Origin of the sequence: Acinetobacter sp., assembly GCF_045628685.1 — a bacterium.
Lineage (GTDB): Bacteria > Pseudomonadota > Gammaproteobacteria > Pseudomonadales > Moraxellaceae > Acinetobacter.
Map to the genome: position 1 here is coordinate 1 of NZ_JAZQPV010000133.1, position 102,353 is coordinate 102,353.

Here is a 102,353-nt window from a genome sequence, read left to right on the forward strand (position 1 = left end):
ACGGTAGCCAGTCCGCAAACTGCCATAAATACCGCTAATAGAATTTCTTTGAGTGATTTGGGTCCCAGCGATTTGAAGAATTGGGGACCACTTTCGAAACCTACTGCATAAATAAACAGTGCAAAGAGGATGGCCTTAACGCCATTGTCGACGGGTACACCAATAAGACTGAGAACAACAGCGGCAAGCAATGAGCCAGCTACACCGCCGAGCTGAAATTTACCAAATTGAAATTTTCCAATCCAAAAGCCTATTGCTAAAGATAAAAACAATAGAATTTCAGGGCTATGTTTTAATTCACCTTGTAGCCATTCAATCATTTCATAGACTCACTGTTGTTATTTAATCTATTTTTGATTTGAGATTTATTTTTTGCTTTTTAAAAATACTCTTTTGGATTAAAAGAATGCAAATAGGTGGCTTTTTATTTTGATTTATATTAATCAATTGGTTAGTGTTTTATATTAATTATTAAAATACTTTTTTTATGTTAAATTACATTTTTGGAACAAAATATTATTTTTATTTAAATATATGTTTTATCTGAAAATAAAAAATATTTTATTTAAATATTTTTATTTCAGGTTATTTAAGTTGCTGTAATTAATCTTCTTTTTTAATAAGCGATTTAAAGTTAATATGTCATTTTTCAAGTATTATGATCTAATTGTTACTATATATTTAATAGAATTGTGTTTGATATTTATAGGGCTGTTAATTTTGTTGAATTATAAATTAAATATTCATCAAATATATGGGGTTTTAATTGTTTGATGAAAGATATTTTATTTTTGTGGGAAATTAAATAACCCGAATCGCGGATAAGAAATTGACTTGAAAAATAGAAGAACTAGAGCCATCAGTTGAGTTACCACACCAAACTCACAACTCTAGTCCTGATGTTTAATAGTATCGAATTATTCTGCGTAATTGATGATTTCTTTTTAAAATTTGAAGCAACCTATTGGAAATTTCTAAAGCAAACTCATCACTGTTCAAGAGCCCGAAAAGCTCAACTGAGTATTTCTGAAATCATCTTTATCGCTATTTGGTATAAGTGTTCTCACATCAATAATTTTAAAGCGTTTTTTTCTTGGTTAAAGCAGGATAAAAGTCATTTATTTAGTCACTTACCTTGTTATCAACGTATGACTCACCTCATTAATATGCATCAATTGGCACTACATGCTTTACATGTGGCTTTGATGAAAGGTCAACATCGCTCATATTTATGGATCGATTCAACCACTTTACCTGTCTGTAAAAATCAACGGATTCAGCGCCATAAATCATTAGCCAAAATTGCTTCTCGTGGTAAAAGCTCTATGGGCTGGTTTTATGGCTGTAAATTACATATTGTGATGAATCAACTTGGCGAAATCGTTTGTTCGGCTTTATCCAATGGGCATATTGCTGATATTAAAATGGTTGAGCAGTTGGGTGATGGCTTACACGCCAAGCTCTATGCCGATCGTGGCTATATCAGTCAGGAATTAAAAATCAGATTAAAAGAACAAGATATTGATTTGATTACCTATCATCGGAAGAACATGAAATCAGTTCAATTAACTGCATCAGATAAATATCACTTAAAACAGCGCAATAAAATAGAAACGTTATTCAGCCTTTTGAAAGGGCAATATAATTTAGTGACGAGTAAAGCTCGGAGTATTTCAGGCTTCTTAAGTGGCATCTATGCTTCATTATGTGCATACCAATTAAACCATCGAAATAAGCCAACAATTCAGATTATGGAATCATGGGCTTAAACAGGATCGGGTTTAAATAATTAAATTATCAGTTGTGATTTTATTTAATTGGATGGGTGTATAGATTATTAATCTTCTAAGAATATATTTTAATTTTGAAAGCTAATTAAATATAGAATTCATTGAGCTTAAGCGGAGGAATTCTTTAGTTTGAATGATGGGCTTTTGGGGATGACTATCTTGTTAAGCTTATAAAACTTCAATCTCCCAACTCGCTTCTTAAGTTAAGTACAGCGCAATTTTTCGAACTTGAGCAAATACAAAATAATATTCTCTTTTACATGAACAATATTTTTTATGTAAAAGATTGAAAATAATAATTTATCTTTTAAATAGTTCATCTATTGTTGAAGCTTTGCGGATTGGCTAGTAAAGTCGGTTTTCACCAATATATGTTGTTCATTTTTCAGTAATTACACCATACTCTGCTAGAAAGAAGCAGCAAGTAATGCTCTTGCTGCTTTAATAATAGGAAGGGAAGCTATTTGGTTAAAGTCGAATTTCGAATTGAAGATACTACAAAAAGAGGGTGGTAGAAGTGGAAAAACCTAACAAACAAACTGAGTGGCTTTAGCTTCTTGTTCGGGGCTTATGACATAAGATAAAAAATAAATTTGGAATTCCCAGTCATTTCTGAATGGTATATTTTGATAGTTAAAAGATAGATAAAAAACAATAGAAATAAGGAGAATAATGATGTTGTTATTGGAGGAAATTTATAAAAGCTATAAAGCACAAAATTCAGCACATTTTAATTTAAGAATTCATCGTGGCTTAGGCTGGTTTAAAAAGGCATTAGAGTTGGATCAGGATCTGGAATTTAAATTTATCAGTCTATGGATCAGTTTTCATGCCATTTATGCAGATGACAGAGACACCATTTTAGCTCCAGCAAAGTTGTATCAGTTTCTAGAAACCCTTTGCCAAAAGGATCTGGATCAGAAAATTAATCATATGATATGGGAAAAATACAGTCAGCCAATCCGTTCGCTATTGGATAACTCATATCTAGATCAGAGCTTTTGGGATTATCGCAATCAGAAAATTAGCCTAGAAAACTGTCAGGAAGACCAAAAAAATCAGAACCAACAAATACAGAATGCCTTGCAGGAGCGAAATTCTGTTGAAGTTTTAAGGCTGCTATTTCATCGTTTTTATACATTACACCATCAGCTCATGCATGGCGGGATCACATACCATAGTTCGCTGAATCATAAGTCATTCGAGGAAAGCTGCCGGATTTTGGCGGCTTTAATGCCGGTATTTATCTGTATTTTAATAGAAAATGCTAAAGCTCTTGATCTGAAAAAACCGTTCTATCCGGTCGCTCAAGTCAGCTAAATATGCACTCTACCTCATGCCGGTGTTCTTGCATGATGCCATTGATCTGCTAAAGCAAATACACTGGCGCAAAGAGCCAGCGCCATTCCTGCAAGACAGGTCATGCTCCAGCCGCCATGGTGCCAGGTATAAACACCAAGTGCAGAACCACAGGCACCCCCAATAAAATACAAGGTCATATAAAGTGAATTGACCCGAGATTTGGCATCTGGGCGCAAGCGAAAAATTACGTTCTGATTACAGCTATGGGTGATTGCGAGCCCTAAATTAATCAGTCCATAACCCAGAATATAGCTCAGCAAAGATACTGCACCAAAATATAAGAATAGCCAGCTACCAATCAGGATAGAACAGCCAATCCAGCTCAGGATTTTGATATCGCCTCGATCAGCCCATTTACCAATGACCTGAGTCGAAAGCGCGCCAAACACCCCAATCAGTGTAACTAGACCGATCATAATATCAGACAGCTGAAAGGGCTTCTGGGTAAGTAACAAGGCTATGGTAGAAAACAGCATACTCATGGCAGCAAAAGCGCATGCTCCTGTAAGCGAGCGCAACACCAGGCGTGGTTCCTGTTTTAGTAATATCGCCATGGATTTGAAAATGGCTGTATAGCTGATTCTGAGACGTGGCAGGCTCGGTAATTTTCCTTTTAAATAGAAACTCAAACCAAACATGGCGATGCCACTGACCCCATAGACCATTTTCCAGTGAAACAGATCGGAAAGTAATCCTGCAATACTGGTCGAAAGCAGAATACCAACCAGTAAACCGCTCATCAGGAAGCCAACGACTTCTCCGGTTTTTTCCGGTTTCACCGCCATGGTGGCCAAGGGAATCAGGATCTGTGCAGCCACAGAAAAAAGCCCCGCAATAATAGTTCCAATCCAGAGCATCGGCAGATTCACCGCACTGGCGCAAATAAATAAGCCTACGGCTGCACCCAGCATAAGAAAGGGAATAAGTTTACTTTTATTTAGCATGTCGCCCAAAGGCACAATAAACAATAAGCCCAATGCATAGGAGATCTGGGCAAAGGTAACGGTGAGTGCCACTTGGGATTCAGGAACCTGATAATACTGCTGAATGGATGAAATCAAAGGCTGGCAGTAATAGTTTGCTCCCGCACATAAACCACAAGCAATAGCCATTAGCCAGAGCAAAGATTTATCTTGGCTAATGTCGAAAGAAGTGTGCATAAAAGTCCCTTGCTTAATGTATTAGCGGCAATCAGTGGCTGCTTTATTTCAATCAGCAGGAGTATAGCAAGACACGGGACAGGAATGAGTCTACACGCAGGTAAAGCTTGATCTTTGCCACGCTATTTCATTGCCTGAATTCAAAACTCTTATTTTGGGAAAGGCTATAAATCTCTCTCTAAAACATTTTGAAATTATTGTATCCACCACATTTTACTGAATCAGTTTAGTGAGCGAGTTTCTTCTTTGATAAGGTAATCATCATCACACCGACAATATTTAAGGCACAGCCGAACCATTGAATCATATTCATTTTTTCACCCAGGAAAAAGGTGGCCAAAATAATGGTCAGAATAGGGCCAATCGATGCAATCATGGCAGATTGTGAAGCACCTAAGCGCTCAATACTCTGCATCAATAATACCGTAGGTAAAACCGTAACCATAAAGCCCAGCCCAACGCCATACCAGATGACGGTACTGGGTAACTGCGCAAGCAAGCCCATCGGATTCGGGATTGCAATCAGATAATGGGTCAGTGTGCCAATACAGGCAATGCTCAGTGCAAGACCGGTAAAGTTCCATGAACCGAATTTCTGAATCAGTCGCGGCGTCAACAATAGGTAGCTTGCAAAGGCCACAGCACTGGCAAAAACCAGACTCGCACCCAGCCAGAAATTACTTTGATGCGGAACATTGCTTTGTTCCTGCAACATCACAATCACCGTACCGCCATAGCTGAGCAAAATCGCAAACAGACTTTTAAAGCTTAAGCGTTGTTTGTAGATGATGCTTGAAGCCAGAACCGTCATCGTAGGATATAAAAATAAAATAATCCGTTCCAGTGAGGCACTGATATACATCAGCCCGGTGAAATCCAGCCAGCTCGCCAAGTAATAGCCGATCAAGCCTGCAAGGATCAGTAAGCCCCAGTCTTTACTACCCAGGTTTTTACTCTGATGTCGACTTAACCAGCAAATGAGAAGGAAAAAAGGCAATGCACTGGCCATTCTTAAAGCCATGAGTACGGTGCCATCAACCAGTGGGGAGAGTGCATAGGTCTGTTTAATAAAAATAGCTTTGGTACTAAACAAAAAGGCGGCACAAACAGCGAATAATGAACCTAATTGTGTTCTTGTTAGACTCAGTTTCATTTTACCTACTTGGGGCGTGTTTTAAGTATGAAAGAGAAGGTGTGGAAATGTGAATTATAAAGTTTTTAGCAAACGAGGTGAAATGCAAAAATATGATGGTTAAGATTCCAATTGGGAATGAATCCCTTTTTATGAATTTAATTTATTTCAAGAAAACAGCGATCACAGAAAGAGGCTGGACTCAATTGAAGCAAGATTCTTTGCAAAGATCCGATGAATGAGCTGAATGTAGAGTAGAAAAAAAGATAAAAGGCTAAAATTGGATGATTTTAATCAGTAGAAATAGCAATATTAGAGTAAATACTTAGAATTTGCACCAAGATGGTGCGAAAAACAGCCACTTAGTTAAGAATACGATTAAATCATCATCAAGCGAAATGGTCAGCAAAAAAAATTAAGTATTTTTTTGACCTGCTTAGACTTATGGCGAGTAAAGCTTGGTTAACAAAAATAACAATTGAAATTGAACCCCACAGCAACCAATTGATTTTTATTTTGCAGCTTGTTTTTAGAATTGATCTTTTAAAAAAACATATAAATTTTCTGTTTAATTAGACTATGTGTCATGTCACTTTCACCAGCTTTATCAAAAGTAGTGTCTAAATAGGCTGCTTTAGCCCTAAATCGGGGCATCTTTAAATGAAGGTTTTATTTTAAATAAAAACTTGGATTGTCAAAATGATCAAATCGAAATTTTTTAAATTGTGTTAAAAAAATCGACAGCAGCGTTTAAATATAAAAATTTAGAAAGTATTGCAAAGATATTTAAGGGGAGAAAAGCAAGTTTATTTAAAGCGAAACCGATAAATACAATATCGTATAATTATTTTTATGAATCATCAGTTCAGTATGTGGGTATTTATTAAATAAATATTGGGTGGTAATTTAAAAAAGTTCAATTAGAATCCAAAAATTCAACAAAAATGCATCTAGGGGGAAACATTGCTAAACGCAATGTTTACTTAAGAAAAATTAGCTTGAGGAAGGCTCATGCAGATCGGAATCCCAACCGAAACTGTTGTCGGTGAAAATCGCGTGGCAGCAACGCCAGAAACAGTAAAGAAGTTGATCAGTGCTGGTCATACAGTGGTCATTGAACGTGGAGCGGGGGTGAAAGCCGCTTATATTGACAGTGCATATGAACAAGTCGGTGCCAAAATTACGGATGATGCCTATACCGGCAGTCAGATTATTTTGAAAGTTCGTGCACCTAAAGGTGACGAAATTCAAAAACTTGCTCCAAACAGCGCCGTTATTGCGATGTTTGATCCGTACCGCAATACTGAACTTGACCAATTTGCATCTGCGCAGGTGTCTGCATTTGCTTTAGAGCTTTTACCCCGTACGCTTTCCCGCGCACAAAACATGGACGTCTTGTCTTCGCAAGCCAATTTGGCCGGTTATAAATCGGTACTTTTGGCTGCGACAGAATACCAGCGCATGTTCCCAATGCTGATGACTGCTGCAGGTACGGTTAAACCTGCCCGTGTTGTCATTATGGGTGTTGGTGTTGCAGGCTTGCAAGCAATTGCAACTGCGAAGCGCTTGGGTGCTGTAGTTGAGGCAACAGATTTACGTCCAACAGCTCGCGATCAGGTTGAGTCTTTAGGCGGTAAATGGCTAGACGTGCCAATGTCTGACGAAGAAAAGCAGAAAGCTGCCGATGCTGCTAAAAATGGTTATGGATGGATGCCAGGTGAGCAATACATCAAAGACCAGGCAGCGATTGTCGACAAAGCCGTTTCCAATGCGGACATCGTGATTACCACTGCGCTTTTACCAGGCCGTGATGCACCGCGTTTAATCAAATCTGAAACCGTGGCCAAAATGAAACCGGGTTCAATCATCCTGGATATGGCGGTTGAATCAGGCGGTAACGTTGAAGGTTCTAAGTGCGGCGAAAATGTCGTGACCGAAAATGGCGTGACCATTTTAGGTATTCCAAATATCCCCGCAACAGTGGCAACTGAAGCTTCAGCACTGTATGCACGGAATGTCTTTAATTTTCTGGAAACTCTTTTTGATCAAGACAAAAACTTTGTCATTAATCCTGAAGAAGAAATTCAAAAAGCGCTACTCGTTGCTCATGGCGGTCAAGTGCTATTAAAGCGTGGTTAAGGAGATAGATCATGGTTGAAACGATTACAATTTTCGTCCTTGCCATCTTCGTAGGTTACTACGTGGTTTGGGGCGTAACACCCGCTTTACACACACCGCTTATGGCTGTCACCAATGCACTGTCTTCCATTATTGTGGTCGGTGCAATGATTCAAACTGTGGGCTTACCAATCATTGGTGTCGATGCCAACGTGGCTTTCCAAAGCGTGAATATTGTCAGTGTTTTGGGTGCGATCGCTGTGTTCTTGGCAAGTATCAACATTTTCGGTGGCTTTGCAGTAACTGCACGTATGCTTGAAATGTTTAAGCCGAAGCAAAAGAAAAAAGAGGGTTCATAAATGGAATTTATTCGAGACTATGCGGATTGGTTCTACTTGGTAGGCGCCGTTCTTTTCATCTTAACGCTTCGTGGTTTGTCTGGTCCTAAGACGGCTATTCAAGGTAACCGTTACGGCATGATCGCAATGGCGATTGCTGTGATCACGACTTTCTTTGTTGCTGAGCATCCTGTGGTCTGGATGATTATCGGTGCAATGGTACTCGGTGGTGTAGTCGGTATTGCACGTGCACGTACTGTTCCGATGACGCAAATGCCTGAAACTGTTGCATTGATGCACTCATTGGTCGGTTTGGCAGCAGTTTTAATTGCGATTGCTGCAATTCTACATAATAACCAGCTGACAGCATTGTTTACTCAAAATCAGACTGCTTTGGAAGCGGCTGGTGTTCAGCATGCACACATGAGCAAAGTTCATTTATTTGAATTGTTTGTAGGTTGTTTTGTAGGTGCAATTACCTTTACAGCCTCTGTATTTGCCTATGGTAAGTTGGCTGCGAAAAAATGGGCTAAAACGATTTCGGGTAGCTGGGTTAAACCGGTACAAGCGGTCATTTTCCTTGCCATGCTCGGTTTTGGTGTTCAGTTTTTCTTAACTGGTGATATGACTGCATTCTGGGCAATGACTGGTCTTGCGCTAGCATTTGGCTGGGTATGGATTGCACCCGTTGGTGGTGGTGATATGCCAGTGGTGGTATCACTTTTGAACTCGTTCTCGGGTTGGGCAGCAGCAGGTATTGGTTTCACTTTAGAGAACAACATGCTGATCGTTGCAGGTTCACTAGTGGGCTCATCAGGTGCGATTCTGTCTTACATCATGTGTAAAGCGATGAACCGTTCGATCATCAACGTATTGTTTGGTGGTGCAATGGGCGGAACGGCAGTTGCAGCAACGGATAATGGTGAAAAAGTTCAGCGTAACCACCGTTCAGGTTCAGCAGATGATGCGGGCTTCTTGATGTCAAATGCTGACAGTGTTGTGATTGTACCGGGTTATGGTATGGCACAAGGCCGTGCACAAAATGCAGTAAAAGAACTGTGTGAAATCTTGAAAGAACAAGGCGTAAAAGTCCGTTTTGCGATTCACCCAGTGGCAGGTCGTATGCCGGGTCATATGAACGTATTGCTTGCAGAAGCGGATGTTGCTTATGAAGACATCCTGGAAATGGATGAAATCAATACAGATTTCCCTGCAACTGATGTGGTTCTGGTGATTGGTGCAAATGACGTGGTTAACCCTGCGGCAAAAGATGATCCAACTTCACCAATTTACGGTATGCCAATTTTGGAAGCGCATAAAGCGCGTACCATCATGGTGATCAAACGTTCTATGGCAACGGGTTATGCAGGTCTGGATAATGATTTGTTCTATAATGAGAAGACCATGATGATCTTTGGTGATGCCAAAAAAGTCGTGGAAGACATGACCAAAGCAATTAACGGCGGCGGTCACTAAGCTTTATTATTCATAAATCTCCCCCTAACCCCTCTTTGTAAAAGAGGGGGGACATAACAATCCTCTCGTAAAGAGGAAATGTTCCCTCTTCTGAAAAAGGTAAGGAGTACTGCTCCTCAAGGGGAAGATTAAAATAAGAACCACCTTCGGGTGGTTTTTTGTTTTTAGAATGGATGATTCTTAAAAAGATAAAAAAGATAAAAAAGATCAGAAATGATAGGAGCCTAATTGTAAATCATTCAATTTATTATCTTGTTTGGTGCATTTTTAAGTGGATAGGTGGCTGAAATGCTTTATAAAATGGCACTTAAACCTCTATTTTCACGACTTATTTAAACATAATGTTTTTGATTGGTTTGTCCACCAAGATAAAACAGCTTTAACAGATACATGTTTACTAACATTTCAAAATAAAAAAATATATTCCTTAAATTTGGCATTTCTTTTGCTATCTCGTGAATAAGTTATAGAGGACTGTTCATGAAAATAATAAAGTATCTCGTGTTGCTGTTATGCGTATGTTCACTACCTGCATTTGCAAGTGAAGCCGCCACAAATACGGCCAATATTCAAGAAATACGATTGTCACTCGACAGTGTTTGGGTGGTGATGGGCGGTATTTTGGTCTTCTTTATGCAGGCCGGTTTTGCATTGGTGGAAAGTGGTTCTGTACGTAGCAAGAATACCGTTAATGTCCTCATGAAAAACTATATGGATGCTTGTCTGGGGGGATTGGTCTTCTGGTTGGTCGGTTTTGGTTTGATGTTTGGAGTCAACACTTCAGGTTGGATCGGCACCACTCATTTTGCACCCAATGTGATGGAGGATTGGCATTGGAATTTATTGTTCTTCCAAATGATGTTTGCTGCAACGGCGACGACCATTGCCAGTGGTGCAATGGCGGAACGAATTCATTTTATTGCATACGTGGTGAGTGCTGCCGTAGTGAGTGGCTTGATTTACCCGATCTTTGGTAGTTGGGCATGGGGCAGTATTTTTGATGGTTCGGGCTGGTTGAAAGCTTTAGGCTTTATCGACTTTGCCGGTTCAACCGTGGTGCATTCAATCGGTGGCTGGGTGGCCTTGGCAGGTATTATTGTATTGGGACCTCGCTTGGGTCGTTTCGGACGGAATGGACAAAGTCACCATTTGGCAGGGCATAACTTACCTTTGGTTGCTTTAGGGGGTTTTATTCTATGGCTGGCATGGTTTGGTTTTAATGCTGCCTCAACAGTAAATGCCAGTGTGAGTATTGGTCGAATTGCCTTGAACACACATTTGGCTGCCTGTACTGGAGCAGTCGCTTATATGCTGTATGCCATGATTCGTGGCAAAGCGATTCTGATGAAGACCACCATTAACGCATCGTTGGGTGGTTTGGTGGGAATTACCGCAGGCTGTGCAACCATGTCTCCCATCTTTGCAGTTTTGACTGGTGCAATTGCAGGTTTGCTAGTGAGTACGTTGCCGACCTTAATGGAAAAATTAAAACTTGATGATGTCGTGGATGCAGTCACTGTGCATGGTTTTTGTGGGGCATGGGGAACAGTGGCTGCAGGCCTATTTTTTGAAACCGATCTGTTTAATTTACACATTATTTTAATTCAGGTTTTAGGAGTGCTCGTCGCATTTGCCTGGGGTTTTGGAATTGCCTTGATTGTATTTAAAGTACTGGAAAAGATTCTGGGCGGTTTACGCGTTAGTACGCAACATGAGCAACGTGGTTTGGATTATACCGAACATGCAGAACTGTCTTATCCCGAATTTCAGCACGATGTAACTTTTGAAACTGATGATATTACTAAACGCCATTAAGGAGTGAAGTCATGCCGAATGAATTACTCAGTCTGATGCAAAAAAAACAAGCAATTGAACGTGGCTTAAGTCCTTATATGCAAGGTACCCTATTGAAAAGTGTTTTGAATTACTGGGAACAGGAATATGGCGACAAACCTTCTTTTGTACTGAATCGCTTCTTAAGTGAAATTTGTAATACCGATGAATTGCGCTGTTATCGCAAGGATATGCTGAAACAAGTTTTATCTGAAATGTCGATTGTTGAAAAACATGTTTTATTAGAGATAAAACCTCAAGCAGAATTGGAAGATTTGATTTCAACTCATCTTTCAGATGCTTTCTCTGACTTGATTGACAGTGTGGTGCTGACTGTTGTAGAGGCTGATTTTAATGATTTTAATGAGGAAGTTAAAAAACAACTGCAATTGATGGGTTTGGCCATAGTGACTTCTGCAAAAATTAATGAGACTGCTTTTGTAGAATTTTTACCGCTGACCCGCTATGCCGAGGTCATTACCACGATCTATGAATGTTATTGCGAGTTTTATGGACCAGTGAAAGCAGATCAGGTTTATGCACGAGTGAAAAACAACATTAAAACCAAATATCCTGATGTGAATTTACATCAATTATTATAAAGGTTGTGGAACTTGATGATTGAACTTAAAAGATAAAGCTTCAGTCATGTGAAATGACCGATGCTTAGAAACAGAACCACCAAGATGAAAAAAGCGACCTTATGGTCGCTTTTTCTTGCTTTAAGCAGATTCTGGAGTAGCACGCCATAAGCTTTCAAGGTCGTAAAATTTACGCGCTGTAGGAAGCATAACATGAACCACTACAAAACCAAGATCGATTAAGATCCATTCCGCATCACGTTCACCTTCAACGCCGATCGGGCGGAAACCCGCTTTACGTGCTTCTTCAGCAACATTATCTGCGAGGGCTTTAATGTGACGGGTTGATGTGCCACTAGCAATGACCATATAGTCTGCTACATTGCTAATCGCGCTTACATCAAGTTCAAGAATATCTTTTGCTTTTACATCTAATAGGGCTTCATGTACAACTTTTAAGCAAGCTTGTACATCTTTAGCTTGAGAATTCATTGTGTAATCGAGAGAATTAGAAGCGCTGGGCGATGGTTCTAAATTCATAAAGGGTTTTATTTCCGGACAATAACTCATCGTGTAATATAGCGGTTTTAGTGCCGAATTTCAATTCTGTTCATAATTTAACTTTACGGATATTTTACAAAATATTTATCTTTCCAGGCAAAAGAATGTTTGGAATGGGCTTGTGGTCGATATTCAGCCGCAGTATAGCCTGCATAGTTGCTTTGATTAAGCCATTGAAAAAATTCTGCAAAATTAATTTGCGCCGTATCGGGTTCATGCCGTCCCGGCCAGTCTGCAAATTGAATATGACCAATATCGTGAATATTTTCTTTTAAAGTTTCAAAAATATTTTCACCCATCATGGCCATGTGATAGCAGTCATATTGCATTTTCAGGGCAGGGTTTTGTACGGCTTCAAGCATTTCTTGTGCTTGAGCAATGTTCTGAACCAGAAAGCGCGGCATATCCGTGCCATTAATCATTTCAAATACCGGTTGGATTTGATGTTCAATCAGCATGGAACAGGCAAGTTTCAAATTTTTCGCCAACGTATTTAAGCACGGCAATAGGTCTGCATCCAGCGGTTGCTTGCCCGCCAAAATATTCACGCTTGGCACCTTCAGTGCTGTGGCATATTGAATAGCTTGTTCCAAACCGCGATGAAATTCAAGCTCCATTCCCGGTACACCCGCAACACCATTACCACCTTGCATTAAATCGCCCGCTGGCACATTAATCAGGCAAAGAGTGAGGTCATAAATGGTCAGCTGGGTTTGTATTTGTTCAATGCTGAGTTCATAGGGAAACTGAATTTCAATATGCTTAAATCCCTGTGCGCGAGCCAGAGCAAAACGCTCAATTAAAGGCACTTCAGTAAAAATCATCGATAAATTTACGGCTAACTTAATCATGCCTTGCTCCTGCGCGTTAGAAAATGAGATGCTTAAGATTCAACTTGTTGAATGACCGTCGCAAGATCTGCCTCAGCATAGCCTTTATTTTGATGGGTTTTCAATTGTGATAGTGCTTGTTTGGCAACAGGAATATTTAAATTGAATTGCTCAGCAAGCTGCACGGCATTATTTAAGTCTTTTGACAGGGTTTGCACTTTCCATTGCACCGGTTCAAAAGTATGGGTTGCCATACGGGGGGTTAAAATCTGGAAAGGTCTCGAGTCGGCAAAACCGCCGGCAAGTGCAGGGGCGAGTAAAGTGGTATCCACGCCTGCTTGAGCGGCTAATGCCACGGCTTCGGCAATTAAAGTGCTGTTGGCTGCCACAATCAGTTGATTACAAATTTTAGTTGCTTGCCCAGTTCCAGTTTCGCCCATACGGGTTACACGTTGGGAAAGTATATTATAAATCAGTGATAAATTCTGGATGGTGTGCTGGTCGCCTCCGGCAAAAATCACCAACGTTCCCAGTTCAGCGCCGGCAGTCCCGCCAGAAACAGGGGAATCAATCCACTGGACTTGGCGAGTTTGGGCCTGCTCTGCCAAAGTCTTGGTTTTATCCACAGATAAACTTGAGAAATCCACAATCACTTGTCCAGCCGATAGCTGGTTCTGAATTTGGTCATAGACCGATTGCACTGCAGCATCATCGGCCAGACAAGTCAAAATAACCGGATATTCTGCAATGTCTTGTAATTTTAAGGCGACTGCACCTATGTCGATGAGTGCATCACAGGCAGATGCTGTGCGGTTCCAGACTGCGACTTCAAAACCGGCTTGAATCAGTCGGGTTGCCATACGGCTGCCCATCAGTCCGATGCCTAAAAATGCAATTTTTGTATTACGATCAAAACTCATATGTTTTTCTCTGAACCAGCCTGTTATCTGGATATTTTACTTATATTGGCGCGGTAAAAACTGAACTTCTGGGTTCTTGTCCTTTTTACGGGCCAATTTACTGTTTTTACCCAACAGTAACTTTAATTGCCAAATTTTCTCTAGGCGTAAAGATTTTGTCGGGGCATGTTCCATCGCATCGAGTATGCGTTTGGCTGCAGTGAGTGCATCCGGGGAGCGCTGCAACATTTCTTCTGCAAGGGCCTGAGCTTTGCTGATTGGCGATACATCCAGATGTGTCACCAGACCAATGTCTTTGGCATAGTTGGCATCGAAAATACGTCCCGTCAAGGTCAACTCTTTGGCCAGGTCAACATTAATAATGCCTTTAATGGATCGGGTCAGTCCCATGTCCGGAACCAGTCCCCAGCGGCTTTCCATAATTGACATTTTGGTGTCTGGATGGGCAATACGAATATCGGTAGCCAGTGCCAATTGCATGCCGGCACCGAGGCAATAACCCTCAATTGCTGCAATGACTGGTACAGGAAGTTCTTGCCAAATCAGAAAAGCTTTCTGAAATAGGCTTTGCCCCGGTTTAATGAGTTCCCAAGCTGCATAAGCGGTATTCTTCGGTGCGTTTAAATCGGCAAGATCAATCCCGGCACTAAACACATGCGCTTCACCGGTTAAAATGACACAACGAATCGAGCGGTCTTTTTTAATTTGATTGGCTGCATTGACCAATTCACGTAACAAAGCAAAGCTCATGGCATTGCGTTTTTCTGGGCGGTTTAAAGAAACGGTTGCGATGCCATTATTTTTTTCAATGTGAAGTAACGCCATGGGGATAGACCTGTAATTTTTTTCCATTGTTTTGAGCATAACACGGGCATTTCTCTGATACATGCCACGATACATGACAGTAGAGTCACATCTAAAGATAGACGCTACTGTCAAAATTTGAATAAGGCCGTTTAAATATGCTGTTTATTTAAGATTTGCTTCGATGCCTGTTCTACTTGTTGAACGATAGAATATAATTCGTCAAAACGTTTTAGGGTTTCTTGAATAAAAGCTTCATCTGCTTTACGCCGTTCTTTACGTAAAGACGAGACAAACTGCTCAAAGCTACCGGTTGCTTCTTGCAGATCAGGCACACCGACATAGCGGGTGGCACCATATAAACGATGTAGTACGTGTTCAAGTTGTGGGAAATCTTCCATTTCAATCAGCTGCTGCATTTCACTCAGTTCTGTAGGGAAGCTGTCGACCAGCATTTGAAGTAAATCGGCTGCCAAATCTTCTTTATTGGCGGCCAGCTGCAGACTTTGTTGCCAGTTTAAAATATTGGGATCAAGGGCATCAAATAGGATGGTTTTATCGACAGTTGTGGTCGTTTTAAAATTTTCTGAAGTCAATTGGGTCAAAATATGAATGATCTGATCCATTTGAATCGGCTTGGTGACGTAATCATCCATCCCTACCTGCAACAATTTGTGTTTCTCATCTGTCAGGGCATGTGCCGTCAAGGCAATAATTGGCAGACGTTTATGGTTCTCTAAAGTCGATTCCAGGGAGCGGATGGCACGCGTTGTATCTACTCCCGACATTACCGGCATCTGGATATCCATAAATATGACATCAAATGCAGGCAGATTTTTTTCCATCCGGTCCTGAATGATTTCCAGTGCTTCCTGACCGCTTAACGCCTTGGTGGTCTTGACATTGAGCTCACCCAACAAGGCTTCTAAAACGATCAGGTTCGGTAAATGATCATCGACAGCGAGGATATGCAGACCTTGGCCGTTAAATTCTTCACGCACATCCTGATCGAAAATTGGCTGATTGCTTAAGAGCTGGATTAAGGCGCTACGGCTCAAGGGTTGATACAGCGGCCGCGCGCGATATTCGTTCAGCATGTTTGGATCAAGCGACATCTGATAACCGTACACCGCAATATTGCCATGGTAACGATTACGAATTTCTTTCAACAAGGCTTCGCCATCACCGCTATGATCGACAATCAGGCAGGTATTTTCATCACTTTCCGAGAACTGATTCAGTTGGCTGAACAGATCCAGAATCGAGCTGGTTTCAACATGATGCACATCATAATTTTCCAGATAATGACGCAGAATATTGGCAGTCGCCGGATGGGCCAAATAAGATACCACCTGCATGTTATTAAAGTGCGGATGAACAATTTCAATTTGGTCATTTACAGCAAACATGGCGCTAAACCAAAACGTGGCACCTTTTTCAGTTGGTGCACGTTCCTGGTTGTCTTCAAAGCCAATTTGACCTTGCATTAAATGTACCAGCTGTTTGGAAATAGCCAAACCGAGTCCTGTGCCGCCAAATTGACGGGTCACCGAAGTATCACCTTGCGAGAAGGATTCAAACAGTTTTTTACGGTCAGTCCCACTGAGACCAATCCCGCTGTCCTGCACGCTAAAGTGCAACAGGCATTGTCCAATATCGTCGTGCTCCATACGGGCACGGACAATGATTTCACCGTCTGGGGTAAATTTAATCGCATTAGAAATCAGGTTGGTGAGAATCTGTTTAAAGCGTAAGGCATCACCAATCACTTGCTTTGGAATATTGTCGGCATAATAAAAAGCCATATCGATATGCTTTTGAGCCGCGAGCGGGGAGAGCATGTCCATGACATCAAAAATGGCTTCTTCCAGGTCAAACGGTGCGGTTTCCAGTTCCAGTTTGCCGGCATCAATTTTTGAAAAATCCAGTACATCATTAATCAGAGCCAAAAGATGAGCAGATGATTTACGAATGGTTTGCAGATACAGGTTTTGCTCGTTACTCAAGTTACCTTGACGCAGCAATAAATGAATAAAGCCATCAATACTGTTCAGTGGGGTACGCAATTCATGGCTGATATTGGCCAGGAACACCGATTTGGACTGGTTGGCGGAAATCGCCTGGTCACGTGCCTGACGATAGGTAATGTTCTGAACTTCTAAAGTATCTAAAGTACGGCGTAAATCATCTTCAGTCTGTTCGGTATGTTCTTTGAGTTCTAAAAAGCTGAAGTGCAGGCGTTTGACTACATTGGCAATATCGCGCTGCAGCAAACGCAATTCGCCAGTACTGTTAATGACCATGTGCTGGTCAAGCGTATCGGCATTTAAGCGTTGCAATTGCATGCGAATTTCGTACATCGGTGCAATCCAGCGACGCGAATAGAAATTCAAACACAATAAAAGCAGCAATAAAGTCAGTAAGCCGGTTGCAATCAGTACAACCATGACTCGATAACGCGCAATTTCAAGCGGTTGATTATCCAGTTCAATGACTAGCCGTGCAGGCGTTTCCGTATGGTCATTAATTTTAAGTGCATAAATATTATTATCATGATACAGAATAGGGCCGACAAAAGCGGCTTTAGAGTTAATCTCTGGCCAAGGCTCCTGATCCTGAAAACCAATACTTAAACGGTTTCTACCTTTTTCATCAATAATGGCTGCACGAATTAAATATTTTTCATTCAGCATGACCTGCATAGCATTGCGTGCCTGATCATACTGCCATGGATAACTGTTTAATAAGTCAATTGCTGCTTCTGAGGTGAGTTGATAACGGGTCACAATGGCAATTGCCATTTGACGTTGTTGTGCACGCGATGCGTTGGAGGTTTCGGATAAAACCAGCAATGCCCCGACACATGCCAAAATCATAATCGGCACAAAAATCAGTGCAATGAGTTGTCCATAAGCATGATTTAAGTGTAGACGTTTAAATAACTTTTTATTGATATTTGACATGATTAAAGCAGTTTATTTTCTATGCTCGGAATATTAGCATGCTTTATTTAAAACTGACTGCGCTTTAAACACTTTCAATAAAAAGCCTGCTAAATGGGTGCAGCGAGGAGCATTTTTTCATACAATAGGTGCACCTCGATATAGGTACAAATAATGAGTAATACCACCCCTGATTTTCAAGCAGACGAATTTTTGTTGGACCACTACGTAGGCAAAACGCCTCTGGTGCGTTTGCAACGTCTAGCAAGTCACACTCAAGCAACAGTATTGGCTAAACTTGAAGGAAACAATCCTGCAGGTTCGGTAAAAGACCGTCCAGCGTATAATATGATTATGCAAGCTGAAAAACGGGGTCAAATCAAACCAGGCGATACGTTAATTGAAGCGACGAGCGGAAATACAGGGATTGCCTTGGCCATGGTTGCCGCGATGCGTGGCTACAAGATGAAACTCATTATGCCTGCAAGTTCAAGTCAGGAACGTAAAGATGCGATGCGCGCTTACGGGGCTGAACTGATTGAATCTTCTAGCATGGAAGAAGCGCGTGATATGGCGCTGCAAATGGAGAAAGAAGGCAAAGGCCTGGTTCTTAACCAGTTTGGTAATCCGGATAATATGGAAGCTCATTATCTGACCACCGGCCCTGAAATCTGGCAACAAACAGGCGGTAAAATCACCCATTTCGTCAGTTCCATGGGGACGACGGGTACGATTATGGGAATTTCCAAATACCTAAAAAAACAAAATCCTGATATCCAAATTATCGGTTTACAACCTTCTGAAGGTTCAAATATTGCAGGTATCCGCCGTTGGCCTGAAGAATATTTGCCCACCATTTTTGATCCTAAGCGCGTTGACCGGATTATGGATATTCCACAAATTGAAGCGGAAAAAATGGCACGTCAATTGGCGCGCAAAGAAGGCATCAGTGCGGGAACTTCATCCGGGGGTGCAGTTTGGGCTTCAATCCAACTGGCGCAAGAAAACCCGGATGCAGTGATTGTATGTATCATCTGTGACCGTGGCGACCGTTACCTTTCTACCGGTTTGTTTTCTGTAGAAGATTCCGAATAAACCTGCAATTTTGTGAGTTAAGATGCGCTTACCTGTTTTAATTTTCGATATAGAAACCCTGACCGATTTAAAATCGGGAGCGCATTTGTATGGTCTGGATTTGCCCGAAGCAGATCTGGAACAGGCGTTGATTAAATTGCGTCGTCAAGAATCCGGCATGGACTTTCAACGCATGGCCTTGCATGAAATTGTATGTATTTCTGGTTTATGGTTTGATGAGCAAGGCGGCATGAAGATGTTCTCGTTTAGCCGGGAACAGAACACTGAAGCGGAAATTTTGAAGAAATTTCTCTCGATTTTTGACAAGCGTCATCCGACTTTGGTTAGCTGGAATGGCTCGCAATTTGATTTGCCGGTGATTCTGTTTCGCGCCATGTATCATGGGTTATCTGCACCAAGTTTATTCGATCAGGGCGAAATTGATCAGCAAAAGCGCTATAATAACTACCAGAATCGTTATCACCATCGTCATGTCGATTTAATGGATGTGATTGCGATGTTTAATGGCCGCCAATTTCAAAAGTTGGATGACGTTGCCCATTTACTCGGTTATCCGGGTAAGCGTGGTGATGGCGCCTATCATGTGCCTGAATATGTACGTCAGCAAGAATGGCAAAAACTCACCAGTTATTGCGAAGGTGACGTGCTCAATACCTGGTTGATTTACCTGCGCTGGTCATTATTAAAAGGTCAGCTTTTACTCAATGATTACCGTGATGCAGTTCAGTGCACCATCCAGTTTTTATCGACTCAACCTCAACATGCAGATTTTCTGGCAGTATGGCGTGAAACCTCACAGCGTACTGAATTTACAGCTGCAGATTTTATCTCTCCCACACTCTAGGTATTCATGAAACATAGAACCAAGCCACGTCCAGCTCAACAGCCGATTTACACTTTTCAGGTTGAGTCACTTTCACACGAAGGACGCGGGATAGCGCACTATGGAACACATCCTGATCACCCAAGTGACAAGCAAGGCAAAAAAGTATTTATCAGTTATGCCTTGCCTGGCGAGACTGTTAAAGCGCAAATTACCAATGTGGTCAAACGTTTAGAAGAAGCGGACAGTATTGAGCTGTTAAGCGCACCTGCTGCAACCCGTGTTGAACCGAAATGTCCACATTTCACCGTGTGTGGCGGTTGTAATATGCAGCACATTCAGCAAGATGAACAAATTCGTTTAAAGCAGGATGTTTTAAAATCGCATTTAGAACATTTTGCCGGTATTCAACCTGAACAATGGTTAGAACCCTTGCGTTCGCAACGTGAAGACTACCGTCGTAAAGCCCGGATTGGCGTACGCTATATTCCACATCAAGACAAACTAGTAGTGGGTTTCCGTGAGCGTCAAAGTAATAAGTTGATTTCTGTTGACCAGTGTATGGTGCTGGATCGTGAATTTGGCTCTATTCATGACTTAAGGCAGTTACTCGAAAGTCTAAAAGCCAAAGCTGCCATTGGTCATGTAGAATTGGCTATGGGTGATGCAGATATTGCACTGGTAGTTCGCCATACTGAAAAATTACCGACAGATGATGTCAACCAATTAAAACAGTTTACGTTAAACAAGCAGTGGCAATTGTATTTGCAGCCGGCGGGTGCAGACAGTTTACATCGGGTGGATGATCCGAACGCGGCGATGCGTTTGCATTATGCACTGGATGAATTTGATGTGAAATTTAGCTTTAATCCGCTTGATTTTACTCAGGTAAATTCTACGATTAATCCGCAAATGCTGAAGCTGGCATGTGATTTGCTTCAGTTACAACAGGGTGAGCGTGTACTGGATTTATTTTGTGGTCTAGGTAATTTTTCTTTACCGCTGGCTCGTTGTGTCGGTGAAACAGGACAAGTCGTGGCTGTTGAAGGCAGTGAGGAAATGGTTCGACGTGGTGCAGAAAATGCTAAAAATAATGCGATGAATCACGTCCATTTTTATTCACAAGATTTAACAAAAGATTTTTCGCATCATTCTTGGGCAAATCAGGGATTTGATGCATTATTGATAGACCCTCCGCGCTCTGGTGCAGAGGAAGTAATGCATTATGTACCCAAATTTGGTGCAAAAAGAATCGTTTATGTGTCATGTAATCCTGCAACCTTGGCACGAGATGCCGGGGTGTTGGTGAGACAGGGCTATCGATTAAAAAAGGCGGGGGTGATGGATATGTTTACTCATACGGGACATGTCGAGTCTATTGCCTTATTCGAAAAAAACAAAGAAATAAACGATTTAGAATATGATAAGTAAAGAGGTAGGAGAAGGGTATGGTCACAGTACGTGAACAACTTCCTGGACGTCTCAATGAGCTGTCCGAGGAAGCGACTGTAGAGCATGCCGAACAAGCTCGACACGATTTGGCAGAATGGCTGGATCGGGTTCGTGGCATATTAGATGACGCAGCGCTTAAACAACTCGAAGAAGTTGCCCATCTAACTTTACATAAAGAGTTACAAACTACGGTTAATCATCGTTCCAATACCTTTTATACCGGTATTGAGATGGCGGATATTTTGGCACATTTACATGTGGATGAAGATACTTTGTCCGCAGCAATGCTGTACCGAAGTGTGCGTGAAGGCGTCATGACGCTTGAAGAAGTTCGTGAACATTTTGGCGAGCAAGTGCATAGTCTGGTCCAAGGGACCTTGGCGATGGGTAAGCTTTCTGAACTGATTGAAAAGAACAAGCGTCTGGAAGATCATTTTAATAACAATCAAAGAGAACATTTAAGCGGCATTTATAAAATGCTGATTTCCGTAACTGAAGATGTTCGCGTGGTTTTGATCAAACTTGCAGAGCGGACTTATGCCTTGCGGGAACTGACCCAGGCATCACGCGAGCGTCAAGAACGGGTTGCGCGAGAAATCCTGACCATTTATTCACCCTTGGCCCACCGTTTAGGGATTGCCCAGCTGAAGTGGGAACTTGAAGATTTAGCCTTTCGTTATTTGGCCCCGGAACGTTATAAGGAAATTGCAACCTTACTGAATGAAAAACGTTTAGAGCGCGAGCAATATATTCAGTTTGTCATTGATAAACTGAAAAATGAACTGGCAAGCTATAATATCGAAGCAGATATTACTGGACGGGTAAAACACATTTATTCGATTTATCGAAAAATGAAAAGTAAAAACCTCAGTTTCGATCAGCTTTATGATATTCGTGCAGTTCGGGTGTTGGTAAAAAGCGTACCTGAGTGTTATCACTCACTCGGGATTGTGCATCAGATTTGGCGTCATATCCCACATCAATTTGATGATTACATTACCAATCCTAAAGCCAATGGTTATCGCTCATTGCATACTGCGGTCATTGCTGAGAACAAGTCGCTTGAAGTGCAAATCCGTACCAAGGATATGCATGAAGAAGCAGAGCTTGGAGTATGTTCGCACTTTAATTATAAGGAAGGCGGAAAAAATACCGATCATTCTTTTAATCATCGTTTACATTCATTGCGTGCAGTACTTGAACATTATCAAGAACGTAATGATTCCAGCGCCCATAAGTCAGATGACGATTCCGAGAGTTTTGAGCAGGTTCAAGATTTCGAAGGCTTTGAAAAAATTTATGTGTTTAGCCGTGATGGGGACATTAAAGAATTACCCCGTGGCTCAACCGTTTTAGACTTTGCCTACCATGTACATACTGAAGTAGGAAATAAGTGTTATGCAGCACGGGTCAACCAGCGTTATGTACCTTTAACCTATGCTTTAAAAACAGGTGAACAGGTTGAAATTTTAACCAAAAAAGATCGTGAGCCAAATCGTGACTGGTTAGTAAACTCACTGGGTTATATCAAGACCTCCCGGGCACGCGATAAATTGCGTCACTGGTTTAGACAGCAAGATCGTAGTAAAAACCTGGAAGTTGGTCGTGAAATTCTGAATAAAGAACTTTCACGTTTGGCAATTCATCCCAAAAGCATTGATTTAAATGATTATTGCAATCACTTTAATGTCAAATTGGGGGAGGATATTCTGATTGGTTTGGTGAATGGCGATATTAGCCTGCATGCCTTGATCAATCAGGTCAATCGTCATATGCACATCGGTCAAGATGAACCTGAACTGGTACTCAAACCGACCTTAAATCCGCGTGCCAGTCACACCCTGTCTGCGCATGGCATTTTAATTGACGGTTTAGATAATGTTGAACTGCATATTGCGCAATGTTGTCAACCGGTGCATGGAGAACCCATTGGGGGTTATATCACGCTGAACCGGGGTGTAAGTATTCATAAAGTTGTATGTCCAGATTATATCCGGATGATTTCTCAAGAACCTGAACGTGCTGTTGAAGCCGATTGGGAAATGCAGCCGACCCGTGGTCAAAGCGTACAGATTGTGGTGGAAGCCTACGATCGTCGTGGTCTGCTGAAAGACTTAACCCAAGTGATTTTTTCAGATCAAATCAATATTCGTCAGGTGAATACCATTTCAGAAACAGACGGTATTGCCAATATGAAGTTGTTGATTGAGGTGAAAGGTCTGGCACAGTTATCACGGTTGTTGGCACGTTTAGAGCAGCAACCGGGAATTATTAGCGCACGTCGCTTGGTTCAAGGTAATTAATTCAAAGCTTTAAATGATTCCTGAAAAACCAGCAACTTGTGTTGCTGGTTTTTTTATACCCCTAATAATGACTGTACGAGTTAGACCTGAAATATATAAATAAATCAAGGTAGTACATTTATGTTATTGAAAGTGTAAAGGATATTTTTTTGTGTAATTTTTATCACAAATGCTATAATCCCGCGAATAAAATGGCTTCCGAGCTAAACAATTTTTAGGGTATGGAATAATTAGGCATGATTCAAATAAATGTATCACAACTGTATAACAGTCATGCCGACGAGACCATTGCTGCCTTAGAACAGATTCCGGCCATGCAGCGCAGACGATTATCCGGAATTGCAAAACTGGCTTTAAATAGCGCGATTCATTCGCTTAATTTAGAGTCAGTGGACTATATTGTCTGGGCATCCCAGTATGGGGATGAACATAAAACCCTGAAAATTCTGGCTGATGTACTGCAAGATCAAACTCCATCCCCGACCCAATTTTCGACCTCCGTGCATAATGCGATTGCAGGGTTGTATTCGATTTTATGTCAGGATGCGACCCCATCGAACAGTCTTGCAGCATCGTGGAGCGAAGCCCTAATAGAAGCGTATGCCTGGTTAAAAACCACACCACAATCCAATGCACGAGTTCTTATCGTCTATTACGATGAAGCTTTGCCAGAAATTTATCAGGAATTTCAGCCCTTCAGTGGTTTTGCCATGTCGGCGGTAATCAGCCTTGAAACGCCAAATTTAAAATTGGATATCAACGCATTAACGCATCATCGCCATAAATATCTAGATGCGCAAAATTTTTATGATTTTTGGCAGCAATCTGAACAGGATCAGGAATACCCTCAGGTTCAGGCATGGCAAAAATGTTAAAACGCGATCAAATTAAACAAAAAGCCAATTATCTGTGGCGTGTGGGCGCAACCGGTTTTAGTTTTGCCAGTTTCGGTTTCGGTGGTATTGCAATTGGTAGCCTGGTTGCACCATTGGTCAATCTGTCGACCCGAAATCCGGGGTTGCGTCAGCAGCGTACCCAAAAAGTGATTAAGCATAGTTTCAAGGGCTTTACCGAAATGATGGTCAAGCTTGGAATTATGAGCTACGACATTGAAGGCCTGGAAAAATTACAGCACAGTAGACAGGAACTGGTCATTGCCAATCACCCCACACTGGTTGATGTGGTGGTGCTGATTGGCCTGATGGAACAGGCCAACTGTGTGGTGAAGCAAGCGCTGTGGTCCAATCTATTTACCAAAGGCCCAGTGCAAAATGCTGGTTATATTTTAAATGCCGGTTCTGAAAAGTTTATTCAGGACTGCGTTATAAAATTAAAGACTGATCAAGCTGCATCGTTACTGATTTTTCCTGAAGGGACACGTACGGCAAAAGGCGAGCTGCTGAATGAATTTCAGCGCGGTGCAGCAAACATTGCGATTCGTGCCCATGTGCCGATTCGTCCAGTACTGATCACCTGTACGCCTTCAACTTTAACCAAAAATGAAAAGTGGTATCACATTCCTGCACGACCATTTCATATTCAAGTGAAGGTACTGGATGCCATTCACATCGATGAGCTTTTAGATGATGTCACGGTTAGCCCGAAAAATGTACGTCATCTGAATCATCAATTACACCAGTTTTTTAACCAAGAGTTATCTGAAAAATGAGCAATCTTGCTGATGAATTAAAGCAAATGATTATTGATGTTCTGGCCCTTGAGGATATCAGCATAGAGGATATTGAAACCGAAGCACCGCTATTTGGCGATGGCTTGGGTTTAGATTCCATTGATGCCTTGGAACTTGGTTTAGCGCTGAAAAAACGTTACAACATTCACTTGAATGCAGAATCGGCGGAGACCAAGCAACATTTCAAATCAATTCAAAGTCTGGTGGCTTTGGTTGAAGCACCGCAAAAGGCGTAAGAGGTTGTATGTTAACTCAGGAACAAGTGCTTGAAAAAATAAGAGAATGGATGGAAGATCTGTTTGAAATTATCCCGGAAGAGGTCCAGCTGGATGCGAATTTAGCCACTGATCTGGATGTCGACAGTATTGATGCGATTGATCTAGTAGTCAAAATTAAAGAATTGACCGGTAAACAGGTCAATCCTGAAGATTTTAAAAGTGTTCGCACGGTTCAGGATGTCGTGGCTGTAATTCAGAACATGTCTGCTGAATGAACCTGCTCTTCAAAGGGATAGTGGTAATCGGCTTGATTCTCTATCCTTTTTTAGTGGGCTATAGTTTGGCGCATGGTCAATATATCTGGGTCAGTAGTCTGCTGATTATCCTGGGACTATTGCGTCTGTTCAGCAAGGGCAATACCTTGCTCTGGCCACTCACCGGATTTGCGATTCTATGTGGCAGCTTGAGCCTGATTTTAAAAGATCATGCTTGGTTGAAACTGTATCCAGTATTCATGAGTGTCGGTGCACTTCTCATTTTTGCCTCTACATTAATTAAACCGCCTTCCATGATTGAGCGTTTTGCCCGTCTGGCAGAACCGGAATTACCTGAAGCAGGGGTGATCTGGACCCGTAAAGTCACCTTGGTGTGGTGCATTTTTTTTGTGCTGAATGCCCTTGTTGCCTTGGCGACCGTCCTGTTTGCTCCAATGCAGATTTGGGTGCTGTATAACGGTTTTATTTCCTATGTACTGATGGGGTTGTTATTGCTGGGCGAATTTATCTTGCGTAAGCGACAGCAGCGCTTAAATCAATTTCAGGAATAAAACGGATTGTTATGTTGTGTCATTTTCAGAGTCATCTTCATTCACTGAAACCACTGTGTATTCAGCCTGATTTAAGCCCAATCCGTTTTCAGGATTTCTGGCAGGATGTGCTACAACAACGCCATGAAATTGAGTCACTTTCACAGGAAAGTTGGGCTTTGTGGGAGTCTGACAGTTACCAGTTTCTAGTGCTGCTATTTGCCGCACTGTTGGCCCAAAAACAGGTGCTTTTACCACCTAATCGGGTCAGTGATTTAGAAAAAGAACTTGCGGAACAGAACATTTATTTCCTGCAGCGCCAATCGGTATCGTTACTACAAAATCAAAATATTGAACTAAATCTGGATGATGCCTTTTTGCATCAGGCGAAAATCTATTTTTACACTTCCGGTTCTACCGGTCAGCCGAAGAAAATTCCGCGTACTTTACGTCAATTGCTCAATGAAGTGCAGGGACTGGATGCCAGTTTTCAATTACCCGAACAGGTGATTGCCATTGCGACAGTCAGTCATCAGCATATTTATGGTTTGCTGTTTAAGTTGCTCTGGCCACTGGCAAGCGGTCGCTGTTTTTATCAAGCACAGTTGGCTTTCCCTGAAGATGTGACCGATATTCAAAAAAAGTTAGCTGCTTTCAAGATGGATAATTATGTGGTTGCGAGTCCTGCCTTGTTAAAACGCTGGACTAACGATGTGTTATTGCAAGACTGCCTCACCGTATATTCATCCGGTGGAAAACTGGAATCCGGTGTACGTCCTTATTTAAACCGACAGATTACCGAAGTGTTTGGCAGCTCCGAAACTGGCGGGATTGCACATCGAAAGCAAGATGACGCATTATGGACTCCATTTGCCAATGTCGACATTCAGGCAGCTGAGCAACAGGAACTGCAAGTTAGAACCAATCATGCTTTTATTGAAGACTGGATTTTCACTGGTGATAAAGTTGAAGTGATTGATGTCGTAAATCTCAAAAGTCCATTTCGTTTGCTGGGACGACTAGATCGTATTGTAAAACTGGAAGAGAAACGCCTCAGTCTGGATGCCATTGAACAGAAAATTATCGAGCTGGATGAAATTGTGCAGTGCCATGTGTTAATTCTGGAACGGGAGCATCGTCAGATTTTAGCCTGTGTTGCGGTCTTGTCCGAGCAGGCCAGACAACAGCTGCAAATCAGCAACAAAGCGCAATATGTAGCAACGATCAAAGCGCAGTTAAAGTCAAAGCTGGAAAGCATCGCCATTCCAAGACAATGGCGATTTTTGACCCAATTACCGCAAAATACCCAATCTAAGCTGAATAAACACTACATGAAATCCTTATTTCAACCTATGTTGTTGCCTATTGTGTTGGAGCAACAGAATGAGCCAGATCAGACACTCTATCGTCTCGAATTTTCTCCCGAACTGGAATGTTTTAAAGGACATTTTCCAGATTATCCAATTTTTCCGGGTGTAGGGCAGATTGGGTTTATTCAGCATTTTGCCCGTCAAACTTGGGCAGAGCTTGAATGGTGTAATGGTTTTGAACAGCTCAAGTTTCAGGACCTGATCCAGCCTTATAGGGTATTACAATTGAAATTGTCGAGAAAAATGCACAAAGTCAGTTTTGTATTAAGTCATGCAGAGCAGCCATTGGCATCTGGCCGCTTGTTGTTTAAAACACAAACTGAACAGGCTTAGAAAAGGGGATGTATATGCAGCATTGTTTTGTGATTCCAGTTTATAACCATCCGCATTATATTGAGGCCCTGATTGAACATTTAGATCAGTTTCAGATGCCCATTATTCTGGTGAATGATGGCAGTGATGCCGCGTGTACAGCACTTTTACATGACATTGCAGCACAATATCCATTGGTGGAGCTGGTTGAGCATAGCCATAATCAGGGCAAAGGTAAGGCAGTGATCAGCGGTTTACGCCATGCACATGCTTTGGGTTTTAGTCATGCATTACAGCTCGATTCTGACGGTCAGCACGACTGGCAGGATGTGGCAAAATTCCTGCAAATATCTCAACACAATCCTGAAGCAATGGTCATCGGCCAGCCGATTTTTGATGAATCGGTTCCGAAAAAACGGCTTTATGGTCGTTATGCTACTCATATCTGGGTGTGGATTAATAGCCTGTCTTTTGAAATTAAAGACAGCATGTGCGGTTTCCGGGTTTATCCACTGGCCAGTACCATTCAGGTACTGGATTCTGCAAAATTTCAGCCGCGTATGGGTTTTGATAGTGAAATTCTGGTCCGTCTGAAATGGGTAGGTGTACTTTTTATGAATGTGCCGACCAAAGTGATTTACCCAGAAAATGGTATTTCGCATTTTAATTTATGGCGTGACAATCTGGGCATGAGTCAGACCCATTTACGTTTATTTGGCGGAATGCTGCTGCGTTTGCCTAAATTGCTGTCACAGAAAGTAAAAGGTTAATTGAGTGGCTGAGCTGAACACAACGCAATGGAATGACATCAAAGAACGGGGTGGGATGTTTTCACTGAATTTGGTGTTGGCTTTCTATCGTTTAGGTGGTCGCTGGCTTTGCCGGGTATTGATGTATTTTATTATTTTGTGGTTCTGGATTTTTTCGGTCACTGCACGTCAGGCCTCACAACTCTATTTAACCCGGTTGCACCATTTTGCAGGACCAAATTCACCCTTCAAAACCACGCCTAGTTTGAGCCATAGCTATCTGCATTTAATGCAGTTTGGCGAATGTATTCTGGATAAGATTGAAGGCTGGCTAGGTAAAATTCCGGAGCAGCAACTGGTTTTGCATGGACATGAGCATTTCCGCGCGCATTATCAAAAAGGCGCGGTGATTGTGGTGTCGCATTTTGGCAATATTGAGTTGCTAAGGGCGGTCAAGTCGGAACATCCACAAAAAATTAATGTCTTGGTCTATCAAAAGCACGCCACCAAATTTAACCAGTTTCTAAAAAAACTGAATGATCATGCCGATGTCAATCTGGTTTCGGTGGATGAACTAGGTATTGAAACTGCAATGATCCTACAAGAAAAACTTGATCAAGGTGAATGGATTATTGTTGCGGCGGATCGCGTTCCGGTGCAATCGGATCGGGTACAGTCAGTTTCATTTTTGGGTGAAGAAGCGAACTGGCCGCAAGGAGCCTGGATTTTAGCCAGCTTGCTGAAAGTGCCGGTGCTTGCAGTGTTTTGTTATCGCGCTGGAAATAGTTTTGAAGTGCATATTCATCCGATTGCAGAGCAACTAAATTTTCCGCGTAAAAACCGCATGCAAACTATTCAAAATACTACACGTCAATATGTCAGCTTACTTGAACAGCACTGTATTCGTGCGCCATATCAATGGTTTAATTTCTATAATTTCTGGAACAAAGATTAATGCAAGTGTTAATAGTTGGGGAAACACCACTTTCGATTGAAGATGTGGTGGCTGTTGCACGTCAGGAAAAATCCGTGGCTTTGCCTGCATCTTCTGAATGGCGTGAATTGATTCAACGCGGTGCCGATTTTCTGGATCAGCTGTTGCAGGATGAAGGCGTGATTTATGGCGTGACCACAGGCTATGGCGATTCCTGTCTGGTGGAAATTCCAGCGCATCAGGTCAATGAACTGCCTTTACATTTATCCCGTTTTCATGGCTGTGGGCTAGGTCAAAATCTGGATTTAATTACCGCTCGTGCGGTGCTGGTGACACGTTTATGTTCACTGGCACGTGGTTATTCTGGTGTTTCGCATACCTTGCTTGAACGTCTGGTGTGGATGCTGAATGAAAATGTGATTCCGGTGATTCCATCGGAAGGTTCAGTCGGTGCCAGTGGTGATTTAACTCCCTTGTCCTATATCGCAGGTGCTTTGGTCGGTGAGCGTGATGTTTACCATCAGGGACAAATTGTTGCGGTCAGTCGTGTCTATGGTGAAAAAGACATGCAGGCTTTGGTGTTACGTCCTAAAGAGGGACTGGCGCTAATGAATGGCACAGCGGTGATGACCGCAATTGCCTGCTTAAACTATAAAAAAGCCGAACAGATTAGTTTGGCCAGCACCTGTATTACAGCCCTCAACGTTCTGGCATTGGAAGGCAATCCGAGCCATTTTGATGAAGTGCTGTTTGCACAAAAACCGCATCCGGGCCAGCAAAACATTGCCGCGCAATTGCGTAATTGGCTAAATAGTGAAGTACAAACTGAACATCAAAGTTCACGTTTGCAAGACCGATATTCGCTACGCTGCGCACCGCATATTATTGGCGTATTTGAAGACTCTAAGCCATGGTTACGTCAGTTTATTGAAAATGAACTGAACTCCAGTAATGACAATCCACTGATTGATCCGGTGAATTTACGCGTGTTGCATGGTGGCCATTTCTATGGCGGGCATATTGCCCAAGCCATGGACAGCCTGAAAATCATGATCGCCAATATTGCCGATTTAATGGACCGCCAATTGGCGCAACTGGTCGACTATAAAATGAATAATGGTTTGCCACGTAACTTGACTGGTGCAACTGATGATCGTTTACCGCTGAATCATGGTTTTAAAGCCGTACAGATTGGCGTGTCGGCATGGACGGCAGAAGCCTTGAAACAAACCCTTTCAGCTTCGATTTTCTCGCGCTCGACTGAATGTCATAACCAAGACAAGGTTAGTATGGGCACCATTGCTGCGCGTGATGCCAGCCGTGTAATTGTACTGACCGAACAGGTGATTGCTGCACTGTGTTGTGCCAGTGTTCAAGCCATTCACTTAAAAGATTTAGATGGCAAACTGGCTGAAGTGTTGGCTGCATTTAAGGTCTGGGTGTTGCAAACATTTGATTACGTAGTAGAAGATCGACCATTGCAACACGAGTTGCAGCAGCTGGTGGATCGTTTCGAAAATCTGGAATTATTAAGCAGTGAACTTGTTCGCTAAACCTGATGGGATACAGACTATGCATGTCGATGTGATGATTGAAGTGCCATTTCATGATGTGGATACCATGGACGTGGTCTGGCATGGGCATTATCTAAAGTATTTTGAAATTGCACGCTGCAAGTTGCTGGATCAGTTTCAGTATAACTATATTCAGATGCGTGACTCTGGCTATGCATGGCCTGTGATTGAAAGCCACGTGCGTTATGCACATGGCATCCTGTTTCAACAGAAAATTCGGGTACGTGCCATTTTAAAAGAATGGGAAAATCGCCTGAAAATTGAGTATCAAATTTTTGATGCGGAAACTGGAAAAAGACTCACCAAAGGCTATACCACTCAAGTGGCGGTACATATTGAAAGCCGTGAAATGTGTTTCCAGTCACCGCAAATTTTATTGCAGCGTTTAAACGCTTGGTCTGAGTTTAAGTCGGAGTAAAGCAGATGACATTGATCAATCTACAACGTGCAGCATGGCTGTTATTCGCAGGCATGCTATCTCTTATCATGTTGCTGTGGCAACCGGTGCATGCGCAAAATCCGCAGCTCAGACAAATCTTTGGACAGCTTTCCGCGACTCCTACCGTGCGTGCCAATTTTGAACAGCAAAAAAAATTGGCTTCAATGAATAAAACCTTTGTTTCCAAAGGCATGGTACTATTTTCCAAATCACAAGGGGTGATCTGGAAAATTCAAACCCCAGTCAAAGCCGACCTGATTGTGACCCCGCGTAAACTGGTGCAAAAAACCCAGCGTACCTATAGTCAGATTGAAATTGATAAATCACCTTATGGTTCGGTTGCAACCATGTTCTTGCAGCTGATGTCGGGAAATGAAGCTGCGATATCCAAAAACTTCAATCTTGTTTCCGCAAGTTATAGCCCAGCACAATGGAATGTGGCTTTAACGCCGAAAAGTAGTTTATTTAAAAAATTATTTGTCCGTGTCGATGCACAAGGACAGCGTTATGTCGATCGTATTGTGCTGCAGGAAAAAGGCAACAACAGCACCACCATTCGCTTTAGCCAGCAAACTACTCAACCCCAAATTTTAACGGCTGAGGAAAATGCACTTTTCCAACTGGCAAAATAAATTTACGGCGCTGTGGCTGATTGTGCTCAGCGTGATCGCCATCGCGCTGGGTACGGCTTGGCTGAAAAAAGATATTCACATTCAAACCAATATTTTTGCATTATTGCCTGAAGCGAACCAAGACCCAAGGCTGGAACGGGCGCAGCAATATGTCAGTCAGCAATTGAATGGCAAAGTGTTTGTGGTACTGAATGCCAAAGATGAGGCAGCTCTAACAAAAGCTACCACAACCTTTAAACAAAGTGTGGCAGAAAGCGATTTATGGCAGCCCTTAAATGCACAGCTAGACAGTGACAAGTTTGCTCAGGTGTTATATCAACATCGTGCCGGCTTGTTGACCCCTGATGATCAAAAGCTGCTGGAACAACAAGATTATGCCTCCCTGACAGATCAAGGTTTATTGCAAATCATGAGTCCGGGGATGCCTGTGACGGCAGAGCTATTACAAAAAGATCCGCTGCTGTTGTTCCCGCGTTATGCCATGGGCTTATCCAGTTTACAGAGCAATGCTGATATTACTTTGGAAGATGGCTTTGCCACCATTCGAGATGATCAAGGTATTTCACGTTTATTGGTTTTAGAGCTGAAAAACAGTCCTTACAATATTGATTATCAGCAAAAAACTGCCGCCTGGATTGACCAGCTCGATTCACAATTACGTCATATGAAGGTTCAACCCCATTGGACCGGCACCTTGCTGTTTGCCCAATTTGGCACGACCTCAGCTGAAAAGGAAATCTCCACCATTGGCCTAGGTTCGACGTTGGGAATTTTCCTTTTAGTGCTGTTTGGTTTCCGCTCGGTTCGTCCGATGCTGACTGAAATGATTGCTGTGGGTACTGGTTGCTTGGTGGCATTTGCCATCACCCATTGGGTGTTTGGTGAAATTCACCTGATGACTTTGGTGTTTGGTGCCAGTCTGGTTGGGGTCTGCGTCGATTTCTCGTTTTACTTTATGGCCATGCAATCGCAGCATCGACAGATCAACGGTTTTGCCGTATTAAAGCCGTTATTGCCAAGCCTATTTATGGGGCTGATGACCACATTGGTCGCCTATATTTTCTTAAGTTTTACCCCATTTCCGGGCTTTAAACAGATCGCAGTATTTTCGATGGTTGGTCTGGCTGCGGCCTGGATTACCAGTGTTTTATTATTACCACGCTTACCGGCCTTAAATGCCGAACCTGCTATTCGCAGCTTAAGTTTTATTAGTAAAGCACGCAGCTTTGTTCAAGCCAAAAACGGTCTGCGTTACGGCTTAATTGCGGTGATTGCCGTGGTCGCTGGCGGCAATTTAATGTTGCTGCAAAGCAATGATGATATTCGCAACTTACAAAGTATGGATCAAAAACTGAAGCAGGAAGATCAGTACGTACGCGACCGTTTTATGCAGCAACAAAGCAGTGAATATTTTGTGGTACATGGCAATACTGCAGCAGAGCTTGAACAAAACGAACAGCAATTGCTGCAAAAACTGCAAATCTTACAACGTGAAGGGGCTTTAGATACCGTTCAGGCTTTAGGACAGTGGTTGCCATCTGAAGCGCAACAACAGCACAATATCCAGTTATTGCAGGCGATTCCAGCCAGTGTCTTGCAGGACTATGCAGCAGCATTGCAGCTGAATCCGGCAGAGGTGTTAGCTTGGCAAAAGCAACTCGCACAGCAACCCTTACTTAGTCCTGCTGAAATGGCCCAGCATCCTTTGGCCTTTTTGCAAATGAGCCCAACCGAGCGTCTGGTGCTGTTGCAAAATGTCCATAATGTTGCCGCTTTAGAACAACTGAATAGTCCGCAGGTACAAGTGTTACGTCCCGTGAACCAGTTGTCTGAACTGTTTCAGCAGCACCGTATTCAGGCGCAGTGGTTATTGCTTTCGGCTTTAATTACCTTGGCTATTGGCTTGGGCATTATTTATGGGATCAAGTCAGTTTTGCCTTTGGTGCTACCGGTGAGTCTGGCGTTGATGACCACCTTTGCAATTCAGGCGTGGCTGGGTATTGAAATCAATTTATTCAGCATTATGGGCACTTTCCTGATTATCGGGATTGGGGTGGACTATGCCATTTTCTACCGGCATGGCCATGACCATCCGCAAGTGGTGGGCATGGCCTTATTCCTATGTATGATGTCGACCTTGCTGGGTTTCGGGTTATTATCGTTTAGCCATACCTACGCGATTCACTGCTTTGGCTTGACGGTTTTACTTGGGGTGATTTTTTCATTTATTTACGCAACATTGTTTACATCTTCCGATGCCAAGCATGTTGTGCTTCAACAATATCAGTCAAAGAACTGAGAGATTAAGGTACAGTGCAATGAGCACCATGCAACACACAGATGTATTGATTATCGGCGCGGGACCATCAGGCAGTTCGGCAGCAGCGTTGCTGCGCCAAAAAGGTTATCAGGTCACGATAATCGAAAAACAATATTTTCCGCGCTTTTCGATTGGTGAATCGTTGTTGCCACAATCCATGGTTTTTTTAGAAGAAGCAGGGCTGCTGGATACGGTACGTGAGCATGTTGGCGAATTTGCCTTTCAGTTTAAAAATGGCGCGGCATTCCTAAGAGGTAAGCAACGCAGTTTTTATGACTTTACCCAGAAGTTTAGCGAAGGTCCAGGTACCACCTGGCAGGTTCGCCGTGCCAATTTTGACCATTTATTGGCGCAACAAGCTGAAAAACAGGGCGCAGAAATTCGCTTTGGCCATGAAGTTATTGATGTTGATGTTGCCCCTGAACATCCGATTCTAACCGTGAAAGATGAACGGCAAAATATTTATCAAATTCAGGCTAAATTTTTACTTGATGCTAGCGGTTTTGGCCGGATCCTGCCGAAGTTATTAGACCTGGAAAGTCCCTCCAACTTTCCGATACGTCGTGCCATATTTACCCATATTGAAGATGGCATTTTAGATGATCCCGACTTTGACCGTGAAAAAGTCCTGATTACCGTGCACGCTAAAGACCATCGCGCTTGGTATTGGGTGATTCCATTTGCCGACGGCCGTTCATCTTTTGGTGTGGTTGCAGAGCAAGATTTCTTTGCACAATATGGCTTTGATGGCAGCGCTGAATATGATCTGGAAGCCTTGTTTAAACGGATTCTGGCCGATGACGAAAGCCTGTCACAAGTATTACGCAATGCCAAATTTGATACGCCAGTCCGAACTCTAGTGGGTTATTCTGCCAATGTGAAACATTTGGCGGACCGTAATTATGCGCTCTTGGGCAATGCTGGTGAATTCCTCGACCCGGTATTTTCATCAGGTGTAACCATTGCCTTAAAATCTTCAAGCCTCGCGATTCCTTTGGTGGATCAGGTGCTGCAAGGGCAACAGGTCAACTGGATGGAGCAATACGAGAAACCGCTACGTGCTGGCATTCAGGTGTTCCGTGCCTATGTGGAATCCTGGTATAGCGGTGAATTTCAGGATATGGTGTTTTCAACCCAGCAAGACGAAAAAATTCGCAGTATGGTGTCATCACTGCTGGCCGGTTATGCCTGGGATACCAGCAATCCGATTCATAAAAATGCCAAAAAACGCTTAAGCACCTTGGCTGAATATTGCCGCGATCCACAGCAAACTGAAACCCTAAGCAATGGTGGCTAATATGCAACTGAAATGGACTGCAATGTTACTCGCTGGAATCCTGCTCTGTGGTGGCTGCCAATCGATGCTGCCGAAAGCACAAGGCTTGGCGACTACCACTTGGGCTGCACAGAATTATCAGCGTCAGGATCAGTTAGAAGTTCAATGGAAAGAGCAGAGTTTTAGTTTTCTACTGTATCAGCAACAGCAAGGTTCCAAGCTGGAGATGTTGGCTTTAACCCTGACTGGACAGCAATTATTCAAGCTCAGTTTTGATGGCCATAAAGTGCATGTCGAACAGCGGATCGAGCAAATGAGGCTGTTGCCATTTGAGTTTGTGGTGCGCGATATTTTATATGCAACTTATCCGAATTTTGCCCAGTTGCAGCAGCAGAATGTTCGCTTTGAAAAATCTGCTCAGGCACAGTCGGTTTTTATCAACCAGCAGCATGTATTAAACATCAAACATGAAAATGATGTGATTGAGTTGGATAACCTGCAAGTGCCGTATCAAATGGTCATTAGTCGCATCAATGATGGCTTGGAAAATACTGATGTGAAAAGCACGGAATAAGAGGCAATGATGATGGGTGATCAAATCAGTACACAACATCCTGCAGTTGGGATTCAGTTCAGCGTGGGGTTGTCGGCATTGGGAAATACCGCTGAACAGATCAAACAGGCGCTGACCACACCGCAAAATACCTTGAGCCTGGTTTCACGATTTATCCCGGAAAAACAGGTTTGGGTCGGTGCCTATCCACAGCCCTTAATTGAAACTATTCCAGCATTTTTACAAGATGTTGATTCGCGTAATCTACGTTTTGCCTTAACTGCTTTAAGTTCGATAGAAAGCGAAATCCGTGACTATACTACGCAATTTGATCGCAAGCGTTTGGCGATTATTCTGGGTACTTCGACCTCTGGTATTGCAGACAATGAAAAAGTCCTGAAACAATATTTTGTCAATCAGGCTGAGGTTGAAGTCCAACATTACAAGCAGGAAATGGGCAGTCTGGCCAAAGGCTTGCAAATGTATTTGGGGTGGGAAGGTCCTGCATATACCATTTCCACTGCCTGTTCTTCGAGTGCCAAAGCCATGGCGGCAGGACAGCGTTTGATTAATGCTGATCTAGCCGATGCTGTTCTGGTGGGTGGTGTCGATACTTTATGTCAGCTGACCTTAAATGGATTTAATAGCCTGGAAAGCCTGTCCAGCGATCTGTGTCAGCCCTGTGGTGCACAGCGTGACGGGATTAATATTGGTGAAGCAGCAGGCCTGTTTTTATTGTCCAAAGAGACCGCACCTGTCATGTTAATGGCAGCGGGTGAATCCATGGATGCCTGGCATATTTCCGCACCACATCCGGAAGGAAAAGGGGCTGCCAAGGCTATGCAAAAAGCGTTGGATATGGCCGGAATCAAGGCAGGTGATATTGGTTACTTAAATATGCATGGCACAGCGACTCACCAAAATGATGCCATGGAAATTAAAGCCATTCAGACAGTATTCCAGCAATATGATGTGTTTATTAGCAGTACCAAACATAAAACAGGACATTGCCTAGGCGCAGCAGGCGCGATTGAAGCGGTGATTTGCCAGCAAATTTTAGCAGATCAGTCATGGTTGCCCCTACACCAATCGGGTAGCATTGACCCAAAACTGGATGAGCAAAATTATGTACTGGATGCACAGTTGCAACAGCCGATCCAGTATGTGATGAGTAATTCATTTGCTTTTGGTGGCAGTAATATCAGTTTGATTTTTGGAACAACACTGAAATGATGGATGCAGTACAGTTTATCCCGCATGAAAAGCCGATGGTCTTTGTGGATCATTTGATTGAAGCCAATGAAAATTTTGCGATTGCGGAATTGGTGATTCGACCAGAACTGATGTTTTGTGAAGCCGAAGGTTTACCGACTTGGACCAGTATTGAACTGATGGCGCAGACCATTAGTGCCTATGCAGGGCATAAAGGGAAAATGTCAGGCTTACCGCCAAAAATTGGTTTTTTATTGGGTACCCGAAAAATGCAGTTGCCTGTGCCTTATTTTGCTTTAGGGGAAACCGTACGGATTAAAGCGGAACAGGGCTATTTGCATGAGGGCTTGGGGCAGTTTAACTGTGAAATTGAGTATCGGGAACATCGTTTTAGTGCCATGTTGAGTGTATTTGAACCGCCAGAAATTGAAGAAAATATTGGGAAGTTAGAGTGAGTAGAAGAATTTTAGTAACAGGCTCAAGCCGTGGAATTGGTAAAGCCATTGCCTTGCAATTGGCACAGTCAGGTTTCGATGTCACTGTACATGCACGATCCAGACAACAAGAAGCAGAACAGGTGGTACAGGAAATTCAGGCTTTGGGACAATCCAGCCATGCGCTTTTATTTGATGTGAATGACCGCGAAAATGTCATGCAATTACTTGAGCAGGATGCTGCAGAACATGGCGCATTTTATGGTGTCGTGCTGAATGCAGGTCTAACCCGTGATGCAGCCTTTCCTGCATTAACCGACAATGACTGGGATGAAGTCATCTCTACATCTCTGGATGGTTTTTACAATGTATTGAAACCTTTAGTGATGCCGATGATTCGCCTGAAACAAGGTGGACGCATTGTGACTATGTCTTCTGTGTCAGGTTTAATGGGCAATCGTGGTCAGGTCAATTACAGTGCAGCCAAAGCCGGTTTAATTGGTGCGACTAAAGCTTTGGCGCTGGAACTGGCGAAACGAAAAATTACCGTGAACTGCGTAGCACCCGGTTTAATTGAAACCGAAATGGTGACTGAAGAAGTAAAAGAACATGCTTTGAAGATGATTCCACTACAACGCATGGGACAGGTCGATGAAGTGGCGAAAGTGGTGAAATTTTTATGCAGTGATGATGCCAGTTATATCACCCGACAGGTGATTTCAGTCAATGGGGGATTGATTTGATGAAACGTGTTGTGGTCACGGGCATGACAGGAATCACTTCTTTAGGTGAAACTGCGGATCAGATTTTCACTCAGTTTGAACAAGGTAAAAGCGGTATTCGCTATATGCCAGAATGGGAAGTCTACACTGACTTACGCAGCAAACTCGGCGGCCCAGTCAAGTCTTTTACCATTCCCAAGCATTTTAACCGTAAAGTGACACGCGGCATGGGACGAGTAGCTCTAATGTCGACGGTTTGTGCTGAAAAAGCCCTTGAAGATGCAGCCCTGTTAAATGATCCGATCTTGAATAGTGGTCAAGCCGGTGTGGCATTTGGTTCATCGGCCGGTAGTATCGATGCGATTAGCGAATTTGGCAGCATGTTGCTTGATAACAACATGAACAGAATGAATGCGACTACCTATATCCGCATGATGTCGCATACCAGTGCGGTGAACATGACCGTGTATTTTGGTTTAAAAGGTTTAACTTTACCGACTTCCAGTGCCTGTACTTCGGGTTCAATGGCCATTGGTCAGGCTTATGAAGCGATTAAGTACGGCAAGCAAACCGTGATGCTGGCAGGGGGAGCCGAGGAATTAAGTGCTGCAGGTTCAGCGGTGTTTGATGTATTGCTGGCCACCAGCGGTCAAAATGAACATCCGGAAAAAACACCGCGTCCATTCGATGCAAAACGTGATGGCCTGGTGGTGGGTGAAGGCGCAGGCTGTTTAATTTTAGAAGAATATGAATATGCCAAAGCCCGTGGTGCCAAAATTTATGCAGAAGTCATCGGCTATGGCAGCAATACCGATGGACAGCATGTCACGCGTCCAGATCCTGAAATGATGGGGCGCTGTATGGAGCTGGCATTGGCGGATGCACAACTGCAGGCAGACCAAATTGATTATGTGAATGCACATGGCACATCGACCGATCAGGGTGATATTGCAGAAACTCAGGCAACCGCAAGAATTTTGGGCAAGAAACCGATCAGCTCGCTGAAAAGTTATTTCGGGCATACTTTGGGTGCATGTGGCGCGGTAGAAGCGTGGCTGAGTATTGAAATGATGCAGCGTAACCAGTTTGTTCCCACTTTAAATTTAGAAGAAATAGATCCGGCATGTGGCGATCTGGATTACATCGTAAATGATTCTAGAAAGATCAATGCCGACATCATCATGAGCAATAATTTTGCATTTGGAGGAATTAATACCTCTCTTATTTTTAAACGGGTTTAACAACAACAAGAGGGTAAAAATCATGTTAATGAAAAAATTAACAGTTACAGTAGCATTGTGTTTGAGTGGGATCGTTTCAGTTCAGGCTGCTGATACTGCACATAATCTGGATTTTAACAGTGCAGTTGAGCGTGCCGTTGCCGATGGTACCTTGGATGGTTCAGTGAAGTTTTATCTGGCGGGAACCAAGTCTGGTGGTAAAGTGGTACAAAAAGATGCAGTGACCAATAAAAAAACCAATGGTTTCGCTAAATCTGCAGATGCAGCCTGTGATCATGTTTTACGTTCTGCATTGATTCAATTGCAAAACACGGCAAAAGCGCAAGGGGCAAATTCTGTCATTAATATTGTCAGCTACTTTAAATCGAATGAAAGTAAAAGTTCAACGACCTATCAGTGCTTTAAAGGCATGGCAGTAGCAAGCGTGGCTTTAAAAGCGGATCTGGTGAAGTTTTAAGCTTAAGCAATGCCATTTAGATAGAGATTACACAAAGCAAGATGGATGAATTTTCGATACCATTTTTGCTGTAGCATAAAAAAGCCCATCCGAAGATGGGCTTTTTTATGTCAATTTAAAGCTGATCTGGTTTAAAGAAATTATTTAGGAATTTCTTCTTCTTCAAATTCAGGTTTAACCTGAACAATGAAGTCTTGACGGTTCAGACCACGCCATAGGGCAAAGGCAGTACCAATGTAAATCGAAGAATAGGTACCAACAAATACTCCAATAAACATCGCAATAGAGAACCAGTGTAAACCTTCCCCACCGAGGAACATCATGGCCACAACAACCAGCAATAAGGTCATTGAGGTATGAATGGTACGGCGTAGCGTTTCTGTCAAAGAAATATCGATAATTTCACGCGGGCTTGCGCCACGGATCTTGCGGAAATTTTCACGAATACGATCCGATACCACGATGTTATCGTTTAACGAGAAGCCTAAAAGTGCCAGAATTGCAGCCAATACGGTTAAGTCAAAAGGCCATTGCATTAGGGCAAAAATACCCACTGTTACAAGCACGTCATGAAATAACGAAAGCACCGCGCCTACCGCCAGCTTGAATTCGAAACGGATCGTAACGTAGACCAGCATTAACAGTAATGCCAGTGCCACAGCACCTGCAGAGCGTACATACAGCTCATTTCCGACTTGACCGCCAACAGCATCCACTTTGTCAACTACAGCAGTATTATTCGGCAATTGAGCCGCTTTGGTAATCGCGTTACTTAGATTCTCTATTTCAAGATCTTGAGGAGGCATACGCACCAAAAGATCTTTGTTGCTGCCGAGGGTCTGCACCACGGCATCTTTAAACCCGGCTTGATCTAAAGCTTTAACTACTTCAGCCTGGTTGGCAGGTTGTGCATAGTTTAATTCTGCAGAGACACCACCGGTAAAGTCTAAACCCAGGTTTAGACCTTTGGTCACAATAAAGAAGATGCTTGCAATCGTCAGGATAATGGAAAAAATTGCCGCTGGTTTGGCAATTTTCATAAACGGAATTATCCGTTCATCATCAGGGCGGCCGTATTTTTTTGAGTCAGGTTGAGTCATATCAGTCATCATAGATCTCCTTAAATGCTCAACTTCTTCAAGTTACGTTTTTTGCCATAAATAAGCTGTACGATTGCACGGGTTACTGTAATTGCAGTAAACATCGAGCAAATAATACCGATCATCAATGTCACGGCAAAGCCTTTGATTGGACCTGTACCGATGGCAAAAAGAATAAACGCAACCAGGAACGTGGTTAAGTTGGAGTCAAAAATGGTGTTATAGGCTCGATCATAACCCGCGACAATCGCTTGTTTGGGCGAGGCTCCCCATTTCATCTCTTCCCTTATTCGCTCACAGATCAGTACGTTGGCATCGACCGCCATACCAATGGTAATCACGATACCGGCAATACCCGGAAGGGTTAGCGAAGCACCAATCCACGACATCACCGTTAGGATCATGGCCAGGTTGGCAATCAGGGCAAAGTTGGCAATCACCCCGAACAGGCGGAAGAACACCACCATCCAGATTGCAACCAGGATGAAACCGATTTGAGTCGATAACACACCTTTGTCAATATTTTCTTGACCCAGGCTCGGACCCACCACACGTTCTTCAACAAAGTACATCGGTGCAGCCAAGGCACCTGCACGAAGCATCAGCGCAAGTTCAGCTGCTTCTTGCGGAGAATCCAGACCGGTAATACGGAATTGTGAACCCAATACGGCTTGAATGGTTGCCGCATTAATCACGACCGATTCTGCATAAGGGGTACGTACTTCAATTTGTGCACCCGTTACAGGATCGGGTACATAGCTGATTTTCTGCTTGTTCTCGATGAACAATACCGCCATGCGTTTACCAACCGCAGTACGTGTTGCATCTGACATCAGCTTGCCACCAGCACTGTCTAAAGTAATATTTACTTCAGCGCCACCGCTATCTTGGCTAAAGCCACTTGATGCGTTTTGGACACGTTCCCCGGTCAGAATACGGTTGCGGTTCAATAATAATTCGCGACCGCTATCTAGCGATTCATAAGCAAAAAGTTCTGTGCCCGGAGGTAATGCCTGACCTGTCGATTTACCGGTATACGGATCGATATATTGGTCATTCAAGTCAGAAACCAGACGGAATTCCAGATTCGCTGTACGACCCAGGACACGTTTTGCTTCAGCAGTGTCTTGAACACCCGGAAGTTCAACCACAATACGGTTGCTACCCTGGGTTTGAACCAGTGCTTCCGCCACCCCTAACTCGTTAATACGGTTACGTAAAGTGGTTAAGTTTTGATTTACCGCATAAGACTGAATTTCTTGCTTGCGTACATCGGTATAGTTCAGACGTAAAGTCGAACCTGATTCAGATGCAATCGCTTGCTGCGTGAATTCATTGCCATTACGGCGCAAAAAGTCCATTACTGCATCACGGTCACTGTTGTTTGCAAACTGCACAGTAATGGTGTTGTTATTCAACGCCAGACTATTGAATTTCAGCTTGTTGTCACGCAGTTGACGACGCAAATCAGTCGCAGATGTTTCCATACGCTGACTGATGGCTTTGTCCATATCTACTTCAAGCAAGAAGTGCACACCACCACGTAAATCCAGACCCAATTTCATTGGTTTTGCACCAATTTTTTGTAGCCATTCAGGAGTGGTTGGCGCAAGGTTCAATGCAACAACATAATTATCGCCAAGTCCACGGCGCAATACTTCTTTGGCTTTTAACTGTGCTTCTGAAGAATCAAGACGTAAAAGGGCAGCATTATTACTAAAGCTGTTGTCATGGCTTGGAATTTTTTCACTTTCTAATAATTGCTCTGCTTTTTGTACGATGCTTTGATCAATTTGGGTACCGGCTTTGGCACCCGAAATTTGAACAGCAGGTTCATCGGGATACAAACTAGGCAGGGCATATAAGGTACTAATCATCAAAACCACGATGATCAGCAGATATTTCCATGCTGGGTAACGCATTTATTTTCTTCTTAAAATGAAAGAGTCGTGCGAGGGCACGACTCTTTTTGATTAAAGATTATTTAATGTGCCTTCAGGAAGAACTGAAATCACACTTGCACGCTGAATTTTTACTTCTACGCCACGGCTTAATTCAACCACTGCAAAATCACCTTCAATTTTAGTGATTTTACCCATTAAACCGCCTGCAAAAACCACTTCGCTACCTACACCCAGGCTTTCAACCAAGGTGCGGTGTTCTTTAGCGCGTTTTGCTTGAGGGCGCCAAATAAGGAAATAGAAAATTGCAACAAATACTGCAATCATCAAAAGATTAGTAACCAAACTTGGCTGGGCTGCAGCTTCACCCGCTGCGTGAGCAGTAGAAATAAAAAGGCTCATTTCATTTTCCTAAAATAAAAAACTGTATATCAACAATATGATAATAAAATAACTTGTTCTGCAATTTACCCTGTCTTTTTCTTCAGCGCAAATGCTGAAAGATTAATCTTCAGGACAAGGGGGAACTTCTAGACCACGACAGGCATAAAAATCTTGGACATATTGATCAAAAGTACCATTATCTAATGCATCACGGATGTCTTGTGTAAATCTTTGGTAATAACGCAGGTTATGAATTGTACCGAGCATAGAACCAAGCATTTCACCGCATTTTTCCAAATGGAATAAGTATGCGCGCGTGAAATTCTGGCAGGTATAACAGTCGCATTGTGGATCAAGCGGGCTTTGGTCATGACGATATTTGGCATTACGAATACGTACCAGACCATCTGTCACAAAATAATGACCGTTACGTGCATTACGGGTTGGCATGACGCAGTCAAACATGTCGACACCGCGACGGATCGCTTCCACAATATCTTCCGGTTTGCCAACACCCATCAGGTAACGCGGCTTGTCTTCAGGCATTTTCACAGGAAGATAATCCAGTACCTTGATCATTTCTTCTTTCGGCTCACCAACAGAAAGACCACCGATGGCAAAACCGTCAAAATCAATTTCTTTTAAACCATTGAGTGATTCATCACGAAGATCTTCGTACATCCCACCCTGAATAATACCGAACAAGGCATTTTTATTTTTGAGCACATCATGATGTTGGGTCTTGCAACGTTTTGCCCAGCGTAGCGAAAGCTGCAAAGATTTTTGTGCTTCTTCACGAGTTGCCGGGTAAGGCGTACATTCATCAAAAATCATTACGATGTCTGAATTCAAGGTATGTTGAATATCCATTGAAATTTCAGGTGATAAGAAGACTTTAGAACCATCAATCGGAGAGCGGAAAGTCACCCCATCTTCTTTGATTTTGCGCATAGCACCCAGACTGAATACCTGAAAGCCGCCTGAATCGGTTAAAATTGGTTTATTCCATTTCATGAACTCGTGTAAGCCACCATGTTCACGAATCACGTCTAAACCTGGGCGCAAGTAAAGATGGAAGGTATTGCCCAAAATAATTTGAGCTTTGATATCTTCAATATCGCGTGGCAACATGCCTTTTACTGTGCCGTAAGTGCCCACCGGCATAAATACAGGCGTTTCAATCACGCCGTGTTCAAGCGTTAAACGACCACGACGGGCACGACCCGACTGACCTAATTTCTCAAACTTCATAAAATATCCTGAACAAGAGCAAAGCACTGCCTTGCTTGCAGTGCAAGAGCGAATAAACAGTTCGCCGCTAAAAGTTGGCTATTTTCCTAGATTACGCACATAAACACCAGCGTTGTCGAATTTTAACTCGATACTTTCCTTTTCACGGTATATCGAAAAAGGGATTGGAGCTGCTTAAAGTCAGATTGTGGTTGCTATGATAGAACTGTTCAATACGTTCTCATATTTCATTTTTTTCTAAGGCACAGCCATCTTTTATCCCACAATCCATCGCTGCAATCAGGTGAATTATCTTCTGAATCTAAGGATTGCTATCAATCAAAGCCGATTCTAAAGTCAGCAAATAGCCTTAATCGGCGATGTGTAAATAATTATAAAATAATCATAAGACTCCACTTGTACCCTCCGCGAATAAACTACCAATGGTCGATATAGCTAAATCCTCTAACCGCAAATATTTTTGAAAACCAAGGCACATGTATAAATCTAATTTTCCTCATATTCATTATTGTTATTCTTTTTTATGAAGTTATTTTTTTAAATTATAATTTTTGGACTTCTTGCTGTTATTTATACGGAGTGAACACAAGAAGTCCTGGGGGTTAAAAATTAGGTCGATAGTCAAAATTTTGGGTAAAAGTTTGATCTCGAAAGGGGCGAATGGCTTTTTTACTCAGGGTCATGGTATTCACGAGGTTATTAGGGAAAACCTGAATATGGTTGTTAAATAGCTCCACATTACGGTTGAAAATGCTAATGACTGCACCGACATTTTTATTTTGTTCTTCAATTTCATTCATCATTTTCAGATAAATTTCATTGGCTTTCAGTTCAGGATAGTTCTCAACTACTACATTTAGATTACGCATCAATTCTTTATTCAAGCTTTCAATGCGCTGTAATTGCGAGACATCGGTATTATTTACATTCAAATTTAAAATATTCTGACGCAGTTCAGTCACTTTTTCTAAAGTACCTTTTTCAAAACTTGAATATTGTTCAACTAAAGGTTGCAGGCCATCCAGGATCTTTAGCTTCTGATGTTCATAACGGGCTACATCTGACTAGGTCCGTATAGAAACGTTGTGATGACGAACAATATTATTGTGGATCATGATGCAGGCCACGACCACAGTAATGATGATTAATAGCAAAAAAATTAACAGCCCCATTTATATCTCCCCCCAGAATTTCAAGCGTTGTTATTTTAAAAAGTACGTTAAATCAAGCTGTAAGCTTTCCAAATAAGGTAATTTAAAAGTCCGTAAGTGTCCACGTAATGTAGAAATATCTTGAATGTTTTTAGCTTGACTCGATATTTTCAATAAATCTGCGGGGCCTAAAAAGCATAAAGTATGGTTAGTCGGATGGAACAGTAAATCGCCTTGACGCTGGGAAAAAAATCCGCCAATTTCAGTACGAAGGCAGGCGAGAGTAGTTTTGCAGTTTACATTTTATCACTGCCAAAAATGTTTAATTTTTCATTAATCTGAATATCACTGGTATGTCAGGGAAAACTATAAGGATAATAAAAGTTCTTGCGTGCTGTTGTAATCGCAAGTCCCTGGATTTCGACGTCAAAAATGAACACTCCCCATAAGTCTTTATGAACTTCTTTCACTTTGACATTATTGCCATCTTTATCACGGACGCGAACTTGATTGACAAAATGATATTGAAAAATAATGATTTGATGTTGTTTGCCTTCCTCATCTGCCCATACCGTACTGGCATAATAGGGAATGTCATTAGAGAGAGTACCTTGATTAAACACCGGAAACAGCTGTTTTAAATGCGCAATGAATAATGCCGGTTGCGGCGGAACAGAAATATGCTGCGGTTGCTGTCGGAAGGCGAGCTGATATTTTTTAGCAATGCTTTGTTGTTCTAAATATTCAATCACCTCATCAATCGGTTTTTTATCTTCATAACTAATATACGCCCAAAAATCATGAATAGGCCGGTCACCAGACCAACCTGTAACCAGATATTGGTCGGGCCAATAAAAATCAGCAGGCTAAAAAAAAGTCCTAACGCAGCGAACAGCAGCGGCAAGACATTTTCAAACTTAAGTACAATAGGCGCATTCCACGGATGCAAATCGTTGAGGAGATCCTGCTGGGTTTGAGCCTGACGGCCAATCTCCCAGAGCCGCGCAATATTCTGAAAAACCCGTTCATTTTTTTTACGTCGAATATGAATCGAATGTTGAACAGTATCGAGCGGCATGGAGTGCTTCTTTTTTATCGGCAAATATTAAGGTGTAATTTTATCTATCAGCATGGCATCACCATAACTAAAGAAGCGATATTTGGCGTCTACAGCATGATGATAAGCATTTAAAATATTATCACGGTTCGATAATGCCGAAACCAGCATTAATAAAGTAGATTCAGGTAAATGGAAGTTGGTAATTAGACGATCCACCACTTTAAAATCATAACCTGGATAGATGAAAATTTGGGTATCGCCTGTCCATGCCTCTAGTGTGCCGCCATGCGCTTGAGCTGCACTTTCAACGGCACGGGTTGCTGTTGTTCCAACAGAAATGACTTTATTGCCACGGGCTTTGGTTTGACGAATCAGTTCAACCGTATGTTCAGGAACATCACACCATTCGCTGTGCATAATGTGGTTTTCGATATCTGTAGTACGTACCGGCAAGAATGTACCAGCACCCACATGCAAGGTCACAAAAGTTTTTTGAATGCCTTTGGCTCCAAGCTTTTCTAATAAGTCTTGGTCGAAGTGCAGGCTGGCCGTTGGTGCTGCGACGCTTGCCAGTTTTGTCGGGTCATTAAATACCGTTTGATAGCGTTCGGTATCAATAGCTTCTGCTTCACGGTTGAAATAAGGCGGAATCGGTAAAGCACCGTATTGATCCAGAACATCTAGAATCGGTTGTGAAAACTCGACAATAAACAAGTTTTCGTGGCGGCCTTGCACCGTTACTTTTACCGCATCTTCGCCAATAAAAAGTTCAGCACCGGCTTTAGGCGAGTTGCTGGCTTTAATGTGGCAGTGGGCAATAAACTTGTCCTGCATCCGTTCCACTAAAACTTCTACAGCACCACCAGAGGCACGTTTACCTTTCAGGCGTGCTTTCATTACTTTGGTGTCATTTAAAATCAGCAAGTCACCAGAGTCGAGTAAATCAAGAATGTCGGTGAAATGACAATCATGATATTGCCCTTGCGCATCTAAATGCAAAAGGCGTGAAGCACTACGGGTTTCTAAAGGGTAGCGGGCAATGAGTTCGTCAGGGAGATCAAAGTTAAAGTCAGAAAGTTGCATCTTCAATGTATAAAAATAAGAAAAACGTCCGCATTATAGTCCTGAAAAGGGCAAACCAGATGATATCTGATGCTTTTTAAGACAAAGTTTTTGCTTTTGCTATAAAAGTGATCAATTGATTCAATTGGATAATTGACAATTCAGCGTTTAATAGTAATATAGCCACCACAAGCTAATGCGCTTGTAGCCCCTTTCCCGAGGTGGTGAAATTGGTAGACGCGGCGGACTCAAAATCCGCTGTCAGAGATGACGTGTCGGTTCGAGTCCGACCCTCGGGACCAGATTCAAAAAACCCCAAGCCGGTACTAAAGGCTTGGGGTTTTTTATTGGCTTAATTTTTTTTGCTTACATTTGCGTGCTGGGTCAAAAGAATAAATTGCACAAATAGGTCCTAAAAGGTCACATTTGTTTCTTTATGTCTTTATCCATTGTACTCATTGTGGAAATTTGTTAATAAGGTTAAGGGTAATAATTATTTTTACAACAACAATAGTGATTGGATAAATCTGATATGAAAATGCAGTTGCTTGAAATAGGCTCGGAAACTGAGCAGCTTAGCGCATGTAAGCTTTCACTATTGTTAGGTGTTTTTACGCCGACGAATCAGGTTGAGCGTTTTTTAAGATTTGCACGAAGCATGCTCGGAGCTGATCAGGCTGTGTTGGCATTTCATAATGAGCCTTATATCTGGTATTCCTCAAACCAGGGTTTCAAGGCGTTCCGTTCACCGGGTGAAACCTGTTTAAGTCCTTATTTTGAAGGACAGGCCTTTATTGACGATCAACATGCTCAATATCTGAATCTGGTCCAGCACGTTAGTCATTTTGGTGCAGAAGCTAAACGTTATCTGGCTTTTGATCTGCGGATGAATGATGGGGTTTCGATTGGTCAGGTGCTGTTTTTTGATTTGCAACAGGAAGGTTTTAATCCTGAAGATATTGCCACCGTGCAAGATTTCACCAACAGCCTGGCCCATATCATTGAGCTGAAAGCTGACCATGCCGAACTCAAAGAAATGTATGAACGGCAAGTTGCACTCAATTTCAGTAAAACTAAATTTTTCCAGATTATTGCACATGATTTAAGAGCGCCCTTTCATGGTTTACTCGGCTTTTCGGAAGTATTGTCGCAAGAACGTGAAACACTTGATGAATCCAGTGTGCAAAGTATTTCTGAATATTTGTATGATACTGCACAATCGACCTATAACCTGCTGGAAAGCCTGCTGAATTGGGCGATGGCAGAAGGTGGGCGTTTTATTTATCACCCTATTAATTTTGAATTAAAACAGTCAACCAAGATTGTCTGTGATGTCTTAAATAGTCTGGCAATCAAGAAAAATATTCAGTTAATTGACCAGATTGAAGAAGATATAAAAGTATGTGCTGACATCAATATGATTACCTCTGTAATGCAGAATTTGGTTTCCAATGCTTTAAAATTTACCCCGACTGATGGCACGGGTCGAGTTATTATCAACGCAAGCCAGTCTGAAGTGGGCGTACATATTTCTGTTCGTGACACAGGCATGGGCATGAGTCAGACGCAAATGGATCAGCTGTTTCAGCAGTCCGTAACTGCCAGTATTAAAGGTACGGCTGGGGAAAAGGGTACGGGGCTGGGTCTGGTATTGTGCAAGCGATTCATTGATTTGAATCATGGTCAAATTTTTGTAGAATCAAGAGAAGGTGAAGGTACGATTTTTAATGTGACTTTACCGGCAGCGACCAGTACTCATCAGGCTTTACCTCAGGAACACCTCAAAACTGAAACACTAAAAGTATAGAAAATAAATTTTTCTTTTCCTGTATTTCTCTTCAGCTGATATAACTAGAAAAAAGTCGGCTGAAGGTTTGAACAATGAATGCGGAACAATTGCACAAAACATTACGTGCTAGCCAATACGCAGAGCAAGTATTGGGAAATCATGTACTATTACTTGAACAAGATTATGCAATTGACCAATTTCTCGTTCCTTTAAGCACCACGCAAATCCAGAATCTTATTCATAGTGCCTTAGATAACATTAGTGATGAAACCACATGGATGTGTGCCATTCGTGTACTTCGCGCACGTTTGATGTTTCGCTGGATTTGGCAGGATGCCAATCAACTTACCGATGTGGTCACTTTGACTCGTGAACTTTCAGACTTTGCCGATGCATCCATTTGTGCAGCAAAAGATTTCGCACGTGTTCCTCTAGTTTTAAAATACGGTGAACCAATAGGTTATAGCGGTACGGTGCAAGATTTAATTGTAGTCGCAATGGGTAAATTGGGTGCTCAAGAACTGAATCTTTCAAGTGATATAGATCTTATTTTTGCCTTCGGTGAGCAAGGTGAAACCAATGGCCGTAAATGCATTGATGTACAGCAGTTCTGTATTCTGTGGGGGCAGAAGCTGATTTATCTGCTGGATCATATGACTGCAGATGGCTTCGTATTTCGCGTGGATATGCGTTTGCGTCCATGGGGGGATGGTTCGGCACTTGCCATTAGCCACGTTGCGTTGGAAAAATACTTAAGTCAGCACGGGCGTGAATGGGAACGTTATGCCTGGATTAAAGCGCGTATTGTCACTGGTGGAAAAGAAGGCAGTGAACTGCTGGATATGACCCGACCATTCGTGTTCCGGAAATATGTCGACTACACCGCCTTTGAAGCCATGCGTGAAATGAAGGCAATGATCGAACGCGAAGTACTGCGCCGTAATATTGAAGATGATATTAAGCTCGGTGCGGGTGGTATTCGTGAAGTCGAATTTATTGTGCAAGTTTTTCAGTTGATTTACGGGGGGGCAAAGCTTGAATTACAGGATCGTCAATGTTTAGTCAGCCTGCATCATTTGGGTGAGGTCGGTTTACTTGAAACGCAAGCCGTGGCTGAGCTGGAAGATGCTTATTTGTTCCTGCGCCGTGTGGAACATGCCATCCAGGCCTTGAATGATCAGCAAACACAGTCCTTGCCGAGTGAACCCGATTTACGTCAGCGTATGATTGAGACTTTAGGCTTTGCTGATTGGGAGTCCTTCATTACATTTCTGAATCAGAAACGCGCTAAAGTGATTTATCAGTTTGAACACCTGATTAAAGAAAAAGAACCCGATCCGTTAATCGAAAGCTTTAGCCAGCTTGAAAAACAGTTAGATGCTGTTCTGGATGAAAATGCAAAAAATCTCATCCATGAATTTTGGTATGGACATGCACTGAAGAAATTACCTGCTAAAGCAGTACAGCGCTTAAAAACCTTTTGGCCACATTTGATTGAAGCAATTTTGCAGTCAGATAAACCGCAAGTCGCGCTCTTGCGTTTAATGCCCTTGGTCGAATCGGTGATGCGTCGGACCGTATATCTAGTCATGCTGATCGAGAGCAAAGGCGCTTTGCAGCGTCTGGTTAAAATGGCAACCGTGAGCCCGTGGATTTGCGAGGAACTCACCCATTATCCAGTGTTACTGGATGAATTTTTGTCGATGGATTTTGAATTGCCAAAGCGTCAAGATTTGGAAGATTCACTTAGGCAACAACTGCTCCGTATTGAAATTGATCAGGTAGAAGATCAAATGCGGGTGCTGCGCTTATTCAAAAAATCCAATGTTTTGGCGGTTGCAGCCAGTGATGTCTTGGCCGAAAGTCCATTGATGAAAGTATCCGACGCACTCACAGATATTGCAGAAGTCTCGGTGAATGCAGCTTTACATTTGGCTTATCAAATGACTGCAAAAAAACATGGCTATCCGCTCGATGCAGAAGGTCAGCGTTGTTCGCTCGATCACACGGCATTTGTCGTGGCAGGTTATGGCAAAGTCGGTGGAATTGAACTGGGTTATGGTTCGGATCTGGATCTGGTGTTTATTCATTATATGAGTGAACAGGGCGATACCGACGGAACCAAGCAAATTAGCGGTTTTGAATTTGCCATGCGTGTGGCACAAAAATTTATGTCATTGATGACTACACAAACTTTAGATGGTCGTGTCTATGAAATTGATACCCGTTTGCGTCCATCCGGTGAGGCAGGATTGTTGGTGACCAGCTTAAAAGCCTTTGAGCAATATCAGCTGAAAAGTGCCTGGGTGTGGGAACATCAGGCTTTGGTGCGTGCACGTTCCATTGCCGGTGAAAAAAGTTTACGTGATAAATTTGAAGCATTGCGTTGTCGTATTTTGACTCAACCCCGAGACGAGGCCAAAGTTCGTGAAGAGGTTTTGAAGATGCGTCAGAAAATGAAAGACCACTTGGGCTCATCTAAAGAACAGCAAAAAGATGGAATTTTTCATTTAAAACAGGACGCAGGTGGTATCGTTGATATCGAATTTATGGCACAGTATGTGGTGTTAGCCTGGAGTGGGTCGAATCCCGATCTCGCCCATTACTCCGACAATGTACGAATCCTTGAAGATGCCGCAAAAGCAGGTTGCTTATCCAGCGACGATGCGACAGCATTGATTCAAGCTTATCTCAGTGAACGAGCCGAGAGCCACCGTTTAGCCCTTGCAAATCAATCCATGCAAGTGAATGCTGCGGACTGGCACGATACCCGCGTGATCGTTTGCAAGTTATGGCAAAGATTAATTGATCCAACTGCAAATATTTGCATTGGATAAAGATGACTGTGTATAAAAATTTGGAGAGTGCGCCATGAACTTGGCTGATCGTGATGGTTTTATTTGGCAAGATGGACAAATGGTTGATTGGCGTGAGGCTAAAATTCACGTCTTAACACATACCTTACATTATAGTATGGGTGTGTTTGAAGGTGTCCGTGCTTATGAGACTCCGAATGGAACTGCGATTTTTCGTCTTCAGGATCATACAAAACGTTTGCTTAACTCTGCAAAAATTTATCAAATGAAAGTTCCATTTGATCAAAAAACTCTAGAGCAAGCTCAAATTGATGTTGTACGTGAAAATAAATTAGCCTCTTGCTATTTGCGTCCCATTATCTTTATCGGTTCTGAAAAACTGGGTATCGCTGCAACGGACAATACCATTCATGCTACTGTTGCTGCATGGAGCTGGGGCGCTTACTTAGGTGATGAAGCGATGGCGAAAGGTATTCGCGTTAAAACTTCATCATTTACTCATCATCATCCTAATGTGACCATGTGTAAGGCAAAAGCATCGGGTAACTATACTTTGTCTATTCTTGCACACCAAGAAGTTGCACATTCAGGTTATGATGAAGCTATGTTGATGGACCCACAAGGCTATGTATGCCAAGGTTCAGGTGAAAACGTATTCTTGGTAAAAGATGGCGCTTTGCATACACCGGATATTGCGGGTGGTGCATTAGACGGTATTACGCGTCAAACCATTATTACCATTGCCAAAGATTTAGGCATTGAAGTGTTCGAGCGCCGTATCACCCGTGATGAATTCTACATTGGTGATGAAGCATTCTTTACCGGTACTGCTGCTGAAGTTACACCAATCCGTGAATATGATGATCGCGAAATTGGTTCAGGTTCACGTGGTCCAATCACTACACAAATTCAAAAAGCATTCTTTGATGCAGTTCAGGGTAAAGACCCTAAATATGCACATTGGTTGACTTACGTAAAATAGGTTGATCAGGTAAGATCAAAAGGCGAAAACTCGGTTTTCGCCTTTTTTATTGATTAAGATTTGAGTTTATTTTTCTTTTGAGGAATCTTGTTATGCATATTGTCTATGTCAGTGATGGCAAAGCAGGACACCGCTCGCAAGCAATCGGCTTATATAAGGCAATGCAAAGACAAAGTGCAGATCAAGTCACCTTCGAAGAAGCATCAATAGATCAGTTGCCAATTTTTAGCTTATTGTCTGCAATGTTTAAAAAGAGTATGGCCACGCTAAAGCAACAGCCGGATTATATTTTTGGCGTAGGCAGTCATACCCAGTTACGCGTTTTATTGCTTGGACATGTTTATCCTGAAGCGAAAACGATTATTTTAATGAAACCTAATTTTCCATTTGCTTGGTTTGATCATGTGATTATTCCAGAGCATGATGGTATTACTGCATCAGAACATGTGGTCGTTACTAAAGGTGCACTAAATCCAATTGTTAATGAACAGAGACATCAGCAAAATAGATTTCTAATCGCACTCGGTGGATCGTCCAAACGACATCAATGGAATGAAGAAAAAGTTTTAGCTTCAATTCAGCAAATCGTCGATCTGCATCCTCAAGCCGAGATTATTCTGACCACTTCACGCCGTACCCCGAAAGAATTTTTAGATCATTTGAATGAAAAAGCATATGTATCAAGGTTAAAAATATTTCCTGTTGAGCAGACACCTCAAGGCTGGATTTTTGAAGAAATGCAAAAGGCAGAAGCAGTTTGGGTGACTGAAGATAGTGTTTCGATGATTTTTGAGGCATTAACAGCGGGATGTCGGGTGGGTGTAATCAAGCTTGATCGTTTAAAACAGGACCGCATTACTCAATCGGTAGATCAAATGCTTCAATCTAACCTGATTTCAGGGAGTGCTTCAATTCAGGCGTTAGCTGAAGCTCATGCTTTTAAAGAAGCAGAGCGTGTGGCAACATATCTCTTAGCCCAATAATCAGGTTTAAACTGTGACTTATATTTTTCTTCTATTGCTGATTCTCATGATTGTATTTAGCTATAAATATGCGTGGTGGAAGCCAGCAGTAGACTGGAAACGTCCTCGGATTTTAATGTATCACATGGTCAGAGACCATATTGACGGTGCAAAGTTTAATAAATTACGGGTTAAACCGAGTGAATTTGAAAAACAGGTCGCATGGATGAAAGCTGAAGGTTTTCATTTTATCACCATGCAGGAATTACAGGCCAATTGGGATAAGCATCCTGAAAAAACTGTCGCGATTACCTTTGATGACGGCTATCTGGATAACCTGGAAAATGCCTATCCAATTTTAGAGAAATATCAAGCTAAAGCGACCATTTATGTTGTGGTGGATCGTCATGATCGTGATTGGTCAACCTATAAAAAAGCCCATCATAATAGTGGTGAACTGGCACGTGAATCCAAGTTGAATGATGAGCAAGTGAAATTCCTCGCCGACTCAGACTTAGTGGAAATTGGCTCGCATACTTTAACCCATGCCAATCTTGATAAATTAGATGATGCTGAATGCTTAAAGGAATTATCTGAATCTAAAGTTCAATTAGAGCAATTAACCAATCGGCCTGTTACAAGTTTTGCTTATCCCTTTGGTATTTATTCTGTACGTGATGTGGAGATGGCAAAACAGGTAGGTTATCGCAATGCGGTAACTACAAAAGAAGGAATCGACTCAGAACATCCAGATTTTATGCAGTTACAACGTATTAAAATTAGTGGTAAAGATTCAATGTTTGCAGTGAAATTGCGTCTTAAATTGGGTCAGCGTAGCTAAGAGAGAAAAATAATGCATATCTGTATGGTTATGGCCGGTGATGAAGAAGGCGGTTTAGAAAAGCATGTCATAGAAATGGTGAATGGTCTGGTACAGCAAGGTCAACAAGTGACGCTAATTGCTCATGCCAAATATGCATCACGTGTACACGGGGTCAATTTTAAATCTGTAGATCTCACAAAAAGCCGGAAAAATCCTTTTTTATTATGGCAGTTATATCGATTAATCAAGCAAATAAAACCTGATGTATTGCATGTGCATGCTAATAAAGCTGTAGCGATGATTGCACCCTTATTAAAATGGCTGGATGTTCCTAGTGTTGCGACCTTACATAACTTAAAACGTAATATTCATTCATTTGAAAAATTTGATCGAGTCATTGCCGTAAGTCAACGTGTTGCCAAGCAGTTTAAAAAACAAGATGCAATACGTGTAGTGCTAAATGGTGTGCATGCGCCAAGTAGCTACCTGAATCGAACGTCAAGCACACCCTTGCAAGTAATAGCGATCGGTCGTCTGGTTCCAGCAAAGGGTCTGGATCTTTTGGTTGAAGCATGGCAAGGAATCGATGCAAATCTCTGGATCGTAGGCGATGGACCGGAAAAATTGTTATTAGAATCCCGAATTCAGCAGTTAAATTTAAGTGAAAAAATTCAACTGTTGGGCCATCGTGACGATATCAATGATTTGTTGCAGCAAGCAGATTTTCTTGTTATTTCTTCGCGTAATGAAGGCGGGCCATATACACTTTCAGAGGCTTTATTACAGCATCGCCCCGTCATTTCAACAGATGTGGGAATGGTGCCAGAGGTTTTACCGGGAAGCTTGATATGTGCCGCAAATGATGTCACTGCATTACATCAGTTAATTGAAACATATGTGAATGACTTTGCAGCGTTAAAACAACAATCTGAAGAGATATATGTTTTTGCACAACAGCAGCTTACTATAGATGCCATGATTCAAAACACACTCCAAGTTTACCGGGAGTTGATTAATGCCTAAAAATGACAAAGCTAAAAAGACAGTATGGGTGGTGAGTGATGGGGTCCCCGGTCATTTTGCTCAGTCTAAAGGTGTGCTGTTTGCCTTGGAACATGAATTTGAACTGGATATCCACTGGATTGAGCTGAAACTAAAAAAAAGTTTTTTACGTCGTCCCATGGCATGGCTACTTAATTCAACCATTCCTGCTGTAGAAAAAATAAATTACTTTTATCAGGGCATAGTTTTGCCTCAACAAGCACCCGATATTGTGATTGGTGCGGGAGGAAATACTGCTTATGCTGTTGCATGGTTAGCTCGAGCCTATCGTGCAAAAAATATTTTTTGTGGTTCTTTAAGGCATTTAAATGAAGCATTGTTTGATGCAATTTTAGTCCTTGAACCTGATATGCCAAAGCCCTTTATCAGTTTACCTGTTTCAGCAATGCCTATCAGTCAGAAGACTTTAGCTGTACATGGGGAGGTCTGGCATGCGGAACATCCTGAAATTCAGCAAAAATTATGGACGATGCTGATTGGTGGGGAGGGTGCAGGAGCAGATTACAAGGCTGAAGACTGGAAACAGTTAGCTCGGGAAATGAATAGTCTCGCAAAAAATAATAATATTCGATGGCTAATCAGTACTTCACGACGTACTGGTGCGGAAGCTGAAGCGATTTTAAAAGCTGAATTAAATGATCGTTATATTGTCGATTCTATTTGGTGGAGTGAACATCCACGGAAGATTTTACATCAATTTTTAGCTGTATCTTGTGCTGTATTTTGTGGTGCAGATTCGATGTCTATGATGATGGAAAGTATTAGTGCTCAGCGTCCATTAATTGTTTATTATCCTGAAAAATTTCAACCGGATACGAAATTTTCTAATGTTTTAAAGCGGTTGGAATCCAGTGCATTAGCGATGGTAGTTCCAATTCATGAATTGGCAATCAATGATGGCTTCTGGGTATTAAGGCCATTAGAATATGAACCAAGTGAAAAACTCGCGCAACTGCTGAAAGAAAGGCTATTCTCTTGAAAAAATTAAAAATCATTAACACTGTTTATGGCGATGCAACAGGTGGTCGCTGGCAGGCAGTGCTCGATATTGCAAATACTTTAACAAGCTATGGTCATGAAGTCGTACTTTTACGCGGTGAAGAAAATGCCCATTTAAGTAGTGGCGAATGGCCGATTCAGGTTATTCCGAATACTGGTTTTTATAGCCTAACTGCAGCATTAAAAGTTAGAGATTTTATTTACAAACAGCAACCGGATATTATTATTGCACACAGTGGTAAAGCAGTATGGCTGTTTAAAAATGCCATGATTGGCATGAAGAAGAAAATTCCGGTCATTGCAGTAAATCATAGTCATAACGTAAAACGGACGATACGTGCAGATGCCTTTTTGCATATCACCCCTTATGTACAAGAGTTGGTGCAAAAATTACAATCGGATCAAGATCGTAAAAATAAGCCTCAGATGGTGATCTCAAATTTAACGTATTTGCCAAAGTTAGAAGCAAAGCCTCAACCCTTAAGAGACCCTGTGACCTTGGTTATGCTTACACGAATGGTGCCAAATAAAGGTGTCCATGTGATGATAGATGCATTAGCCATTTTACATAAAAAAGGTGTGAACTTTAAAGCGATTTTGGCCGGTCAAGGTGAGATGTTGGAGCAGTGTAAAGCTCAGGCCACCGCTTTGGATTTGAGTGAAAAGGTTCAATTCCCAGGCTGGATGGGAGGTGATGCTAAATTAGCGTTAATGCAACAAGCAGATATTATTGCATTGCCTTCAATTACGGAAATTCAAGGCATTGGGATTCTCGATGCTTTTGCCTGGGGCAAGACCCTAATTACAACAGACGATATTGGGATTCGTCAAACAGCTAAACACGGCATAAATGCATGGTGTGCTAAAGCTGGAGATGCCGAAAGCCTGGCAGAAGGAATTGAATACTTGATCAGTCATCCTGATGAAGCAATGAAATTTGCGCAGCAGGGCAAGAAAGAAGCATTAGAGAAATACTGTTTTGAACAGATTGCGAAAAAGCATAATGCTTTAGTGAATGAAGTTTATCACCATTATTGTTGAGTTATTATAATAGTAAAAATCGTTATATAATATTAACAGTAATAGGTTTTTGATTTTATTTATTTTAAAGGATCATTTAGTGGATTTAATAGATATACATGCACTTTGGGTTGGGAGTAAGTTAGGGGGAATTTCAAGATGTTGCCTAAGCTCCTTCGTTATGAGAGGACATTCTGTATTTTTACATACTTATAATGAAATTGAGGATCTACCTCAAGGTGTAGTTGTATTAGATGCAAACTTAATTATTCCTGAAAATAATATAATCAAGCATAAAAAAACTGGAAGTTATGCGTTATTTTCAGATATTTTTCGCTATGAATTATTAAAAAAGATAGACGGACTTTATGTGGATTGTGATGTGTATTGCCTGAAACCAATTGAAAAACCTAAGTCTGGATATTTGTTAAGTTTTGAAGATGATAAACTTATCAATGGTGCTGTATTAGCTTTGCCTAAAGATAGTAAAGTTTTAAGCAGTTTAACAAGTGCAGCTTATGATCCATATTTTATTCCACCTTGGTATTCTAAAACTAAGCAATTTCGTTTGAAATTAAAAAAGTTATTGGGTTTTGGTAAAGGTTTAGAGCATATGCCTTGGGGAGTCATTGGTCCTAAAGCAATCACATATTATATAAAAAAATTCCTATTAGAAAAAAATGTAAGTTCAATAGATATATTTTATCCTATTCATTATAGTTGTGTAAGCCAATTATTTGATCCTGAGTTAAGTGTTATAGATGTAATAACTTCAAGAACTTTATGTATACATTTATATAATGAGATGCTTAAAAATAAAGATCTTCATGATTTACATCCAAATTGTTTGATGTATAAACTTTTAAATAACAAAATTTAAGATATAATTTTTAGCTTATAGGATAGTTTTAGTGAATAATCAGTTCAAGAAAAAAATTAAAGTTGGATTAATCATAGATGAGTTTTTTGGTGGAGCAAATACTGCATTTGGTGGATATGGGTTTTTAGCCAGAAGATTAATTGCTAAATATTTACCTAATGATGAATTCCAAGTAGATGTCCTTTTAGGAAAAGGAAAAAAATATTTTCTAGCTGAAGAATATAATGTAGATGATATTAAGGCTTATCGTTTACCTAAAAAAAGATGGTTTGCAAAAAAATGGCTTAAAAAGCAGAATTATGATTTATATTTGAGTATAGAATTAACTTTTAATTATATTCTTGAAAATGAGACAGATCGAAATAAAAAATTAATTTTATGGATTCAAGATCCTCGTCCTCAGTATGAATGGGATGAAATTAGCACAGTTAAAATTTTTCCAGAAACTAATTACTATGATCAAAAAATATATGATTTAGTGCATCAGTTGTATGTGGAAAAACGAGTAAAATTTATATCTCAGGCAAATTTTCTGAATCAAAAAGCAGTCGATTTATATAAACTTGATTCAAGTACCCCAATTGAATTATTTCATAATCCAATTGAAATTGATGATGATTTTGAATTATTAAATCATCCTAAAAAAAATATGATTATATTTCTTGGGCGAATCGAGTCAGTTAAGAGGGGATGGCTTTTTTGCGAGATAGCAAGAAAAATGCCTGAATATGAATTTTATATGTTAGGTCAGACATTTAGAGAAAGCGATAAAAACTCCCTAATTATGTCTCAATATGAAAACATAAAGAATTTGCATTTTGTTGGACATGTAGACGGTATTGAAAAGGAAAATTTTTTAAAAGATGCTAAAATTTTAGTTAATACTTCAATACATGAAGCATTACCAATTTCATTTTTAGAAGCCTTATCATATGGTACTTTATTAGTTAGTAACCGTAATCCAGAAAATTTAACCAAAAAATTTGGTTATTTTGTGGGCGATGTCTTGGGCGATGGCTTTGAAAAGATAGATAACTATATATTGGGAATTCAACAGCTTTTACAAGATGAGATGAAACGCGAATTTTTAGCACAAGAAGCTGTTAATTATGTAAAGAGTAATCATAATATTAATGATTTTACAGTTAATATGAGAAAGTTAATTAAAAATGAATTAAATATAAATTAATCCATTTTAATTAATATATTTTGTTTTCTAGTCTTTATAAAAGTCCTCATTGTTCTTCTTTAAAAATTCTGCTAAGGAAGAACAATGCTTGAATACTATTAGTAATTTTAATCTTGCAATAATGTCATTTTTTATCTTTGTTAAATTCTTTTGAATTCTGTTAGGCTTTTTAATATTTTTATTTTGAAGACGATCTAAATTAATAGCACTATCATTTTTTCCACCTTGTTCAAAACAAAAATAATAAGGTGTTGTTAATCGGTTTTTTAATAAATATTTCCAGTCATCGACATATGTTGGTTTTTTAACTAGTTTGTATAAGAAATCTTGAGCTTTAGCCTTGGTAACACTATAGGCACAAGTTGTTGTATATAAATCTGAGGGGCCTAACATGTAAAAGAACAGTTTATTTGCTGAGGGATATCCATGGATTCTTGTACGTGACTGGAGTGTATGACCACCTAAGAAAATAAATTCTTCTTTTGAGTTCACAATATCTAAAATTTTCTTATTAATCTGATTGGTATTTAAATACACATCATCTTCGATAATAATTATTCGATCATATTGATCATATTGTCCATCTATTTGATTTTGCCATATAAACATATGACTAAGTAGGCATCCAATTTCACCTGCTCCCAATGGACGTTTACATTGTTCAGCTTGCTCTCGTGCAATATTAATAAAAGAGAGATATTGTGGTGCTAAATCACGACCGTAAATACCATTAAAAAACTGAAAATCAATATCAGTATTAGTACATAAGGATTTTAACGTATCTATTTCTTTTTCGATGTTTTCTCTTCGGTCTTTACTTTGTTCTAAAGAAATACATAAAATTAAGAGTGAAGGATTTTTATTCATTAAATTTGTGTCCCGGCCAAATAAACTTCATCTTGCCAAGCTGAATTTAATGTTTCTTTATAAATTAAATTCAACCATTGCTGTAATACATTTTTAGATTCAAAGACAGTGTGAGCCAGTTCATAACCCTTTTTTGCAATTTCAATTGCTTGATCAGGGTGCTGATGAAAATGCTTCATTTTATGAATCAGATCTTGCTGATTTTCAAAATAAACGATACTGTCATGGGGAAATAAGAGTTCTAAGCCCGGTGTTCTTGCGGTAAAAACCAAGTTGCCCATACCGGTAAGTTGAGCAATTCGATCACTACTATACATATAAATATCATTATATTTTGAATAGTTAATACCCATTAAACTATTTCTAACTGCGGTTTGATATGGGTGACCAAATAGGCTGGGTTGACCTAAGCAGGCACCTAACTTAAATTTTAATTCAGGTAAATTTTCTTTCAGGTTTTGAATAAAAGCTTCGCGTTCAGGATATTTACTATTTGAACCACAAAAAATGACATCATTTTCATAATTTAGCCAATTGTCACGCGCTTGCTCAATACACGCTAAACTTAAGTTGGGTGTAAAGGCAAAGATAGGGTGATCACAAATTTTAGACAGCTGCTTGAGATAGTCTCCTGCAGTGGTCACAAAAATGTAATCTATTTCTTTTTGCATTTCATGGAAATGTTTTAAGCGATGAGCTTCATTAATTGGATCTACAAACCACATGGCTACTTTAGCTGAACAAACTTGTTTAATCTGCTTTAAAAAATCTAGCGGTAAATGAATATGGCCCAGTAGAATTAGATCAAAATGGATATTTTCACAAAGTTCTAATAGTTGTTGATGAGTCTTTTTATGGGATAAAGAAGTGGTATTGAAGATATTACTTTTTCTGACCATATATTTATAGTCAAAAGCATGTACATAATGGCCTAATTCAATGAGTCCATGCTGAATTTTGGCATCCGTATTATAAAACATCGATCCGTTATTTTCGGTTTTAAAGTTGGCAATATGTAAAATTTTTAAAGACTTTTGACTCAAGGATGTCTCCAAATGTGCATGGACAATATTTTTATATATGGGCTATAGAGTACTATTTACCTATAGTATTTTTCAATATTGTATAAACAAACCCAACAATAATAAGTTAAATGATAGCCGAATTAATAAAATAAAAGGTGTATTAAAACAATCCTAATCTCGATTTTCTTATATTTAAGAAATTTAGCTTATGGCATAGTTTAAATAAATATTCTCTCCTCCTTCAATTTTTTTAAACCGTTTATAAGACCAAATATACTGTTCAGGTGCGACATTGATCATGGCTTCAACATCTTGATTTAACTGGTCGACCGAAACCTGTAAGGCTTTAGAAAAAATATTCTCGGATAATGGGGTGCAGTGAATATCAAACTGATTATCTGAATTACGCAGACAACTTATACCAATCACATTACATTGCGTTTTACTGGCAAGTTTGGAAACTAAGGTAGTAGATAAGGCTTTTTGTCCAAAGAAATCGGCATAAATACCGCCCGATTCTTTGGGTAAATGGTCAGGTAATATGACGGTTAAGCCCCCTTGTTTTATGTGCTTGAAAATCGCGCGGACTCCATTTTCATCAGTAGGCACAAGCGTTGCTCTTGTGCTTTGTCTCGCCTCTAACATAAAACGGTTAATACCTTTATTTTTACTGGGCTTATACATAACCACAGGGTTAGTATATTGATTCAGCCAAACATTGACCAATTCCCAATTGCCTAAATGTAACAGCACAACAATCGTGCCTTTTTCACTATTTAGTGCTTCGGTTAGATGCTGTTCGCCAAAAGTATTTTTGATCAAGTCAACATTATAGTCTTGGGGCATACCCCAAATCTTAATGGATTCTATGTAGGTAAGACACTGACTTTTTAGAGTTTTTTTTAGTAAAGCTTGATGTTGTGGGATATTTAATTCTGGATATGCAAGTTTTAAATTAATGCTGCTCACTTGTTTCATGGATGAATTATAGCAGTTTAGAAGAATTGCAATGCAAGATGCAATGAATTGTAAAACACAGAGCGGAAGTAAAGAGACAACTTTGAATAAAAAATACATAACAACGCAAACTCTTTAATAGCCCAGATAATTATAAAAGAAAATTTTGAAAGAGTTTTATGGCATCAAAGATGCTGCGTCATTTCTAAACCACAGAAAATGAAGTTTAAAATTCTTGAGAACAAAATAAATACGATAATACAATAAAATCACTGGAAGAAGAATCTGATTAATCCAGTGAAGAGAAAGAATGATTAAGGTTTGTCAGCATTGCCTTTTAAAACCATATAAATCAAACTTACAAAAATCAGTAAGGCCCCGCCCAGGCTGCTCACACAAAAATATAGAATACGTTGATTGGTATCCATATTGAACAAACCGTTAGCCAAGATATAACGCATAAACAACCATTGAGCTACAGCAAATATAATTAACACAAGTGCACGACGACGGACAGCAGGACGCATGGCCATAAGGTTGCTCACCACAAAGCAGAAATAGATAGCTATTATGCCATTCTCAAGTCTTGATCTCAATGTAATAAAAAACCCTGCATGTACAGGGTTTTTTATTACTGAATTAAAGTATTAATCATCTACTTTAACTTCAGCCTTAGGTTTTTCACGTAAACGAATGCCAAGGTCACGCAGTTGATTTGGTTCAACGGGTGCAGGTGCTTGAGTCAATGGACATTCAGCAGTCTTGGTTTTAGGGAATGCAATCACGTCACGAATTGAAGTCGCGCCAGTCATTAACATGACTAAACGGTCAAGACCGAATGCCAAACCACCATGCGGAGGTGCACCGAATTTCAATGCATTCAATAAGAAGCTGAATTTTTCTTCCGCTTCTTCTTCAGAAATACCCAAAGCTTCAAAGATGGCTTTTTGCATTTCTAAGTTGAAGATACGCAGTGAACCACCACCAACTTCAGTACCGTTCAATACCATATCGTAAGCAACTGAAAGTGCTGCACCTGGATTGTTTTTCACTTCTTCGACGCTTGATTTAGGCAGTGTGAATGGGTGATGTACAGAGGTCCATTTACCATCATCAGTTTCTTCAAACATTGGGAAGTCAACCACCCAAAGTGGCGCCCACTCGCAAGTCGCCATTTTCATGTCATGACCAATTTTGATACGTAAAGCACCCATTGCATCGTTCACAACTTTAGCTTTATCTGCACCGAAGAATACGATGTCGCCATTTTCAGCACCAACACGTTTCAACAAATCCAGCACGATTGGTTCGATAAATTTAACGATTGGAGATTGAAGACCTTCGATACCTTTTTCAAGTTCGTTGACTTTGATGTAAGCCAAACCTTTCGCGCCATAAATGCCTACGAATTTGGTGTATTCATCAATCTGGCTACGTGGAAGTGAACCTGCACCTGGTACACGAAGCGCAACGATACGACCTTTAGGATCTTTAGCAGGACCTGCGAATACCTTGAACTCAACGTCTTGCATCATGTCTGCAACGTCAACCAGTTTCAAAGGAATACGCATATCCGGTTTGTCAGATGCATAGTCACGCATTGCATCTGCATAAGTCATACGTGGGAATTTATCGAATTCAACGTTTAGAAGTTCTTTGAACATCTTAACCGTTAAACGTTCCATCAAATCCATAATGTCATCGTCACTCATGAACGATGTTTCAACGTCGATCTGGGTGAATTCTGGCTGACGGTCAGCACGCAAGTCTTCATCACGGAAACATTTTGCGATTTGGTAGTAACGATCAATACCGCCCACCATCAACAACTGTTTGAACAATTGTGGTGATTGTGGAAGAGCATAGAAGCTACCGTTAGATACACGACTTGGCACTAAATAGTCACGCGCGCCTTCTGGGGTTGCACGGGTTAGAATCGGTGTTTCAACGTCGAGGAAACCATTTTCTTCGAAGTAGTTACGAATCAGGTTGGTTAATTTAGAACGAAAACGTAAACGATCGATCATTTCTGGACGACGAATATCAAGGAAGCGATATTTCAAACGTACTTCTTCAGAAATATTGGTATTTTCGTCATTCAATGGGAAAGGCGGGGTTTCTGATGCAGCAAGAACTTCGATTTCTTTTGCTAGAACTTCGATTTGACCGCTCACCATATTGGCATTTTCTGTGCCTTCATAACGACGACGTACACGGCCTGTAATTTTTAATACGAATTCTGAACGTACTTTATCAGCAGTTGAGAAAGCTTCGGGAGTATCTGGGTCAATCACCACTTGAACAAGACCGTCACGGTCACGCATGTCAAGGAAGATAACACCACCGTGGTCACGGCGACGGTGTACCCAACCGCATAATGTTACGGTCTGGTCAATTTGGGCTTCGGTTAAAGTACCGCAGTAATGAGTTCGCATCATAGCGTAAAAAATCCAACTATATGGGTTGAGGTCAGCGTATACGTAAACAGCGTACCGCCTTTGAATAGTGAATTATGCCTCTTTGAGGATTTTGTCACAAGAACTAGATCAAGAATCACCACAATTTCAGTGCTGAGATTGCTTGATCTGGATAATATTTTTTAACTTTTAATCGTTTATTTATCTAGACGATGATTTTTGTCTAAAAATAGAAAGAGTACACAGCCCAAACTAAATGCAATTAAGAAGGCACTGGCAAATTGATTGACTGATCGGCCTATAAGTGAGTACAGATCAGTTGACCATGCATGGTTCCCAAGTGTTTGGGCAAAAGCAATATATGAAGAACAGGCATAAAAAAAGGACACAAGCAGAATGAATAAAGCAGAGGTTTTTATTTTTCTGGAGATAGGTTTTAACAGTTTATATTTCAAATAATAGTGTATTCCCATCCATGCCATAAATGGCAGGGCAAGGATGGATGTACCAATCTGTAACACACGGTGCATCGGATAGACATTATCAAACAATGAAACTGGTCGATTCAAAAAATGCTCAAAAGCAAATGTTCTAAAATCTGAATGGGTCAGTCCATCCCAGATTAAATGGCTAGAAATCCCTACGATTAAGGCAATAATCACACTAAGGATAAATCCCAGCATTTTATCGAAAGAACCCCAATCTAGTGGCTTCTCCATTCCAATCCATCGAAAAATTACCGGTCGATACAGGCCATACCACAGCAAGCAAAAGCCTAAGCCAATCAATAGATTTGGAACAATTAAGCCTTGCCATTGATGTGAATTGTCATAGCTTTCAGAGGTAAATAAACGATATAAATCAGGTGTCATGCTGCCAATCGCCAATGCCGAAATTGGCAATCGATAGCCGGTGAGTTTGGCAATGGGCGGTGCTAAAACAGCATGTGAGATTGTAAAAGGCATATTTAAAGAAATGAACTGAAATGTATTAAAATAATGTGAATCACAATAGCAAATTATTGAATGCAATATGCTTGAGAAAGAAATTGTTTTGTAAATAAATGATAAATATAGATGATTTAAAGTTGGGAGTTATTTTTTGATTAGTTGGGAGTTATTTTTGATTAATTGGAAGATCGATATTGCAAAAATAACGAAATGTTATATTATAACATTATTCAGAAATTGCAGCTTTGAGCCAGTTCCATGTCCTTCCATAAGAATCTAATTACACTCTCTATTTTTGCAGTCATCGCACCTGCTGTCTTTGCAGAGAACCCCAGCCAAAACCAACAATTAGACACCATCAAATTACAGGCGCATCCCTTAGTGCAGTCGGCTGCAGATTTTGCAGTGGCTGATCAGGTGATTGATCATCAAAAGCTTGCACAAGGTGGGGTAACCATTGGCGATGCTTTGGCGGGTGAACTGGGCGTATCTTCGAACCAATATGGTTCTGGTTCAAGCCGTCCAGTAATTCGCGGGCAAGATGGTGCGCGCGTTAAAGTTTTACAACATGCTTCTGAAACTGCCGATGTATCCACACTTTCACCAGACCATGCGGTAACGGTGGACCCTATTTTAGCCAAGCAAGTAGAGGTCATTCGCGGCCCATCAACTTTACTGTATAGCGCAGGGACTGTCGGTGGATTGGTGAATGTCACTGACAATAAAATTCCGACCCAAATGCCTGAGGATAGTTTAGAAGGTACAGCCGGTCTACGTTATAACTCTGGCAGTGATGAAAAGTTAGCCAGTGCAGGAATCACGGCAGGAATTGGGGAAAACTTTGCGCTGCGTGTGGAAGGTTCAAAGCGTAAAGCCAATAACTATATTGCACCTGATTATTTTACAGAGCATGAGCATCATCATGAGGGTGAAGAGCCTGAGATTCATCGAGAAAAAGCGCGTCGTGTAGACAATACTTTTGCTGACGGCGAAACGATTAATATTGGTGGATCATGGATTCACGACCGTGGCTTTGTCGGTATAGCCTATAGCAACCGTCAGGATCAGTATGGTTTGCCAGGCCATAGCCATGAATATGAAGACTGTCATCCGCATGGTAATGAGTTGCATTGTGGCGATCATGGGACACCAGATCCAACGTTAGTTGAAGAAGAACATGCGCATGGCGGGCCGTGGGTGGACTTGAAATCCGAGCGTTATGATTTTCGTACCGAACTCAACGATCCTTTTGCAGGTTTTCAAAAACTTCGCGCCCATGCCAGTTATACCGACTACAAGCATGATGAAATTGAAGAAAATTCAGTCATGACCAATTTTAAAAGTCAGGGTTATGATGCACGTTTAGAACTGGTGCATAATCCTGTTGCGAATTGGGAAGGGGTCATCGGTGCACAATATAACCAGCAAAAGCTCGATATTACTGGGGAAGAGTCCTTACTTGATCCGAACAAAACGCAAAAGTGGAGTTTATTTGCCTTAGAGCATAAGCAGTTTAATGATGTTCATGTTGAACTGGGCGCACGCTTAGATCAGCAAAAAATTGCGATTGATTCAAACAAAAAAGATTTTGACGATTATGGCTTCTCTTATTCAGGGGCAGTGAACTGGGAATTTGCACCGAGTTATAAATTATCGCTGGTTGGTTCTCATCAAGAACGTCTGCCTTTGGCGCAAGAGTTGTATGCCAAGGGCAAACATTTTGCGACCAACACGTATGAACGTGGCAATGAAAATTTAAGTGCAGAAAAATCCAATAATCTGGAGCTTGGTTTGCATTATGAGCAGGATAAGTTTGATTACCATGTGCATGTCTATCACAACTGGTTTGATAACTATATTTATGGAGCGACAACGGGTCGTGAAGAAAATTTCCGTTTAGTCGACTATACGCAGGACAAAGCCAAGTTTTATGGTACCGAAGCACAGGCCTCTTATGCTTTGAACGATACTTATAAAGTGGGTGTATTTGGCGATTATGTGCGTGGCAAAATTGACAGTAAAAATGCACCACGTGTTCCGGCAGGTCGTCTCGGGACCAAAGTCGATGCAAGCTTTGATGATCACTGGTCCGGTTTAGCCGAGTATTACCATGTGTTTAATCAGGACAAAATCACAAGTTATGAGCAGGAAACTGATGGCTATAACCTGGTGAATGTTGGCGTATCTTATACCGGCCAATATGCAAAAAATAATGATTATCGCGTGTATTTTAAAGCCAACAACCTGCTTGATCAGCAAGTCTACTCACATGCTTCATTCTTGTCGAATATTCCGCAAGTCGGACGTAACTTTAGCGTTGGTTTGGAATTTGGTTTCTAGGCGAAATTTAGCTTAGATCAAAGTATTCAGCTAGGATTCACAGAAATACTCTTGAAAAATAAAGCAATAAAACCTAGTCTGATATGATCGGACTAGGTTTTTTGTTATGCGTATTTTTCATCGAATTCATCAGAAATTGAATTGGTCACGCCGTCGTTATATGAGCGTGATCATCGGTTTATTGGCTTTGGGATATCTCTCATCTGCAATTTATCATACCTATAAACCGCTGCCAGAGGGCCTGGATTTTACGGGTAAGTTGCGTCATGCCGAGGTGAAGTTTTTAGCAGATCAGACCTATATTGATGCACATGGTAAACAACAACAAAATCAGGTCATTTTTAATGAAATGCTAAAAATGATTGATGAGGCACAAACCACCATTGTGCTGGATATGTTTTTATTCAATAAGGAGGTCGGGGAATCAACTCTGGCCCATCGTCCACTGGCGCAACAATTAACCGATGCCTTAATTTCAAAACGTGATGTTCAACCGAATATTGACATTAAAGTGATTACCGATCCGATTAACTCGGTTTATGGTGGTGTTGCACCAGAGCATTATCGACAATTACGTGCCGGGGGAATTGATGTGCTTGAAACGGATTTAAAACCGTTACGTGCATCCAATCCATTGTGGTCGGGCTTTTGGTATATCTGCTGTCAGGATGCGGGCAATAATTCTGAAAAAGGCTGGTTAAATAATCCATTTGGCGATGAAAAAATTACCTTGCGCAGTTATTTCAATCTGTTTAATTTTAGGGCCAATCATCGTAAAACCATGGTAGTCGATACAGCTGAGGGCTGGAAGACCTTGGTCACCTCAGCAAACCCACATGATGGCAGCTCGCGTCATTCCAATGTGGCATTGGTGGTTGCAGGCAATACTGCAATTGATGTATTAAAGACCGAGCAGGCTGTAGGACGAATGTCCAAAGGCAATATTCCTATGGTGATTGTCGGTGAGTTTGAAGGCGAAAAATCATTGCCGCAAGTTCAGGTGCTGACTGAAAAAGCCATCTTTGATGAAACATTGAAGTTGATTGAAACAGCGAAGCCACACCAGCAGATTGATCTGGCAATGTTCTATTTGTCTGAACGGCATATTGTGAAAGCCTTAATTGCAGCGCATGAACGTGGGGTAAAAGTTCGTGTATTACTTGATCCGAATAAAGATGCTTTTGGTCGTAAAAAGAATGGCATTCCCAACCGCCAAGTGGCCGCTGAATTGAATGCGGCGAGTGTACCTGTACGCTGGTGTAATACCCAAGGGGAGCAGTGTCATAGCAAGATGATCATGAAACGAGATGCACAGAACGCGGAATTGATTTTAGGTTCTGCGAATTTCACTGCACGTAATATTAAAAATTATAATCTGGAAACCGATTTGCGTGTTGTGGGTACATCAAAAGCGCAAGTCTTTAAGGATGCCAATCAATATTTTGATACCGCCTGGTCAAATCTGGACGGTAAAAATATGAGTGTTGATTACAGTCAATATGCGGATGAATCGAAATTAAAATATGTTATTTACCGCTTTATGGAATGGAGTGGGTTGTCTACCTTCTAATGCTCATCTCTTTGCGGATTGTGAATAAATAAAATCCTTAAATCCCTCTCTTTGAAAAGAGGGATTTCTTTCTCCTTAAGAGGGGGGAGTTCCCTCTCCTTCTAGGAGATGAGCAGCACTGCTGTGCAAGGGAGAGATCAATAAAAAACTTACAGCGGATTCGGTGGAATTAATTTATCCAGATCGGCATCTTTCATTTTATCGAGTTCTTTTAAATCTGTCTTGATTGTCCACTGACTTTCATCTTCAACCGGTTGCGGTAAACGCGCTTCTAACCAGTCACAGATCACATCTGGTGAAAAGTCAGGATGATTGCATTGAATCACCCAAGCCAAAAAATCTTTCGCTTCACCATTCATGTAGGGGGGTGGTGAAACAGGTAAAAACTGGGTTGGAAGACGTTCATTCTTGGAAATGTAATTCAGCACATGACCCAGTTCCTGAACAGTTTGCCATGCAAGCGGGTGTTCAACATTGATTTGAAATTTAAACCACCATGCATGTTGACCATCTGAACCATAAGCATCAATCAGTGCTTCTTGTACACTCGGTACTTTGCAAAAAAATTGATGGAGGCGGTCAAAACTTAAATCAGCCACTCTGTTTGATCCAGTAACAAAAAAGAATGTCTTAGCATAAACATATTTTAGTGCTTAGATGCACGAAAGTATGAAATTACGGCAGAATTTAATTTACAAAACGTTGCATTAGATGCTTTTTTATCCATTTTTTATCCTAAACTAAAGATTAAAATCAGTTTATAAACTATATGATACGATAAATATCGTTCGGAGGTTCTGATGAAAGTAGCAGTAGTTTGTGCACTTGGTGGCATGGTGCTTTTGGGAGCTTCTGCGACTACGCAAGCGGAAAATCAATGGTCCAATTACCATGGTGTGGATACCACAAAATATCAACATCAGCCTCATTATCCGCAAACGAGCTATCCCCAAAATCATTATCCACAGCAGCGTCCAGGTTATCCACAAAATCGACCTTATTATCCGCAGCGTCCATCGCCTCATCAGAATTATCCAGCCATTCAAAATGGCATCAGCATTCAGTATCAAGCGCCCACAACGATCACGCATAACTCACAAAGTTATAGCTGGGTGAATGGTGATCCAAATACGGCACGGATTGAAAGCTCAAGCTATACTTTGATTACGGATTGGAAACGTTTAGGTTTGCCTCCACCTCCGACTGGAACCTACTGGATTTTTGAAAATGGGCGCTATGTGTTGGTGCCGAATCGTTAGAGAAAAAAAGCAGGCGAGAAGCCTGCTTTTAGTTTGCCTTTATATTCAAATTGGAACTTGGCTTCTCCCTAGTGAAACCAAGATATATTTTAAAGATTCCCATTTCCTTGAAGGAGAGGGAACAAAGAACATTAAGCCAATTCATCATCTTGTGGACGGGGTGTTTTACCTTCGGGCAATGAATTTTCACTATGCTTGTCACGAATCACGGAGGGATATGTCCAAGATGCATAACGCACCACTAAGATCGCAACAGCCATAATCAGAATTGAACTGGTAATAATCACCAGATCCAGATCAGCTTTATGGTCGTGCTGGATATCTGAAATGAGCAAGCGAGTGAGGGCGGTAATGGCGATATAAATCAGGAAACGTACCGGCATATGATTGGTCTTGAAATAAATACCAACCATTGCACCCAGTTCAAGATAAATAAATAACAGCAGAATATCGTCAATGGTGGCGAATTGTTTTACGGTAAGAATATGAAATACCGTATGACCTGCAGACCAGATCACCATACAACCAATAATAAACAGTGAAATATAATGAAAACTTTCTACAGCAATATTGCCGAAACGGTCGAGGAGGGTTTCAATTTTTTCAACTTTGGCATCATGTTTTGGCATAGTTCTCCTCCTTTGTAATAGATGAGTATTTGGATGAAATTGGTATTAAAACAGTAAGCAAGTTTCGTGCACATTAAAAGTTAAAACAATTGAATGTTATAAATAATTCAATGGACTGTGTTTTTTCTATACTGAATTGATATATTGTAGGAGTGTTATTTCACGGATCAGGAAAACGAAAATGTTAGAAACAATTCAAACAAAAATTAATAATTTACAAAATGGCAAAAAACTCATTTTAGGTTCCGGTATCAAAGGGGATGAAATGCAGAAGCTGATTGCATTATGTGAAAATTTACAATCTGAGGGGTTGATAAAAATTGTTAAAATTCAACAAAATTCACAAAATAGTAAAAAAATATCGGACTCTATTATTGTTGAAAAAATCTAGTTTAATTTAGAAAAAAACGCCTGGGCATTCAGGCGTTTTTTTATTGTATGTAAATTAAGACTGGCTGGTGAAGTAATCTTCACTAAAGTTCATGATCACTTCTGGACCTGCTTTTACCTTGGTAATGCGGAGTGCAAGTTCTGGCAAAATACGCTGCGCAAAGTATTGAGCAAGCGCTACTTTCTTTTGATAGAATTCGCCATCTTTCGATTTCGCTGCATTCGCGATTTTTGCGAACATGTAAGAGAAGCTTAAAAGACCTACAGCGTGCAGGTAATCTACAGCAGCAGAGTTCGGGAATTCAATATTTTCACGTGCAGCTTCAATTACGTATTGAGTCACCGATTCAACTTCAGTTGCGGCATCCAAGGTTGCATCTTTAATGAAGTTAAGATCAGCATCTAGACTGTTAGCGAAGTCACGAATTTCCTGAATGTATTCAGCAATGAACTCACCATTACATTTAATGGTTTTACGACCAATTAAATCTTGAGACTGAACACCGTTAGTTCCTTCATAAATTTGTGCAATACGTAAGTCACGTACACATTGTTCCATACCCCATTCACGAATATAACCATGTCCACCAAACACCATTTGCGCATCAATCACTGCATCAAAAGCAGTATCGGTTAAATAGGCTTTTGCAATCGGGGTAAGCAGGGCAACGCGGTTATTGGCAGCTTTTACTGCTTCAGGATCGGTAGAGAACTTAGTGATATCCAGTTGTTGACCGACATACACGGCAAATGCGCGCGATGCTTCGTTGTTGGCACGGGCATTGAGCAGCATACGGCGTACATCACCATGTACCAAGATGCTGTCCGCAGCTTTGGCTGGTGATTGAATTCCGGAAACGCTACGGCCCTGGATACGGTCAGTCGCATATTGCGCTGCATTTTGGTAGGCAAATTCAGAAGCACCTAGACCTTGGATTCCCATCGATAGGCGTTCGTAGTTCATCATGACGAACATCGCAGCTAAGCCTTCGTTTTCCTTACCTACAAGGTAACCTTTAGCACCATCGAAGTTCATCACGCAAGTTGCAGAGGCTTTAATCCCCATTTTGTGTTCAATTGAACCTGGACCTGCATGGTTACGCTCACCTAGAGAACCATCTTCATTCACCAGGAACTTCGGTACAATAAACAATGAAATACCGCGTGAACCTGCAGGTGCATCCGGTGTTTTAGCCAAAACTAAATGGATGATATTTTCTGCTAAGTCGTGGTCACCACCGGTAATAAAGATTTTAGTGCCAGTGATGTTATAAGTACCATCTTGGTTACGCTCAGCTTTGGTTTTGATAATGCCTAAGTCTGTACCTGCATGCGGTTCAGTTAAGCACATGGTGCCTGACCATTCGCCAGAGTAAATTTTAGGTAAATAGGTTTCTTTTTGCTCTTGAGATGCATAGCTGTTGAGTGCCATACCTGCACCCACAGATAGAAGCGGATAAAGAAGGAATGATGGATTGGTTGCGAACAGCATTTCGTCAGCAAGCACAGTCAGCATTTTCGGCATGCCTTGACCGCCCCATTCTTCATCTGCGCCTAATCCAATCCAACCGCCATCTGCATATTGTTTGAATGCTTCTTTAAAACCTGCAGGTGTGGTTACCTTGCCATTTTCAATTTTAGCGCCTTCTTCATCACCGGTACGGTTAATGGGTAAAGTGACATTTTGGGCAAATTTTGCCATTTCTTCAAGAATAGCTTCAGCAGTTGCAGCATCCACATGGGCAAGGTTTTCATTGGCTTGCCAGAATTGCTCTGCATTAAAAACATCATTCAGGATGAATTTCATATCGGCAAGCGGTGCATTATAAATTGGCATAAGGTGTTACCTGTTTATTGTTTGAGTCAGTTCGGTTTAGTTGAGTCTAAACGATGAAAAATATTGTTGTTAGACGACTAAAGATTAATTTTTGCATCTTTTATAAAGAAAAAGGACTGTCAAATCAATGACCGTCCTTCTCCTGTTGATCAAGTTAAAACTTGATAAAAATTAGAATGCGAAATGTTCAGCATCTAAAGCAAGTAATGGCTCTACACCACCTGCAATCACGTCTACGTGTGAACGTACGCGGGGAAGGATTTTCTTGAAGTAGAAACGGGCAGTGGTTACTTTGGCGTTGTAGAAGTCAACGTCAGTCGTACCAGCAGCAAGTGTTTCTTGAGCAAGAAGCGCCATACGAGCCCATAGGTAAGCAAGGGTTACATAACCAGAGAAGTACAGATAATCAACTGCAGCTGCACCGACTTCATCCGGATTTTGCATTGCACGCATACCAATCTGCATGGTTAAATCGCCCCACTCTTTATTCAGAGCAGCAAGCGGTTCAACGAATTCTTTCATTGCAGCGTTGTCTTTGTTTGCTTCAGCAAATTTGTGGATGATTTTGGTGAAGTCTTTCAACATAGCACCTTGAGTACCCAAAACTTTACGGCCTAACAAGTCAAGCGCCTGAATTTCAGTAGTCCCTTCGTACAAGCAAGCGATACGTGTATCACGTACGATTTGCTCCATACCATGTTCAGAAATAAAGCCATGACCACCGAACACTTGAACACCGTGTTTCGCAGATTCAGAACCTGTTTCAGTCAAGAATGCTTTTGCAATTGGAGTAAGAAGTGACAACATGTTGTCCGCAGCTTTGCGTTCTTCTTCAGTAGTGCCGTGTTCAACCACATCAGCGTATTGAGCCAACAGATAAACCAGCGCACGACCACTTTCTGCAAATGCTTTTTGTGTTAAAAGCATGTTACGAACAGCAGGATGGACAATAATTGGATCTGCTTCTTTTTCTGGTGCTTTAACGCCTGAAAGTGAACGCATTGCCAAACGATCTTTGGCATAGGCAAGGGCACCCTGGAAAGATGCTTCAGATGCTGCAAGACCTTGTACAGCAGTACCGATACGTGCCGTGTTCATAAAGGTAAACATGCAGTTTAGACCACGGTTTTCAGGACCAATCAAGAAACCTTGAGCTTTATCGAAGTTGATCACACACGTTGCGTTACCATGAATACCCATTTTGTGTTCGATTGAACCACAACGTACTGCATTACGTTCACCCACTGAACCGTCTGCATTTACATTGAATTTAGGAACAATGAATAACGAAATTCCTTTCGTGCCTTTTGGTGCGCCAGGAAGGCGAGCAAGAACGATATGGATAATGTTATCTGCCATGTCGTGTTCACCAGCAGAGATAAAGATTTTCTCGCCAGAGATGGCAAAGCTACCATCAGCATTCGGTTCAGCTTTGGTACGGATAATACCTAGGTCAGAACCTGCGTGAGATTCTGTCAGACACATGGTACCTGTCCATTCACCTGAAACAAGTTTAGGCAGGTAAGTATCTTTTTGCTCTTGAGAGCCATGGTGTTCCAAAGTACGTACTGCACCATGAGAAAGACCAGGGTACATACCCCAAGACCAGTTTGCAGTACCGACCATTTCAGAAATGGTAATACCTAGAGAATTCGGTAAAGCTTGACCGCCATATTGTTCATCCGCAGATAACGATGGGAAGCCAAGTTCGATATATTTTTTGTATGCTTCTTTAAAGCCGGTCGGTGTGGTTACAACACCGTCGTTCCAGGTACAACCTTCACGGTCACCGACTTGGTTAAGAGGAGAAAGTTCATTTTCACAGAAGTCAGCAGCAGCTTCTAAATATTGATCGACCAACTCACGGCTTACGGTTTCTTGAAATGCAGGGAGTTTTGCATAATGTTCTTCAGCATTTAATAATTCGTGGAGAACGAATTGCATCTCACGTAAGGGCGCTTTGTATTGTGGCATATCGGTTTCCTCAATACTGGTTTAACCAGCTTATAATCCTAATCAACATTTGAACGTGCCTTCTAGGACACGTATTTGTATGGCTTAATCGTGCTACATCTTCTTGGTTGGTACAAGCGTTTGCATGCTTTTTCTTGGTGACTGTAAAGTCAAAGATTTCTGACTTGAAATTGCTAAGTATCTTGAGTGTAAATGCTTTTATGATTTATTGAGTGGTATAAATAGTCAAATCGCCATTTTTTGATCAGCAATAAAAAAGGCGCTCGAAAGCGCCTTTTTTAATTTTGAAGCGATATTTATGTGGCAGATTTCACTGCAACAGGGGCTTTAGGCTGAAAACGGATTGCACACTTGCCATCGATGGTTTGGGCACCGGCTTTGACTTGAACTGCTTTACCAGAGGGCTGACCTTGGCAAGCTTTTAAAATGGCTTGTTGCTTTGCTTGACGTTCAGCTAGGCGTTGATCAAACTGCTTGGTCAACTCGGCACGTTGAGCGTTGGTGAGTGGTTCACCGCGTTTCATCTGCATGCTGTTGATGTCACCACGCATTGGGCGATGTTCACCTTTCATTGAACGGTGTTCGCCACGCATGTGTTTAGCTGCTTTATGATCAGGCTTAAATGTCATTACGCAAGTGCCATCAACCGTTTTGTCGCCCGCTTTAATTTGCACTGCTGTACCTACAGCTTTGCTATCACAGGCTTTTTTAATCTGTTCAAACATTTGTTTACGTTCAGTTCGCATTTGCTGGAACTGTTCACGTTGTTCTGGCGTCATTTTACGATCATGCTTTTGATGATGATCGTGCATCATGCGAGTATGTTCACTATGTTGGTCTTTGGGGGTATGGGTAGATTGGCAAGCTGTCAAGACACCGAGACTCAGAACACTGGCACCCACTAAAGCAATTTTTGTCATGGAATTCATTGTTGTTATCTCCAAAGAAAAATAGTATCAATTTAATAAGTTAAGATTAAACAATAATGATGAAGAAACAATGAAGAGTTTTTTGAGACAGTGTTGGTTACAATCATAAATTGAGAAGAAAATATTGAGGTTTTGCTTTTGAATATTCGTCGTGTTCCGATTGCCCTACGCCTGTTTTTGACCGTATTACTCACGACTTTAGTGATTACCACCGTTAGCCTGGGTGTGTTGCATTGGACCATGCAAAAGAATTTCGCCAGATATGTGGCAGATGTTGAAATGCAGAAACTGGATTACGTCATCAGTAATTTGGCGAGGGTGTATTCAGCTTATGATGACTGGGGCAATGCCATTCAAGCGCAAATTTTGCAAATTGAGGGGGAGGCAGCTCCCGATGATTATGACCGGTTGTCACGTTGGTGGTTACGCCGCCAATATGACATTGCCTTGCAGCAGCGTTATTTTCAGGAAAATACCTTGCTCAGCCTTTCACCCGGATTGAACCAGGCGGAACAAAGCAAACCGGTACTGGATGCCGAAGAACTCCAGATGATGGAATTGAATTTGCCTTCGGAATATCAGCCATTTGAAGGGCTTAAATTCCCTTTAAGTTCAAATCAGAATATATTTCGCACCGATAAAAAAACAGAGGGTGCACAGGCAGATTCGACCCAAAATCAAGGCAAAAAAAAGCAGTTTATTTCAATGCCTGACCGTTTAGGCTTAAGTTCACGATTATCCTTGTATGATGCCAATAAACAGTTTGTGGTTGGTGAGCCATCAGACATTCCAATTTCGTATCGTCCCATTATGGTGAACGATAAAATTGTCGGCTATTTGGGTTTAAAACCTGTACTGGATAAAGATGATGCCTTAAGTATTAATTTCTTCAGTAACCAAAAACGCTATTTACTGCTCATTTATGGCTTAACTTTTTTAAGCAGTTTAATTGCTGCCTTATTGTTGGCGACCTATTTTAAAAAGCCCATTCAACGTTTGTTAAATGCAACCCGCGAATTGACCAAAGGGCATTATCAGCATCAGGTGAAAATTAACCGCAATGATGAGTTGGGAGATTTATCCAATGAAATTAACCAGCTGGCAGTAATTCTAGATCAACATGAACAATCACGTCGCCAGTGGGTAGCGGATACTTCACATGAATTAAAAACACCACTTGCGGTACTACAAGCACAAATTGAAGCGATGCAGGACGGAATTCGTAAGCCGACGCCAGAACATTTTGAAGCGATGCTTCGTCAGGTGACCAGCTTGAAAAAATTGACTCAGGACTTGGCTGATTTAGCCCAGGCTGAAGCCCAACAGCTCACCTGCTATTTGGCCGACGTAAATCCTTGGATGGTGGTGCTACAGGAGGTTGAAAACTTCAAACCCAAGTTTGCCCAAGCGGATTTATCGATTTCAGTACAAGGCGAAGGTACGAATTTACAATTAGATATAGATCGTTTTAAACAAATTATAGTCAATTTACTCGGCAACAGTATTCGTTATACTGAAGCGGGTGGAGAAGTTCGAATACATACCGAGCAATCGGCGAGTCATTGGAGTTTAATTGTCGATGACAGCCCGCTTGGGTTGAGTGATGAACAGTTGGCACGTTTAGGCGAGCGTTTCTATCGCGTTGATGATTCACGGACACGTAGTACCGGTGGTACAGGTTTAGGTTTGGCATTATCTGGTAAAATTGCGCAGGCATTGGGTGGGAAATTGAGTTTTGAACATTCTCCATTAGGTGGCTTGCGTTGCAAACTGACTTTTCCAAAACAGTTAAACAAATAAAGGGATGAGATTCATGAAACATGTCATGCTGGTTGAAGATGAAGTTGAACTTGCACAATTGGTACGAGACTATCTGGAAGCTGCGGGGTTTGAAGTCAGCATGTTTCATGATGGTCAGGAAGCCTATGACAGCTTTATTCAGCGTAAACCAAGTTTGATGATTTTGGACTTGATGGTTCCGCGTATGGATGGCTTGACCATTTGCCGTAAAGTGCGTGAACAGTCTGATTTGCCCATCATTATGGTAACTGCACGTACTGAAGAAATTGACCGTGTCTTGGGCTTGAACATGGGTGCAGATGATTATATTTGTAAACCTTTTAGCCCGAAAGAACTGGTTGCGCGTGTACAAGCAGTTTTACGTCGCCTAGACCGTCATGCAGAGCCTGAACAAAACAGCTTGTTCCGTATGGATAAAGCGCAACAACGCATCTGGTATCAGCAAAAAACCTTGAACTTAACACCAACTGAATTCCGTTTGCTGGAGTTATTCCTGGAGCATGTTGGACAAGTTTATTCACGTGCGCAATTACTCGATCACATTAACCCAGATAGTTTTGATGTGGCAGATCGCGTGATTGACAGCCATATTAAAAACCTGCGCCGTAAAATTTCGGATGCTGCGGAAACCGGTAATCGTCATGAATGGATTCAGGCTGTTTATGGCGTGGGCTACCGTTTTGAATATCCTGAAGACTGATTGAGTTTTAAATGATAAAGCGAGCTGAAATGGCTCGCTTTTTTATGGGATATATATTCCCAACAAGGGCTAAAATTGTTGATAAAATTTACAGCATGTCATCGCGATTCAATGTTTTAAAAAATGCTTAAAAACAGTCCAAGGAAATAAGCGATGACTTTTGCTTTTATGTTCCCGTTAGCCGCAGATTGAGTTAACCAGTCCAATGCTAAATGTGAATCACGTTTCAAACCATTTTTTCCCATTAAGTGACACATGCCAAGATAAAATTGGGATTGAGCATCTCCGAGATTTGCAGCTTTTAGGTACCATGTGTTCGCTTGAGGTAAATTTATGTCCCGACCTAAGCCTTTTTTATACATATAAGCGAGTGAATATGCTGCAGCAGAATCATCTTGTGCCGCAGCAACCTTAAAAAGTTGAAATGCCTGTTCATAATTTTGCGGTATCCCTTCACCATTTAGGTGCATGATGCCTAAGTTGTAATGGGCATCTACATCACCTTGAGCAGCTGCTATGCTATACCATTCCACTGCTTTTTTATAATCTTGTAAAACGCCTTCACCCTATTGGAACATATAGCCGAGATTGTACTGAGCTATTGGATCACCTGCATGTGCCAATTCAATGTTTTGTTCGTAGATGGTTTTACTTGCAACACTTGAATTGATGAAAAGCATTAAAATAAAACTAAGAGTGATTGTATTTATAGTCTTCATTATCTATTTTCTATGGGTATTTTTTATATATTAATGTTTTTAAATCCATTTACTATTACTAAAACCGAGTATCGATGTAATCCTTTATTGGCTTTTATATAGAAGTAGGAAGTTTTTTCAAAATTTCACTCCTCTGTTTTTGGCCTTTATTTAGCTTAGATACTATCAACTCATAAGAGTTCAGAACTAAATCCTGAATCAGAGATCCGTCTAATTCTTCATCTTCATACACAGAAATCCAGTGCTGCTTATTCATATGCCAGCCAGCATGAATATAAGCATAAATATCCCTCAGCATAGTCCCATGATCAGGTTGAACTTTCAGGTTAATCGCAGCTTTGCCTTGTAAATGAAAACTCAGCATAAAGACTTTATCCAGTACTTTAAACACATCAAAACTCTCACCAAAAGGCTGGGTGACAGTGACTTCAGGTAGTTTTAAAGCAGTTGATGAAGCAAGTTCATGTAAAGACATAAGCTGACTCTATTGAAGTTGAACTGTGGATGATGCTTAAATTGTATACAGTTTTGCTTTGGGTGGTGTATAAGTTAAGATGAACAGCTCACCATCACTTCAGGCACATCATTTGGCAATGGTGCTAAATCTTCCGGTTGTTCTAAATCCGGCTGTTTCAGATAAGGCTGACTTAATAGTTTAAACAAACGATCCACTTCGGAAAAATCATCCCGCTCTGCCAGTTCAATAGCTTTTTGTGCCATATGGTTACGCAGAATATAATGCGGATTGGCCATATGCATGGCGGCATCCAATTCATCAATATCCTGTTGTTCGCGAATACTTTCATATTGCGCCAGAAATGCTTCAAACTGACGACGGTCCAAGCAGTCATCTTTAATGGCGTCATAGTCTTTATTTTGCAGACGGATAAAACTCTGGGTGTAGTCCAGCTGCTCACTTTGCAAAATTCGCAGGAATGCCATTCCACAATCAAAACTGTCTTTATGGAAACTTGGCAAGCCTATTTTCTGGTTTAAACCATCTTTATAGTGTTCCAGAAAAGTTGGCTCATAATGTTCCAGACATTGAGCCAAATCTTCTTTAAACTGTTCTTTCTCGGTAGAATCCTTTTTTAGCGGAATCAGATTATTCAGCCAGGTCCACAAGTTCCAGTGTGCAATACTTGGCTGTTGTTGATAGGTATAACGTCCCTGATAATCCGAGTGGTTGTTAATCCAATTCGGACGAAAACGCTCCATGAAACCATAAGGTCCGAAGTCGAGCGTTGATCCAGTAATATTAAGATTGTCTGTATTCATCACTCCATGTGCAAAACCGACCAGTTGCCATTTGGCAATCATTACCGCGGTACGCTGGATGACTTTGGTGGCAAAAGCCAAGACAGGCTGTTCAGCCTCAAGACATTCTGGATAATGCCATTCAATACATTTTTCTATGAACTCAGGCAGTAATTCAGGCTGATATTGATTGATCCACTCAAAATGACCCAAACGAATATGGCAGTCTGAAGTACGCAGCATCATTGCTCCCGGTTCCATTTTTTCACGCTGTATGCCTTGTGTTGAAGAAGTGAACCCAATGGCATTGCTGGATGCAACCCCAAAAGCATTGAGTGCATGGCCTGCTAGATATTCACGGATAACCGAACGTAAAACGGCACGGCCATCGCCCATACGCGAGTAGGGGGTTAATCCAGCGCCCTTTAAATGCAGGTCGATGGTTTGATTATTTTTATCCAGAATCTGCGCGATCAATAAGCCGCGCCCATCGCCCAGTTGTCCCGCCCATTGTCCAAACTGATGTCCTGCATAAACCATCGCCAACGGTTCAAATTCGGCAAAGGTTTTTTGCCCGCTACAGATTTCGACCCATTGGGCTTTATCTTCCTCTGACCATTGTAATTCATCAGCCAGTGCTGCATTAAAATGACCGGCTTTTGCTCCTTTTAAGGGAACCGGCATTTGATGGTGAAAAAGCTCGGGACTGAGCAATGGATAACGCGGATTAAATTGCATAGGACAATCTAAAAAATGGGGGAGATGTCCTCACTATAACAAATTTAAACGACCAAAATAAATAAAGCCCCAAGAGTGGGGCTTTATATTGAATCAAACTTTATTATTAAGAAACGGGATTCTTTTTAATGGTACGCATCAAGATATTTAAGGTATTGCGATGATGTGAAAGACGTTGTTCAACCAATTGAAAATCAATTTTAAGTTTGCTGTCGATTTGGTGAATCTTTTCAGCAACAGACGCTTTTTTTGCTTGAATCTCTTGTTCTTTCAGCTTTGCCCAATCATTTAATGTTTGGGTAAACGCTTCATACTCTTGTGCAATACGGAGTTTTGCAGTCGCCATATCTTCGTTGACATTATGGCCATAAACAGCCAAATCCTGTTCAGCATATTTAAAGCGCATTGCCAATTCTGCTTTTTTAATATTAAAGCTTGGAATACGACGTAAGTTCTTTGCTAAACCAAGTTTTGAGCATGACCAGATCAGCCATTTTGTTGGATCATATTGCCACCATTTCACGCCATTTCGGTAGTCATACTGGAAGATGTGATGGTAGTTATGATAACCCTCACCCCAAGTTGCAATCGCTAGAACGAAATTGTCACGTGCAGTATTTTCGTCCGTATATGGACGTTTGCCCCACATATGGCAGAGTGAGTTAATGAAGAAAGTAACGTGATGACTCAAAATCAGGCGCAGTAAACCACCTAATAACAATACGCCCCACATATCACCAACAGCCCAACCCACAGTAGTGAGAATCACAGCATGTACAGCAATAACCAGAGGAATGTAATATTTATCCTGAAACATCACCACTTTGTCATTTAACAAATCGGGTGCATTTTTATAGTTTGCTTCTGCTGCTGGATAGTTGCGAAGCATCCATCCAATATGTGCATACCAAAAGCCGTTATTAATTGAATATGGGTCTTGTTCGATATCATCAACATGACGGTGATGGGTACGGTGACCTGAAGCCCAGAACAAAATACTATTTTGAACGGCAAAAGTACCCATAAGCATTAAAATAATTTTTAATGGCAAGGTTGCTTCATAAGCACGATGTGCCCATAAGCGGTGATAACCCGCAGTAATCCCTAAACTACTCACACCAAGTAGTACAAATAAGCTGATCCATGCGCCTAAGCTAAAATCATGATGATAAGCATATAGAGGGATAGCGATTACAGCCACAATGGGTAAAAGTACCAGTGCGAACACTGCAATCCAGTTAATTGGGGCTTTGGGTAGGGGAGCATTCATCTCCAACAGCACTCCTAGAACCTTTTAAAAGGTAAAGGTAAGGTATAAATGATTTCTTAATTCAATATAGTTTATAAGGATTAAGATTGTTTCAATACTAGCATGAGTGATCAAATCTTCACTAGTATTATTCTACAATCGTATTGTACTAAACAGTAACAGAATACTGGTTTATGTTGATTGATTTTATCGAAGGTTTACACATCTTATTTATAGATTGACGATAGGAATTAAAACCAAATATTTAGACAAGAGAATAAACAGTTGTTCTGTCTGAAATTATTAAATTTGTTTATCTTTTTTTAGCAGATTAAGGATGCTCTCTGCCTATCTTTTATATCATTTAAAGTGTTGTAACATCATTTTAGGAAAATCAGTAATCAATCCGTCAATGCCTAAGCTTTGCAGATGTCTGGCGCGTTCAAGATCATTCACAGTCCAAATACTGATATTTAAATGGGCGTGTTGGGTGGCTTGAATGATTTTATCTGTTGCCAGTGTATTCATCCAGCCAATTTGGCAGCAACCTAGTTCTAAAGCCTGCTCGATGGCATGTTCTTTGATATCTTCTTCAACCAGTAAACCGCGTTTAAAAATGGAGCGCTGCTGTTTTAAAGCCTGATGAATTTTTACATCGAAACTGGTGATCACGGCAGTTTGTTCAAAACCATGTAATTGTTTTTGTAATTCTAAAACCAGTTTTTCAGCTTCAGCCAAGGTGGCAACCGCTTTGACTTCAACTTCAATATGTTCAAAGTCCTGCATGACTTTAAGGGCATGTTGCAAGGTCGGTGTAACTTCTATATTGTTCCAGTCCGGCCAGAAAGAGGCTTGGTTATAGGGTTGTAGTTCAGAACTCGAACATTCATATATATTCTTATTCTGCCCTGTAGTACGTAAGAAATTGTCATCATGCATGATGATAAGTTCATTATCTTTAAGCTGACGGACATCAAACTCAACTGCTCGAATGCCGAGGTCATGAATGTATTGAAAGCCACCCAAAGTGTTTTCAGGAGCTTCTCCTCGTGCACCACGATGTCCGATGATTCGCATCTTTGATCCTTTTATGGAAATTTTATATTTTCATAACGGTGTCTTACCGTTTATTCATCCAATTTGAGGAGCTCATTGTTTCACTTTTTAAAAAAGTGAGCAAAAACTTTACCATTCGCAAAACCTGTTTAACAGTAGCAATTTATTCACTGTTTCGCAGAAACTTTATGTATCAAATTTCAGTCAGGTTGTGAATGGTACTTATCATGAAGCAAAGACCGTGACTTCAATCAAAAATCAGTTGCATTGAGTTTAAATCGTTTCATTAATATTTTTTTGCCAAAGTACCTCAGATCCGCCTTCAGCACGTTGCAAAGTACGCGATGCAACAAATAACCAGTCTGACAGACGGTTTAATAGTTGCAGGGAAGTTGCCTGAATATTTTGATCGCGGCCCTGTACGGTCAACAGGCTACGTTCAGCACGGCGACATACGGCACGTGCTTGATGTGCATAGCTGCATGCAAGTGTGCCTGCAGGTAAAATAAAGTCTTTCAGCATGGGTAAGGCTTCATTCATAAGGTCAATTTCATTTTCCAGAAATTCAACTGAAACAGGTAACACCATATTGTAGTTTGGAATGCAGACTTCACCCCCCAAGTCGAACAGCCAATGTTGAATCAGGCTAAGTGATTTATCCCAAGTCGCTTTATCTTCAATTGAGCTGACTGCAATTTGTGAACGTAAGATTCCGATGCAAGAGTTCAGTTCATCAACGTCACCTAAGGCGGCAATACGCAAGTCATCTTTGGCTACACGAGAACCGTCACCTAGTCCGGTTGTGCCTGAATCGCCTGTACGGGTATAAATTTTACTTAAACGGTGGCCCATAGGTATGTCCTTCATTTTTAGATATTTCAATTTAAAAAGGATAATGCCATAGGCATGACATTATCCTCAAAAGTATTTACTTAAACTTGGCTGGAATTAGTATTTGAACGTTACACCGGCAGAAGCTAAGCGGCCACCATTTACATAGTAGTAGCCTTGATCCTGATAAGATGCTTTATATTCTACATCGCCAATATTTTGAATATTGGTAAACAATTTAACATTCGGATTTATATTCCAATATGCATTCACATCTATAGTTGCATAACCGGGATTCTGGTAATTTTTGTCCCAATCTTTTGAGTGAGACTTAGCAATTAAAGAGGTACTAAGACCATATATTTCATTTTGGATACCCGTCGTTAAAGTTAAGCCTTGACGAGGGCGACGGCCTAAATCTTGGTGAGTTTCACCGTTTTCGGGTTTCACATAACTATAAGTGGCTTTGGCAAATAAATCATTTTGTTGCCAAGCTAGATATAATTCGCCACCTTGATAGGTTGCTTTATCAATATTATCCAGTGGACCGTAGTTTTCTGATGCTATCAGGTCTTCAACTTCCGTGTAATAGGCTGATAAACCTGTTTTAAAGCCGAAAGGTAAAAGTTGGTCGAAACCTGCTTCATAAGAAATACTTTCTTCTGGGGCAAGATCTGGATTGCCGTTCCATGCGTTGTAGAGTTCATTTAAAGTTGGTGATTTAAACGCTGTTCCAATATTGGCATAAAGACTGGTAGAGGGAACGATCTGATAGCGCGCCGCAACTTGCCCTACAGTATGGGTACCATACTTTTCATTGTCTTCTACGCGTATGCCGGCTTGAGTATTCAGCTTTTCACCATTAAATTGATGTTGCACATAATATCCAGTGGAATCGACATCTTCATTATAAGGTGTCCCATAGGATAAAATATCTCCATCAAGCTTACGGTGCGTTACACCTGTAAGAAGGCTGTGCTGAGGTTTAAAGTTCCATTTGCCGTAAAGTTCAGCTTCTTGTGTTGTGCTATGCACAAAATCAGTCGAATCTTTTTGATCGACCTGATCTTTGAATTGAGATACTCGTCCATTCAGTTCAATATTTTCTGAAACGTTAACGCGACCGCGTAAATTGACAATTTCATTTTCAAAATCCTGTTTAAGCAAGCTGCCGTCAAATGCATAGGCATCATATAAACTTGTACCTTTATTTGTACTGTAATCTATAGATGCAGCAAGTTGCTGTTTTTCTACGCCCACTTTGGCGCTATAACCCTTTTGGTCAAATGAGGCTGTTTCAGCGCTACCCGTTTTTTGGTTGGTGATTTTGGTTGCATCAGATTCTAGGCGTTGTCCACGAATCTGGGCATAAAAGCCATCTTCAAATAAATCTGCGCCAATAACCGATTTATAGGTTTGGTGTTCGCCCATTTCACCTGTCATAAATGCACTGTTTTTCTCAGGTTTGTTGGAAACCAGCTGCACCACACCACCAATTGCATCTGTGCCATAAAGTACAGATGCCGGACCTTTCAGTACTTCAATCTGTTTAATATCGGTTGTATCAATAAAGGCTAAATTGGCTGTACCAGATGAGGGGTTATTCAGTCGAATACCATCACGTAATATCAGAGTATGGTCAGATTCCGTACCACGTAAATACATATCTGCAAGTTGTCCCATTCCACCATTTTGTACCATGTTAATCGCAGCATCGTGTTTTAGCAGGTCGGGAAAAGAGGCGATAGGGGATTGCTCAACAAGATGAGGCTCAATAATTGAAATACGCGCAGGTACATTTTCAATTTTTTCTTCAGAACGCGTGGCTGTAACAATCAAAGTTTCTAAAGCTGAATTTACTGCAGTTTTGGCAGGCGTTTCATTTGCAGAAACACCAGTTGAAAAACCCATTGCAATAGTGATCGCGCCTACGAGTGCAGTAGGTTGAAAAAGAGTAGACATGTTTTTACGCTCCATACATTCACCCCCCGTGAATGATTGAGTTTGAGGGCGCAACAAGCAGGTATCCGGACTTAAATATAAATATTGATATTCAATATTGGCATATCCACCTTCCCACATTTCTGCAGTGGTGTAAGTGAGAGCTTATAAAGATATGTTGTTCATTTTACCGTTGCGGGGGCAGTGTCGGATTCTCACCAACTTCCCTAAAGCCTGAGCTTGGACTCGTTGCAATTGCGCGCAGTATAAGGTTTGTGTCTACATTAGACAATCTATGTCAATATTATTCCGGATGAACTTTACTCAAGCTTTTAAAATTGCATTACAATGATTTGCCCCCATATTTATAGACTGACTATAAGTCGGGCAAAGTTTAAGCCAAAGAATTAGAGCGAAGTGTATGCGAACCCGTGCCAAGATTTGCGGAATAACACGAATAGAAGATATACATTCTGCTGTGAATGCAGGCGTGGATGCGATTGGATTTGTATTCTATGCATCCAGTCCAAGAAGTGTAACCATCGAACAAGCGAAAGAATTAGCAACGCATATTCCTGCTTATGTACAAATTGTGGGTTTATTCGTGAATGCAACATTTGATGGAATTTCTCAGGTTCTGGAAGAAGTACCTTTGGATATATTGCAGTTCCATGGTGATGAAACTGCAGAGCAATGCCAGCAGCTTGCAGCACAAACCAAACGCCGTTGGTATAAAGCCATTCAGGTTAAACCTAAGCTAGATGTCATTAATACTATAAAAAGCTATCAACATGCAGGTGCAAGCGCAGTATTATTAGACGCCTGGCATCCCGAGCTAAAAGGTGGAACAGGGCACAGCTTTGACTGGTCACAGTTCCCCACACTGAATGTTCCTTTAATTTTGGCAGGTGGTTTAAAGCCTGAAAATATTGAAGACGCTATAAAGACGACTAGGGCTTATGCAGTAGATGTCAGCGGAGGCGTAGAATCCGCTAAAGGTATAAAAGACCAACAACTCATTGAACACTTTATGCAAGGAGTCCAGCGTGGATCAGCAAACTGTTAATCAGAAAGATCAGGTGACTGACTATACCCAATTCCCCGATGAGCGTGGGCATTTCGGTATCCATGGCGGACGTTTTGTGTCAGAAACACTGATGGCAGCATTGGAGGATTTAGAAAAGCTCTATTTCCGCATGAAAAATGATGCACAGTTTCTGGCAGAATTCGACCGTGATTTAGCCTACTATGTAGGTCGTCCTAGTCCACTTTATCATGCTGAACGATGGTCTAAAGAGTTAGGCGGTGCACAAATTTACTTAAAACGTGAGGACCTGAATCATACCGGTTCGCACAAAATCAATAACACCATTGGTCAGGCATTACTAGCTAAACTTTCAGGTAAAAAACGGATTATTGCAGAAACTGGCGCAGGTCAGCATGGTGTAGCAACAGCTACGATCGCTGCACGTTTAGGACTTGAATGTGTGGTATTCATGGGTGCAGACGATGTTAAACGTCAAGCCATGAACGTATACCGTATGCGTTTATTGGGCGCGACGGTTGTGCCTGTGCAAAGTGGTTCAAAAACATTGAAAGATGCCATGAACGAAGCGATGCGAGACTGGGTGACCAATGTTGATTCAACTTATTATGTGATTGGTACTGTGGCTGGTCCACACCCATATCCGCAACTGGTTCGTGATTTCCAGTCGATTATTGGTCGTGAAGCACGTAAACAGATTCAGGAGCAAGCAGGGCGTTTGCCTGATGCACTGGTTGCATGTGTCGGTGGTGGTTCTAATGCGATGGGCTTGTTCTATCCGTTCCTGAACGATGAAGATGTGAAAATGTATGGTGTTGAAGCCGCAGGTCATGGTATTGAAACCGGTAAACACTCTGCGCCGCTAAATGCAGGTCATGTCGGTGTGCTACATGGTAACCGTACTTATTTGATGTCGGATGAGCAAGGTCAGATCATTGAAACACATTCAATTTCAGCCGGTCTGGATTATCCGGGTGTGGGTCCTGAACACAGTTTCTTAAAAGATATGGATCGCGTGAAATATGTGCCAATTAATGACCAGGAAGCGCTGCAAGGTTTCCGTGATTTGACTCAAATCGAAGGGATTATTCCAGCGCTTGAAAGTGCACATGCCATGGCTTATGTATCTAAACTTGCGCCAACGATGGATAAAGACCAAATTATTATTGCAACTGTTTCAGGTCGTGGTGATAAAGATCTAATGACAGTTGCGCGTATTGATGGCGTGGAAATGGTTGAAATGTAACTTCTTCTATAAGCTTCTTCCTATGGGAGATGGTTGGAGAGGGTGAGTTATAGAATCGTGTTGGGTGAAAGCTCAGCACGATTTTTTTAAAATAGAAGTTTATCCAAAACATGAATAAGGCGAAAGCGACATGGATGTAATGTCTGCTCAACAAGATGGTTTTGTTACTTTTGCTGAAACAAAAGTAATCTACTACCTACGAATGAAAACTCTAGTCAAATTAGTGGTCGTGGTTATGAAGGTTTGTTCTTTATCTATACGGAATCTTACTGTTTGAACCTCAAGGAGAAGGAGTTCGGACTGTTACTTTGGATAAGCCCAAATGAGAACCTAAAAATATATTTTGAGTTCGCAAGAAAGGCATCTTAAGGTTCAGTACACCTCATCGCAAAACTCGTCATGTACTTTCATAGAAACAATGTTTCGCAGAAACATTTTTAGCAGATAAGGTCTGACTCGAACAATTGTGAATGACATTCGCGTGTATCAAATAGAACTTTCAATTAGATTATTTTAGGGGATGTTATGCCCAGCTTATTTATCGTCATGCTCGGTGGTCGCCATGCTCGTGCCAATACGGAAGTGCATGATGTTGTCCTCGCCGTTGGTGAAACATTAGAAGACACCTATTCCCAACTCAAAAATGCATGGTTTGGTGAGCAAGAAGGCTTGCATATTGATGCTTGGGCACAAATTAATGGCGTGGAATTTGAGGGTGAAAAATATCAAATCCAATTCAGTAACGCACAGCCGAATCCATCTGAACAAAAGCTGTTTTTAATTAATCTGGGTGGTTATGATGCCCGTGAGTTTGGTGAGTTGCATCGCTATATTTTAGTAGTGGCACAAAATGCCATGGTGGCAAAACAGCGCGGTAAAGCTTACTTTGCCCAGCATTGGCAAAAACAGCATACAGACCGTGTGCTGGATGTAGATGACTGTATTGCGATCGATCAAGTACATGGTCGTTATGTGCAATTGGTGCAAGGTGGATTTAGTGGAAATCACTGGGAAAATACTTACTTGATCCTATCTGGAAACTAATTCATATCTATTTGATTAATAAATTATATTTATAAAATATTAAACATCTGGGAATAATATATCTTTTTATATATTTTCGACGAAAAGAAGGGTGTTGATACTTTTAAGTTAAATTTATATGGGCATAATAAGGTTAAGGATTTGTGATCTCTTAGCTAGATGGAATTTGATAAATGGATTTGATTCAATCAAATGGACAACCGCATTATGGACGTTTTAGTACTCTCCCAAAGACCATCGATTTAAATAAATACCAGTATAAGACGCCTTATGGGGAAGTCTTAAAAGGCTGGCGTAAACGGTTAAAATATAAGAAATTTAAATTTTGCTGTATTCAACATGAACATTACACCATTGGTCTGGCCATAGCCGATATCGCATGGGCAGGGCATGGTTTTTTCTATATTTATGATCATCAGCGTTCTGAGGTTTTAGAGTGGAATGCAATTAACTTTTTCTCGCGGCATACCGTCGTTGATGAGCAGCCACTTTATAACCAGAGTTTTTTCTCCAAGTCACCTTTTCAAATAGATATTCAACATGCCAATGGTGTGCGTTATATCCATGTGACTAAACATGGTGAAATCAAGTTAAGCGCACGAATTTTTTGTGCAGGTACAGATCCTTTAAGCATGTGTAGCCCGACAGGGATTAATGGTTGGACTTACACCCAAAAACTTACAACTTTGGGCTGTGAAGGTTTCTTTATAAATAAGCAGGGTCAAACCATACAGTTTCATGAAAAAACCTTTGCTTCACTCGATGATACCTGTGGTTTTTTACGTCCTGAAACAGCCTGGTTCTGGTTATCCTGTAATTTTTGGGATTCGCAAAATAATCGTATCGGATTGAATCTGGCATCGGGTGTGAATGAAAGCTTTGGCAACGAAAACTGCCTATGGATTAATGGCATTTTATATCCATTAAGCGACATTTTATTTCAGCAGCAGGGGGATGAGCATTGGACTATTCGCTCCCTGGATGAAAAGCTAAACTTGGATGTAAAAACCGGTTGGCGACGCTATGAAAACCTGAATTTAAGGCTGGTTGGTAGTCAATTTAGCCAATGGCAAGCCAAAATTAGCGGCACCATTCAGCAAGATGATCAGGAAATCATCTTGCTGAATGAATATGGCTTGCTCGAACAGCATTATGCCAAGTGGTAATACATTGCAAAATGATAAAAACCAAGTCTAGATTTATCTGGACTTGATGAGTCTAAACGGAATAAATATAAAATTTAGTCTTTGGCTGCCTGCCAGAAAGCTTCTCCAGCCTGAATTGGATCGCCTGTTTCTTCTAGGGTTTTTACCCAGACATCATATTGGGCAATCACAGGATGTTGGCTTGGGTGGAAATCTTTTTTGAACCATTCGCGATATGGCTTGTTCATTTTGGTGAGCATCCCATTTTTACCAAAAAACCACGGTAGGCCGCGAATGTTCATTTGCAGGCGTTGCACGGGTGTAAAGCCATCATACTTTAACATCACATTGGCGCGGTAAATGGTAAAGCCAAACATTAATACTGTGGTCCATGCCAAGGTGAATTTGCGGGTACTTTCAGGCACGTTTCCTACCTGTTTCATCACGTCAAACGCCACATCACGGTGTTCCATTTCTTCAATTGCATGCCATGCAAGCAGGGCACGGACATAAGGATGGGCATCTCGCAAGGTGTCTTTATGGCCATAGAATGTTTCTGCCATCAGCGCAGTTAAGTGTTCAGCGGCAGCCGTCATGGCAATATTGTATTGAGGAGAACGTTTTTCCAGTTCAAATTTAAAAATTTTGTTTAAACGCTGAATAAATTGGTCGACTGGCATACCTTGTTCTTTCATGACCTGATTCATTTTGTCATGTGCGATGCCGTGCTGCGCTTCCTGACGAATAAAATCAGCCACACGACGTTTCAGGTCAGGATCGGTAATCTGGTCGCGGAACAAGCGTACTGACTGAATAAAGTAACGTTCACCATCTGGAAAAGTCAGGCTGAGCGCATCGAACATACGGGTGATAAAGGGATCACCTGCGAACCAAAAACGTGGCACTTCATTCAGTTTAAAGTCAAGATTGCTGCGAACCACAGGTTCGACTTGATATTGGGCAATGGCATTCATTTTATTTTACTTAAATCGCCTTGGATAACTACAGTATGAAGGGATTTTTCAATTTTGTTTTGACAGGACTTGCCATTTTTTATACATTTTACGCCAAAGTGAAAATATAAAATGTCAAAAAACAAGGATAAATTGTGCAAGAACTGCAGATTCCCAATGGTTATTTTCAGCTGCTGAATATGTATTTGCTGCAGCAAGGAATGGACATTTTTACCTTGCCGTTTCTGGAACAGCATCAAACCCAATTGCGTTATGTGTTGTCCTTGCCGATCGATTCGCAATCGACCTATTCATTTTTTCTTGAGGTGGTGGAGCTTACCCGTCAACACGCTCATTGCCCGCAACTGGTTTTGGAAATGGCTCGGTTGATCCGTCCTGAACATTTTGGTGTATTGGGTTATATGGTTTCACGGAGTAATAGCGTGGCCGAAGCTTTGCACAATATTATTCGCTTTAGCCGTCTGGTGATTGATGGCGAAGCAGTTATTCCTATGCAATTGCTGCATCAGACTAAAGAAATTCATCTCTCTTGGCCGCTCCAGGATACCCGATATATGATGATTAATGAGCTGACTTCAGCATGTATGGCACATTTGGCCAAGCAAATTTTCCCCGCATCATTGCAATTGCTGAGTATGCAGTTTGCACATGCACCACAGATGGCGCGCTATCATTATGAAAAGTTTTTCGGTTGTGAGGTCAGTTTCGGTCATGTCCAATATTCTTTTGTGATTAGTTCGGACAATCTGGATTCAAAATCGGAACTGGCTGATCCTTCTTTAATGCAACTTTTGTTGCGCCAGGCAGAAGAGGCAATTGCTTCCAAGTCCCATTATGGAAGTTTAGATCAGCACATTTATATGCGAGTGGCTGAATATTTACGCCAGAAAAATAGTGTGCCCAAAATCGAGCAGATTGCGAATGAATTGCATGTCTCTGCACGGACACTGCAGCGGCAATTGAATGACCTCGATTCATCTTTTAAAAAGATTGTTGAGGCGGAGCGAATGAAACGCTGTGAACAATTATTGCAGCAAGATATGTCCCTGACAGATATCGCCATGCAATTGGGCTATTCAGATCAGTCTGCTTTGGCACGTGCCTATAAGGCCTATAGCGGTCAAACCTTATTACAAAAAAAACAGCAGTTCAAAATACCACCTAAGCCATAAAAAAAGCGATCCCTTTGGGATGCTTTTGAAATAAGGATTGATATTAAGCGGTTTTAAAACGAGGGAAGCGAAATGTGATGGCCAAGATCGCCATGATTGCCAATACCCAGCAATAGTAAATATTACCGATAAGCTCGATAGGTGACATTTTTGCAATCGAGCAGGCGAGGAGTAATTGCGCACCGTAAGGAATAATGCCTTGAACCACACAGGAAAAAATATCCAGTAATGCAGCCGCACGTTTTGGTTCTACACCATATTCTTTAGCCACTTCACGTGCCATATCACCAGACAAAATAATTGCAACAGTATTGTTGGCAACAAATAAATTGGCGAATATCACCAGAAAACTTAGACCTAATTCACCTGCACGTTGGCGTCCAACTTTAAATAAGCGGGTAATGCTGTAAATACGTTCGATGAGCCATTGTAGTCCGCCTTCTTTTTGCATAATGGCAGACAGACCACCCAAGAACATCGAAAGTAGCGCAACCTCAAACATCCCTACAAAACCGTCATAAATCGTATTGTTTAATTTTGAAACACCGAAATCAGGGCTGACCATGATCCCAGTCAGGCCTGAAAGCATAACGCCAATAGTTAAAACTGCCAGTACATGCAAACGCGAAAAAGCCAGAAAGAATACAGCCACATACGGCAAGATCAACCACAGGTCATAAGTTTTGTATGCAATGGTTTGTGAATCATGGCTAATAAAAGCATAAATCAAGATACTGAGAACTGCTGCAGGAACTGCAATCCATACGTTAACTTTGAATTTATCGCGTAGCTGAACTTTTTGACTGCTGGTTGCGGCAATGGTGGTGTCTGAAATCATTGACAAATTGTCACCAAACATGGCACCACCAACCACCGCACCGATAGCATAGACGGCTTCAATATTGGTGACCTGAGAAAAACCAAAGGCAATAGGCGCACAGGCAGCAATGGTACCCATGGACGTTCCCATTGCTGTTGCGATAAATGCTGAAATAACAAATAGCATCGGAAGTACAAAAGAGGGAGGGATAATCGAAAGACCTAATTGCACCGTCGCATCAACACTGCCAATGGCACTTGTGGTACTAGCGAATGCCCCGGCCAGCATAAACACCATAAACATCAGAATTAAATTAGGATGACTGGCACCTTTTAAAAAGGCATCAATGGCTGAATTTAATTTTCCACGGTAAAGCAGTACGGCAAGAATAATGGCCGGTAGAGCCGCCACAGGCGCTTTAACCTGATAAAAAGCAAACTCGGTACCAATGATGGAATGATAGATACCACTGCCTAAAAAAATGGCTAAAAATACAATGAGAGGCAGTAATGCCAGCGCGCGCGCGTGCACTTTACCTTGGGATTCGGGAGTCATATAAAATAAGAAAAATGAAAATCATGCTTAGTATAGTGCAGGTTTTGCTATTAGATAAAACATTAAATGTAAAAGCTAACTCAATTATTTTTATCATTTTTTTACTAATAAAAATAAGTTTATCTTAACATTGGATATTTTTTTAAATAGCAAAATTAGGCATCTTTGATCATTGAGAAAAAATCGTAAATATCAGTAAATGGTGTACTCGGATTGTTCTGAAAAAATGAGATTGTCAGTCGAATGTAGCGTGAAATGTTTGAACTCTATTCAATGAGTAAAAAATAGCGTTACAATGCGTTGTCTTGTATTTCTACAAAGCCAACTCCTCAGTTTTTAAATAATTCAAGGAAAGCATAACCTTATGTCACGTTTAGCCACTCGTTTTGGACAGCTTAAATCTCAGCAGCGTAAAGCGCTAGTTTCTTATGTAATGGCTGGTGACCCTCATCCAGAAGTAACTGTTCCATTGTTGCATCAAATGGTTGAGGCAGGGGTAGATGTGATTGAACTTGGTCTTCCATTTTCAGACCCTATGGCAGATGGTCCTGTGATTGCCCTTGCAGCAGAACGTGCATTGGCTGGTGGAACCAATACCCTGGATGCTTTGAACATGGTGAAAGAGTTCCGCCAGAAAGATACAGAAACACCCGTGGTTTTGATGGGTTATTTAAACCCGGTCGAAGTGATTGGTTATGAAAAATTTGTATCCTATGCGAATGAATGCGGTGTAGATGGCGTACTGCTGGTAGATTTACCGCCTGAAGAAGCAAAAAATCTGGGTGACGTGTTGAAAAAATTCGACATGGATCAAATTTTCCTGCTTGCACCTACCTCTACTGATCAACGCATTCAGCATGTGGCAAAACAAGCCAGCGGCTTTATCTATTATGTGTCCTTGAAAGGGGTAACCGGTGCAGCAACGTTAGATGTAGCTGAAGCGGCAGCCCGTATCCAGAAAATTAAAGCTGTGACTGATATTCCTGTTGGTGTGGGTTTTGGTATTAGCGATGCGGCCTCTGCGAAAGCAATGGGTGTGGCGGCTGATGCGGTTATTGTGGGCAGTGCTTTTGTCAAACAATTTGCCAACCTGGCGCCAGAACAAGCTGTTGTTGAAACGGTTAATAAAGTCAAGGAGCTTCGAGCTGCGCTCGATGAGTTAGTATGAATCAAGAAGTGAAAGCAGGCCAAATACTTAGCCCAGCGACGCCGTGGACGGAACGTCATGTTCCGGGTATTCACACCCCCGATGAGCAAACCGTACTCAAAGCAACCTTTACAGAGCCAACCATTGAGTGCCCTGAGTGTCACGCACTGGTTACACGTACAGCGATGTCCTTTAATGCTTATGTTTGTCCGCAGTGTGACGAACATTTGCGTATGAAAGCACGCGACCGTTTAAACTGGTTCTTCGATCAGGTTCAAAATGAACTGGGTCAGGAATTTGTTGCCAAAGATCCACTGAAATTTGTCGACAGCAAGGCCTACCCGGACCGTATGTCTGAAGCGCAAAAGAAAACCGGTGAAACTGAAGCCTTAGTGGTGATGCAAGGTTTACTGAAAGGCATTCCTTTAATCGCATGTGCATTTGAATTCGACTTTATGGGCGGATCAATGGGCACTGTGGTGGGTGACCGTTTTGTGCAAGCCGCTGAACGTGCCATTAAAGAGAAACAACCTTTAGTCTGCTTCGCGGCATCTGGTGGTGCACGTATGCAGGAAGGCATGTTGTCACTGATGCAAATGGCCCGTACTGCAGCAGCGATTCAACGCATGAAAGATGCTGGTTTGCCGTATGTGGTAGTATTGACCCATCCGGTTTATGGTGGCGTAACCGCTTCACTTGCAATGCTGGGTGATGTCCATATTGCTGAACCTAAAGCCATGATTGGTTTTGCGGGTAAACGCGTGATTGAGCAAACCGTACGTGAAAAACTGGAAGAACCATTCCAGCGTGCAGAATATTTGCTTGATCATGGTGTAATCGATCAAATTGTTCATCGTCACGCATTACGTGATACTGTATATCGTATTGTCGCGAAACTGATGAATTTGCCTTGAACACAGCACCACTTGCAACAGATTCTTTAAACACATGGCTCGATTATTGGAGCCATGTTCACGTTACGGGGATTGATTTAGGTCTGGAACGCGTCATTCCAGTGGCTGAAAAGCTGGGTGTGACACGTCCACAGGCAAAAGTTCTGACCGTAGCGGGAACCAATGGTAAAGGCTCCACCACAACCACTCTGGCGGCCATTTTAAATGTGCCGGGCTATAAAGTTGGATTGTATCAATCTCCGCATATTTACCGTTTCAATGAACGAGTGAAATTGTCGGGCATTGAAGTGGATGACCAGACTTTAGTAGATGCGTTTGTGCAAGTGGATCAGGCTCGTCGTGATTGTGATCTTAGTCTTTCTTTCTTTGAAGCTACTACACTGGCAGCCTTTGTTATTTTTAAAACCAAGCAATGTGATGTCTGGGTGCTGGAAGTCGGACTCGGTGGTCGTCTCGATGTAGTTAATGTGATTGATCCTGATGTTGCTGTGATTACTAATATTGGTTTAGACCATACCGATTGGCTGGGCGACACCATTGAAAAAATTGCCTTTGAAAAAGCCGGGATTATTCGTCCGAATATTCCTGTAATTTTTGCGGGTATACAAACTTTGCCATTAGCCATTCAAAATAAGGTTGATGAATGCAATGCGATCTTATACGTGGCTGATCGTGATTATTTCTATCAATATACTGACGATGCTCAGTCTTGGATGTTTGCCTCTTCAGGCACGACTTTAAAACTACCGACAGGTGCTTTGGCACTGGAAAATATTTCCACGGCTGTGGCTGCAATTTTGGTCAGTGGCTTAACGGTGACTCAAGAAGCCATCGCGCAAGGCATTCGACAGGCACGCCTGCAAGGTCGCTTTGAAATTCGCCAGATTCAGGGTAAAACGGTGATCTTTGATGCCGGGCATAATCCCCACGGCGTAGAATTTTTGTTAAATCAGTTGCGAAAATTTCTGGAATACAATAAACAGTACACAGAAGTGATCAGTGTTTTTTCCATGTTGGCAGATAAAGACATCAATTCTGTCGCAGAGTTGTTGAAAGATACTGTTTTAACATGGAAAATTTCACCGTTAACGGTTCCGCGAGCCGCTGCAATCGAACAGCTCGATGAAGCGTTACAGGGTGAAACAGTACAGCATTTCGAAAGTGTTCAATTGGCTTTTAAATCAGCGCTGAATGAAACTAAAAATAATCAGCTGATCTTGGTATGTGGTTCATTTCATACCTTAGAAGCGGTGTGGGAGTATTTGGAAGAATGTCAATGAATAGCAAACAACGCTGGATGGGTGGCGTTGTTTTATTAGGTGGTGGTGTTTTATTGGCAGCATTGCTCCTGAAAGGCAAAGAAGAAATATATCAAAACGAACTAAAAACCCCAGAGCTTGCAGCTCAAGTCACGCAGCAAAAGCCTGTTAGCGAAGGCGAAATGGTTCAGCTGCAGGCTTTAACGGTCGATGTGGAAACAGAAAAGCGTTTGCTTGAAGAGCAACGCCGTGCGCGGGAAAAAGCGGTTGCAGAACAAGAAGCTCGTGCAGCTGAGTTTTTAGTGATGCAGCAACAGGCCGAAGCAGAGGCAGCACGTAAAGCAGCAGAAGAATATGCGGCTTTAAATGCCCATCGTGCTGGCGTACAGCAAAGCTCGGATAATATTCCGCCTGAACTGGTGGAAGATGAAAAGGTTCAGCAAAAGCGTTTAGCTGATGAAAAACTGCTTACGCAAAAAAAGTTAGATCAGCAGAAAGCTCAACAACAGCGAACTGATGCTGATAAGAAAGCAGTTGAAGATAAACGTAAAGCCGAAGCTGATAAAAAATTAGCCGATATGAAAGTGGCTGAAAAGAAAGCAACAGAGAAAAAAGCGGCTGAAGAAAAAGCCAGACATGATGTTGAAGCAAAACGTAAAGCGGCTGAAAAGAATGAAGCTGAACAGAAAGCACTAGCAGAAAAGAAAAAAGCACAAGCCAAGCATGAAGCAGAAGCCAAGAAAAAAGCTGAAGCGGCTAAACAGGCAGAGGCTGAAAAAGCACGTGATCTGTTGGAAAATGGCGACAAACAGTGGATGGTGCAAGTGGCTTTGGCAGCCAATGAAGCCAATGCAGACGCCGTTGCATCCAAGTTGCGCGCTAAAGGCTACAAGGTCACCAAGAGTCCAACATCGAAAGGTGTTCGAATTATGGTTGGGCCATCGAAAAACCGAGATGCTGCAGATGCGGCGCGCAAGAAAATCAATAATGATGCGAGCCTAAATATGAAATCGGCTTGGGTGATTGAATGGGTACCACTCGATAAGCGTTAAATTTAGCTTAAGCTAAAACTAAGATGGATTCGACAGTTGCTGTTGAATCCATTTTACATTTTCAGGGCTGAATATTTTTTCAATATGAATCCAAACCGGATGAAAACCGTAACCACCGTGTTTCATTTCATTTAGTGCATCTTCAATTTTCCAGTTTTCAAAAATAATCCGGTACATGGCTACACTTGCACCAGTCCGGTCTGAACCGTGATAACAATGAATCAGAACCTTTTGATTTAAGGCTTTGGCTTGCTGAATCTGTTGCATGACCTGCAATAAATCTTCACGGGACATGGCCCAGGTATGAATGGGTACATGAACCAATTTAAAATCTGTGGAGGGAAGGACAGCCAGATTCTTATTTCTTGACCTTAAATTAATGACCACATCAATATCATGTGCTTTTAATTGCGGAATCAGTTCATCCGTGGGTTGTTCACTACGAAACACATGCTCGCTAACTTGATAAAAATTATCTTTTTGATTCAGCAGGGTTCCCCAGTGTTGAGGACGCTGTTCCGGTGGAACTGCGGGCGAATTCATACATCCCATCAAGCTTGAGCTACTTAATAAAAGGGCAATAACTGTTCTTCTCATCAGGTGAGATAACGCGCCAATTCAACAGGATCATGCGCACAAATGATTTCAATATTTTTTTCCGTTTGTGCCAGTTGTTGAATTTTATCCAGATTGTCTACGCGCATTGAGTTATTTTCGGCGAATATTCGCTCCAGCTTATCTAGCGTTCGCAGCTTATTTTTTGGGTCAAGTTGCAGGTGGGAGTAATAGGCATCGCCACAGAAGAACAGCCAGCCATGCTTTTGCTTGATGGCAATCCCACAATGCCCTTTACTATGACCCAACAGCGGAATCAATAAAATTTCATCTTGAAATAAGCTGAAGCTTTGTACCTGATGCAAATTAAACCAGGCTTCACCTTGTTCGGGTTCAATGAAGTTCCAGTAACGATGCTGTTTGAATTGTTGGGTTTTATAACGTGCTTTATTTTTTAGTGAGAATAAATTTTGCGTTGCATTATATTCACTCGAGAGTACATGGACAGTGGCATGTGGAAAGTCTGAAATCCCGCCGGCATGATCAAAATCCAGATGTGAAACAAGAATATGCCTAACATCTTGTGGACTAAAACCTAAGCGCTGGATTTGTGCAATCGCAGTCAACTCTAAATTATTTTCTATCCGGCCTAACCGCGAAACTAGGTTGCCTAAGCGGACTTTGGTATGAAGATAATCCTGTATGCCTAATCCGGTATCTACAAGTACCAAGCCTTGATCGGTTTCAAGTAGTAGACAATGACAAACCACTTTAGCATGTAAGCTTTTTTGCCCAAACAGGGGGCCGCAAACGGGACACATGGTGCCGCAGTGCAAATGATGAATATTATAAATCACAATATTTATTCTTAAGTTAATTAGGCGTATTTATAAACTGACTGCAAAATAAACACCAACTTGATTTTGTAATCCAATTTTTAGCAGAATAAAAAAGCCAGTCATCTGATCTGCACCCCGAAAGTTGGATACTTCGTCTAATTTGGAGGGTGCTTTTCTATGGCTAAATATTCGAAAGAATTCAAACTTAAAGTTGTTCAATATTACTTATCAGGTTTTGGATCAAAAACAACAGGTCATAAAT

Annotated in this window: 88 protein-coding genes, 1 tRNA gene, 5 pseudogenes and 1 riboswitch; of the genes and pseudogenes, 56 read left to right on the forward strand and 38 right to left on the reverse strand. The window is 41.3% G+C overall.

What is annotated here, in order from left to right:
* Positions 1-320: pseudogene (locus ACKI4H_RS17380) on the reverse strand (aspartate-alanine antiporter); the annotation flags it as partial.
* 579 nt (positions 321-899) lie between these two features.
* Between ACKI4H_RS17380 and ACKI4H_RS17385 the strand changes: the two are divergent.
* Complete coding sequence (locus ACKI4H_RS17385; protein ID WP_407308132.1) at positions 900-1,769, forward strand: IS982 family transposase; 870 nt, start codon at positions 900-902, stop codon at positions 1,767-1,769.
* 696 nt (positions 1,770-2,465) lie between these two features.
* Positions 2,466-3,110, forward strand: coding sequence for a hypothetical protein (locus ACKI4H_RS17390; RefSeq protein ID WP_407308135.1), 645 nt, complete (start codon positions 2,466-2,468; stop codon positions 3,108-3,110).
* Positions 3,111-3,124: 14 nt separating this feature from the next.
* Here the strand turns inward: ACKI4H_RS17390 and ACKI4H_RS17395 are convergent, their stop codons facing one another.
* Both ACKI4H_RS17395 and ACKI4H_RS17400 read right to left on the reverse strand, forming a co-directional pair.
* Positions 3,125-4,312 (reverse strand): MFS transporter, encoded by a 1,188-nt coding sequence (locus ACKI4H_RS17395; protein ID WP_407307972.1) that lies wholly within the window; start codon positions 4,310-4,312, stop codon positions 3,125-3,127.
* A 226-nt stretch (positions 4,313-4,538) separates the two neighbouring features.
* On the reverse strand, positions 4,539-5,465 hold the full coding sequence (locus tag ACKI4H_RS17400; protein ID WP_407307974.1) for a DMT family transporter: 927 nt from the start codon (positions 5,463-5,465) through the stop codon (positions 4,539-4,541).
* Between the two features lie 990 nt (positions 5,466-6,455).
* Between ACKI4H_RS17400 and ACKI4H_RS17405 the strand changes: the two genes are divergently transcribed.
* The 5 genes from ACKI4H_RS17405 to ACKI4H_RS17425 all read left to right on the forward strand — a co-directional run bounded on the left by ACKI4H_RS17405 (position 6,456) and on the right by ACKI4H_RS17425 (position 11,811).
* Positions 6,456-7,583 carry a Re/Si-specific NAD(P)(+) transhydrogenase subunit alpha gene (locus ACKI4H_RS17405; RefSeq protein WP_407307976.1) on the forward strand — a complete coding sequence of 376 codons (1,128 nt, stop codon included), beginning with the start codon at positions 6,456-6,458 and terminating at the stop codon, positions 7,581-7,583.
* Between the two features lie 11 nt (positions 7,584-7,594).
* Positions 7,595-7,921 (forward strand): proton-translocating transhydrogenase family protein, encoded by a 327-nt coding sequence (locus ACKI4H_RS17410; protein WP_407307978.1) that lies wholly within the window; start codon positions 7,595-7,597, stop codon positions 7,919-7,921.
* Positions 7,922-9,376 (forward strand): NAD(P)(+) transhydrogenase (Re/Si-specific) subunit beta, encoded by a 1,455-nt coding sequence (locus ACKI4H_RS17415; protein WP_407307980.1) that lies wholly within the window; start codon positions 7,922-7,924, stop codon positions 9,374-9,376.
* A gap of 480 nt (positions 9,377-9,856) precedes the next feature.
* Positions 9,857-11,191: an ammonium transporter gene (locus ACKI4H_RS17420; protein ID WP_407307983.1), complete on the forward strand. Its 1,335-nt coding sequence runs from the start codon at positions 9,857-9,859 to the stop codon at positions 11,189-11,191.
* Between the two features lie 11 nt (positions 11,192-11,202).
* A complete protein-coding gene (locus ACKI4H_RS17425; RefSeq protein ID WP_407307985.1) occupies positions 11,203-11,811 on the forward strand; it encodes a hypothetical protein in 609 nt (202 codons plus the stop codon).
* 120 nt (positions 11,812-11,931) lie between these two features.
* On the opposite strand, the gene rsfS is transcribed toward ACKI4H_RS17425, so the two are convergent.
* The 5 genes from rsfS to ACKI4H_RS17450 form a co-directional block, all read right to left on the reverse strand.
* Entirely contained in the window at positions 11,932-12,330 is a 399-nt protein-coding gene (rsfS, locus tag ACKI4H_RS17430) for a ribosome silencing factor (RefSeq protein WP_131317097.1), read from the reverse strand.
* Positions 12,331-12,413: 83 nt separating this feature from the next.
* A complete protein-coding gene (locus ACKI4H_RS17435) occupies positions 12,414-13,202 on the reverse strand; it encodes a hydroxypyruvate isomerase family protein (protein WP_407307987.1) in 789 nt (262 codons plus the stop codon).
* A 32-nt stretch (positions 13,203-13,234) separates the two neighbouring features.
* Complete coding sequence (locus ACKI4H_RS17440; RefSeq protein ID WP_407307989.1) at positions 13,235-14,101, reverse strand: NAD(P)-dependent oxidoreductase; 867 nt, start codon at positions 14,099-14,101, stop codon at positions 13,235-13,237.
* 36 nt (positions 14,102-14,137) lie between these two features.
* A complete protein-coding gene (locus ACKI4H_RS17445) occupies positions 14,138-14,926 on the reverse strand; it encodes a crotonase/enoyl-CoA hydratase family protein (RefSeq protein WP_407307991.1) in 789 nt (262 codons plus the stop codon).
* 131 nt (positions 14,927-15,057) lie between these two features.
* Positions 15,058-17,868 carry a response regulator gene (locus ACKI4H_RS17450; RefSeq protein ID WP_407307994.1) on the reverse strand — a complete coding sequence of 937 codons (2,811 nt, stop codon included), beginning with the start codon at positions 17,866-17,868 and terminating at the stop codon, positions 15,058-15,060.
* A gap of 153 nt (positions 17,869-18,021) precedes the next feature.
* Between ACKI4H_RS17450 and cysM the strand changes: the two genes are divergently transcribed.
* From cysM to ACKI4H_RS17565, 23 genes and pseudogenes are all read left to right on the forward strand, one after another.
* The gene (gene cysM, locus ACKI4H_RS17455; RefSeq protein WP_407307996.1) at positions 18,022-18,942 is read left to right on the forward strand and encodes a cysteine synthase CysM; all 921 of its coding nucleotides are present in this window, start codon (positions 18,022-18,024) and stop codon (positions 18,940-18,942) included.
* A 22-nt stretch (positions 18,943-18,964) separates the two neighbouring features.
* Positions 18,965-19,786, forward strand: coding sequence for a 3'-5' exonuclease (locus ACKI4H_RS17460; RefSeq protein ID WP_407307998.1), 822 nt, complete (start codon positions 18,965-18,967; stop codon positions 19,784-19,786).
* A 6-nt stretch (positions 19,787-19,792) separates the two neighbouring features.
* Positions 19,793-21,196: a 23S rRNA (uracil(1939)-C(5))-methyltransferase RlmD gene (gene rlmD, locus ACKI4H_RS17465; protein WP_407308000.1), complete on the forward strand. Its 1,404-nt coding sequence runs from the start codon at positions 19,793-19,795 to the stop codon at positions 21,194-21,196.
* Positions 21,197-21,213: 17 nt separating this feature from the next.
* Positions 21,214-23,520, forward strand: a complete 2,307-nt coding sequence (locus ACKI4H_RS17470) for a RelA/SpoT family protein (RefSeq protein ID WP_407308003.1) — start codon at positions 21,214-21,216, stop codon at positions 23,518-23,520.
* A gap of 236 nt (positions 23,521-23,756) precedes the next feature.
* Complete coding sequence (locus tag ACKI4H_RS17475; RefSeq protein ID WP_407308005.1) at positions 23,757-24,395, forward strand: beta-ketoacyl synthase chain length factor; 639 nt, start codon at positions 23,757-23,759, stop codon at positions 24,393-24,395.
* Positions 24,389-25,202, forward strand: a pseudogene (locus ACKI4H_RS17480) (lysophospholipid acyltransferase family protein). The gene ACKI4H_RS17475 and the pseudogene ACKI4H_RS17480 overlap by 7 nt, the downstream one beginning before the upstream one ends.
* Entirely contained in the window at positions 25,186-25,446 is a 261-nt protein-coding gene (locus tag ACKI4H_RS17485; RefSeq protein WP_407308007.1) for a phosphopantetheine-binding protein, read from the forward strand. The pseudogene ACKI4H_RS17480 and the gene ACKI4H_RS17485 overlap by 17 nt, the downstream one beginning before the upstream one ends.
* Positions 25,447-25,454: 8 nt before the next feature.
* Positions 25,455-25,703 (forward strand): acyl carrier protein, encoded by a 249-nt coding sequence (locus tag ACKI4H_RS17490; protein WP_407308009.1) that lies wholly within the window; start codon positions 25,455-25,457, stop codon positions 25,701-25,703.
* The gene (locus ACKI4H_RS17495; RefSeq protein ID WP_407308012.1) at positions 25,700-26,254 is read left to right on the forward strand and encodes a septation protein IspZ; all 555 of its coding nucleotides are present in this window, start codon (positions 25,700-25,702) and stop codon (positions 26,252-26,254) included. Before ACKI4H_RS17490 ends, ACKI4H_RS17495 begins: the two co-directional genes overlap by 4 nt.
* Positions 26,255-26,265: 11 nt before the next feature.
* Positions 26,266-27,936 (forward strand): AMP-binding protein, encoded by a 1,671-nt coding sequence (locus ACKI4H_RS17500; protein ID WP_407308014.1) that lies wholly within the window; start codon positions 26,266-26,268, stop codon positions 27,934-27,936.
* An 8-nt stretch (positions 27,937-27,944) separates the two neighbouring features.
* Complete coding sequence (locus ACKI4H_RS17505; RefSeq protein ID WP_407308016.1) at positions 27,945-28,685, forward strand: glycosyltransferase family 2 protein; 741 nt, start codon at positions 27,945-27,947, stop codon at positions 28,683-28,685.
* Between the two features lie 55 nt (positions 28,686-28,740).
* A complete protein-coding gene (locus ACKI4H_RS17510) occupies positions 28,741-29,619 on the forward strand; it encodes an acyltransferase (RefSeq protein ID WP_407308137.1) in 879 nt (292 codons plus the stop codon).
* A complete protein-coding gene (gene hutH / locus ACKI4H_RS17515) occupies positions 29,619-31,151 on the forward strand; it encodes a histidine ammonia-lyase (protein ID WP_407308018.1) in 1,533 nt (510 codons plus the stop codon). The genes ACKI4H_RS17510 and hutH overlap by 1 nt, the downstream gene beginning before the upstream one ends.
* Positions 31,152-31,170: 19 nt before the next feature.
* The gene (locus ACKI4H_RS17520) at positions 31,171-31,590 is read left to right on the forward strand and encodes an acyl-CoA thioesterase (RefSeq protein WP_407308139.1); all 420 of its coding nucleotides are present in this window, start codon (positions 31,171-31,173) and stop codon (positions 31,588-31,590) included.
* A 53-nt stretch (positions 31,591-31,643) separates the two neighbouring features.
* Positions 31,644-32,243 carry a LolA family protein gene (locus tag ACKI4H_RS17525; protein ID WP_407308141.1) on the forward strand — a complete coding sequence of 200 codons (600 nt, stop codon included), beginning with the start codon at positions 31,644-31,646 and terminating at the stop codon, positions 32,241-32,243.
* Positions 32,218-34,542, forward strand: a complete 2,325-nt coding sequence (locus ACKI4H_RS17530) for an MMPL family transporter (protein ID WP_407308020.1) — start codon at positions 32,218-32,220, stop codon at positions 34,540-34,542. Before ACKI4H_RS17525 ends, ACKI4H_RS17530 begins: the two co-directional genes overlap by 26 nt.
* 19 nt (positions 34,543-34,561) lie before the next feature.
* Entirely contained in the window at positions 34,562-35,860 is a 1,299-nt protein-coding gene (locus tag ACKI4H_RS17535; RefSeq protein WP_407308023.1) for an NAD(P)/FAD-dependent oxidoreductase, read from the forward strand.
* A 1-nt stretch (position 35,861) separates the two neighbouring features.
* Positions 35,862-36,413, forward strand: a complete 552-nt coding sequence (locus tag ACKI4H_RS17540) for a DUF3261 domain-containing protein (protein ID WP_407308025.1) — start codon at positions 35,862-35,864, stop codon at positions 36,411-36,413.
* A gap of 12 nt (positions 36,414-36,425) precedes the next feature.
* The gene (locus ACKI4H_RS17545) at positions 36,426-37,625 is read left to right on the forward strand and encodes a beta-ketoacyl-[acyl-carrier-protein] synthase family protein (RefSeq protein ID WP_407308143.1); all 1,200 of its coding nucleotides are present in this window, start codon (positions 36,426-36,428) and stop codon (positions 37,623-37,625) included.
* On the forward strand, positions 37,622-38,059 hold the full coding sequence (locus tag ACKI4H_RS17550) for a 3-hydroxylacyl-ACP dehydratase (protein WP_407308027.1): 438 nt from the start codon (positions 37,622-37,624) through the stop codon (positions 38,057-38,059). Before ACKI4H_RS17545 ends, ACKI4H_RS17550 begins: the two co-directional genes overlap by 4 nt.
* On the forward strand, positions 38,056-38,781 hold the full coding sequence (locus tag ACKI4H_RS17555; RefSeq protein WP_407308029.1) for a 3-ketoacyl-ACP reductase FabG2: 726 nt from the start codon (positions 38,056-38,058) through the stop codon (positions 38,779-38,781). Before ACKI4H_RS17550 ends, ACKI4H_RS17555 begins: the two co-directional genes overlap by 4 nt.
* Positions 38,781-40,001, forward strand: a complete 1,221-nt coding sequence (locus ACKI4H_RS17560; RefSeq protein ID WP_407308032.1) for a beta-ketoacyl-ACP synthase — start codon at positions 38,781-38,783, stop codon at positions 39,999-40,001. Before ACKI4H_RS17555 ends, ACKI4H_RS17560 begins: the two co-directional genes overlap by 1 nt.
* Positions 40,002-40,023: 22 nt before the next feature.
* A complete protein-coding gene (locus tag ACKI4H_RS17565; protein WP_407308034.1) occupies positions 40,024-40,458 on the forward strand; it encodes an excinuclease in 435 nt (144 codons plus the stop codon).
* A gap of 140 nt (positions 40,459-40,598) precedes the next feature.
* On the opposite strand, the gene secF is transcribed toward ACKI4H_RS17565, so the two are convergent.
* From secF to queA, 7 genes and pseudogenes are all read right to left on the reverse strand, one after another.
* Complete coding sequence (gene secF / locus ACKI4H_RS17570; RefSeq protein ID WP_407308036.1) at positions 40,599-41,570, reverse strand: protein translocase subunit SecF; 972 nt, start codon at positions 41,568-41,570, stop codon at positions 40,599-40,601.
* An 8-nt stretch (positions 41,571-41,578) separates the two neighbouring features.
* Positions 41,579-43,480, reverse strand: a complete 1,902-nt coding sequence (gene secD, locus ACKI4H_RS17575) for a protein translocase subunit SecD (RefSeq protein WP_407308038.1) — start codon at positions 43,478-43,480, stop codon at positions 41,579-41,581.
* A 51-nt stretch (positions 43,481-43,531) separates the two neighbouring features.
* Positions 43,532-43,861, reverse strand: a complete 330-nt coding sequence (gene yajC, locus ACKI4H_RS17580) for a preprotein translocase subunit YajC (RefSeq protein WP_131288646.1) — start codon at positions 43,859-43,861, stop codon at positions 43,532-43,534.
* A 102-nt stretch (positions 43,862-43,963) separates the two neighbouring features.
* A complete protein-coding gene (gene tgt, locus ACKI4H_RS17585; RefSeq protein WP_407308040.1) occupies positions 43,964-45,094 on the reverse strand; it encodes a tRNA guanosine(34) transglycosylase Tgt in 1,131 nt (376 codons plus the stop codon).
* 602 nt (positions 45,095-45,696) lie between these two features.
* Positions 45,697-46,266 (reverse strand): annotated as a pseudogene (locus ACKI4H_RS17590) (LemA family protein).
* A 30-nt stretch (positions 46,267-46,296) separates the two neighbouring features.
* Positions 46,297-47,323: pseudogene (locus tag ACKI4H_RS17595) on the reverse strand (hypothetical protein).
* Between the two features lie 27 nt (positions 47,324-47,350).
* Positions 47,351-48,388 (reverse strand): tRNA preQ1(34) S-adenosylmethionine ribosyltransferase-isomerase QueA, encoded by a 1,038-nt coding sequence (gene queA, locus ACKI4H_RS17600; RefSeq protein WP_407308042.1) that lies wholly within the window; start codon positions 48,386-48,388, stop codon positions 47,351-47,353.
* Positions 48,389-48,582: 194 nt separating this feature from the next.
* Here queA and ACKI4H_RS17605 point away from each other — a divergent pair.
* From ACKI4H_RS17605 to ACKI4H_RS17655, 11 genes are all read left to right on the forward strand, one after another.
* Positions 48,583-48,669 (forward strand) — tRNA-Leu (locus ACKI4H_RS17605).
* A gap of 230 nt (positions 48,670-48,899) precedes the next feature.
* Positions 48,900-50,174 carry a sensor histidine kinase gene (locus tag ACKI4H_RS17610; RefSeq protein ID WP_407308044.1) on the forward strand — a complete coding sequence of 425 codons (1,275 nt, stop codon included), beginning with the start codon at positions 48,900-48,902 and terminating at the stop codon, positions 50,172-50,174.
* Positions 50,175-50,248: 74 nt separating this feature from the next.
* Positions 50,249-52,993: a bifunctional [glutamate--ammonia ligase]-adenylyl-L-tyrosine phosphorylase/[glutamate--ammonia-ligase] adenylyltransferase gene (gene glnE / locus ACKI4H_RS17615; RefSeq protein ID WP_407308046.1), complete on the forward strand. Its 2,745-nt coding sequence runs from the start codon at positions 50,249-50,251 to the stop codon at positions 52,991-52,993.
* A 34-nt stretch (positions 52,994-53,027) separates the two neighbouring features.
* A complete protein-coding gene (locus tag ACKI4H_RS17620; RefSeq protein ID WP_131271176.1) occupies positions 53,028-53,954 on the forward strand; it encodes a branched-chain amino acid transaminase in 927 nt (308 codons plus the stop codon).
* Between the two features lie 92 nt (positions 53,955-54,046).
* Positions 54,047-54,937 carry an ELM1/GtrOC1 family putative glycosyltransferase gene (locus ACKI4H_RS17625; protein ID WP_407308049.1) on the forward strand — a complete coding sequence of 297 codons (891 nt, stop codon included), beginning with the start codon at positions 54,047-54,049 and terminating at the stop codon, positions 54,935-54,937.
* 46 nt (positions 54,938-54,983) lie between these two features.
* Positions 54,984-55,757, forward strand: a complete 774-nt coding sequence (locus ACKI4H_RS17630; protein WP_407308145.1) for a polysaccharide deacetylase family protein — start codon at positions 54,984-54,986, stop codon at positions 55,755-55,757.
* Positions 55,758-55,769: 12 nt separating this feature from the next.
* Positions 55,770-56,762, forward strand: a complete 993-nt coding sequence (locus ACKI4H_RS17635) for a glycosyltransferase (protein WP_407308051.1) — start codon at positions 55,770-55,772, stop codon at positions 56,760-56,762.
* Positions 56,755-57,780: an ELM1/GtrOC1 family putative glycosyltransferase gene (locus ACKI4H_RS17640; protein ID WP_407308053.1), complete on the forward strand. Its 1,026-nt coding sequence runs from the start codon at positions 56,755-56,757 to the stop codon at positions 57,778-57,780. Before ACKI4H_RS17635 ends, ACKI4H_RS17640 begins: the two co-directional genes overlap by 8 nt.
* Positions 57,777-58,841 (forward strand): glycosyltransferase family 4 protein, encoded by a 1,065-nt coding sequence (locus ACKI4H_RS17645; RefSeq protein WP_407308055.1) that lies wholly within the window; start codon positions 57,777-57,779, stop codon positions 58,839-58,841. The genes ACKI4H_RS17640 and ACKI4H_RS17645 overlap by 4 nt, the downstream gene beginning before the upstream one ends.
* Positions 58,842-58,920: 79 nt before the next feature.
* A complete protein-coding gene (locus tag ACKI4H_RS17650; RefSeq protein WP_407308057.1) occupies positions 58,921-59,700 on the forward strand; it encodes a glycosyltransferase in 780 nt (259 codons plus the stop codon).
* A gap of 31 nt (positions 59,701-59,731) precedes the next feature.
* Positions 59,732-60,889: a glycosyltransferase family 4 protein gene (locus ACKI4H_RS17655; RefSeq protein WP_407308059.1), complete on the forward strand. Its 1,158-nt coding sequence runs from the start codon at positions 59,732-59,734 to the stop codon at positions 60,887-60,889.
* 27 nt (positions 60,890-60,916) lie between these two features.
* Here ACKI4H_RS17655 and ACKI4H_RS17660 read toward each other — a convergent pair whose 3' ends face one another.
* The 6 genes from ACKI4H_RS17660 to ACKI4H_RS17685 form a co-directional block, all read right to left on the reverse strand.
* Positions 60,917-61,756, reverse strand: coding sequence for a glycosyltransferase family 25 protein (locus ACKI4H_RS17660; protein ID WP_407308061.1), 840 nt, complete (start codon positions 61,754-61,756; stop codon positions 60,917-60,919).
* A complete protein-coding gene (locus tag ACKI4H_RS17665) occupies positions 61,756-62,799 on the reverse strand; it encodes a glycosyltransferase (protein ID WP_407308063.1) in 1,044 nt (347 codons plus the stop codon). The genes ACKI4H_RS17660 and ACKI4H_RS17665 overlap by 1 nt, the downstream gene beginning before the upstream one ends.
* 183 nt (positions 62,800-62,982) lie before the next feature.
* Complete coding sequence (locus ACKI4H_RS17670; protein WP_407308065.1) at positions 62,983-63,858, reverse strand: lysophospholipid acyltransferase family protein; 876 nt, start codon at positions 63,856-63,858, stop codon at positions 62,983-62,985.
* 194 nt (positions 63,859-64,052) lie between these two features.
* A complete protein-coding gene (locus ACKI4H_RS17675) occupies positions 64,053-64,271 on the reverse strand; it encodes a hypothetical protein (protein ID WP_407308067.1) in 219 nt (72 codons plus the stop codon).
* Positions 64,272-64,385: 114 nt separating this feature from the next.
* Positions 64,386-66,176 (reverse strand): aspartate--tRNA ligase, encoded by a 1,791-nt coding sequence (aspS, locus tag ACKI4H_RS17680; RefSeq protein ID WP_407308069.1) that lies wholly within the window; start codon positions 66,174-66,176, stop codon positions 64,386-64,388.
* A gap of 176 nt (positions 66,177-66,352) precedes the next feature.
* Complete coding sequence (locus ACKI4H_RS17685; protein WP_407308071.1) at positions 66,353-67,120, reverse strand: DUF4184 family protein; 768 nt, start codon at positions 67,118-67,120, stop codon at positions 66,353-66,355.
* A 243-nt stretch (positions 67,121-67,363) separates the two neighbouring features.
* On the opposite strand from ACKI4H_RS17685, the gene znuD reads away from it, so the two are divergent.
* Positions 67,364-69,445 carry a zinc piracy TonB-dependent receptor ZnuD gene (gene znuD, locus ACKI4H_RS17690; RefSeq protein ID WP_407308073.1) on the forward strand — a complete coding sequence of 694 codons (2,082 nt, stop codon included), beginning with the start codon at positions 67,364-67,366 and terminating at the stop codon, positions 69,443-69,445.
* A gap of 106 nt (positions 69,446-69,551) precedes the next feature.
* The gene (locus tag ACKI4H_RS17695; protein WP_407308075.1) at positions 69,552-71,015 is read left to right on the forward strand and encodes a phospholipase D family protein; all 1,464 of its coding nucleotides are present in this window, start codon (positions 69,552-69,554) and stop codon (positions 71,013-71,015) included.
* Positions 71,016-71,164: 149 nt separating this feature from the next.
* Here ACKI4H_RS17695 and ACKI4H_RS17700 read toward each other — a convergent pair whose 3' ends face one another.
* A complete protein-coding gene (locus tag ACKI4H_RS17700) occupies positions 71,165-71,614 on the reverse strand; it encodes a hypothetical protein (RefSeq protein ID WP_407308077.1) in 450 nt (149 codons plus the stop codon).
* Between the two features lie 201 nt (positions 71,615-71,815).
* Here ACKI4H_RS17700 and ACKI4H_RS17705 point away from each other — a divergent pair, with 201 nt between their 5' ends.
* Complete coding sequence (locus ACKI4H_RS17705; RefSeq protein ID WP_407308079.1) at positions 71,816-72,274, forward strand: RcnB family protein; 459 nt, start codon at positions 71,816-71,818, stop codon at positions 72,272-72,274.
* A gap of 131 nt (positions 72,275-72,405) precedes the next feature.
* Here the strand turns inward: ACKI4H_RS17705 and ACKI4H_RS17710 are convergent, their stop codons facing one another.
* Positions 72,406-72,903 carry a phosphate-starvation-inducible protein PsiE gene (locus ACKI4H_RS17710; protein WP_407308081.1) on the reverse strand — a complete coding sequence of 166 codons (498 nt, stop codon included), beginning with the start codon at positions 72,901-72,903 and terminating at the stop codon, positions 72,406-72,408.
* Positions 72,904-73,084: 181 nt separating this feature from the next.
* Between ACKI4H_RS17710 and ACKI4H_RS17715 the strand changes: the two genes are divergently transcribed.
* On the forward strand, positions 73,085-73,294 hold the full coding sequence (locus tag ACKI4H_RS17715) for a hypothetical protein (protein WP_407308083.1): 210 nt from the start codon (positions 73,085-73,087) through the stop codon (positions 73,292-73,294).
* Positions 73,295-73,348: 54 nt separating this feature from the next.
* Here ACKI4H_RS17715 and ACKI4H_RS17720 read toward each other — a convergent pair whose 3' ends face one another.
* The 3 genes from ACKI4H_RS17720 to ACKI4H_RS17730 all read right to left on the reverse strand — a co-directional run bounded on the left by ACKI4H_RS17720 (position 73,349) and on the right by ACKI4H_RS17730 (position 78,033).
* A complete protein-coding gene (locus ACKI4H_RS17720) occupies positions 73,349-75,130 on the reverse strand; it encodes an acyl-CoA dehydrogenase C-terminal domain-containing protein (RefSeq protein WP_407308085.1) in 1,782 nt (593 codons plus the stop codon).
* Positions 75,131-75,301: 171 nt separating this feature from the next.
* Positions 75,302-77,104: an acyl-CoA dehydrogenase C-terminal domain-containing protein gene (locus ACKI4H_RS17725; protein ID WP_407308087.1), complete on the reverse strand. Its 1,803-nt coding sequence runs from the start codon at positions 77,102-77,104 to the stop codon at positions 75,302-75,304.
* A gap of 296 nt (positions 77,105-77,400) precedes the next feature.
* The gene (locus tag ACKI4H_RS17730; protein WP_407308089.1) at positions 77,401-78,033 is read right to left on the reverse strand and encodes a hypothetical protein; all 633 of its coding nucleotides are present in this window, start codon (positions 78,031-78,033) and stop codon (positions 77,401-77,403) included.
* A gap of 138 nt (positions 78,034-78,171) precedes the next feature.
* On the opposite strand from ACKI4H_RS17730, the gene baeS reads away from it, so the two are divergent.
* Together baeS and ACKI4H_RS17740 are read left to right on the forward strand one after the other, a co-directional pair.
* Positions 78,172-79,833, forward strand: a complete 1,662-nt coding sequence (gene baeS, locus ACKI4H_RS17735; RefSeq protein WP_407308091.1) for a sensor histidine kinase efflux regulator BaeS — start codon at positions 78,172-78,174, stop codon at positions 79,831-79,833.
* A 13-nt stretch (positions 79,834-79,846) separates the two neighbouring features.
* Entirely contained in the window at positions 79,847-80,533 is a 687-nt protein-coding gene (locus ACKI4H_RS17740; RefSeq protein WP_081406183.1) for a response regulator, read from the forward strand.
* Positions 80,534-80,649: 116 nt separating this feature from the next.
* Here the strand turns inward: ACKI4H_RS17740 and ACKI4H_RS17745 are convergent, their stop codons facing one another.
* From ACKI4H_RS17745 to ACKI4H_RS17780, 8 genes and pseudogenes are all read right to left on the reverse strand, one after another.
* Positions 80,650-81,051, reverse strand: coding sequence for a tetratricopeptide repeat protein (locus ACKI4H_RS17745; RefSeq protein ID WP_407308147.1), 402 nt, complete (start codon positions 81,049-81,051; stop codon positions 80,650-80,652).
* Positions 81,037-81,093, reverse strand: a pseudogene (locus ACKI4H_RS17750) (hypothetical protein); the annotation flags it as partial. The pseudogene ACKI4H_RS17750 and the gene ACKI4H_RS17745, both read right to left, overlap by 15 nt.
* A gap of 253 nt (positions 81,094-81,346) precedes the next feature.
* Positions 81,347-81,727, reverse strand: coding sequence for an MmcQ/YjbR family DNA-binding protein (locus ACKI4H_RS17755; protein WP_407308093.1), 381 nt, complete (start codon positions 81,725-81,727; stop codon positions 81,347-81,349).
* 74 nt (positions 81,728-81,801) lie between these two features.
* Positions 81,802-83,247: a protein adenylyltransferase SelO gene (locus ACKI4H_RS17760; RefSeq protein WP_407308095.1), complete on the reverse strand. Its 1,446-nt coding sequence runs from the start codon at positions 83,245-83,247 to the stop codon at positions 81,802-81,804.
* 106 nt (positions 83,248-83,353) lie between these two features.
* Positions 83,354-84,517, reverse strand: coding sequence for an acyl-CoA desaturase (locus tag ACKI4H_RS17765; protein ID WP_407308097.1), 1,164 nt, complete (start codon positions 84,515-84,517; stop codon positions 83,354-83,356).
* Positions 84,518-84,856: 339 nt separating this feature from the next.
* Positions 84,857-85,573: a glycerophosphodiester phosphodiesterase gene (locus ACKI4H_RS17770; RefSeq protein WP_407308099.1), complete on the reverse strand. Its 717-nt coding sequence runs from the start codon at positions 85,571-85,573 to the stop codon at positions 84,857-84,859.
* 252 nt (positions 85,574-85,825) lie between these two features.
* Positions 85,826-86,404, reverse strand: a complete 579-nt coding sequence (locus ACKI4H_RS17775) for a cob(I)yrinic acid a,c-diamide adenosyltransferase (RefSeq protein ID WP_407308101.1) — start codon at positions 86,402-86,404, stop codon at positions 85,826-85,828.
* Between the two features lie 96 nt (positions 86,405-86,500).
* Positions 86,501-88,345, reverse strand: coding sequence for a TonB-dependent receptor plug domain-containing protein (locus tag ACKI4H_RS17780; RefSeq protein ID WP_407308103.1), 1,845 nt, complete (start codon positions 88,343-88,345; stop codon positions 86,501-86,503).
* Between the two features lie 38 nt (positions 88,346-88,383).
* Positions 88,384-88,589, reverse strand: a riboswitch (cobalamin riboswitch).
* A 156-nt stretch (positions 88,590-88,745) separates the two neighbouring features.
* On the opposite strand from ACKI4H_RS17780, the gene ACKI4H_RS17785 reads away from it, so the two are divergent.
* From ACKI4H_RS17785 to ACKI4H_RS17800, 4 genes are all read left to right on the forward strand, one after another.
* The gene (locus ACKI4H_RS17785) at positions 88,746-89,390 is read left to right on the forward strand and encodes a phosphoribosylanthranilate isomerase (protein WP_407308105.1); all 645 of its coding nucleotides are present in this window, start codon (positions 88,746-88,748) and stop codon (positions 89,388-89,390) included.
* Positions 89,371-90,615, forward strand: coding sequence for a tryptophan synthase subunit beta (trpB, locus tag ACKI4H_RS17790; RefSeq protein ID WP_407308107.1), 1,245 nt, complete (start codon positions 89,371-89,373; stop codon positions 90,613-90,615). The genes ACKI4H_RS17785 and trpB overlap by 20 nt, the downstream gene beginning before the upstream one ends.
* 525 nt (positions 90,616-91,140) lie before the next feature.
* Positions 91,141-91,659, forward strand: a complete 519-nt coding sequence (locus ACKI4H_RS17795; protein ID WP_407308109.1) for a DUF1543 domain-containing protein — start codon at positions 91,141-91,143, stop codon at positions 91,657-91,659.
* A gap of 173 nt (positions 91,660-91,832) precedes the next feature.
* Positions 91,833-92,825 (forward strand): DUF2804 domain-containing protein, encoded by a 993-nt coding sequence (locus ACKI4H_RS17800; RefSeq protein ID WP_407308111.1) that lies wholly within the window; start codon positions 91,833-91,835, stop codon positions 92,823-92,825.
* Positions 92,826-92,899: 74 nt separating this feature from the next.
* Here the strand turns inward: ACKI4H_RS17800 and ACKI4H_RS17805 are convergent, their stop codons facing one another.
* Positions 92,900-93,778: a metal-dependent hydrolase gene (locus tag ACKI4H_RS17805; protein WP_407308113.1), complete on the reverse strand. Its 879-nt coding sequence runs from the start codon at positions 93,776-93,778 to the stop codon at positions 92,900-92,902.
* Positions 93,779-93,912: 134 nt separating this feature from the next.
* On the opposite strand from ACKI4H_RS17805, the gene ACKI4H_RS17810 reads away from it, so the two are divergent.
* Entirely contained in the window at positions 93,913-94,950 is a 1,038-nt protein-coding gene (locus ACKI4H_RS17810) for an AraC family transcriptional regulator ligand-binding domain-containing protein (RefSeq protein ID WP_407308115.1), read from the forward strand.
* Positions 94,951-94,993: 43 nt separating this feature from the next.
* Here the strand turns inward: ACKI4H_RS17810 and ACKI4H_RS17815 are convergent, their stop codons facing one another.
* On the reverse strand, positions 94,994-96,325 hold the full coding sequence (locus tag ACKI4H_RS17815) for a Na+/H+ antiporter NhaC family protein (RefSeq protein WP_407308118.1): 1,332 nt from the start codon (positions 96,323-96,325) through the stop codon (positions 94,994-94,996).
* A gap of 364 nt (positions 96,326-96,689) precedes the next feature.
* On the opposite strand from ACKI4H_RS17815, the gene trpA reads away from it, so the two are divergent.
* The 4 genes from trpA to ACKI4H_RS17835 are packed head-to-tail and all read left to right on the forward strand — an operon-like array spanning position 96,690 to position 100,697.
* Complete coding sequence (trpA, locus tag ACKI4H_RS17820) at positions 96,690-97,493, forward strand: tryptophan synthase subunit alpha (protein ID WP_407308120.1); 804 nt, start codon at positions 96,690-96,692, stop codon at positions 97,491-97,493.
* On the forward strand, positions 97,490-98,386 hold the full coding sequence (gene accD, locus ACKI4H_RS17825; protein ID WP_407308122.1) for an acetyl-CoA carboxylase, carboxyltransferase subunit beta: 897 nt from the start codon (positions 97,490-97,492) through the stop codon (positions 98,384-98,386). Before trpA ends, accD begins: the two co-directional genes overlap by 4 nt.
* Positions 98,383-99,666: a bifunctional tetrahydrofolate synthase/dihydrofolate synthase gene (gene folC / locus ACKI4H_RS17830; RefSeq protein WP_407308124.1), complete on the forward strand. Its 1,284-nt coding sequence runs from the start codon at positions 98,383-98,385 to the stop codon at positions 99,664-99,666. The genes accD and folC overlap by 4 nt, the downstream gene beginning before the upstream one ends.
* Positions 99,657-100,697: an SPOR domain-containing protein gene (locus ACKI4H_RS17835; protein ID WP_407308126.1), complete on the forward strand. Its 1,041-nt coding sequence runs from the start codon at positions 99,657-99,659 to the stop codon at positions 100,695-100,697. Before folC ends, ACKI4H_RS17835 begins: the two co-directional genes overlap by 10 nt.
* A gap of 18 nt (positions 100,698-100,715) precedes the next feature.
* Here ACKI4H_RS17835 and ACKI4H_RS17840 read toward each other — a convergent pair whose 3' ends face one another.
* Together ACKI4H_RS17840 and ACKI4H_RS17845 are read right to left on the reverse strand one after the other, a co-directional pair.
* Positions 100,716-101,294 (reverse strand): dual specificity protein phosphatase family protein, encoded by a 579-nt coding sequence (locus tag ACKI4H_RS17840; protein ID WP_407308128.1) that lies wholly within the window; start codon positions 101,292-101,294, stop codon positions 100,716-100,718.
* Positions 101,294-102,109 carry an MBL fold metallo-hydrolase gene (locus tag ACKI4H_RS17845; RefSeq protein WP_407308130.1) on the reverse strand — a complete coding sequence of 272 codons (816 nt, stop codon included), beginning with the start codon at positions 102,107-102,109 and terminating at the stop codon, positions 101,294-101,296. The genes ACKI4H_RS17840 and ACKI4H_RS17845 overlap by 1 nt, the downstream gene beginning before the upstream one ends.
* Between the last annotated feature and the right edge of the window lie 244 nt (positions 102,110-102,353).

What these genes read in the sequence shown, in the direction of transcription:
- znuD (WP_407308073.1), top strand. Translation starts at nt 67,364, where the DNA reads ATGTCCTTCCATAAGAATCTAATTACACTCTCTATTTTTGCAGTCATC.
- ACKI4H_RS17545 (WP_407308143.1), top strand. Translation starts at nt 36,426, where the DNA reads ATGGGTGATCAAATCAGTACACAACATCCTGCAGTTGGGATTCAGTTC.
- ACKI4H_RS17385 (WP_407308132.1), top strand. Translation starts at nt 900, where the DNA reads ATGTTTAATAGTATCGAATTATTCTGCGTAATTGATGATTTCTTTTTA.
- hutH (WP_407308018.1), top strand. Translation starts at nt 29,619, where the DNA reads ATGCAAGTGTTAATAGTTGGGGAAACACCACTTTCGATTGAAGATGTG.
- ACKI4H_RS17420 (WP_407307983.1), top strand. Translation starts at nt 9,857, where the DNA reads ATGAAAATAATAAAGTATCTCGTGTTGCTGTTATGCGTATGTTCACTA.
- trpA (WP_407308120.1), top strand. Translation starts at nt 96,690, where the DNA reads ATGTCACGTTTAGCCACTCGTTTTGGACAGCTTAAATCTCAGCAGCGT.
- ACKI4H_RS17710 (WP_407308081.1), bottom strand. Translation starts at nt 72,903, where the DNA reads ATGCCAAAACATGATGCCAAAGTTGAAAAAATTGAAACCCTCCTCGAC.
- ACKI4H_RS17415 (WP_407307980.1), top strand. Translation starts at nt 7,922, where the DNA reads ATGGAATTTATTCGAGACTATGCGGATTGGTTCTACTTGGTAGGCGCC.
- ACKI4H_RS17445 (WP_407307991.1), bottom strand. Translation starts at nt 14,926, where the DNA reads ATGGCGTTACTTCACATTGAAAAAAATAATGGCATCGCAACCGTTTCT.
- ACKI4H_RS17760 (WP_407308095.1), bottom strand. Translation starts at nt 83,247, where the DNA reads ATGCAATTTAATCCGCGTTATCCATTGCTCAGTCCCGAGCTTTTTCAC.
- ACKI4H_RS17715 (WP_407308083.1), top strand. Translation starts at nt 73,085, where the DNA reads ATGTTAGAAACAATTCAAACAAAAATTAATAATTTACAAAATGGCAAA.
- aspS (WP_407308069.1), bottom strand. Translation starts at nt 66,176, where the DNA reads ATGATGCGAACTCATTACTGCGGTACTTTAACCGAAGCCCAAATTGAC.
- ACKI4H_RS17725 (WP_407308087.1), bottom strand. Translation starts at nt 77,104, where the DNA reads ATGCCACAATACAAAGCGCCCTTACGTGAGATGCAATTCGTTCTCCAC.
- ACKI4H_RS17695 (WP_407308075.1), top strand. Translation starts at nt 69,552, where the DNA reads ATGCGTATTTTTCATCGAATTCATCAGAAATTGAATTGGTCACGCCGT.
- ACKI4H_RS17610 (WP_407308044.1), top strand. Translation starts at nt 48,900, where the DNA reads ATGAAAATGCAGTTGCTTGAAATAGGCTCGGAAACTGAGCAGCTTAGC.
- ACKI4H_RS17620 (WP_131271176.1), top strand. Translation starts at nt 53,028, where the DNA reads ATGAACTTGGCTGATCGTGATGGTTTTATTTGGCAAGATGGACAAATG.
- ACKI4H_RS17390 (WP_407308135.1), top strand. Translation starts at nt 2,466, where the DNA reads ATGTTGTTATTGGAGGAAATTTATAAAAGCTATAAAGCACAAAATTCA.
- ACKI4H_RS17435 (WP_407307987.1), bottom strand. Translation starts at nt 13,202, where the DNA reads ATGATTAAGTTAGCCGTAAATTTATCGATGATTTTTACTGAAGTGCCT.
- ACKI4H_RS17535 (WP_407308023.1), top strand. Translation starts at nt 34,562, where the DNA reads ATGAGCACCATGCAACACACAGATGTATTGATTATCGGCGCGGGACCA.
- ACKI4H_RS17730 (WP_407308089.1), bottom strand. Translation starts at nt 78,033, where the DNA reads ATGAATTCCATGACAAAAATTGCTTTAGTGGGTGCCAGTGTTCTGAGT.
- ACKI4H_RS17795 (WP_407308109.1), top strand. Translation starts at nt 91,141, where the DNA reads ATGCCCAGCTTATTTATCGTCATGCTCGGTGGTCGCCATGCTCGTGCC.
- ACKI4H_RS17705 (WP_407308079.1), top strand. Translation starts at nt 71,816, where the DNA reads ATGAAAGTAGCAGTAGTTTGTGCACTTGGTGGCATGGTGCTTTTGGGA.
- ACKI4H_RS17450 (WP_407307994.1), bottom strand. Translation starts at nt 17,868, where the DNA reads ATGTCAAATATCAATAAAAAGTTATTTAAACGTCTACACTTAAATCAT.
- ACKI4H_RS17675 (WP_407308067.1), bottom strand. Translation starts at nt 64,271, where the DNA reads ATGGCCATGCGTCCTGCTGTCCGTCGTCGTGCACTTGTGTTAATTATA.
- ACKI4H_RS17540 (WP_407308025.1), top strand. Translation starts at nt 35,862, where the DNA reads ATGCAACTGAAATGGACTGCAATGTTACTCGCTGGAATCCTGCTCTGT.
- ACKI4H_RS17410 (WP_407307978.1), top strand. Translation starts at nt 7,595, where the DNA reads ATGGTTGAAACGATTACAATTTTCGTCCTTGCCATCTTCGTAGGTTAC.
- ACKI4H_RS17770 (WP_407308099.1), bottom strand. Translation starts at nt 85,573, where the DNA reads ATGCGAATCATCGGACATCGTGGTGCACGAGGAGAAGCTCCTGAAAAC.
- ACKI4H_RS17400 (WP_407307974.1), bottom strand. Translation starts at nt 5,465, where the DNA reads ATGAAACTGAGTCTAACAAGAACACAATTAGGTTCATTATTCGCTGTT.
- ACKI4H_RS17525 (WP_407308141.1), top strand. Translation starts at nt 31,644, where the DNA reads ATGCTATCTCTTATCATGTTGCTGTGGCAACCGGTGCATGCGCAAAAT.
- ACKI4H_RS17550 (WP_407308027.1), top strand. Translation starts at nt 37,622, where the DNA reads ATGATGGATGCAGTACAGTTTATCCCGCATGAAAAGCCGATGGTCTTT.
- ACKI4H_RS17835 (WP_407308126.1), top strand. Translation starts at nt 99,657, where the DNA reads ATGTCAATGAATAGCAAACAACGCTGGATGGGTGGCGTTGTTTTATTA.
- ACKI4H_RS17520 (WP_407308139.1), top strand. Translation starts at nt 31,171, where the DNA reads ATGCATGTCGATGTGATGATTGAAGTGCCATTTCATGATGTGGATACC.
- ACKI4H_RS17405 (WP_407307976.1), top strand. Translation starts at nt 6,456, where the DNA reads ATGCAGATCGGAATCCCAACCGAAACTGTTGTCGGTGAAAATCGCGTG.
- ACKI4H_RS17530 (WP_407308020.1), top strand. Translation starts at nt 32,218, where the DNA reads ATGCACTTTTCCAACTGGCAAAATAAATTTACGGCGCTGTGGCTGATT.
- yajC (WP_131288646.1), bottom strand. Translation starts at nt 43,861, where the DNA reads ATGAGCCTTTTTATTTCTACTGCTCACGCAGCGGGTGAAGCTGCAGCC.
- ACKI4H_RS17490 (WP_407308009.1), top strand. Translation starts at nt 25,455, where the DNA reads ATGTTAACTCAGGAACAAGTGCTTGAAAAAATAAGAGAATGGATGGAA.
- secD (WP_407308038.1), bottom strand. Translation starts at nt 43,480, where the DNA reads ATGCGTTACCCAGCATGGAAATATCTGCTGATCATCGTGGTTTTGATG.
- queA (WP_407308042.1), bottom strand. Translation starts at nt 48,388, where the DNA reads ATGCAACTTTCTGACTTTAACTTTGATCTCCCTGACGAACTCATTGCC.
- ACKI4H_RS17395 (WP_407307972.1), bottom strand. Translation starts at nt 4,312, where the DNA reads ATGCACACTTCTTTCGACATTAGCCAAGATAAATCTTTGCTCTGGCTA.
- ACKI4H_RS17485 (WP_407308007.1), top strand. Translation starts at nt 25,186, where the DNA reads ATGAGCAATCTTGCTGATGAATTAAAGCAAATGATTATTGATGTTCTG.
- ACKI4H_RS17800 (WP_407308111.1), top strand. Translation starts at nt 91,833, where the DNA reads ATGGATTTGATTCAATCAAATGGACAACCGCATTATGGACGTTTTAGT.
- ACKI4H_RS17475 (WP_407308005.1), top strand. Translation starts at nt 23,757, where the DNA reads ATGATTCAAATAAATGTATCACAACTGTATAACAGTCATGCCGACGAG.
- ACKI4H_RS17440 (WP_407307989.1), bottom strand. Translation starts at nt 14,101, where the DNA reads ATGAGTTTTGATCGTAATACAAAAATTGCATTTTTAGGCATCGGACTG.
- ACKI4H_RS17740 (WP_081406183.1), top strand. Translation starts at nt 79,847, where the DNA reads ATGAAACATGTCATGCTGGTTGAAGATGAAGTTGAACTTGCACAATTG.
- ACKI4H_RS17785 (WP_407308105.1), top strand. Translation starts at nt 88,746, where the DNA reads ATGCGAACCCGTGCCAAGATTTGCGGAATAACACGAATAGAAGATATA.
- ACKI4H_RS17765 (WP_407308097.1), bottom strand. Translation starts at nt 84,517, where the DNA reads ATGAATGCTCCCCTACCCAAAGCCCCAATTAACTGGATTGCAGTGTTC.
- ACKI4H_RS17720 (WP_407308085.1), bottom strand. Translation starts at nt 75,130, where the DNA reads ATGCCAATTTATAATGCACCGCTTGCCGATATGAAATTCATCCTGAAT.
- rsfS (WP_131317097.1), bottom strand. Translation starts at nt 12,330, where the DNA reads ATGAATTTAGAACCATCGCCCAGCGCTTCTAATTCTCTCGATTACACA.
- ACKI4H_RS17495 (WP_407308012.1), top strand. Translation starts at nt 25,700, where the DNA reads ATGAACCTGCTCTTCAAAGGGATAGTGGTAATCGGCTTGATTCTCTAT.
- ACKI4H_RS17425 (WP_407307985.1), top strand. Translation starts at nt 11,203, where the DNA reads ATGCCGAATGAATTACTCAGTCTGATGCAAAAAAAACAAGCAATTGAA.
- ACKI4H_RS17470 (WP_407308003.1), top strand. Translation starts at nt 21,214, where the DNA reads ATGGTCACAGTACGTGAACAACTTCCTGGACGTCTCAATGAGCTGTCC.
- ACKI4H_RS17500 (WP_407308014.1), top strand. Translation starts at nt 26,266, where the DNA reads ATGTTGTGTCATTTTCAGAGTCATCTTCATTCACTGAAACCACTGTGT.
- rlmD (WP_407308000.1), top strand. Translation starts at nt 19,793, where the DNA reads ATGAAACATAGAACCAAGCCACGTCCAGCTCAACAGCCGATTTACACT.
- ACKI4H_RS17815 (WP_407308118.1), bottom strand. Translation starts at nt 96,325, where the DNA reads ATGACTCCCGAATCCCAAGGTAAAGTGCACGCGCGCGCGCTGGCATTA.
- ACKI4H_RS17840 (WP_407308128.1), bottom strand. Translation starts at nt 101,294, where the DNA reads ATGAGAAGAACAGTTATTGCCCTTTTATTAAGTAGCTCAAGCTTGATG.
- ACKI4H_RS17640 (WP_407308053.1), top strand. Translation starts at nt 56,755, where the DNA reads ATGCCTAAAAATGACAAAGCTAAAAAGACAGTATGGGTGGTGAGTGAT.
- ACKI4H_RS17565 (WP_407308034.1), top strand. Translation starts at nt 40,024, where the DNA reads ATGTTAATGAAAAAATTAACAGTTACAGTAGCATTGTGTTTGAGTGGG.
- ACKI4H_RS17630 (WP_407308145.1), top strand. Translation starts at nt 54,984, where the DNA reads ATGATTGTATTTAGCTATAAATATGCGTGGTGGAAGCCAGCAGTAGAC.
- glnE (WP_407308046.1), top strand. Translation starts at nt 50,249, where the DNA reads ATGAATGCGGAACAATTGCACAAAACATTACGTGCTAGCCAATACGCA.
- ACKI4H_RS17625 (WP_407308049.1), top strand. Translation starts at nt 54,047, where the DNA reads ATGCATATTGTCTATGTCAGTGATGGCAAAGCAGGACACCGCTCGCAA.
- ACKI4H_RS17805 (WP_407308113.1), bottom strand. Translation starts at nt 93,778, where the DNA reads ATGAATGCCATTGCCCAATATCAAGTCGAACCTGTGGTTCGCAGCAAT.
- ACKI4H_RS17780 (WP_407308103.1), bottom strand. Translation starts at nt 88,345, where the DNA reads ATGTCTACTCTTTTTCAACCTACTGCACTCGTAGGCGCGATCACTATT.
- ACKI4H_RS17510 (WP_407308137.1), top strand. Translation starts at nt 28,741, where the DNA reads ATGTTTTCACTGAATTTGGTGTTGGCTTTCTATCGTTTAGGTGGTCGC.
- ACKI4H_RS17560 (WP_407308032.1), top strand. Translation starts at nt 38,781, where the DNA reads ATGAAACGTGTTGTGGTCACGGGCATGACAGGAATCACTTCTTTAGGT.
- accD (WP_407308122.1), top strand. Translation starts at nt 97,490, where the DNA reads ATGAATCAAGAAGTGAAAGCAGGCCAAATACTTAGCCCAGCGACGCCG.
- ACKI4H_RS17685 (WP_407308071.1), bottom strand. Translation starts at nt 67,120, where the DNA reads ATGCCTTTTACAATCTCACATGCTGTTTTAGCACCGCCCATTGCCAAA.
- ACKI4H_RS17505 (WP_407308016.1), top strand. Translation starts at nt 27,945, where the DNA reads ATGTATATGCAGCATTGTTTTGTGATTCCAGTTTATAACCATCCGCAT.
- cysM (WP_407307996.1), top strand. Translation starts at nt 18,022, where the DNA reads ATGAGTAATACCACCCCTGATTTTCAAGCAGACGAATTTTTGTTGGAC.
- ACKI4H_RS17755 (WP_407308093.1), bottom strand. Translation starts at nt 81,727, where the DNA reads ATGTCTTTACATGAACTTGCTTCATCAACTGCTTTAAAACTACCTGAA.
- ACKI4H_RS17660 (WP_407308061.1), bottom strand. Translation starts at nt 61,756, where the DNA reads ATGAATAAAAATCCTTCACTCTTAATTTTATGTATTTCTTTAGAACAA.
- secF (WP_407308036.1), bottom strand. Translation starts at nt 41,570, where the DNA reads ATGATGACTGATATGACTCAACCTGACTCAAAAAAATACGGCCGCCCT.
- ACKI4H_RS17460 (WP_407307998.1), top strand. Translation starts at nt 18,965, where the DNA reads ATGCGCTTACCTGTTTTAATTTTCGATATAGAAACCCTGACCGATTTA.
- tgt (WP_407308040.1), bottom strand. Translation starts at nt 45,094, where the DNA reads ATGAAGTTTGAGAAATTAGGTCAGTCGGGTCGTGCCCGTCGTGGTCGT.
- ACKI4H_RS17635 (WP_407308051.1), top strand. Translation starts at nt 55,770, where the DNA reads ATGCATATCTGTATGGTTATGGCCGGTGATGAAGAAGGCGGTTTAGAA.
- ACKI4H_RS17670 (WP_407308065.1), bottom strand. Translation starts at nt 63,858, where the DNA reads ATGTATTTTTTATTCAAAGTTGTCTCTTTACTTCCGCTCTGTGTTTTA.
- ACKI4H_RS17775 (WP_407308101.1), bottom strand. Translation starts at nt 86,404, where the DNA reads ATGGGCCACCGTTTAAGTAAAATTTATACCCGTACAGGCGATTCAGGC.